This window comes from Propionispora vibrioides, assembly GCF_900110485.1.
Classification (GTDB): domain Bacteria; phylum Bacillota; class Negativicutes; order Propionisporales; family Propionisporaceae; genus Propionispora; species Propionispora vibrioides.
This window is the reverse complement of sequence record NZ_FODY01000001.1, coordinates 57672-173014: the sequence shown is the minus strand read 5'-3', so window position 1 is coordinate 173014 and position 115343 is coordinate 57672. Positions and strand designations below refer to the sequence as shown.

The 115343-nt window shown below is 45.4% G+C and carries 119 protein-coding genes, 1 other RNA gene and 3 riboswitches (2 of these 123 cut by a window edge); of the genes, 72 read left to right on the top strand and 48 right to left on the bottom strand.

The window, feature by feature from the left end; all coding sequences use genetic code 11:
- An RNA gene (gene rnpB, locus BMW43_RS00935) (RNase P RNA component class A) lies at nt 1–79 on the top strand (it extends 284 nt beyond the left edge of the window).
- A gap of 59 nt (nt 80–138) precedes the next feature.
- On the opposite strand, the gene BMW43_RS00930 is transcribed toward rnpB, so the two are convergent.
- Nucleotides 139–699 (bottom strand): nitroreductase family protein, encoded by a 561-nt coding sequence (locus BMW43_RS00930; protein WP_091743514.1) that lies wholly within the window; start codon nt 697–699, stop codon nt 139–141.
- 209 nt (nt 700–908) lie between these two features.
- Here BMW43_RS00930 and trxA point away from each other — a divergent pair, with 209 nt between their 5' ends.
- The 14 genes from trxA (at nt 909) to pyrR (ending at nt 14216) form a co-directional block, all read left to right on the top strand.
- The gene (gene trxA / locus BMW43_RS00925; RefSeq protein WP_091743513.1) at nt 909–1229 is read left to right on the top strand and encodes a thioredoxin; all 321 of its coding nucleotides are present in this window, start codon (nt 909–911) and stop codon (nt 1227–1229) included.
- Nucleotides 1230–1729: 500 nt separating this feature from the next.
- Nucleotides 1730–3067, top strand: a complete 1338-nt coding sequence (gene miaB / locus BMW43_RS00920; RefSeq protein WP_177173420.1) for a tRNA (N6-isopentenyl adenosine(37)-C2)-methylthiotransferase MiaB — start codon at nt 1730–1732, stop codon at nt 3065–3067.
- 27 nt (nt 3068–3094) lie between these two features.
- Entirely contained in the window at nt 3095–5689 is a 2595-nt protein-coding gene (gene mutS, locus BMW43_RS00915; RefSeq protein WP_091743511.1) for a DNA mismatch repair protein MutS, read from the top strand.
- A complete protein-coding gene (mutL, locus tag BMW43_RS00910; RefSeq protein ID WP_091743510.1) occupies nt 5686–7521 on the top strand; it encodes a DNA mismatch repair endonuclease MutL in 1836 nt (611 codons plus the stop codon). The genes mutS and mutL overlap by 4 nt, the downstream gene beginning before the upstream one ends.
- 175 nt (nt 7522–7696) lie before the next feature.
- On the top strand, nt 7697–8482 hold the full coding sequence (locus BMW43_RS00905; RefSeq protein WP_091743509.1) for a class I SAM-dependent methyltransferase: 786 nt from the start codon (nt 7697–7699) through the stop codon (nt 8480–8482).
- A gap of 18 nt (nt 8483–8500) precedes the next feature.
- Complete coding sequence (gene miaA / locus BMW43_RS00900) at nt 8501–9433, top strand: tRNA (adenosine(37)-N6)-dimethylallyltransferase MiaA (RefSeq protein ID WP_091743508.1); 933 nt, start codon at nt 8501–8503, stop codon at nt 9431–9433.
- Between the two features lie 65 nt (nt 9434–9498).
- Entirely contained in the window at nt 9499–9750 is a 252-nt protein-coding gene (gene hfq, locus BMW43_RS00895; RefSeq protein WP_091743507.1) for an RNA chaperone Hfq, read from the top strand.
- A 92-nt stretch (nt 9751–9842) separates the two neighbouring features.
- Nucleotides 9843–10811 carry an AAA family ATPase gene (locus BMW43_RS00890; RefSeq protein ID WP_091743506.1) on the top strand — a complete coding sequence of 323 codons (969 nt, stop codon included), beginning with the start codon at nt 9843–9845 and terminating at the stop codon, nt 10809–10811.
- Between the two features lie 3 nt (nt 10812–10814).
- Nucleotides 10815–11414 (top strand): GTPase, encoded by a 600-nt coding sequence (locus BMW43_RS00885; RefSeq protein WP_091743505.1) that lies wholly within the window; start codon nt 10815–10817, stop codon nt 11412–11414.
- A complete protein-coding gene (locus tag BMW43_RS00880; RefSeq protein ID WP_091743504.1) occupies nt 11395–11982 on the top strand; it encodes a UbiA prenyltransferase family protein in 588 nt (195 codons plus the stop codon). Before BMW43_RS00885 ends, BMW43_RS00880 begins: the two co-directional genes overlap by 20 nt.
- Entirely contained in the window at nt 11982–12176 is a 195-nt protein-coding gene (locus BMW43_RS00875; RefSeq protein WP_091743503.1) for a hypothetical protein, read from the top strand. Before BMW43_RS00880 ends, BMW43_RS00875 begins: the two co-directional genes overlap by 1 nt.
- A gap of 111 nt (nt 12177–12287) precedes the next feature.
- Entirely contained in the window at nt 12288–12740 is a 453-nt protein-coding gene (gene lspA / locus BMW43_RS00870; protein ID WP_091743502.1) for a signal peptidase II, read from the top strand.
- 7 nt (nt 12741–12747) lie between these two features.
- A complete protein-coding gene (locus tag BMW43_RS00865) occupies nt 12748–13659 on the top strand; it encodes an RluA family pseudouridine synthase (RefSeq protein ID WP_091743718.1) in 912 nt (303 codons plus the stop codon).
- A gap of 5 nt (nt 13660–13664) precedes the next feature.
- Nucleotides 13665–14216: a bifunctional pyr operon transcriptional regulator/uracil phosphoribosyltransferase PyrR gene (gene pyrR, locus BMW43_RS00860; protein WP_091743501.1), complete on the top strand. Its 552-nt coding sequence runs from the start codon at nt 13665–13667 to the stop codon at nt 14214–14216.
- 42 nt (nt 14217–14258) lie between these two features.
- Here pyrR and BMW43_RS00855 read toward each other — a convergent pair whose 3' ends face one another.
- Nucleotides 14259–16022 (bottom strand): Rqc2 family fibronectin-binding protein, encoded by a 1764-nt coding sequence (locus BMW43_RS00855; RefSeq protein ID WP_091743500.1) that lies wholly within the window; start codon nt 16020–16022, stop codon nt 14259–14261.
- A 182-nt stretch (nt 16023–16204) separates the two neighbouring features.
- On the opposite strand from BMW43_RS00855, the gene BMW43_RS00850 reads away from it, so the two are divergent.
- The 28 genes from BMW43_RS00850 to hslO all read left to right on the top strand — a co-directional run bounded on the left by BMW43_RS00850 (nt 16205) and on the right by hslO (nt 45710).
- Nucleotides 16205–18955, top strand: a complete 2751-nt coding sequence (locus tag BMW43_RS00850) for a calcium-transporting P-type ATPase, PMR1-type (protein WP_091743499.1) — start codon at nt 16205–16207, stop codon at nt 18953–18955.
- A 56-nt stretch (nt 18956–19011) separates the two neighbouring features.
- Complete coding sequence (gene dapF / locus BMW43_RS00845) at nt 19012–19851, top strand: diaminopimelate epimerase (protein ID WP_091743498.1); 840 nt, start codon at nt 19012–19014, stop codon at nt 19849–19851.
- A 285-nt stretch (nt 19852–20136) separates the two neighbouring features.
- A complete protein-coding gene (locus BMW43_RS00840) occupies nt 20137–20730 on the top strand; it encodes a hypothetical protein (protein ID WP_091743497.1) in 594 nt (197 codons plus the stop codon).
- A gap of 128 nt (nt 20731–20858) precedes the next feature.
- Nucleotides 20859–21752: a YicC/YloC family endoribonuclease gene (locus BMW43_RS00835; RefSeq protein ID WP_091743496.1), complete on the top strand. Its 894-nt coding sequence runs from the start codon at nt 20859–20861 to the stop codon at nt 21750–21752.
- Nucleotides 21753–21789: 37 nt separating this feature from the next.
- Nucleotides 21790–22056, top strand: a complete 267-nt coding sequence (remA, locus tag BMW43_RS00830; protein ID WP_091743495.1) for an extracellular matrix/biofilm regulator RemA — start codon at nt 21790–21792, stop codon at nt 22054–22056.
- Between the two features lie 24 nt (nt 22057–22080).
- The gene (gene gmk, locus BMW43_RS00825) at nt 22081–22704 is read left to right on the top strand and encodes a guanylate kinase (RefSeq protein ID WP_091743494.1); all 624 of its coding nucleotides are present in this window, start codon (nt 22081–22083) and stop codon (nt 22702–22704) included.
- A gap of 24 nt (nt 22705–22728) precedes the next feature.
- Nucleotides 22729–22935: a DNA-directed RNA polymerase subunit omega gene (gene rpoZ, locus BMW43_RS00820; protein ID WP_091743493.1), complete on the top strand. Its 207-nt coding sequence runs from the start codon at nt 22729–22731 to the stop codon at nt 22933–22935.
- Between the two features lie 10 nt (nt 22936–22945).
- Complete coding sequence (gene coaBC / locus BMW43_RS00815) at nt 22946–24172, top strand: bifunctional phosphopantothenoylcysteine decarboxylase/phosphopantothenate--cysteine ligase CoaBC (protein ID WP_091743492.1); 1227 nt, start codon at nt 22946–22948, stop codon at nt 24170–24172.
- A gap of 54 nt (nt 24173–24226) precedes the next feature.
- Nucleotides 24227–24327, top strand: a riboswitch (SAM riboswitch).
- Nucleotides 24328–24390: 63 nt separating this feature from the next.
- Nucleotides 24391–25584: a methionine adenosyltransferase gene (metK, locus tag BMW43_RS00810; protein ID WP_091743491.1), complete on the top strand. Its 1194-nt coding sequence runs from the start codon at nt 24391–24393 to the stop codon at nt 25582–25584.
- Nucleotides 25585–25694: 110 nt separating this feature from the next.
- On the top strand, nt 25695–28124 hold the full coding sequence (priA, locus tag BMW43_RS00805) for a primosomal protein N' (protein WP_091743717.1): 2430 nt from the start codon (nt 25695–25697) through the stop codon (nt 28122–28124).
- A 111-nt stretch (nt 28125–28235) separates the two neighbouring features.
- On the top strand, nt 28236–28694 hold the full coding sequence (gene def / locus BMW43_RS00800) for a peptide deformylase (RefSeq protein WP_091743490.1): 459 nt from the start codon (nt 28236–28238) through the stop codon (nt 28692–28694).
- Entirely contained in the window at nt 28694–29632 is a 939-nt protein-coding gene (gene fmt, locus BMW43_RS00795) for a methionyl-tRNA formyltransferase (protein ID WP_091743489.1), read from the top strand. Before def ends, fmt begins: the two co-directional genes overlap by 1 nt.
- Before the next feature lie 12 nt (nt 29633–29644).
- Entirely contained in the window at nt 29645–30406 is a 762-nt protein-coding gene (locus BMW43_RS00790) for a DUF116 domain-containing protein (protein WP_091743488.1), read from the top strand.
- Between the two features lie 39 nt (nt 30407–30445).
- Complete coding sequence (rsmB, locus tag BMW43_RS00785; protein ID WP_091743487.1) at nt 30446–31777, top strand: 16S rRNA (cytosine(967)-C(5))-methyltransferase RsmB; 1332 nt, start codon at nt 30446–30448, stop codon at nt 31775–31777.
- A gap of 9 nt (nt 31778–31786) precedes the next feature.
- Nucleotides 31787–32830, top strand: coding sequence for a dual-specificity RNA methyltransferase RlmN (gene rlmN, locus BMW43_RS00780; protein ID WP_091743716.1), 1044 nt, complete (start codon nt 31787–31789; stop codon nt 32828–32830).
- A 262-nt stretch (nt 32831–33092) separates the two neighbouring features.
- Nucleotides 33093–33854 (top strand): FHA domain-containing protein, encoded by a 762-nt coding sequence (locus tag BMW43_RS00775; RefSeq protein WP_245732168.1) that lies wholly within the window; start codon nt 33093–33095, stop codon nt 33852–33854.
- 205 nt (nt 33855–34059) lie between these two features.
- A complete protein-coding gene (locus BMW43_RS00770) occupies nt 34060–34293 on the top strand; it encodes an FHA domain-containing protein (protein WP_177173419.1) in 234 nt (77 codons plus the stop codon).
- Nucleotides 34294–34298: 5 nt separating this feature from the next.
- On the top strand, nt 34299–35024 hold the full coding sequence (locus BMW43_RS00765) for a Stp1/IreP family PP2C-type Ser/Thr phosphatase (protein ID WP_091743485.1): 726 nt from the start codon (nt 34299–34301) through the stop codon (nt 35022–35024).
- Nucleotides 35024–36286 (top strand): FtsW/RodA/SpoVE family cell cycle protein, encoded by a 1263-nt coding sequence (locus tag BMW43_RS00760; RefSeq protein ID WP_091743484.1) that lies wholly within the window; start codon nt 35024–35026, stop codon nt 36284–36286. Before BMW43_RS00765 ends, BMW43_RS00760 begins: the two co-directional genes overlap by 1 nt.
- Complete coding sequence (locus BMW43_RS00755) at nt 36283–37710, top strand: peptidoglycan D,D-transpeptidase FtsI family protein (RefSeq protein ID WP_091743483.1); 1428 nt, start codon at nt 36283–36285, stop codon at nt 37708–37710. The genes BMW43_RS00760 and BMW43_RS00755 overlap by 4 nt, the downstream gene beginning before the upstream one ends.
- A 13-nt stretch (nt 37711–37723) precedes the next feature.
- Complete coding sequence (gene pknB / locus BMW43_RS00750; protein WP_091743482.1) at nt 37724–39598, top strand: Stk1 family PASTA domain-containing Ser/Thr kinase; 1875 nt, start codon at nt 37724–37726, stop codon at nt 39596–39598.
- Nucleotides 39598–40491 carry a ribosome small subunit-dependent GTPase A gene (gene rsgA / locus BMW43_RS00745; protein ID WP_091743481.1) on the top strand — a complete coding sequence of 298 codons (894 nt, stop codon included), beginning with the start codon at nt 39598–39600 and terminating at the stop codon, nt 40489–40491. The genes pknB and rsgA overlap by 1 nt, the downstream gene beginning before the upstream one ends.
- 81 nt (nt 40492–40572) lie before the next feature.
- A riboswitch (FMN riboswitch) is annotated at nt 40573–40704 on the top strand.
- 89 nt (nt 40705–40793) lie between these two features.
- Nucleotides 40794–41945 carry a bifunctional diaminohydroxyphosphoribosylaminopyrimidine deaminase/5-amino-6-(5-phosphoribosylamino)uracil reductase RibD gene (gene ribD / locus BMW43_RS00740; protein WP_091743480.1) on the top strand — a complete coding sequence of 384 codons (1152 nt, stop codon included), beginning with the start codon at nt 40794–40796 and terminating at the stop codon, nt 41943–41945.
- Complete coding sequence (locus BMW43_RS00735) at nt 41896–42552, top strand: riboflavin synthase (RefSeq protein ID WP_091743479.1); 657 nt, start codon at nt 41896–41898, stop codon at nt 42550–42552. The genes ribD and BMW43_RS00735 overlap by 50 nt, the downstream gene beginning before the upstream one ends.
- A 21-nt stretch (nt 42553–42573) precedes the next feature.
- On the top strand, nt 42574–43782 hold the full coding sequence (locus BMW43_RS00730; RefSeq protein WP_091743478.1) for a bifunctional 3,4-dihydroxy-2-butanone-4-phosphate synthase/GTP cyclohydrolase II: 1209 nt from the start codon (nt 42574–42576) through the stop codon (nt 43780–43782).
- Between the two features lie 3 nt (nt 43783–43785).
- Nucleotides 43786–44247, top strand: a complete 462-nt coding sequence (gene ribH, locus BMW43_RS00725) for a 6,7-dimethyl-8-ribityllumazine synthase (protein WP_091743477.1) — start codon at nt 43786–43788, stop codon at nt 44245–44247.
- A 33-nt stretch (nt 44248–44280) separates the two neighbouring features.
- Complete coding sequence (gene yfcE / locus BMW43_RS00720; RefSeq protein WP_091743476.1) at nt 44281–44856, top strand: phosphodiesterase; 576 nt, start codon at nt 44281–44283, stop codon at nt 44854–44856.
- Nucleotides 44856–45710 carry an Hsp33 family molecular chaperone HslO gene (hslO, locus tag BMW43_RS00715; RefSeq protein WP_091743475.1) on the top strand — a complete coding sequence of 285 codons (855 nt, stop codon included), beginning with the start codon at nt 44856–44858 and terminating at the stop codon, nt 45708–45710. Before yfcE ends, hslO begins: the two co-directional genes overlap by 1 nt.
- A gap of 96 nt (nt 45711–45806) precedes the next feature.
- On the opposite strand, the gene rpmB is transcribed toward hslO, so the two are convergent.
- Nucleotides 45807–45998: a 50S ribosomal protein L28 gene (gene rpmB / locus BMW43_RS00710; RefSeq protein WP_091743474.1), complete on the bottom strand. Its 192-nt coding sequence runs from the start codon at nt 45996–45998 to the stop codon at nt 45807–45809.
- Nucleotides 45999–46186: 188 nt separating this feature from the next.
- Here rpmB and BMW43_RS00705 point away from each other — a divergent pair, with 188 nt between their 5' ends.
- Together BMW43_RS00705 and recG are read left to right on the top strand one after the other, a co-directional pair.
- On the top strand, nt 46187–46384 hold the full coding sequence (locus BMW43_RS00705; protein WP_091743473.1) for a DUF1858 domain-containing protein: 198 nt from the start codon (nt 46187–46189) through the stop codon (nt 46382–46384).
- 44 nt (nt 46385–46428) lie between these two features.
- The gene (gene recG / locus BMW43_RS00700; RefSeq protein WP_091743472.1) at nt 46429–48480 is read left to right on the top strand and encodes an ATP-dependent DNA helicase RecG; all 2052 of its coding nucleotides are present in this window, start codon (nt 46429–46431) and stop codon (nt 48478–48480) included.
- Between the two features lie 166 nt (nt 48481–48646).
- Here recG and BMW43_RS00695 read toward each other — a convergent pair whose 3' ends face one another.
- Complete coding sequence (locus tag BMW43_RS00695) at nt 48647–49432, bottom strand: HipA family kinase (RefSeq protein WP_091743471.1); 786 nt, start codon at nt 49430–49432, stop codon at nt 48647–48649.
- Nucleotides 49433–49519: 87 nt separating this feature from the next.
- On the bottom strand, nt 49520–50122 hold the full coding sequence (locus BMW43_RS00690; RefSeq protein ID WP_091743470.1) for a hypothetical protein: 603 nt from the start codon (nt 50120–50122) through the stop codon (nt 49520–49522).
- Between the two features lie 133 nt (nt 50123–50255).
- On the opposite strand from BMW43_RS00690, the gene thmT reads away from it, so the two are divergent.
- The 24 genes from thmT (at nt 50256) to BMW43_RS00570 (ending at nt 75016) form a co-directional block, all read left to right on the top strand.
- Nucleotides 50256–50642 carry a 2-hydroxymuconate tautomerase gene (gene thmT, locus BMW43_RS21650; protein WP_091743469.1) on the top strand — a complete coding sequence of 129 codons (387 nt, stop codon included), beginning with the start codon at nt 50256–50258 and terminating at the stop codon, nt 50640–50642.
- A 65-nt stretch (nt 50643–50707) separates the two neighbouring features.
- Nucleotides 50708–51175 carry a hypothetical protein gene (locus BMW43_RS00680; protein WP_091743468.1) on the top strand — a complete coding sequence of 156 codons (468 nt, stop codon included), beginning with the start codon at nt 50708–50710 and terminating at the stop codon, nt 51173–51175.
- A 138-nt stretch (nt 51176–51313) separates the two neighbouring features.
- Nucleotides 51314–51443: riboswitch (cyclic di-AMP (ydaO/yuaA leader) on the top strand.
- A 7-nt stretch (nt 51444–51450) separates the two neighbouring features.
- Nucleotides 51451–51864 carry a 3D domain-containing protein gene (locus BMW43_RS21645; protein WP_091743467.1) on the top strand — a complete coding sequence of 138 codons (414 nt, stop codon included), beginning with the start codon at nt 51451–51453 and terminating at the stop codon, nt 51862–51864.
- Between the two features lie 168 nt (nt 51865–52032).
- Nucleotides 52033–53487 carry an IMP dehydrogenase gene (gene guaB, locus BMW43_RS00670; RefSeq protein ID WP_091743466.1) on the top strand — a complete coding sequence of 485 codons (1455 nt, stop codon included), beginning with the start codon at nt 52033–52035 and terminating at the stop codon, nt 53485–53487.
- Nucleotides 53488–53790: 303 nt separating this feature from the next.
- A complete protein-coding gene (locus tag BMW43_RS00665; protein ID WP_245732166.1) occupies nt 53791–55794 on the top strand; it encodes a transglycosylase domain-containing protein in 2004 nt (667 codons plus the stop codon).
- A gap of 154 nt (nt 55795–55948) precedes the next feature.
- Entirely contained in the window at nt 55949–56677 is a 729-nt protein-coding gene (locus BMW43_RS00660) for a WecB/TagA/CpsF family glycosyltransferase (RefSeq protein ID WP_245732165.1), read from the top strand.
- Nucleotides 56678–56781: 104 nt separating this feature from the next.
- Complete coding sequence (locus tag BMW43_RS00655; RefSeq protein ID WP_091743464.1) at nt 56782–57420, top strand: phosphatidylserine decarboxylase family protein; 639 nt, start codon at nt 56782–56784, stop codon at nt 57418–57420.
- Complete coding sequence (pssA, locus tag BMW43_RS00650) at nt 57417–58097, top strand: CDP-diacylglycerol--serine O-phosphatidyltransferase (protein ID WP_091743463.1); 681 nt, start codon at nt 57417–57419, stop codon at nt 58095–58097. Before BMW43_RS00655 ends, pssA begins: the two co-directional genes overlap by 4 nt.
- Nucleotides 58098–58288: 191 nt before the next feature.
- Nucleotides 58289–59575: a glycosyltransferase family 2 protein gene (locus BMW43_RS00645; RefSeq protein WP_091743462.1), complete on the top strand. Its 1287-nt coding sequence runs from the start codon at nt 58289–58291 to the stop codon at nt 59573–59575.
- Nucleotides 59576–59688: 113 nt separating this feature from the next.
- Nucleotides 59689–60072, top strand: a complete 384-nt coding sequence (gene queD / locus BMW43_RS00640) for a 6-carboxytetrahydropterin synthase QueD (protein WP_091743461.1) — start codon at nt 59689–59691, stop codon at nt 60070–60072.
- Complete coding sequence (locus tag BMW43_RS00635) at nt 60069–60794, top strand: 7-carboxy-7-deazaguanine synthase QueE (RefSeq protein ID WP_091743460.1); 726 nt, start codon at nt 60069–60071, stop codon at nt 60792–60794. Before queD ends, BMW43_RS00635 begins: the two co-directional genes overlap by 4 nt.
- A gap of 39 nt (nt 60795–60833) precedes the next feature.
- A complete protein-coding gene (surE, locus tag BMW43_RS00630) occupies nt 60834–61583 on the top strand; it encodes a 5'/3'-nucleotidase SurE (RefSeq protein WP_245732181.1) in 750 nt (249 codons plus the stop codon).
- Between the two features lie 121 nt (nt 61584–61704).
- On the top strand, nt 61705–62121 hold the full coding sequence (locus BMW43_RS00625; RefSeq protein ID WP_177173418.1) for a TIGR04086 family membrane protein: 417 nt from the start codon (nt 61705–61707) through the stop codon (nt 62119–62121).
- A gap of 71 nt (nt 62122–62192) precedes the next feature.
- Entirely contained in the window at nt 62193–63926 is a 1734-nt protein-coding gene (iorA, locus tag BMW43_RS00620) for an indolepyruvate ferredoxin oxidoreductase subunit alpha (RefSeq protein WP_091743457.1), read from the top strand.
- The gene (locus tag BMW43_RS00615) at nt 63919–64494 is read left to right on the top strand and encodes an indolepyruvate oxidoreductase subunit beta (RefSeq protein WP_091743456.1); all 576 of its coding nucleotides are present in this window, start codon (nt 63919–63921) and stop codon (nt 64492–64494) included. The genes iorA and BMW43_RS00615 overlap by 8 nt, the downstream gene beginning before the upstream one ends.
- Before the next feature lie 169 nt (nt 64495–64663).
- Nucleotides 64664–65458 carry an S-methyl-5'-thioadenosine phosphorylase gene (gene mtnP / locus BMW43_RS00610; RefSeq protein ID WP_091743455.1) on the top strand — a complete coding sequence of 265 codons (795 nt, stop codon included), beginning with the start codon at nt 64664–64666 and terminating at the stop codon, nt 65456–65458.
- Nucleotides 65459–65467: 9 nt separating this feature from the next.
- Complete coding sequence (gene mtnA / locus BMW43_RS00605) at nt 65468–66508, top strand: S-methyl-5-thioribose-1-phosphate isomerase (protein ID WP_091743454.1); 1041 nt, start codon at nt 65468–65470, stop codon at nt 66506–66508.
- Complete coding sequence (locus BMW43_RS00600; protein ID WP_091743453.1) at nt 66509–67750, top strand: adenosylhomocysteinase; 1242 nt, start codon at nt 66509–66511, stop codon at nt 67748–67750.
- A gap of 216 nt (nt 67751–67966) precedes the next feature.
- Nucleotides 67967–69253 (top strand): amidohydrolase, encoded by a 1287-nt coding sequence (locus BMW43_RS00595; RefSeq protein ID WP_091743452.1) that lies wholly within the window; start codon nt 67967–67969, stop codon nt 69251–69253.
- 57 nt (nt 69254–69310) lie between these two features.
- Complete coding sequence (locus BMW43_RS00590) at nt 69311–70486, top strand: aminotransferase class I/II-fold pyridoxal phosphate-dependent enzyme (RefSeq protein ID WP_245732164.1); 1176 nt, start codon at nt 69311–69313, stop codon at nt 70484–70486.
- A 193-nt stretch (nt 70487–70679) separates the two neighbouring features.
- The gene (locus tag BMW43_RS00585; protein WP_091743451.1) at nt 70680–72161 is read left to right on the top strand and encodes a sensor domain-containing diguanylate cyclase; all 1482 of its coding nucleotides are present in this window, start codon (nt 70680–70682) and stop codon (nt 72159–72161) included.
- 12 nt (nt 72162–72173) lie between these two features.
- Nucleotides 72174–72914, top strand: coding sequence for a class I SAM-dependent methyltransferase (locus tag BMW43_RS00580; RefSeq protein ID WP_245732163.1), 741 nt, complete (start codon nt 72174–72176; stop codon nt 72912–72914).
- 94 nt (nt 72915–73008) lie between these two features.
- Nucleotides 73009–73929, top strand: a complete 921-nt coding sequence (locus BMW43_RS00575) for a patatin-like phospholipase family protein (RefSeq protein WP_091743450.1) — start codon at nt 73009–73011, stop codon at nt 73927–73929.
- Nucleotides 73930–74002: 73 nt separating this feature from the next.
- Nucleotides 74003–75016, top strand: a complete 1014-nt coding sequence (locus BMW43_RS00570; protein ID WP_091743449.1) for a chymotrypsin family serine protease — start codon at nt 74003–74005, stop codon at nt 75014–75016.
- Nucleotides 75017–75048: 32 nt separating this feature from the next.
- On the opposite strand, the gene BMW43_RS00565 is transcribed toward BMW43_RS00570, so the two are convergent.
- Both BMW43_RS00565 and BMW43_RS00560 read right to left on the bottom strand, forming a co-directional pair.
- Nucleotides 75049–75999 (bottom strand): tyrosine-type recombinase/integrase, encoded by a 951-nt coding sequence (locus BMW43_RS00565; RefSeq protein WP_245732179.1) that lies wholly within the window; start codon nt 75997–75999, stop codon nt 75049–75051.
- Nucleotides 76000–76629: 630 nt separating this feature from the next.
- Complete coding sequence (locus BMW43_RS00560) at nt 76630–76923, bottom strand: LysM peptidoglycan-binding domain-containing protein (RefSeq protein WP_091743447.1); 294 nt, start codon at nt 76921–76923, stop codon at nt 76630–76632.
- 136 nt (nt 76924–77059) lie between these two features.
- Here BMW43_RS00560 and lexA point away from each other — a divergent pair, with 136 nt between their 5' ends.
- Nucleotides 77060–77677 (top strand): transcriptional repressor LexA, encoded by a 618-nt coding sequence (gene lexA, locus BMW43_RS00555; protein ID WP_091743446.1) that lies wholly within the window; start codon nt 77060–77062, stop codon nt 77675–77677.
- Between the two features lie 60 nt (nt 77678–77737).
- Here lexA and BMW43_RS00550 read toward each other — a convergent pair whose 3' ends face one another.
- From BMW43_RS00550 to BMW43_RS00355, 40 genes are all read right to left on the bottom strand, one after another.
- Entirely contained in the window at nt 77738–79108 is a 1371-nt protein-coding gene (locus tag BMW43_RS00550; RefSeq protein ID WP_091743445.1) for a VanW family protein, read from the bottom strand.
- An 85-nt stretch (nt 79109–79193) separates the two neighbouring features.
- The gene (locus tag BMW43_RS00545) at nt 79194–79967 is read right to left on the bottom strand and encodes a PRC-barrel domain-containing protein (protein WP_091743444.1); all 774 of its coding nucleotides are present in this window, start codon (nt 79965–79967) and stop codon (nt 79194–79196) included.
- 29 nt (nt 79968–79996) lie between these two features.
- Nucleotides 79997–80959, bottom strand: coding sequence for a tetratricopeptide repeat protein (locus tag BMW43_RS00540; protein ID WP_218140577.1), 963 nt, complete (start codon nt 80957–80959; stop codon nt 79997–79999).
- Between the two features lie 289 nt (nt 80960–81248).
- Complete coding sequence (locus BMW43_RS00535) at nt 81249–82493, bottom strand: methionine gamma-lyase family protein (protein ID WP_091743442.1); 1245 nt, start codon at nt 82491–82493, stop codon at nt 81249–81251.
- A gap of 3 nt (nt 82494–82496) precedes the next feature.
- Complete coding sequence (hflX, locus tag BMW43_RS00530) at nt 82497–84299, bottom strand: GTPase HflX (RefSeq protein ID WP_091743441.1); 1803 nt, start codon at nt 84297–84299, stop codon at nt 82497–82499.
- A gap of 530 nt (nt 84300–84829) precedes the next feature.
- Nucleotides 84830–85456 carry a TraR/DksA C4-type zinc finger protein gene (locus BMW43_RS00520; protein ID WP_091743439.1) on the bottom strand — a complete coding sequence of 209 codons (627 nt, stop codon included), beginning with the start codon at nt 85454–85456 and terminating at the stop codon, nt 84830–84832.
- A 19-nt stretch (nt 85457–85475) separates the two neighbouring features.
- Entirely contained in the window at nt 85476–86003 is a 528-nt protein-coding gene (locus tag BMW43_RS00515; protein WP_091743438.1) for a nitroreductase family protein, read from the bottom strand.
- Nucleotides 86004–86031: 28 nt separating this feature from the next.
- The gene (locus BMW43_RS00510) at nt 86032–86331 is read right to left on the bottom strand and encodes a DUF5665 domain-containing protein (protein WP_091743437.1); all 300 of its coding nucleotides are present in this window, start codon (nt 86329–86331) and stop codon (nt 86032–86034) included.
- Nucleotides 86332–86419: 88 nt separating this feature from the next.
- Nucleotides 86420–86872 (bottom strand): DivIVA domain-containing protein, encoded by a 453-nt coding sequence (locus tag BMW43_RS00505; protein ID WP_091743436.1) that lies wholly within the window; start codon nt 86870–86872, stop codon nt 86420–86422.
- A gap of 13 nt (nt 86873–86885) precedes the next feature.
- Nucleotides 86886–87674 carry a YlmH family RNA-binding protein gene (locus BMW43_RS00500; RefSeq protein ID WP_091743435.1) on the bottom strand — a complete coding sequence of 263 codons (789 nt, stop codon included), beginning with the start codon at nt 87672–87674 and terminating at the stop codon, nt 86886–86888.
- Entirely contained in the window at nt 87674–88486 is an 813-nt protein-coding gene (gene proC / locus BMW43_RS00495) for a pyrroline-5-carboxylate reductase (RefSeq protein WP_091743711.1), read from the bottom strand. The genes BMW43_RS00500 and proC overlap by 1 nt, the downstream gene beginning before the upstream one ends.
- Before the next feature lie 23 nt (nt 88487–88509).
- Nucleotides 88510–88944, bottom strand: a complete 435-nt coding sequence (locus BMW43_RS00490) for a cell division protein SepF (protein WP_091743434.1) — start codon at nt 88942–88944, stop codon at nt 88510–88512.
- A gap of 26 nt (nt 88945–88970) precedes the next feature.
- Complete coding sequence (locus tag BMW43_RS00485; RefSeq protein WP_091743433.1) at nt 88971–89669, bottom strand: YggS family pyridoxal phosphate-dependent enzyme; 699 nt, start codon at nt 89667–89669, stop codon at nt 88971–88973.
- 180 nt (nt 89670–89849) lie between these two features.
- Nucleotides 89850–90659, bottom strand: a complete 810-nt coding sequence (gene pgeF / locus BMW43_RS00480; protein ID WP_091743432.1) for a peptidoglycan editing factor PgeF — start codon at nt 90657–90659, stop codon at nt 89850–89852.
- A 14-nt stretch (nt 90660–90673) separates the two neighbouring features.
- Nucleotides 90674–92398: a TIGR03960 family B12-binding radical SAM protein gene (locus BMW43_RS00475; RefSeq protein ID WP_091743431.1), complete on the bottom strand. Its 1725-nt coding sequence runs from the start codon at nt 92396–92398 to the stop codon at nt 90674–90676.
- A 168-nt stretch (nt 92399–92566) separates the two neighbouring features.
- Nucleotides 92567–93064 carry an anaerobic ribonucleoside-triphosphate reductase activating protein gene (gene nrdG, locus BMW43_RS00470; protein ID WP_218140576.1) on the bottom strand — a complete coding sequence of 166 codons (498 nt, stop codon included), beginning with the start codon at nt 93062–93064 and terminating at the stop codon, nt 92567–92569.
- A gap of 24 nt (nt 93065–93088) precedes the next feature.
- Nucleotides 93089–95101 carry an anaerobic ribonucleoside-triphosphate reductase gene (gene nrdD / locus BMW43_RS00465; protein ID WP_091743429.1) on the bottom strand — a complete coding sequence of 671 codons (2013 nt, stop codon included), beginning with the start codon at nt 95099–95101 and terminating at the stop codon, nt 93089–93091.
- Nucleotides 95102–95116: 15 nt separating this feature from the next.
- Nucleotides 95117–95587, bottom strand: coding sequence for a transcriptional regulator NrdR (gene nrdR / locus BMW43_RS00460; protein ID WP_091743428.1), 471 nt, complete (start codon nt 95585–95587; stop codon nt 95117–95119).
- Between the two features lie 233 nt (nt 95588–95820).
- The gene (locus BMW43_RS00455) at nt 95821–96081 is read right to left on the bottom strand and encodes a YlmC/YmxH family sporulation protein (RefSeq protein ID WP_091743427.1); all 261 of its coding nucleotides are present in this window, start codon (nt 96079–96081) and stop codon (nt 95821–95823) included.
- A 100-nt stretch (nt 96082–96181) separates the two neighbouring features.
- The gene (spoIIR, locus tag BMW43_RS00450) at nt 96182–96775 is read right to left on the bottom strand and encodes a stage II sporulation protein R (RefSeq protein ID WP_091743426.1); all 594 of its coding nucleotides are present in this window, start codon (nt 96773–96775) and stop codon (nt 96182–96184) included.
- Between the two features lie 13 nt (nt 96776–96788).
- Nucleotides 96789–97562, bottom strand: a complete 774-nt coding sequence (gene sigG, locus BMW43_RS00445) for an RNA polymerase sporulation sigma factor SigG (protein ID WP_091743425.1) — start codon at nt 97560–97562, stop codon at nt 96789–96791.
- A 156-nt stretch (nt 97563–97718) separates the two neighbouring features.
- Complete coding sequence (gene spo0A, locus BMW43_RS00440) at nt 97719–98492, bottom strand: sporulation transcription factor Spo0A (RefSeq protein ID WP_091743424.1); 774 nt, start codon at nt 98490–98492, stop codon at nt 97719–97721.
- A 95-nt stretch (nt 98493–98587) separates the two neighbouring features.
- Nucleotides 98588–99925: a SpoIVB peptidase gene (gene spoIVB, locus BMW43_RS00435; protein WP_091743423.1), complete on the bottom strand. Its 1338-nt coding sequence runs from the start codon at nt 99923–99925 to the stop codon at nt 98588–98590.
- A 134-nt stretch (nt 99926–100059) separates the two neighbouring features.
- Nucleotides 100060–101772 carry a DNA repair protein RecN gene (gene recN, locus BMW43_RS00430; protein WP_091743422.1) on the bottom strand — a complete coding sequence of 571 codons (1713 nt, stop codon included), beginning with the start codon at nt 101770–101772 and terminating at the stop codon, nt 100060–100062.
- Between the two features lie 49 nt (nt 101773–101821).
- The gene (gene argR / locus BMW43_RS00425) at nt 101822–102277 is read right to left on the bottom strand and encodes an arginine repressor (protein WP_091743421.1); all 456 of its coding nucleotides are present in this window, start codon (nt 102275–102277) and stop codon (nt 101822–101824) included.
- The gene (gene mnmM / locus BMW43_RS00420) at nt 102249–102851 is read right to left on the bottom strand and encodes a tRNA 5-(aminomethyl)-2-thiouridylate-methyltransferase MnmM (RefSeq protein ID WP_091743420.1); all 603 of its coding nucleotides are present in this window, start codon (nt 102849–102851) and stop codon (nt 102249–102251) included. Before mnmM ends, argR begins: the two co-directional genes overlap by 29 nt.
- A gap of 2 nt (nt 102852–102853) precedes the next feature.
- A complete protein-coding gene (locus BMW43_RS00415; RefSeq protein WP_091743419.1) occupies nt 102854–103711 on the bottom strand; it encodes an NAD(+)/NADH kinase in 858 nt (285 codons plus the stop codon).
- 122 nt (nt 103712–103833) lie between these two features.
- The gene (locus tag BMW43_RS00410) at nt 103834–104637 is read right to left on the bottom strand and encodes a TlyA family RNA methyltransferase (RefSeq protein WP_091743418.1); all 804 of its coding nucleotides are present in this window, start codon (nt 104635–104637) and stop codon (nt 103834–103836) included.
- A 196-nt stretch (nt 104638–104833) separates the two neighbouring features.
- A complete protein-coding gene (locus BMW43_RS00405) occupies nt 104834–105289 on the bottom strand; it encodes a divergent PAP2 family protein (protein ID WP_091743417.1) in 456 nt (151 codons plus the stop codon).
- 10 nt (nt 105290–105299) lie between these two features.
- Nucleotides 105300–106178: a polyprenyl synthetase family protein gene (locus BMW43_RS00400; RefSeq protein ID WP_091743416.1), complete on the bottom strand. Its 879-nt coding sequence runs from the start codon at nt 106176–106178 to the stop codon at nt 105300–105302.
- The gene (xseB, locus tag BMW43_RS00395) at nt 106178–106453 is read right to left on the bottom strand and encodes an exodeoxyribonuclease VII small subunit (protein WP_091743415.1); all 276 of its coding nucleotides are present in this window, start codon (nt 106451–106453) and stop codon (nt 106178–106180) included. Before xseB ends, BMW43_RS00400 begins: the two co-directional genes overlap by 1 nt.
- Nucleotides 106434–107657 carry an exodeoxyribonuclease VII large subunit gene (gene xseA, locus BMW43_RS00390; protein ID WP_091743414.1) on the bottom strand — a complete coding sequence of 408 codons (1224 nt, stop codon included), beginning with the start codon at nt 107655–107657 and terminating at the stop codon, nt 106434–106436. Before xseA ends, xseB begins: the two co-directional genes overlap by 20 nt.
- Nucleotides 107658–107735: 78 nt before the next feature.
- Entirely contained in the window at nt 107736–107876 is a 141-nt protein-coding gene (locus BMW43_RS20995) for a hypothetical protein (protein WP_177173417.1), read from the bottom strand.
- Nucleotides 107877–107940: 64 nt separating this feature from the next.
- Nucleotides 107941–108882, bottom strand: coding sequence for a Kae1-like domain-containing protein (locus BMW43_RS00385; RefSeq protein WP_091743413.1), 942 nt, complete (start codon nt 108880–108882; stop codon nt 107941–107943).
- Nucleotides 108883–108892: 10 nt separating this feature from the next.
- Nucleotides 108893–109300: a transcription antitermination factor NusB gene (gene nusB / locus BMW43_RS00380; protein ID WP_091743412.1), complete on the bottom strand. Its 408-nt coding sequence runs from the start codon at nt 109298–109300 to the stop codon at nt 108893–108895.
- A gap of 127 nt (nt 109301–109427) precedes the next feature.
- On the bottom strand, nt 109428–109655 hold the full coding sequence (locus BMW43_RS00375; protein WP_091743411.1) for a DUF2273 domain-containing protein: 228 nt from the start codon (nt 109653–109655) through the stop codon (nt 109428–109430).
- 14 nt (nt 109656–109669) lie between these two features.
- Nucleotides 109670–110215: an alkaline shock response membrane anchor protein AmaP gene (gene amaP, locus BMW43_RS00370; RefSeq protein WP_091743410.1), complete on the bottom strand. Its 546-nt coding sequence runs from the start codon at nt 110213–110215 to the stop codon at nt 109670–109672.
- Between the two features lie 52 nt (nt 110216–110267).
- Nucleotides 110268–110669 (bottom strand): Asp23/Gls24 family envelope stress response protein, encoded by a 402-nt coding sequence (locus BMW43_RS00365; protein WP_091743409.1) that lies wholly within the window; start codon nt 110667–110669, stop codon nt 110268–110270.
- A 317-nt stretch (nt 110670–110986) separates the two neighbouring features.
- Entirely contained in the window at nt 110987–111364 is a 378-nt protein-coding gene (locus tag BMW43_RS00360; protein ID WP_091743408.1) for a RidA family protein, read from the bottom strand.
- Between the two features lie 86 nt (nt 111365–111450).
- Nucleotides 111451–113193, bottom strand: a complete 1743-nt coding sequence (locus BMW43_RS00355) for a SulP family inorganic anion transporter (protein ID WP_091743407.1) — start codon at nt 113191–113193, stop codon at nt 111451–111453.
- A gap of 423 nt (nt 113194–113616) precedes the next feature.
- On the opposite strand from BMW43_RS00355, the gene BMW43_RS00350 reads away from it, so the two are divergent.
- Both BMW43_RS00350 and BMW43_RS21640 read left to right on the top strand, forming a co-directional pair.
- Complete coding sequence (locus BMW43_RS00350) at nt 113617–114552, top strand: metal-dependent hydrolase (RefSeq protein ID WP_091743406.1); 936 nt, start codon at nt 113617–113619, stop codon at nt 114550–114552.
- A gap of 299 nt (nt 114553–114851) precedes the next feature.
- A complete protein-coding gene (locus BMW43_RS21640; protein WP_281246111.1) occupies nt 114852–114983 on the top strand; it encodes a hypothetical protein in 132 nt (43 codons plus the stop codon).
- Between the two features lie 49 nt (nt 114984–115032).
- Here the strand turns inward: BMW43_RS21640 and BMW43_RS00345 are convergent, their stop codons facing one another.
- A protein-coding gene (locus BMW43_RS00345; protein WP_091743405.1) for an NAD(P)/FAD-dependent oxidoreductase crosses the window boundary here: on the bottom strand, nt 115033–115343 show its 3' portion. It continues 1135 nt past the right edge of the window; only the last 311 of its 1446 coding nucleotides appear in the window; its start codon lies off the right edge, out of view; its stop codon occupies nt 115033–115035.

Sequence of the window (115343 nt, the reverse complement as noted above, 5' to 3'; positions counted from 1 at the left end):
TGTCAGGCAACTGGCAGCCTAGATAAATAATCGTCACCGCGCTAGCGGAACAGAACTCGGCTTATTGATGACTCATAATGCTCATGGCCGTTGTACGATAAGCTGCATGCAGCTTATCGTACAACGGCCATGTTATTGTTATTTCCAAAAAAGAATTTCCGGTGCCCGTTTCGCCACCGGTTCCTGTTCGCTGGCCGGATAGCCTACAATCAGCGGTGCAACCATAACATGAGTTTCAGGGATGCCAAGTTCTTGCTTAATATAAGGCTGCTGTAAGAATTCCTGGGCAAAACCAATCCAACAGGTTCCCAGCCCCAGGCTGTGGGCCGCCAGCATGACATTTTGCGCCGCCAGACAGCAATCTGTGACAGCAAACGGACCGGCTGGTTTGGCATAAACAAGCAGAAGTGTGCCGGCACCATAAAATATATCATAATCATCGCGTGCCAACAGGGCGTGATATTTCTGCAGTGAAGGAAGTTCTTCCATCTTACCGATAAGAAGGGCCTTGACTTGCTGGGAATAGGCGGACAGCAGGTTTTGGTTCTGAATTACGCCAAAGCACCAAGGCTGGGAGTTGGTGGCACTGGGAGCCTGAGCCGCAGCAGTGCATAGTTCCTCGATTATTTTTTTATCCACCAACTGACCGGTATACTTACGAACAGAACGTCGGCTATACAGCGTTTCTTTGAAATCCATGGGTCTACCTCCCGAAAATATTTACCTTTATCATAGTAAATTATCCTGGAAAAGTAAAGCACGGCAGGTCCTCACAGAGGGAACTCAATTGACTTTTGGAAGAATATTCTATATAATTCTAATTATAATTGTTTTTGTTTTACCGTGTTAATGAAAGCTTTTTTTAGATAATAAATATGATGGGATTATATATTAGGGAGGTATGGCAGGTGAGTGTGATAACCATTTCAAGTCCGGCAGAATTTACGCAGACAATTGCTGCCGACAAACCGGTATTAGTTGATTTTTGGGCTTCCTGGTGTGGTCCGTGCAAGATGGTTGCGCCTGAAATAGAAGCGGTAGCTGAGGAATATGAGGGGAAAGCCGTCATTGCGAAAGTCAATATTGACGAGCAGGCGGAACTGGCCAGCCAGTACAATGTAATGAGTATTCCGACCATATTGATTTTTAAAGCAGGCCAGGAAGTAAACCGCCTGGTGGGATACCGGCCCCGTAAAGATTTTAGTGTTGCGTTGGAGAAGAACCTATAATTTTTTCGGGAGAATTCTGCTTTTACGAAATTTAGGACAGTGGCCTTTTTGAGGGCAGTGTTTATTTTTCTATGTTTCGTAATGTTTCACGTGGAATATTTTACCAAATCACTTATTTAGTTTTGCAAGCTTATTTGGAGGATTGGAAGATCGTATAATACAGCAGGGCAATAACGAAAACGGCTCTTATTGGTATGTGCCAACTAAGAGCCATTTTGCTGCTTTAGGGCGTGTCATCATCTTTCAGTTTCAAAGTTGGCAGAGCCCTAGTGTAGTGGCCCATTCACATTTCGCTAAATTACTTGTCTACATTTCCAGCTGCTTCGTTGTCGTCAATCGGCGTAGGAACCACTACGCCTCACTCCTTCGCCTTGCAGATGGAAATTTATCCGGCGTCCTTTAGCTGAATGTCAACGTGTCACTACACTAGGGGTTGTTGTTTGCTGCTTTAATATAGGGTATAATAACCATCAAGATATTTTATGGAGATGATTCTTTTTATGCAGGATACTATACAGTCAAAACGCATGTCCGTGCTGACATACGGATGCCAAATGAATGAAAATGACTCTGAACGGTTTGTCGGACAACTGAAGTCTGTCGGTTATGAATTAACCGATAAGCTGGATCAGGCTGATTTAATTATGATAAATACCTGCTGTGTCAGAGAAAGCGCTGAGCAGAAAATCTATGGAAAAATCGGTGAACTGAAACGGCTGAAAGCGGTAAATCCTAATTTGATTATTGGGATTGCCGGCTGTATGGCTCAAAAGGACCGGGATGAAATTTTTAAGAAAGCGGCCCATGTCGATTTTGTCATAGGCACACATAATGTTCACAAATTAACCGAATTAATTGCCGAGGTGGAAAATAAAAAAGACAAGGTGCTGGCTGTCTGGGATCAGGCTGAACGGTTGGCTGAAGATGTGCCTGCCGTACATAAAGGAAAGGTTTCTGCTTATGTCCCCATTATGTATGGTTGCAATAATTTCTGCACTTACTGCATTGTGCCTTATGTGCGGGGACGAGAACGCAGCCGGCCAATGGAGGATATTATTAAAGAAATAGAACAGTTAGGGCAGGAAGGCTTTAAAGAAATCACTTTGTTGGGGCAGAATGTGAATTCCTATGGCAAGGATGATAAACAGGAAGACGGTTTTGCCCAATTGCTGGCCCGGGTTGATCAGGTGGAGTCCATTGAACGTATTCGTTACATGACTTCCCATCCCCGTGATATGAATCAGGCTGTCATTGATGTAATTTGCCAAAGCAAAAAAATATGCGAGCAGTTTCATCTGCCGATCCAGTCAGGCAGCAATAGGGTTTTAGCCAAAATGAACCGTGGTTATACCACTGAGTACTATACTAAACTGATTGAGCAAATAAGGAAAAAAGTTCCCCAGGCCAGTATCACGACCGATATCATTGTAGGATTTCCCGGCGAAACTGAAGAATTATTCTTAGAAACGCTGGAATTTCTAAAAACAATCCGTTTTGATGCTGCTTATACCTTTATTTATTCCAAGCGGTCAGGTACTCCTGCAGCTACCATGCCTGATCAGATTCCGCTTGCCGAAAAGAAAGCCAGATTGCAGGCGTTAATGGATGTACAGAATACGATCAGCCTGGAAATCAATAAGCAATTGGAAGGCAGTGTGGTGGAGGTTCTGGTGGAAGGGCCGAGTAAAAATGATGACACCAAACTGATGGGGCGTACCCGTACCAATAAAATCATACTATGGGACAAGCAGGGGCCGGAACAGGTCGGACAATTGTTGTCTGTTAAAATAGATCATGCCCAGACCTGGGTATTAAAGGGCAAACTGTATAATTATTAACTTGTTTTCCCGGAAAAGGAGGAGACGATGAGTGTAAGTTATACTCCTATGCTGGAGCAATACCGCGAGATTAAAGCTAAGCATCCGGAAGAAATTTTGTTTTTCCGGCTTGGTGATTTTTATGAGATGTTTTTTTCTGATGCCGAGTTAGCTTCGCGGGAATTGGAAATCACCCTGACTTCCCGCGAGGGCGGTCAGAATACGAGAGTTCCCATGTGCGGTATTCCTTATCATGCGGCAGATACTTATATTGCCAAGCTGATTGGCAAAGGTTATAAAATTGCCATTTGTGAACAAATGGAGGATCCCAAGCAGGTAAAAGGATTAGTTCGGCGGGAAGTGATCAAGATTATTACGCCGGGGACCGTATTATCGGAAAGCCTTTTGCCTGACCAGAATAATAATTTTTTGGTGGTTGTTTGGGAAGAAAACGAAGAAATCAGTCTGGCCGCGGCTGATATTTCCACCGGCGAGTGTTTGTGGACGGTTTTTAGCGGACTGTATCGTTTAAATGGTCTGTGCGATCAATTGTTTAGGCTGATGCCTGCCGAACTGGTGTTGGCCTCCAAGCTGGAAAATATAACGGAACTGGAAGCTTTTATCGAAAACCGGATTTCCCGCTGCACAGTCACTACGCTGAATGTGCCAGAAGTTGATTCCATTAAAGCTTTGCCGCAGCAATTCTTTTCACCGGCGGAACTTCCCCAGACCGATGGAGCTTGCATGGTTGTGGGTTGTTTGTTGCACTATTTGCAGCAGACAGTGAAGAACGATTTGTCGCATATCAACTGCCTGGTTAAATACAATGCCGCCGAGCATCTTGTTCTGGACGCGGCTACGCTAAGAAATTTAGAGATAACACGCAATATGCGTGACGGCAGTAAAAAAGATACATTATTCTCCGTATTGGACTTTACCCAAACCGCCATGGGCGGGCGGCTCTTAAAAAAGTGGCTGGAATATCCGTTATTGAAGACTGATGAAATTACAGCCCGGCAGAATGCGGTGGGAATCTTCTTGGAATTACCTGTCGTACGCCAAAACATACATAGGCTGCTAACCGGAATTTATGATTTTGAGCGTATATTAACCAGGATCGAGGTCGGAACAGCCAATGCCCGGGATTTAGTCGCTTTAAAGACTTCTTTAGACATTGTGCCTGAGATCAAAGGTTGCTTACAGGACATCCGCGATCCGTTGTTAGCCCATCTGCGTGGACAGATACAAAGCCATACAGATGCGGCCGAGCTTATTGCTTCGGCTATTGTGGATACGCCGCCTTTTTCGGTTCGCGAAGGGGGCATGATCAGGGAGGGCTATCATGCCGAACTGGACGAACTGCGGTTTATCTCGCGGGACAGTAAAAAATGGATCCAGGAGTTGGAGACGCAGGAGCGGGAAAAGACGGGAATTAAATCGCTCAAGGTAGGATACAACAAAGTATTCGGTTATTATCTGGAGGTAACCCATACCCATGCGGCGTCAGTTCCGGCACAGTATATACGCAAACAAACGCTGGCTAATGCCGAACGATACATTACACCGGAACTCAAGGAATTTGAAACCAAAATTCTTGGAGCTCAGGAGAAAATTGTATCCATCGAATACCATCTGTTTAGTGAAGTTCGCGATTATATTAAAGAAAAGATTAAGGAAATTCAACAGACGGCCCGGCAAATCGCCCAGGTGGATGTACTGACTGCTTTAGGAGAAGCGGCGGCTCGCTACAACTATATAAGGCCGGCTATTAACACCAGAAATGAAATCATCCTTAAAGACGGTCGGCATCCGGTGGTGGAACGCTTGCTGGTACGCGAGATGTTCGTACCTAATGACACAGTGCTGAATCATACCGACAGTGAAGTGATGGTCATTACCGGCCCGAATATGGCCGGTAAATCAACCTATATGCGTCAGGTTGCCGTACTTGTCCTGCTGGCGCAGATCGGTAGTTTTATTCCGGCGCGGGAAGCCAGCATTTGTCCGGTAGACCGTATCTTTACCCGGGTAGGGGCCAGTGACGATTTGGCCACCGGTCAAAGCACCTTTATGGTGGAAATGAATGAAGTGGCGCAAATTCTTAAGCATGCCACACAAAAAAGTCTGATTATCCTGGATGAAATCGGCCGGGGAACTAGCACCTTTGACGGTATGAGCATCGCCAAGGCGGTCATTGAGCATATCAAAAAGAAGATTAAGGCAAAAACCTTGTTTGCGACCCATTATCATGAGCTCACTGATTTGGCGGAGTGGAATGACAGCATAAAAAACTACTCCGTAGCCGTAAAAGAACGGGGTAAGGAAGTTGTTTTTCTGCGGCGGATTGTGCCGGGTGGTGCCGATAAAAGCTATGGTATCCATGTGGCTCAGTTGGCCGGGCTACCGAAAGCCACGATTGAGCGGGCACAGGAGATATTAATCGAATTGGAGCAGCAGCATGTTTGTGTGCAGGAAAGAGTCGCCCAGGAGCAGACGGCTGCGGCAAATCAACCGACCTTGTTTGGCAGTGCGCTGGCGGATGACATCCTGTCGCTGGACATTATGACCATGACCCCGCTGGAAGCGCTGAATGTGTTATACAAGCTTCAAAATCAGGCCAGGCAGGAGACTGGAAAGCTATGAGCCATTCCATTATTCATGTGCTTGATGAAAATACCGCCAATAAGATTGCCGCCGGTGAGGTGGTGGAGCGTCCCGCTTCCATTGTCAAGGAGTTGGCGGAGAATTCGCTGGATGCCGGCAGCCGGAATATAGAAATCGAAATTGCCGAAGGGGGTATTCCCTTTATCCGGGTGACTGATGACGGCAGCGGGATGAGCCGTGAAGACGCGAAGTTGTCGGTGTTGCGGCATGCGACCAGCAAGATCTATGAAGTTGACGATCTGGAATGCATAAGTTCTTTGGGGTTTCGCGGTGAAGCCCTGCCCAGCATCGCTGCGGTATCCAAATTTTCGCTTACCACCAGACTGCATGGGGAAGAACTGGGAACTTATCTGGAAATCCAGGGTGGAACGATGAGCGACCTTAGGGAAGGTGCCGGTCAGGTTGGCACAACAATTACCATTCAGGATTTGTTCTTTAATACGCCGGCCAGACGGAAATTTTTAAAAACACCGGCAACAGAGGCGTCACAAATTCATCAGGTTGTCACCAGGCTGGCTTTATCACACCCGGATGTATCGTTTAAATTGATTAATAATCAGAAACTGGTGCTGCACACGCCGGGAACCAATAAGCTCAGAGATACACTGACAAGTCTTTATGGTACTCAGATTGCACCCGACCTTATTGAGATTGATTATGCCGATACGAATATCAGCATTTCCGGCATGATCGGTAAGCCGACCCTGCTTAAAGGCAGCCGGCAGTGGCAAACCTATATTGTTAATTTACGGGTTATTAACAGCCGGTTTATTGCCAAAGCCATTGATAATGCCTATCATTCTTTGTTGCCGAAAACAGGGTTTCCGTTAGCTGTACTGCAAATAACGGTGCCGTTGGATAGCGTGGATGTAAATGTTCATCCACAAAAAAGCGATGTGAAATTCCGCGATGAGCAGCAGGTTTTTCGCGCCGTGTATAAGGCGGTTACGACAACACTGATCAATCCCCAACAGCCTACGCAGTTGGCTTCTCCTATACAGCCGAAATTCATTGAACGCCATCCTGCGCAGCCGGTAGAAAGCTTATTTGCCAAGCACCCAGAATATAAAGAACCCGTACCATATCAGCCCTATCAGAGATCGAATGTGATATATGAAAAGCCGAGTGTGAGCTTTTCAGCTGTCCGGGAGGCTGTCAGGAAGCAGGACGAAGAGCAAAAGGCCTCCTGGCAGGCTGAAGCCATGCCGGTGTTGCCTGCCTCGACGGAAGAACCGGCAGAGTCCTTTGAGTTAAGAGTTATGGGCCAGATTGCCGAGTGCTATCTGATCGCGCAAGGTAAAGACGGTCTTTATATCATCGATCAACATGCTGCTCATGAACGCATTCTTTATGATAAGTTTGGCCAGGCCACCGAGCGCATTCCTTTTCAGCAATTGCTGGTGCCGCTTTTTTTTGAGTTCAGCCAGGTGGAAATTGATGTAATCAGCGAGCAGGCTGAGGTATTCCAACAGTTGGGCTTTTCCCTGGATGTGGTTGGACCTAACACCGTCAGATTGACGGAAGCTCCGTCAGACATTCCTCCTGCCGCCAGTGAAGCATTATTAAGGCAAATTCTGACTGAAATACAGGGCTTACACAATCCCACGGCACAGGATTTACGCCATGCCTGCCTGCAAATCGCCTCGTGCAAAGCGGCGATCAAGGCCGGCGATACGCTGTCACTGGAGCAGATGCAGGCGCTGGTTAACGAGCTTTGTGCCACTACCCTGCCGTATACCTGTCCACACGGCAGGCCTGTGATTGTCCGGTTCTCACCGCAGGACATGGCAAAAATGTTTAAAAGAACTTAAAGAACCACTGCTTAATTACACTGCGCGTCCTGGCGAATCTTTTTCCACCTAATAGCTGTGTCAGCAAAACCTTGAAATAGAGCAACTATTCCTGCCGTTTTTCTTTCTTGCTAGGCGAAAATCTCTCGTTAGGCCGACAGCCTCATTCAATCAGCGGTTCTCTGAAGAGGAAGGTATGCAGTTGATTGTTACAACAGGAATTCACCCCACCGAGGCTACCGCTCAACTGGCCGAGTCTATGGCAAAAACTTTACAGGTCCCCTATGTCCGGCGGGGAAAACAATCACTGGACTTTTTAAAAGCCAGCCATAGAGCTGAGCTTCTCGTAGTGGTAAAAAAGCAGGGCCCTGTGGTAATCACACCGGGGGGAGAGTACTTTTTTCATTTGAGTATGGCCGAATTACGTATAAATAATTTAAAAAATGGAAAACCTGACCATATGGTGGAGGCCATGGGGCTCTCTGCCGGGATGTCCGTATTGGATTGCACAATGGGCTTGGCTACCGACGCCATTGTTGCCAGTTTTGTTGCCGGCGCGGCAGGGCAGGTCACTGGAATAGAGCATGCCCTGTTGATCGCGCAAATTACCGAATACGGTCTGCGTCATTTCTCTGCCGGGGATGAGGCGGTTACCATGGCATTACGGCGCATACAGGTTGTTTGGGCAGATTATTATGAGTATCTTTGCCATGTGCCGGATAAAAGCTTTGATATTGTGTATTTCGATCCGATGTTCCGTCATCCTATCCATAGCAGCTCTAACCTTAAACCGCTTCGTTATCTGGCTGATGACCGCCCCTTGCTGCCGGACGCAGTCCAGGAGGCTTGTCGTATTGCCAGACAGCGTGTTGTCATCAAGGAAACCCGCAACAGTGCCGAATTTGATAAGTTTGCCTTATCAGGCCTGTATGGCGGAAAATACAGCAGCGTACATTATGGCGTTATTCAGGTTAACGGATAAAGTGGATGGGAGAAGGATATGGAGCGTGTAATTGCAGTTATTGGTCCGACAGCCGTCGGTAAAACAAGAGTCAGCATTGATCTGGCTAAATTGCTGGAGACAGAAGTGATTTCCGGCGATTCCATGCTTGTGTATAAAAGGATGAACATAGGTACGGCTAAACCGACGCTACAAGAGCGGGCAGGAATTGTGCATCACCTGATCGACTATATTGAGCCGGTCGAACCTTTTAGTGTAACCGATTTTCAACAAATAGCGGCACAATATATTACCGGGGTTAACCGACGGGGGAAGATTCCCATTTTGGCCGGTGGCACCGGACTCTACGTCAAAGCTCTGTTGGAAAATTATCAATTTAATGAAACTCCCGGCGATTCGGAATTTCGTCAGCACTTAGAAAAGCTGGCAGAGCAGTACGGTAACGACTATCTGCATGCTATGCTGGCCAGGAGCGATTCGCAAGCGGCTTTGCGGCTTCACCCCAACGATCGCCGGCGCATTATACGGGCTTTGGAGGTACAAGAGCTGGGCGGCGAAAGCATATCTCAAACAAAGGAAAGGCCTGAGCTGGTTTATGAGTCGGTCGTAATTGGCTTGACCTTGGAGCGGGCTAAACTGTATCAGAATATAAATTTCCGGGTTGACCAAATGATGGCCGCCGGCTTGGAAGAAGAAGTGGCAGAGCTGCTTCGCTCGGGTGTGTCGCCTGACTGCCAGTCCATGAAGGGAATCGGTTATAAAGAGATGGTTGCCTATCTGCAAGGCAGGATGGATTTATCCTCTGCGGTAAATCAAATTAAACAGGCTACCAGAAATTTTGCCAAGCGTCAACTTACCTGGTATCGCAGAATGCCGTATATTCAATGGTTTTCAGTTGATGAGTACGACAGTTATGAGAAAATGATGGAAACAATTTACAAATGCATTGCAGGAAAGTTTTGTCTCAAGTAGAATAAAAATTAGAATATGGCGATGAATGTGTTTTTGGCAAATCATAAATACGGAGGGGTTAATTCATGACAACAAAAGTAATCAATTTGCAGGATAGTTTTTTAAATCAAGTGCGTAAAGAAAATGTTCCGGTTGTAATTTACCTGGTTAACGGATTTCAACTGAGGGGATCAGTTAGAGGCTTTGATAATTTTACGGTCATTATTGAAAATGATGGAAAACAGCAATTAGTGTATAAGCATGCAATATCAACTATTACCCCTTTTCGTCCGCTATCCGCCAGTTATCACGATAAAAAAGAAGAAAGTAAAATATAAACAGATGCTCCGGTTTTACCGGAGCATCTGTTACATTTTAGGGAGTAGCTGCGTATACTGTATATCACCGATAGACGGCGAGGTGAACAGTAATGAAATACATATGTCCCCAGGAGGTCATTACAGCAATCGCCGCAGGCGATATATCGGCACTGGACGGTTTCCGGCAAATGCGGGATATGGATCAGCGGATGGATGCAGCTATGCGAAAACCTGCAAGCAGTAAACAAAAAGCTGAAGACAGCAGCAAAAAGATGGAAGAGATTTTGCGGGAATTGGATGCTCTCATTGGTCTGAACGAAGTGAAAAAACTGGTTAGAGAAATATACGCTTTTCTGGAAATTCAAAAACGCCGGGAAAAGGAGCATTTAATTACCGAACCTTTGGTTTTGCACATGATTTTTAAAGGTAATCCCGGAACCGGCAAGACTACGGTGGCCCGTATTCTGGGAAAAATTTTCTGTGAAATGGGTGTTTTAAGCCGTGGCCATTTGCTGGAAGTCGAGCGGGCTGATTTGGTCGGCGAATATATTGGACATACGGCGCAAAAAACCCGGGAGCAATTGAAAAAGGCCTATGGAGGAATTTTATTCATTGACGAGGCTTATTCGCTGGCCCGGGGCGGGGAAAAGGATTTTGGCAAAGAATCAATTGACGTGCTGGTAAAAGCCATGGAGGATCACAAAAATGAACTGATTCTGATATTAGCCGGTTATAGAGACGAAATGGATGGCTTTCTCCAAGCCAACCCGGGGCTACATTCCCGTTTTCCCATTCATATTAATTTCCTTGATTATACACAGGAAGAATTACTGGCTATTTCGGAACAGATGTGCAACAAACGTCAGTACCGGTTTACGAAGGAAGCAAAGCTGGCTTTATTAAAACTGCTGATCCGTCCTTCCGGTGAGAAAGAAGAGCATTTTGGCAATGCCAGGACGATTCGTAATATTATAGAAAGAGCAATCCGCCGACAGGCGGTCAGGTTGATGGCCAAACAAGTCACAACCAGAGAGGATTTAGTTACACTGGAAGCGGAAGACCTTCTGGAGGTGAAATAGAGAGTGCGGGAACTGGTGATTGTCGGCAGGCCTAACTCCGGTAAAACCATGTTTGCCTTAAATTTTGCCGATTATTTGGGAAGCCGGACAGTGGATATAACGGCAAAGAGCTTTGACGGACTTATGACCTGCCGGCATTTTTCCATCGAAGAGGCAAAACGGGAACTCTGCGCGATGACCTTGCATAAAACCCGTCTCGTGCAGTCTTTTGTCCTTAAAATCCCGGTTGGCAAGACAACGGCCAATTTCATGCTGACCGACACTTGCGGCATTAGTGAAAGTATTCATCCTGATGAAACTATCCGGAGGGGAATGGCCCAAACCCTTAAAATATTGCGATCAGCGGAAGGTATTTTACATATCGTTGATTTAACGGCTATCAGAGAGCACAATGTCGGGACGGAGATTGACCGGGAGATATATAGCTATGGCATGACGCGACGCAATTATGTTCTGTTGGCGAATAAGATTGATTTGCCTGTGGCAAGAGACTCTGTCAAAAGACTGCCAATGCTGTTTCCCGATACGCCGATATTAACTATATCGGCACTTTATCTGCATGGTTTTAGAGAGGTGAAAAACTATGTTAGACATACTATCTGACTGGGTTAAAATGTTTCTGGCCGTTTTATTTTGTGCCGGCGCCATAAAGCTTGCCGATGACTATCTGGATTGCGAGGTGGATGAAAAAAGGCGGTATAAAAACTGGGCTGTCAGGCTGGGGCGGGGGACAATGTTTTATGCCCTGATCAGCATGTTAATTGCCTCGGCGCTGCATAACGCCGTGAGTATCGGCTTATTCATGGGAAGCTATATGGTCGGTATGTTCCAGGACTTACACAATTTATTTCCCAGTCGACTGACAGGCGCTCAGGAGTCAGTTGTAGCCTTTATACTTGGCGGTGTACTGGCCGGATGGACGATGATGGTTTTTTCACTTGTTTTTGTCTTCGCCGTGCAATTAATCGATGACTGTATTGATCTGAGGGCAGATGAACTGACGGGATATCGTAATCTGGCCTACCGGTTTGGTGTATTGGAAAGCATCTTAGCTGCTGCTTGTTGTCTGACCCTTGCCTGGATATTGGATCAAGCTGTATTCGAGCCTGTATTTTGTGGTGTAGCCTTATTTTATATAATAAATTATTATTACCAGGAGGTATGCGCTTAGTGATAGTATTGCTGGTACTTCTGTCGTTTTTGGCAGGATATTTGCTTGGCAAGCACCGGGGTGAACAAACTGGCCAGGCCCGGGGTATGGCTGAGACTCGTTTGTTGTTGCGACAGCAAACGTTGGAAACCGGCATCTGCAGCTTGTGCCGGCAGGATCGTATTGCAAAAGAATCTGATAGTGCGAAAGGATAAAAGTCAATAAATAGCTCCATAATTCTTTACGTTTTAGAAAAAGTTAGGTATGATGTAACTATCTCTAAATAAACAGGCGCCATTGCTGAATAAGAATAGGAGCGAACCCTTGTGCCAATATTACTGTTATCAATACTTGTAATTATTGTGGATCAATTGACTAAGTACTATATTCAAACCCATTTAGAGCCAGGCATGTCCATACCGGTTATTCCAAAGATTTTTCATATTACTTATGTTTTAAATCCGGGAGCGGCTTTTGGCATATTGGAGCACAAAACAGCTTTTTTTGTTTTGATAGCTACTCTCATGGTTGGGGCAGTCCTATATTTTTATCCTCGCATTCCCCGGGAGGATATTTTATTGCGGGCAGGAATTTGTCTCATGACCGGCGGTGCGGTGGGTAATGTGATTGACCGGCTTAAGACTAGTTATGTGGTTGATTTTTTTGATTTTAGAATCTGGCCGGTTTTTAATGTGGCGGATATCGCGATTGTGACCGGTGTGATTGTAATTATTATTGATATCATCTTTTTTAAAAAAGGACTGAACGAGAGTGAATGAAGAAGTAATGGCCGTAGTGGATGAAACTGTGATACCTAATGAACGGCTGGATGTGTTTTTGACCAACCGGTTGCCGGATACGACCCGGAGCTTTGTCCAGAAGCTGATCCGTGACAAGCAGGTTACGGTAAATGCGAAAGAGGCAAAAGCAAATTACCGGGTACAACCGGGTGATATTGTCAAAGTAATATGGCCAGAGCCCAAAACAGTCGATGTGCTGGCCGAGGACATTCCGCTTGACATACTCTATGAAGATGAAGATATTATTGTTATAAATAAAGCGCGGGGTATGGTGGTACATCCGGCTACCGGCAATTATCAGGGAACGCTGGTCAATGCTTTATTGGAGCATTGTACTAATTTATCCGGTATAAATGGAGAAATCCGGCCGGGGATTGTACACCGTTTGGATAAGGATACTTCCGGTGTGATGGTAGCGGCCAAGAATGACCGGGCTCATGTCAGCCTGGCTCAGCAAATAAAAAACCGGACGGCCGGCCGGATCTACTGGGCGATTGTACAAGGCAATATTAAGGAGGACACCGGAACCATTCATGCGCCGATTGGCCGTCATCCCACTGACCGGAAAAAAATGGCCGTTACGTTTAGTAATAGTAAGGAGGCCATTACCAACTTTACAGTGATTACACGTTTTGGCGAATATACCTTGGTAGAATGCAAGCTTTTAACCGGGCGAACCCATCAAATCAGGGTACACATGGCCTATATCGGTCATCCGGTGGTCGGTGATCCAAAATACGGATCGCCTAAATCACGATTTTCGATTGACGGACAGGCTTTACACGGTAAAAAATTAAGATTGGAACATCCGGTTACCGGACAGGAAATGGTCTTTGAAGCACCGTTGCCTGATGACATGCAAAGCATATTAAACAGCTTACAAAACAGAAAAGGGTGAGAGGCATGGCTAATAGAGTTGAAAAAACCGTATTGATGGATGCGCAGGCTTTACAACGGGCCATTACACGAGTTGCCCATGAGGTTATTGAAAAGAATAAAGGGGTACAGGATATTATCCTGGTGGGGATACGGACGCGCGGCGTGCCGTTGGCAGAGCGCCTGGCGGCGACTATTGAAAAGATAGAGGGTGTAAAGGTTCCGGTCGGTATTTTGGATATTACTTTATACCGGGATGATTTATCCACGCTCAGTTATCAGCCGATTGTGCATCAGACACAAATCCCCGGCGATATTAACGGCAAGAAAATCATCTTGGTTGACGATGTATTATACACCGGCAGAACGGCCCGGGCAGCGCTGGACGCGGTAATGGATATTGGCCGGGCCAAGGTTATCCAGCTTGCCGTTTTGGTTGACCGTGGCCATCGTGAGCTGCCGATCAGAGCGGATTATGTCGGTAAAAATGTTCCCACCGCCAGCCGGGAGATTGTTAGTGTGAAATTATCACAGGTTGACGGAAACGATCAGGTTGTTATCGAAGAAATAACGGAATAAAAATAAGTCGCCTTGCTAGTAGGGCGACTTATTTTTATTCCGTTATTTCCCGGTTTCCTTGAGCTTTTGCTGAACGGTTTGTTCGTCCGGTGGTGTCACATACAAAGTTTTTTGATGATCATAAATGACAAATCCCGGTTTGGCACCGGCCGGTTTTTTTACATGACGCCGCTTGGTAAAGTCAACCGGAACATTGGCGGATTGCCGGGCTTTACTAAAATAGGCTGCTAATTGTGCCGCTTCCCGAATGATTTGTTCCGGCGGCGGCACTGTCTCGGTACGGAGAATGACGTGAGACCCCGGAATATCTTTGGCATGGAACCACAGATCATCCGGACGTGCCTGTTTACAGGTAAGAGCATCGTTTTGACGGTTGTTCTTGCCGATCAATATGATTGCTCCATTGCTTGACGCTACCTGTAAGGGAGCGGTTGGAGCGGTAGGAGAACGGCGCTTCGCCGTAGGCTTAACATAGCCTGCCTGGGTAAGTTCCTGTTTGATTTCGGCTAGCTCTGCCTGTAAGGAAGTGTCGGCCAATGCCACCTGGATGCTTTCCAGATAGGCTATTTCCTGACGGCAATGAGAAAGTTGTTCGGCAAGCAAGTCCTGAGCCCGCTTAAGTTTGTTATATTTTCCGTAATATGCCTGGGCGTTTTCCAAAACCGACAGGGATGGGTCAAGCGGAATTATCGCGGTGTCCCCTTCGGTGGTGCTGTATATATTGGGCAGAATAATCTGTTCGCAGCGGGTAGGCAAGGACTGGTACAGATGAGCCATCAAAATGTCGGCGTACAGGCGAAGCTGGTCACAGGCATTGGCATCGGCCAGTTCCGCGGTTAGCGCAGCAAGTTTGCGTTTTTGCTTACTGATTTCACCGGTCAGCAGTTTTTCTACCATGATTTTTTCCGGCGGCTTTTGGATTCCCTTTTGATCACTGGTAAATTCGAGTAGTTGGCTCATGGTAGGAAAGGTTTGCCGCTGACCTGCCGTGAGGTGCTCCAGTTTAAAAGCAGCCATAGCGACGATGCGGTTAGTCGCATCCATAACCAGCGATGGCTGCAAAGGGTCTTTCTGGAGTAAGTTTCTAATGCTGTAAATTGCTTCGGATACGGCGGCAAGATCGGATTTATCCAAAGCATTCACCATAATATCCGCCGGGAGTCCGCTGCGCCAGACGATTTCACGGGCTGTTACCGGACCTATGCCGCTGGTGATTTTTACAATGGCCTTAGCCAGGGAAAGATCGTTTTCCAGGGAAAGCTGTGCTATGAAATCGGGGATACTGCCGCGTAATAGATCATGTCCTAAAGGACCCGGGGGATATTCATACTGCCTGCCGGGAAGTACCTGCCGGTAGGAGCTTACATTGGTCCCGATGCGGCGAATGGCATCAACAATCAGGTTGTTTTGCGTGAAAATAATATTGCTGTGTTTACCCATCAGTTCGACCACCAGACGCTTGGTTACCAGCTCGCCCCGTTCATTTCTGACGTCGATGTCAATAAACACTGTACGGTCCAGGCCGTGTTGGGAGAGGGATGCAATGCGTCCGTCTTCCAGGTGTTTGCGGAGTAGCATGCAAAACGCGGGCGGAGCTGCAGGATTTTCCGGCAAGGCGGCACTTATGTACATGCAGGGATTTTCCGGTTTAATACTAATCAATAAACGTATTGTTTCGTTTAGCTGCCGCACAAGCAAGGTCAGGGTATGTTTATCCGGTTGATAAATCCGATCAATCCGGCCGCCTGTTAAGGTTTGGTTAAGTTCTGTAATCAATAAGGATAAGGAAAAACCGTCAAGACTCATAAAAAATGCCTCCGAATGATTTGTCCCTAGTATATCATGCAGGCTTTATACGGTCAAACAAGTGTTCAGCCTTGTTGACAGCCCGGTTGTTGCCGGAGGGATAGGCGGTATTTGGTCTAATTACCTGTTTTTTCGAATAACATGGGTATATGACCAATACTTAGCGAGGTGAACGGGCTGATATGGAACAGTGGCATAGGCGTACTGTAGACGAGATCATCGGATTTTGGCAAACTGAAGTTAACGAAGGTTTATCCTCTAAAGAAGTTAAAGAAAAATTGCAACGGTTTGGTTTTAATGAAATGGCAGCCCAGGAGAAAATAGCATGGTGGAAAAAACTTGTAGCCCAGTTTCAGGATTTTATGGTGCTGGTATTGCTGGCAGCTACATTAATTTCAGCCTTTTTAGGGGAATTTGCCGATGCGGCCACGATCTTAATTATTGTAATCATTAATGCCATTTTAGGTTTTGTACAGGAATATAGGGCCGAAAAATCCTTGCAAGCCTTACAGAAACTATCCGCACCAACTGCCAGAGTCCTGCGTAACGGAAATTTGCAGCAAATCCCGGCCAGAGAGCTTGTGCCCGGTGATATTCTGATTATAGAGACAGGCGACAAACTGGCTGCCGATTGCCGTTTGATAGAAACGAAAGGTTTGGAGATAGAAGAGGCCGCCTTAACCGGGGAATCGCTGCCGGTAAGTAAGGCGGCAAGCTTGCTCTGCAACGAAGCCAGCGCTTTGGGTGACCGGAAAAACATGGTGTACGCCGGTACAAGCGTCACCAGGGGGCGGGGGACCGCCATTGTTTGTGATACCGGCATGCGGACAGAAGTCGGGCGCATTGCCGATATGCTACAGACGGCAGAACAGGAACCTACACCGCTGGAAATCAGGCTGGCTAAACTGGGGCACTTACTGGTTTGGGGTTGCCTGGCTGTTTGCCTGGTTGTAGTGCTTACCGGCATCTGGAAAGGGGAACCGCTTTTTTTAATGTGCATGGCGGGAATTAGTTTAGCAGTTGCTGCTATTCCGGAAGGCCTGCCGGCAATTGTGACAGTTTCGCTTGCTTTGGGTGTTCAGCGCATGATTCGCCGCAATGCAATTATCCGTAAGTTGCCGGCCGTGGAGACGCTGGGCTGCACGACGGTAATCTGCTCGGATAAAACAGGCACGTTGACGCAAAATACCATGACGGTACGGCAGGTTTTTGCCGGGAGTCATGCGTTTGAAGTGACCGGAAACGGGTATGATATTAAAGGGGAGTTTCTTCTTAATCAAGCCAAAGTAAATCTCCAGCGGGAAAAAGCGCTGCAGGTATGCTTAACGGTTGGCGCTTTGTGCAATAACAGTGTTCTTAAACGCAATAATGTGGGCATCAGCGGCTTATGGCGCAGGGCTCAGGCTGATAGCTGGTCGATCGAAGGTGATCCCACCGAAGGGGCGTTAGTAGTGGCGGCGGGAAAAGCCGGTATATGGCGGGAAACGGTGGAAAAAACGCAACCCCGTTTGGGTGAAGTACCGTTTACATCGGAGCGTAGATGCATGTCGGTAGTGTATGGTCAGAAGGGCTTATATACTTTATATACCAAAGGCGCTGCCGATACTGTTATGGAGGTGTGTAAATATTATAATAAGGGCAATGTGGAAGTTATACTTACGCCTGAAATGAAGGAACAAATCATGACTGCCCATGACGGTATGGCCTCACAGGCCTTGCGTGTTTTGGCCCTGGCTTACCGTAAGCTGGGACCACAGCAGGTCAATAAGGATGCTCTGGATGAAAGCGTGGAACGGGATATGGTCTTTGCCGGATTAATCGGCATGATCGATCCGCCGCGCAGTGAAGTGAAGCAGGCTATTCTATCTTGCCGGCAGGCGGGGATCAAGACGGTTATGATCACCGGTGACCATCGGGATACGGCCATCGCCATTGCGAGCGAATTGCAGATCTACCAGGAAAATAGCAGTTATGCTCTTGCCGGGCACGAGCTGGAAAAGCTGGATGACAAAGAACTTGATAAAATTGTCGATCAAGTTGCTGTGTATGCCCGGGTATCTCCCGCCCATAAGCTGAGAATTGTAAAAGCGTTGAAACGCCGCGGCCATGTTGTGGCTATGACCGGTGACGGAATTAATGATGCCCCGGCTATAAAAGAGGCTAATATCGGGGTAGCCATGGGGAAAGCCGGGACGGATGTAACTAAAGAGGCTTCTGCCATGGTACTGGCTGATGACAATTTTACGACTATCGTTGCCGCCATAGAGGAAGGCCGGGGCATTTATGAAAATATCCGCAAGTTTATCCGTTATCTGTTGTCCTGTAATCTGGGAGAGGTCTTGACTATGTTTATTGCCTCGCTGCTTGGTTTCCCATTGCCACTGCTGCCGGTACAAATTCTTTGGGTGAATTTAGTGACTGACGGTTTTCCGGCCATGGCGCTGGGGATTGATCCGAACCAACGCGATATTATGCAGCGACCGCCGCGAAATCCGGAAGAAAGCGTGTTTTCTCGGGGGCTCAGCCGGAAAATTATTATGCGTGGTATCCAGATTTCCTGCAGTACCGTAGGAATTTTCGCTCTTGTCTATCTTTTGCAGGATAATTTGCAGTTGGCAAGAACGATGGCATTTGTTACACTGGTATTATCACAGATGTTTCATGTTTTCGATTGCCGTTCGGAGATATTCACAGCATTTGAGGTCGGTTTAACTAAAAATAAGTATCTGGTGCTGGCGGTGACCGGTTCTGTTTTAATGCAGATCGGAGTAGTATATCATCCCTTTTTTCAAGGTATATTCCAGACCGTTCCCATGTCACTCTTTGACTGGCTGCTGGTGGTAGCCATTTCTGGCTGGACGTTCATCACAAGCGGTGTGCGATATGCTTTTCGAAAGAAAAGGTATATGTTTTCACAGCCCAAACGTGCTTAGGCAACCACTGAAGCATATCAAAACAGTTGCATAGATGCGCAAGGAGGCGTTGTAATATGAGATTTCAATTTACCAAATGGCAAGGTCTGGGAAATGATTTTGTCCTTGTCGACTGCTTTAAGGAGACTATAACTGATTGCAATCAACTGGCGGTTGCCGTTTGTGACCGGCATTTTGGCATAGGTGCCGATGGGTTGGTTACAATTTCTTCTTCAGCGGTTGCTGATTTTCATATGCGAATTTTTAATTCCGATGGCAGTGAAGCGGAAATGTGCGGCAACGTAACTCGCTGCGTGGCCCGCTATGTATATGAGAACGGTCTGACCGATAAAACAAAGATCAGTTTGGAAACCGGTGCTGGTATTATCCGCTCGGAATTGATTTTTGAAAGCGGCAAGGTTGCCAACGCCCGGGTTGATATGGGAGAGCCGAAACTGACCCGTGGCGTTATTCCGGTAGCAGGACAGGCGGATGACACTGCTATACATATTCCGGTGGAAGCAGCTGGGGTTCTTTATTACGGTACTTGCGTTTCCATGGGAAATCCGCACTGCGTTATTTTCACGGATGATGCGGCTGGCATTGATTTGCCGTTGGTTGGTCCGGGACTTGAAAAACATGAACTGTTTCCCAAAAAGATTAATGTGGAATTTGTGCAGGTACTTGATGCGGAAAATATCCGGATGAGGGTTTGGGAGCGCGGTGCAGGAGTAACCTTAGCTTGCGGTACCGGCGCCTGCGCGGCTGTGGCGGCAAGCGTGTTAAACCAAAAGACCAAGCGGCAGGTTACCGTTCATTTGGACGGCGGCAAACTGTTTGTTGAATGGGGCGACAACAATCATATATTTATGACGGGACCGGCTATCGAAGTGTTTCGTGGAGAATATCGTCTTTAAGTGTGTGTCTTCCAACTAACGGAATGATCCAAGGTGAGTGATTTTCGGGGCCAGACGCATTATACCCTAAGGGACACGCGAAATTTTGCAGGAATAGCAGCCCCTATTTCAAAAAAATTTAATGAAGTATGGCCCCAAAAGCACCGTCAGGGAGCGTTTCGGATAGTTGGAAGACACGCACTAATGCATTGTCGTCTGCAAACAGGCGACTTTTTTCATACGCTTACAGGAATTTTTTAGTGTAAAGTATAATAATATACGCCATAAGACTAAGGGAGGTGCTTCATGAGGATTGTTAGTTTGGCGCTGATATTTTGTCTGCTCATCGGTAGTCAAGCCCTGGCAATATCCCCAATCAATCTTGAAGTAATAAAAGAAGCCCAGCTTTACGGAACCGCTAATGTAAAAAAAGAGTATACCTCTTTTTTGGCTCCCTGGATGGCCTTTGAAGAACGTGCTCCCAAGTTGGATGAGTTTGCCGAGCGAGCGTATCTTTACACCCCCTTTCTATTGATTGCCATTGATGCCCGCGGCAAAGCACAGCAAGGCAAACAGGTGGAGACGGCGGACAGCAGTAAAACCTTGGAGAACTATTCGGGCTATGTCATTTTTAGTGCAACCTTGTACGGTGGTAATGACGCATTGATGCAAAACGCTGCTGTTACGGTAAAACAGGATAAGCGTACAGTCAAAGCGGCCCAATCGACGGTAGAGGTATCCAAAACTAATTGGCCTGACAATAAGCCGCAGTATATGGCCCAATGTTATTTTTATTTTCAGGAAAAGGATATTCAAACCGATAAACCGGCGTTGCTGCATATACTCACTGCCGACAAACAGGAGCATACCTTTTATTTTAATATGGATCGTATAAAATGAAGTATGGATATGAAAACCTGTATAAAAAGGAATTTTTCAATGTAAGAAGAAGTAATTTAAAATAAAATGAGATTATTTCTGAATTGTAACGTCAATAATAACATACGCAAAGGACGGTGCAACATACTGTGCTAAAAAGCATGACCGGTTTTGGCCGAGGCGAATATGTGGACAATGCTCATCGGCTGACGGTAGAAATTAAGGCCGTAAATCATCGCTATAACGAGATTGTCATTCGTATGCCCAGAAATCTTAACGTATTTGAGGATAAGATACGCCGGCATCTTTCCCATGTATTACTTCGCGGCCGGATTGATGTTTTTATCAATATAGATGAATATGGGCAAAAGAATCGTGAGGTAAGGGTTGACAAAGACCTGGCAATCGCTTACCATAATGCCTTGAAAGAATTGACAGAGCTTTTTGCCATTCCTGGCAGCGGTAAAGCAGAAAACGTGTATCACATAGCGAAGTACCCCGATGTGATTCGCGTGGAGGACATTGAAGAAGATGCTCTCTTATTGTGGGAGAAATTATCCCAGGCTTTGGATATAGCCAGCCGGAATTTGCTGACGATGCGTATGGCGGAAGGCTCCAATATAGCTCAGGATTTGACTGCCAGAATAGAAAAACTGTCGGGATTTATTGCGGCGATTGAAGAGCGGGCGCCGCAAATCATGGTGGAATACCGTGAAAAATTGCTGAACCGGATGAGGGATACCCTGGCAACGCTGAATGTGGGGTTGGACGAGGCCCGTATTTTGCAAGAGGTAGCTCTGGTTGCGGAACGGATTAATTTTACTGAGGAACTGGTTCGGTTAAAAAGCCATTTGTCCCAGTTTCAACAGACCTTGCTCGTTGAGGAGCCCGTGGGCAGAAAACTTGATTTTATTGTGCAGGAGATCAACCGGGAAACCAACACCATTGCTTCTAAAGCGAATGATTACTGTGTTGCCAATATCGTGGTGGATGTAAAGAGCGAAATCGAGAAGATTCGGGAACAAATACAAAATATAGAGTAAAACTTTATTACAAATAATTTTAGGAGGATTTAAACTTATGGAAATTAAACTTATTAATATTGGCTTCGGTAATATCGTGTCTGCTAACCGGATTGTGTCCATTGTAAGCCCCGAGTCGGCTCCTATCAAACGTATCATCCAGGAAGCACGTGACAGGGGTATGCTGATTGACGCTACTTACGGACGCCGTACCCGGGCGGTTATCATTGCGGACAGCGACCATGTTATTTTGTCGGCGGTTCAGCCGGAAACGGTAGCCCACCGTCTGGCCAGCAAAGATACCAGCGACGAAAGTGCAGAATAGATATACGTTGAAAGGAGCTTTTTTATGACGCAGCAAGGAATCTTAATTGTTTTATCCGGTCCGTCCGGAGCGGGTAAAGGGACAATTTGCAAAGAGTTGTTGCGTAGCTATCCCAATTTGCATTATTCCGTATCGGCGACGACGAGAGCGGCACGCGCAGGAGAAGTCCACGGTACAAACTACTGGTTTGTTTCACAGGAAGAGTTTCAGGAAATGATAGCGAAGGATGATTTGCTGGAATGGGCCAACGTATATGGCAATTGTTACGGAACGCCCCGCCAATATGTTATGGAACTTTTAAACGACGGTAAGGATGTTATTTTGGAGATTGATACGCAGGGCGCTATGCAGATAAAAAATAAATTTCCGGAAGGAGTTTTTATTTACATCATACCTCCTTCCCTGAATGAATTGGCCAACCGTATTTATAAACGGGGGACCGATAGCCTGGAGTCGATAAAAACCAGGCTCAGTTGCGCCACATTTGAGATTGACTGTGCGCAGCACTATAACTATGTGGTAGTAAATGATTTGGTAGAAGAAGCTGTTCGCAAGATTTCCGCCATTATCACGGCGGAAAAGTGCAATGCAAAGCGCAATACACTGTTGGTTAACGACGTGTGTTGCTGTAAAACAGCTGAATCGTAAATATACTAACGGAGGGAAAACCTGATGATTCATCCTTCACTTGATGTTTTGGTAGGTAAAGTGGATAGTAAATACACTCTGGTGGTGCTGGCGGCTAAACGGGCCCGTGAAATTATGGACGGCGAAGACGCTTTAGTTGACAGCAAATCCAACAAACAAGTGACCATTGCTCTGGAAGAAGTCGCAAGTGACAAGATTTCCTATGAGAGAACAAAAACAGGCATAAAATAGGAGGCACTCCATGATTGACGGGAAAAACATAGTAGTGGGAGTGAGCGGAGGTATAGCCGCCTATAAAGCCGTTGAATTGGTAAGCCGTTTGAAAAAGGCCGGTGCCACCGTCTATGTGATCATGACAAAAGCGGCCACTGAGTTTGTGACTCCCTTAACCTTCCGGGAATTGAGCGGCAACCCTGTGGCTGTTGATCTATGGAGTGAAGTCAAGCACTGGAATGTAGAACACATTGCGTTAGCCAGCACGGCTGATTTATTTGTAGTGGCGCCCGCCACGGCGAACATCATCGGCAAGGTAGCCAATGGGATTGCGGATGATATGCTTTCTACCACCATTATGGCTACGCAAGCGCCGGTGATCATGGCACCTGCTATGAACACCAATATGTACAACAATCCTTTGGTTCAGCAAAATATAGCCAAGCTTACGGCTTTGGGCTATTCCTTTATCGAACCGGCCAGCGGCATGCTGGCCTGCGGCGTAGAAGGCCAGGGCAGGCTGCCTGAGCCGGCCTGTATTGTCGATTATATTGTTGATTTTATGAAAAAGCAGCTTGCCAACCCGGCAAATCCGGTTGAAAAAAATGATTTGGTCGGGAGAAAGGTCATCGTTACGGCAGGAGGAACCAGAGAACCCTTAGATCCTGTACGCTATATCGGTAATCGCTCCAGCGGTAAAATGGGATATGCTCTGGCCGAAGCGGCAAAAGCACGGGGCGCGCAAGTGACATTGATATCCGGTCCCACTAAATTGAAGCCGCCTGAGGGTGTAGCCTATGTGCCTGTGGAGACGGCGGCAGAAATGCGTCAGGCTGTTTTGGCTGAGTACCAGGTGGCGGATATTGTTATTAAAGCGGCGGCTGTAGCTGATTATAAACCTCAGCAGGTGGCGCTGCAAAAGATAAAAAAAGCCGGCGATACGCTTACTTTAGTCCTGGAAAAAAATCCTGATATTTTATTGGAACTGGGACAACGTAAAAACCAGCAGATTCTGATCGGTTTTGCTGCTGAGACGGAGTCGCTGCTAGAGCATGCCGGCGACAAACTTATGAGAAAGAATCTGGATATGATTGTTGCCAACGATGTTACCCAGGCCGGCGCAGGCTTTAATGCAGACACGAATATCGTGAAGCTTTTGTACCGGGACGGACGGATTGAGGAAATCGCTCAAATGACGAAACGGGAGTTGGCCGATGTCATTTTCGATAAAATTCAGCAAATAGTAAAAAAATAGTTGCTTTTTCTATTTTTCTATTTTAAAATTATTTTGTTGAAAATACATATGATTTACTCATCAAGAGCAGGTTGAGGGACTGGCCCGATGAAACTGCGGCAACCGTTAGCTAGACTAAAAAGGTGCCAAATCCTGTGTTTTACACAAGATGGGAGTGACGTAGCTACTCTCCCGTTTTGGAGAGTTTTTTTATTGGTTTGTTATAAGGAGGTATTAGCATGGGAAAGCGTGTATTGTTTACGTCAGAGTCGGTAACGGAAGGACATCCGGATAAGATTGCCGATCAGATTTCCGACAGTATTCTGGATGCGATTATTGCCCAGGACCCGACGGCGAGAGTTGCCTGTGAAACGCTGGTTACTACCGGGCAGGTCCATGTGGCCGGTGAAATTACAACCAAATGTTATGTGGAGATTCCTAAGATTGTCCGCGAAGCAATTAAAGATATTGGTTATACCCGTGCCAAATTTGGGTTTGACGGAGATACCTGCGGTGTATCCATATCCATCGACGAACAGTCGCCGGACATAGCTTTAGGTGTAGATAAGGCGCTGGAGGCAAAGAAAGGTGAAATGGACAATATTGATGCCATTGGTGCCGGCGATCAGGGCATGATGTTTGGTTATGCAACCAACGAAACGGAAGAATATATGCCTCTTCCGATTTCCTTAGCTCATAAACTGGCCAAAAGGTTAACCGACATCCGTAAGAGCGGGGAAGTCGATTATCTGCGTCCTGATGGGAAAACCCAGGTTACTGTGGAATATGAAGATGGTAAGCCGGTGCGGGTGGACACTATCGTTATTTCTACACAACATGGCCCGGAAGTGGATGGCGCCACGATTGAACGGGATGTTTTGGAAAAGGTTATTAGACCAATCGTTCCCGATCATCTGCTGGATGGGGAAACAAAATATTATATCAATCCGACAGGCCGTTTCGTGGTAGGCGGACCCCAGGGTGACGCCGGTTTAACCGGACGGAAGATCATCGTTGATACTTACGGCGGGATGGCCCGTCATGGCGGCGGCGCTTTTTCCGGTAAGGACCCCACGAAGGTAGACCGTTCCGCGGCGTATGCAGCCCGCTATGTAGCCAAAAATGTGGTGGCAGCCGGTTTGGCCGATAAGTGCGAAATTCAATTGGCTTATGCTATTGGTATTGCCCATCCGGTCTCTATTATGGTGGAAACCTTCGGCACGGCTAAGATCGATGAGACTGTTATTGTCAAATTGATTGAAAAACACTTTGACCTTCGTCCGGCAGGAATTATTAATACCCTGGATTTACGCCGGCCAATTTATCGCCAAACGGCGGCTTACGGTCATTTTGGCCGTACCGATGTTGACTTACCCTGGGAACGGACGGATAAGGCAGCAGTTTTACGCCAGGCTGCTCAGATAACTCAGTAGGTCGGCAACTGTCTGTAAGAATCAGAGTATCACCACGATAGAAAATATGCCTGCTTTAAAATCTCGGAGAGGACTTGGTAAAGTCCTCTCTTTGTATGAAAGGGATACTGATGAATCGCATAGCTCAAGTGTGTGTTAATTTACCTGCCCGCAATATAGATAAAGTTTTTTCCTATGCGATTCCGGAAACGTTGCATTTTCTTGATATCGGCTGGCGGGTGGTAGTGCCTTTCGGGAGCAGAACCTATGAAGGCTTTATTGTCGCTCTGTCAGAGGAAACCTCGTCTGAATATGAAGTAAAACCGATTATTGATGTATTGGACAGCCAAGCTTGGTTTAGTGACAGCATGCTGCAAACAGCCAAGTGGATCAGCGAGCATTATCTTTGTACCTTAGCCGAGGCTATGCGTCTTTTCATTCCGGGAAAAACCGGCATAAAAAGTGAAAAGCAGTTCGGCATAACTCCCGACCTGGAGCAAGCGGTCGTGGAACAAATACTGTCCCGCTTGCCGCTTCAGCCGCAAGCGGTCTATGACTATCTGAAAACACATGAACAGGTGGTCCTGTCAAAGTTGAAAAAAATCTTCGGTGATTATACGGAGGCCGCACTGAACGATTTATTAGCTAATAAATTAATTGTCCGCACTACGACGGCGAAAAAGAGGGCGGTGCCCCAGTTTACAACCAGTGTACGGTTAGCAATTCCCCCGGAAGAGGCCGAGACTTATCTGGAAACGCTAGCCGGTAAGCCGGCGCAAAAACGCTTATTGGCTCTATTGCTGCAAAAAGAAGAAGTAAAATATAGTGACCTAAGTACATGGCAGATTACCCGTGATACGGTTAACCGTCTGGTAAAAGCCGGACTGGTGAAAAATGTGAAGCACCAGGTGCTGCGCAACAGCTATGCCGGCATGGGACGCCGGCAGCAGACTGTCCGTTTGACACCGGAGCAACAGCAAACCATTGACCATATCATACCTGCTATTGATGAGCAGCAATATCGTTCTTTTTTGCTGCATGGAATCACCGGAAGCGGTAAAACCCAAGTATATATTGAAGCTGTTGCCGCGGTGCGGCAACAAGATCGCCAGGCGATTGTCCTGGTGCCGGAGATTGCTTTGACCAGCCAAATCGTGTCTCGGTTTAAGGAGCGGTTTGGTGAAGATGTGGTGGTAATGCACAGTAAGCTGTCAATCGGGGAACGGCATGACGCCTGGCAGCGTCTGCAAGAGGAAAGCGCCGGTATTGTGATTGGCGCCCGGTCGGCAGTCTTCTCCCCGGTAACCCGTTTAGGTATTATCGTCATTGATGAAGAACACGAATTTACTTACAAGCAGGAAGAGCAGCCCCATTATCATACCCGGCAAGTGGCCGCTAAACGGACTGAATTGGAAGGAGCTGTGCTGCTGTTAGGCAGCGCGACACCTTCGTTGGAAACCTATTACGCAGCTCAGCAGGGCAGGCACGTATTGCTTACCCTGGATAAGAGAATCGATCATTCTCTCTTACCGGATGTACGGATTGTCGACATGCGGGAGGAATTAGCCCAGGGACGACGCAGTGTCATTTCAGCACCGTTGCAGCAATTGTTGGCCGATACGCTGCGCCGGCAGGAACAGGCTATTATTTTGCTCAACCGCCGGGGTTATGCGACCTTTGTCTTATGCCGTGAATGCGGCCATATCATAAAATGCAAGCACTGCAGCGTTTCCATGGTATATCATAATTCCAGCAATATGCTGCGCTGCCATTACTGCCAGGCTAGCTGTCCGGCACCGGATATTTGTCCTGTCTGTGCAAGCCGGTATATCCGCTATTTTGGCACAGGCACCCAAAAACTGGAGGAAGAACTGGGGAAAATCTTTCCTCAGGCCCGGGTCATCCGTATGGATCAGGATTCTACCAGCAGAAAAATGGCTCATGACCGGATTATAGCGTCATTCTCACGGGGAGAATATGATATCTTATTAGGAACACAAATGGTTGCCAAAGGTCACGACATAAAAAACGTGACTGCCGTGGGCATTATATCAGCCGATTCAGCTTTGAATTTGCCTGACTTTCGCTCCGCCGAACGAACCTTTTCCCTGCTGACCCAAGCCGCAGGACGCGCCGGCCGGGGCGATAAAGCCGGGCAGGTGGTTATTCAAACGTATAATCCGGAGCATTATGCCATTATGGCCAGTTCGTCCCATAATTACGAAGTTTTTTACAGGCAGGAGATTGAGGCCAGAAAAAGCCTGCAGTATCCACCTTTTAGCGAGTTGCTCAAACTTACCGTCTACTCTTCTGATGAAAACCAGGCCCGCAGTCAGGCTGAGCAGATTGTCCGGCAATTGGGAAAAGAACTGCAGCATGACCGCCAAACAGAAATTATAGGACCTTTTGCTGCGCCTATTGCGAAAATTAACAATTCCTACCGCGTTAATATTTTAATAAAATCGAAGGAACTGACTAATATAAAGTCTCAGATAGTGGCACTAAAGCTGAATAGCCGCAGTGATGTCCTGCTGGATATTGAACCCTTGAATATACTGTAAGAGGCGAAACCTGGAAAGTCATTAGGTAACTCATAGATTTTCGTAAACTTTTGTGTTAGAATTTGGACATAATATGGACAGTTAAAGTCAATAAAATGGGGAGGATGCATCATGGCAATATTGGATATAAAAAAAGCCGGCGACGAAGTGTTGAAACAACATGCGGAACCGGTTGTTAAAATAGATCGTAAGATTAAACAATTGCTGGATAATATGGCGGATACCATGTATTCGGCCGATGGGGTTGGCCTGGCAGCGCCGCAGGTGGGCATATCACTCAGAGTTATTATTGTCGACATTGGCGAAGGTTTGGTCGAACTGATCAATCCGGTTATTATCAGTCACGAGGATCTGGAGGTTGGCACTGAAGGCTGTTTAAGTATTCCCGGGGTATTTGGCGAAGTGGAACGTTATGCCAAGGTTACTGTGGAGGGACTCAACCGTCATGGCAAGACTGTTACCATTACAGGGAACGGTTTTTTTGCCAGAGCATTGCAGCATGAAATTGATCATCTGGAAGGCGTGCTGTTTATTGAACGGGCAAAGACCATTTATAAGGGGCAAAAGTGATGACCAAGCTGCGTATTGTTTTTATGGGAACGCCTGATTTTGCTGTGCCCTGTTTGGAAACATTACTGAGCGGGCCTCATGAAGTGGTCGGGGTGGTTACCCAGCCGGACAGACCGAAGGGCCGGGGGCAGAAATTTACGGCTTCACCGGTAAAAGAAATAGCTCTGGCTCACAGCATACCGGTATTTCAGCCGGAAAAAATCAAGACGGAAGCAGCAGTAGCGGCTTTAAGAGCCTGGAACCCGGACCTGATTGTTGTAGTTGCTTTTGGCCAGCTTTTGTCACCGGCTATTTTAAAGTTGCCCCCGCTGGGCTGCATCAATGTGCATGCTTCTTTATTGCCCTATTACCGGGGAGCGGCGCCCATTCACTGGGTGGTCATCAACGGGGAAAATAAGTCGGGTGTTACCACCATGTATATGGATGAGGGAATGGACACCGGGGATATGTTACTTAAAGAAGAAGTAGTGATTGGAACAGAAGAGACAACCGGACAGTTATACGAGAAACTTAAACATGTCGGGGCCGCTTTGTTAGCCAAGTCTGTTCAGTTGCTGACGGAAAATAAAGCTCCCCGTATCTCGCAGGACCATGCGAAAGCGACCTATGCGCCGATGCTTTCGCGGCAAACCGAAAGGATTGACTGGACCTGTCCGGCAGAGGATATTCACAACTTGGTCAGAGGGTTAAATCCCTGGCCGGGATCCTTTGCTTTCCATCGGGGAAAGCTAGTGAAAATTTGGCGGACTCAAGTTGTGGACGGTAATTTTAGCGGACAACCGGGGCGGATCAGTAAGATTAACGAAGATTCTTTTGTTGTTGAAACCGGAAAAGGTACGCTGGAAATTTATGAATTACAGCCTGAAAGTAAGCGACGCATGAACAGTCGTGAATATATTACCGGATACTCTCCCGTCGTAGGGGAAAAAATGGAGTAGGGGGTGAAGGTTATGATCGGGGTCATTCCTCGTCCTAAAAAACGTCTTTTTCTGGCGCTTATTCTTGCCAGCTTGCTAGTTGCCGCTTTATCTATTTATGGGTTATGGATGGTTAGTTTTCCGGGACTGGCTCTCATCAGTGAACATTTGCCCGTTATTCTCGGTGGCTTGCTGGCTCTTGCCATCTTCCTGGTTGCCTGTGGAGTAGGCGGCATTATTTTGGCTATTCTGGGCCTGCCGACGTTGTCCATTTTTCAGGGATACGCCTGGTCGGCGATCAATCTGTTGTTTCCTGTTGCCATTCGCATCGGGAAATTGCTGGATTTTGAAAAAGAGCGGGTGGAACGTTCCTTCATTGAAGTCAGCAATTATTTAATCAAGAAAAAACATATACGGGTCAAGCCGGAACGGCTGCTCATCCTTACGCCGCATTGTATTCAACAAGAGTCTTGCCCGCATAAGATAACCCGTGATGTAGCCAATTGCCGTTCCTGTGGTATGTGCCAGGTCGGTGATTTGCTCAGGCTGCAAGAAAAATATGGGGTTCATGTGGCTGTTGTTACCGGCGGGACGCTGGCGAGAAAAGTTATAAAAACTTTGCGTCCCCAGGCCGTGCTGGCAATCGCCTGTGAACGGGATCTGACAAGCGGAATTCAGGATGTGTTTCCGCTGCCGGTTATCGGGATTTTGAATCAGCGTCCCTGCGGACCCTGCTGCAATACGCGAATTAATGTGGCGGAAGTGGAAGAAGCGCTCCTCAGCTTTATCGCGTAAGAATAAATAATAGTTAATTCGTTAAAAGTGGTGATACAATTGAATGCAAGAGAAGTCGCACTAAAAATTATCAATACGATTGATACCAATGCTGCGTATGCTAATATTGCTCTGGCAAAAGAACTGGGTGCGCAGCAACTTTCCGACCAGGACCGCCGCTTTGTGACCGAACTGGTTTACGGAACTGTGAAAGCGGGAGCCACACTGGACTGGATTCTTGAACATTATCTCAGCCGTTCCCTGAAGAAGGTAGCTCCTGTTATCCGTAATATTCTGCGTCTGGGCGTGTACCAGTTATTTTTCCTTTCCAAGGTTCCTGACTCGGCAGCCTGTAACCAGGCGGTGGAGTTAACTAAAAAATATGGTCATGCAGGCACTGTCAAGTTTGTTAATGCAGTCCTAAGAAATGCCGCGAGGAATCCTGAGAAAGTGGTGTATCCGGCTATGCAGGACGATCCGGTGCGCTCTCTGGCGTTGCGGTATTTTCATCCCGATTGGATTGTAAAACGTTGGATTGAACGTCTTGGCCCGGAGGAGGCTGAGGCGCTATGTCGAATTAACAATGCTACCCCGCCTTTGTCACTGCGGACAAATACATTGAAAATAAGCCGCGATAAACTGCTGGCTGTTCTGGCGGAAGAAGGGGTGGAATGTGAAGCTTCTCAGTGGACGCCGGAAGGGATTCTTTGCTATGGATTTCCTGCGCTCGGTTCACTGCAGTCCCTGCAACAGGGCTTGTTTCAGATCCAGGATGAAAGCTCCATGCTGGTAGCCCATGTAGTGGCACCGCAGGCCGGTGAGTTTATTTTGGATGTTTGCAGTGCACCGGGGGGGAAAAGTACCCATATGGCAGCACTGATGAGTAATCAGGGACGTATTGTAGCGGCGGATGTGCATGAGCACAAGCTGGCCCTGGTAGAGGAAAATGCAGCGCGGCTGGGTATTGGCATGATAGAAACCAAGGTGTTGGATGCCACAAAGATTGGAGACTTGTATGCCGGACAGGCCGACCGTGTATTGGTGGATGCTCCCTGTTCCGGACTGGGGGTTTTGCGCCGCAAACCTGATGCCAGATGGCGAAAAAGCCCGGTCATGTTCAGGAAATTGCCTGAACTGCAATTGCAGATATTGCATAGCGCCGCTTGTTGTGTGAAGGCGGCTGGGATATTGGTTTACAGTACCTGTACTACCGAACCGGAAGAAAATACGCAAGTCGTCGACGCCTTTTTGCGGAGCCATCCGGAATTTGTACTTGAAAAAACAGGAAAATATTTACCGCAGCCCCACGGCGATCAGGAAACCGTTCAGTTGTGGCCGCAGCGGGATCAGGTGGATGGATTTTTTATTGCACGAATGAAGAGAGTAAGGTAGGTGGTAGCAGTGAAAGTGGCCTTACTGGGGCTGTTTGTTCAGGAAATTGCTGCTGTCATTAAGCCTTTTGGTTTGCCGGCCTATCGTGCCTCGCAGCTTGTCAACTGGATATATAAGCAGCATGTAACCGATTTTTCTGCCATGATCAATCTGCCTAAGTCCATGCGAACCTTACTGGCGGAGCACTTTACCGTAAGGGAATATGAATTGCAGACGGTCTGGCAGTCGGGTGATGGGAAGACAAGTAAGTATTTGCTCCGTTTTCCCGATCAGTCTGCTGTGGAAACAGTACTTATGCGTCAGTCCTATGGCAATAGTGTGTGTGTGTCTACCCAGGTTGGCTGCGCCATGGGCTGTATTTTTTGTGCTTCTACCTTGCAGGGAATGACCAGAAACTTAACTTGCGGTGAAATCATGGCGCAGGTTTTGCATATCGAGTCTCTTCTTGCGCAGGAGGGACAGAAAGTAGACAGCATTGTTATTATGGGAATGGGCGAGCCGTTGGCTAATTACGAAAATGTGGTCAAGTTTATTCGCCTATGTCATGAGGAGTATGGGCTACATTTGAGTTATCGCAGCATTACGCTTTCCACCTCGGGCCTGGTGCCGGAAATAGAGCGGTTGGCGCAAGAAGGGTTGCCAATTACTCTGTCGATTTCGTTACATGCTGCGAATGATACGAGCCGTTCGACACTTATGCCTGTGAATAAACGATATCCTATCGCTGGTCTGCTGGCTGCGGGAGATCGTTATGCTGCGCAGACAGGAAGACGGGTCACCTATGAGTACACTTTGATTGCAGAGCGTAACGACCGCGTTAGTGATGCTAAGGAGCTGGCGAAGCTGCTCCGGGGACGGTTGGCCAATGTTAATTTGATTCCGGTCAACCCGGTACCGGAAAGAGGGCTCTTGCGGCCAGGGGCGGAGGCAATCAAAAGGTTTGAACAAACGCTGCTTGCCCATAACATCAATGTTACTGTTCGCCGGGAAATGGGGGCGGATATTCAGGCGGCTTGCGGACAGCTTAGAAAAAAGCATTTAGAGAACCACTGATTTATTCACTTTGCCTGTCCCGACAGATATTTTCCCGCCTGATTATGTCGGTAAACTTTGAAATAGCCCAGCGATCCTCTGGGTTTTGCTTTCTTGCCTGGCGAGAAACTCTCTCTCCAGGCCGACAGCTCATTAAATTAGTGCTTCCCTGGAAAAACAGAGTAAAAGGCGGTTAACGCCTTTTTTTGCGTGATAATGCTTATTTTTGACTATACTGGAAATATAGCGTATAATACAGCTATAAGAATTTGGAGTGTATAATATGGGAATAAAATTTGTCCGCAGTCTGGAAGATTTATTTGAAAAATGTATAGAAGGCTTTTTGAATAAGAAAATCGCAGGGGAACTGCAGCCTGTAGAAATTGCCAAACAACTGTTTAGAGCCATGGAAGATGCTCGCTCTATTAGCGTAGACCATATTTATGTTCCTAATGGCTATGTAGTTTATGTAAGTAAACAAGATTATGACCGAATGTTGCCATATCAGGAGACCATTTGCACTGAACTGGCAAACTATCTGAATGAACAGGCGTCGCGAAGAGGATTTACGCTGGTGGGAAATCCTCTTATTAGTCTGGAACCGGATGAGTCCTTGCTGCAGGGGAATGTTCGGATTAATGCCGAATACACCGAACCGTCGATGGAAATGCCGTCGGGTGGCAGTGTGGAAAGCGAGCTTTCTGATACGCGTGTATTTACCAAGTTGAGTCCTGCTGCCGGTCAGCAGGATGGCAGGATGGCCGTATTACAGGTGGTAGAAGGCGTTGATGAAGGCAAGAGCCTTGAAATCGGCAAGCGGCGAATCAATCTTGGCCGCCGTGAGGGTAATGAGTTGACTTTAACGGATATGAATACGTCACGGTTGCATTCTTATATCATCTATGAAGATAACAGCCATATCCTGCATGATGCGAATAGCTTGAATGGATTATATGTGAATGGTCAGCGGGTCAGCCGCAAAGTTTTGCGCTCCGGAGACGAAATAAAACTGGGCAATACGGTCATTGTATATGAGGTGAAGTAGCTTGCCGGAAAAACTTGTTTTAGTGAATGCGGTTAGTATAGTTCTGCAATACAGTCTCCTGGTACTTATATACCTTTTTTTATATTTTGCAATAAAATATATGTATACCGACCTGACGGGAAAAGCTTTTTTTACAAATGACAGAAAAGCCCGGCTTATCCTTCTTGACAGCGGTGGATTGCAGTTTCCACGGTCGGAGTTTTACTTGAAGGAAACCTTTACGATCGGCCGGAATGAGCATAGCAATATTGTTATCAAAGATACGGTTGTGTCCCATGACCATGCGTGTATTGCCGGACAGAAGGACGATTATTGGCTAGCTGATTTGAACAGTACCAATGGCACATTTTTAAATGACCGTCCTGTCAAGGGAGAAATCTTGCTAAAAGACGGCGACATAGTAAAGATTGGGACAGTGAGTTTTAAGTTTGAGAGGTGATCGGTTTGTTAGCCAGTGTGAAGTCAGATATCGGCCGGATGAGAGAAATCAATGAAGACAGCTATGCCTTTCACCCTCCCTATTTATTTGCTGTGGCAGACGGTATGGGTGGACATGCGGCAGGTGAAGTTGCCAGCGGGCTGGCTATTAGAGCTTTGCTGGAACAAGTGGAGGCAGGTTATGGGAAAATTCCTTTGCAGAATTTGATGGAAGACGCCATTTCCCATGCCAACGAACTGATTTACCAGGCTTCTTTAAGTAAACCGGAATATTTGGGAATGGGAACTACGCTGACGGCAGTCTATGTGGAAACAGATACCGTTTACTGGAGTCATGTCGGCGATAGCCGGTTATACCTGTTTCAAAAAGAGAATATGCTGCAAATTACCAGTGACCACTCGCTGGTTTGGGAGTTGTTTCTCAATGGCAATATAACCAGAGATGAAATGCAGACCCATCCCCAGCGTAATATGCTTACCAGGGCGGTCGGCACTAGTCCTGACATTAAAATTGACAGCGGTGTGTTTCAATGGAAACCGGGAGATCACATATTGCTCTGCACTGATGGCTTGACCAATATGCTTAGTGAGCAGGACATTCTTCAAATTTTATCTGTAAATGGTGCTGCTGTTGAAAGCCAAAAGGTTGTAGATAACCTGATTGATAAGGCCAATGCGGCAGGCGGTATGGATAATATAACGGCCATTTGGCTGCAATATGGTGATGTATAATGACAAGAACTGGGAAAGCGGATTATCTCTTGCTACTGTTGGCCAGTGCCGTGTTGATTAACGGCGTCGTCGTTGTCGGCCTGGTTCAAAAGCATATGGATTATCCGGTGCTGGGCGCGATAGCCGCTGTAGTCATGGCTTGGTTCGGGGTAAGCATTTATCTGTCCAAAACCGGTTATCACGGAGACCCGCTGTTTTTTCCGTTGACTGCCGTCTTATCGGCGATTGGCTTAATTATGGTTTTTCGTTTAACGCCGGATTTGTTTTTTTCACAAGTGCTTTGGATGCTGCTTGGTATAGCGGCTTTTGGTCTGACCGTTCATTTTTCGAAAAACCTCGAAGCCTTAACAAAATATAAATATATCTGCGGCTTTATCGGTATTAGTTTGTTACTGGCGGCTATTGTATTAGGTGTGGATATTGGCGGACACCGCAGTTGGGTTATTTTAGGACCCATCCGTTTTCAGCCCTCGGAATTTGCCAAACTGTTTATTGTCATATTCCTGGCGGCCTATTTGAATGAACGGCGTGAGGTACTGGCTTATGCCAGTAAACGGGTGGGGCCCTTTATGCTGCCCCATCCCCGGTTTGTTGCTCCTTTGCTGGTCGTCTGGGGAATAACCATGCTGGTGCTTGTTTTACAGCGGGATATGGGATCGGCACTTTTATATTTCAGCATAACCATTTTGATGAGTTATATGGCTAGTGGACGGTTGAGTTATATTCTGATTGGGGCCGTTTTGTTTTTAGGCGGATCGGTTTTGTGTTATATGCTCTATCCTCATATTCAAACCAGAGTGGATATTTGGCTCAATCCCTGGGCCGATCCGAATGGCAGAGCCTATCAAATTGTGCAGTCCTTATTCGCCTTTGGTTCAGGCGGCATGCTAGGCAGTGGTTTGGGCTACGGATTTCCCAATATGATTCCGGAAGTTCATACTGATTTTATCTTTGCGGCCATAGGTGAGGAGCTTGGTTTTTTAGGAGCGGGAGCAGTGATGCTAATCTACATTCTTTTAGTTTACCGCGCCTTTCGGACTGCTTGGCTGCAGGAAGATCCCTTTTATGCGTTGCTCGGCGGCGGTCTGTCCGCTAGTATGGGTTTGCAGATATTCCTGATTATTGCCGGGGTTACCAAGTTTTTTCCACTTACAGGAATTACTTTGCCGATGATCAGCTATGGTGGAAGTTCTGTGCTGTCCGGCTTCATCCTATTAGGGATTTTATTTGGTATATCCGAAATGAGGCCTAAGAACATATGAATTCTAACCGCTTTAATGGATTTGAAAATTCGCTGCGCAGCCATATTCGCAAGGTTGCCATTTGTATTCTGGCTCTTTTATGCATCCTGTTCATTTATGTTTCCTATCTGCAGACCTACGAGAGCCGTTCGCTTGCGGAACATCCTCTGAATAAACGACTCACGGAAGCCAGCAAGCGGGTATTAACCGGTCAAATCCTGGATAGAAATAACAATAAACTTGCCTATAGTGAAAGGTCAGAGAACGGTCAGCAGCGCAACTATCCCTTTGGGCCGGTAACGGCGCATATTGTCGGGTATAATAGTGATAAATATGGAAAATCAGGGATGGAAGCTTCCTATGCCGCTTACTTGACAGGCCTCAATACACCATTGGCTCAGTGGGGCGCTATTGCCCAGCTGTTTATGCCGGAGCAGGGTGATAATGTAAAGTTAACGCTGGATGTAAATCTGCAAAAGACAGCTTATTCAGCGCTAGGTAATCACCGGGGAGCCGTTGTTGTTTTAAATCCCCGTACCGGAGAAATTCTGGCGATGGTAAGTAAGCCGGCCTTCGATCCTAATTCGGTAGAGGCTGACTGGGACAATATATCACACTCCAAGGATAGCTTGCTTTTGAATCGGGCTACCCAGGGATTGTATCCGCCGGGTTCAACTATAAAAGTTATGATCGCGGAATCGGTTTTGCGGGAGAAAATAGTTGATTTGGCTTGGACTTTTAATTGTGACGGGGCCTTGAAAATCGGGCCTGATTATGTGCTTAATGAGCATGATTCGCAAAAGCATGGAAAAATTAACTTGCAGCAAGGCCTGGCTGTTTCCTGCAATACTATGTTTGGCAGTCTTACCTTGAAACTGGGAAGTAAAAGATTGGAAGAAACGTTTGACCGGTATGGCTTCCTAAAACCTCTTGGGCAAGACTTGCAGGAAACGCCCAGTCATTTGCCGGAGTTTTCAAAACTGAGTGATGGTGATCTGGCCCAAACCGGGATCGGTCAGGGCAGCTTATTGGTTACGCCGTTGCGCATGGCGTTGTTAGCTAGTAGTTTTGCGAATCAGGGAAAGTTGATGAAACCATTTCTTGTCAGCCAAATACAGGCTGCCGATGGCAGTGTGAGAAAGACGTACTCGCCGGAGACTTGGTTGACACCGGCTGCTCCTGAAGTGGCTGATGAAATAAAAAATATGATGGTAACTGTAGTAAATGAAGGTACTGGCGGTGCTGCCGGTTTAGGCGGTATCCAAGTGGCAGGAAAAACCGGAACGGCAGAGAATCCTCATGGAGAATCGCATGCCTGGTTTATCGGGTTCGCACCTGCCGATAATCCGGAAGTTGCTATTGCTGTTATTGTGGAAAACGCGGGGGCCGGTGGTCAGATAGCCGCTCCCATCGCCCGGAAAATATTAGCACAGGCATTACGATAAGGGGGTGAAGTTCATGCTCAATAAAACATTAGACAACAGATATACTATATTGGAACATATCGGCGGCGGTGGAATGGCGGATGTCTATCGGGCCCATGACCAACTGTTGGATCGGTCGGTTGCCGTCAAGGTACTGCGTTCCCAATTCACCCATGACGATGAATTTGTAACCAGATTCCGCCGCGAGGCCCAGGCAGCCGCCAGGCTATCACATCCTAATATCGTAAATATTTATGATGTTGGACAGGATGAGGGTATTTATTACATAATCATGGAGTACATATCGGGAGAGACACTTAAGGATCGTATTGTCCGCAGCAATGCTTTACCGGTGGAAAATGCAATCCGCATTGCCATAGAAATTGCCGAAGCTCTGGAGCATGCACATCAGAATAATTTGGTCCATTGCGATATTAAACCTCATAATATATTAATTACCCGTACAGGACGGGTGAAGGTTACGGACTTTGGGATTGCCCGGGCGGTTACTTCAGCCACGATGAATCATACCGGAACCATTTTGGGATCGGTTCATTATTTTTCACCGGAACAGGCTAAGGGCGAAATGGTAAGTAATAAGTCGGATATTTATTCCTTAGGTGTTGTTTTATATGAAATGTTGACTGGTGTTGTGCCGTTTAATGGTGAGACACCCATTAGCATTGCCTTGCAGCACCTGCAGCAAGAGCCCCGGCCGCCGCGGGAAATTAATCCTCAAATCCCGCCTTTGGTTGAGGCTACCGTCCTAAAGGCTATGGCCAAGGAGGTAACGGCCAGGTTTGATGATATCGGGCAAATGATTGCTGATCTTAAACTTTCTCAGAATTATTTGCATGATGATCATACCCGCCGGCTATCGCACAGCGATTTTCCCACTCAGGTATTGCCTAAAATCACGGAGACCAATGCGGCTTCGACCCGTGTGGTAAAGAATGAAAATAAACGGGCTAATAACCAGAAAAAATCCAAGCTCTGGTGGATTTTGTTGTTAGTATTGCTGTTCTTCGGTGTGGCTCTGGGTTCTTTTCTGATCTTCGGTAAGTTCTGGAGCAACAATGATGTGGTAGTCAACGATGTGGTAGGGAAGCAGGTCGAAATTGCCAAAACAGTATTAACTAACCAAAACTTACGGGTCTCTATTTCCGAGGCCTATAACGATACTGTTCCCGCCGGCTATGTTGTATCCCAGTATCCGGAAGCGGGAGCGACCGTCAAGGAACAGCGTACGATCACACTGGTGGTTAGCAAAGGCGGTGAAATCACCGTAGTGCCCGATTTGCGAGGTTTAACGCGCAGAGATGCGGAGCTGCAACTGAAGAATGCAGGGCTTACCTTGGGCCGGGTTGACGAACAGTTCTCCACGGATGTGGCGGCCGATACGGTTATTAGCCAAAATCCCCGTCCGCCGGCTCATGTAAATAAGAGTACGCCTATTGATCTGGTGGTTAGCAAAGGCCCGACTCCCCGCAAAATTGTACTGCCTGATTTTCAGGGAACGCCTTTAACTACCGTGAGTACACAGCTGGAAAGCCTGAAGCTGAAGCAGGGCAAGGTAACGGAAGAGGCCAGCGACAAGTATCCTCCCGGTACGATCATCGGTCAGAATCCGCCTGCCGCAGCCGAGGTGACGGAGGGCACTTCTATTGATTTTACTGTGGCAAGAAGTGCGCCTAGTGCCATTAAACGGGCTATAGTACAGATTACTGTGCCTGACGGGGCGTCGCGCCAGGTTGTCCAAATCGTAGTTACAGACACCAATGGCCGGCGAGTGGTTTACGAAAGCGCTCACAAGCCTGGCGATAAGATTGAAAAGCAAATTGAAGGCGTAGGGCAAGTGCGCATGCAGGTGTATCTGAATGGAACACTGACCCAGGAGCAGACATTGTGATGCAGGGGAATGAGTTAATACAGGGCATTGTAGTAAAGACCTATAATAGCTTTTACTATGTGCAAACCAATTCGAGCCAAATTACTTGCACCCTGCGAGGCAGAATGAAGCAGGAACGTTTTTCCCTGTTAGTTGGGGATATCGTGCAGTACACGCTCAACGGACCGGATAAGGGAGTTATTGAGCAGATTTTACCTAGGCGTACCAAATTGGAGCGACCGATGGTCGCCAATGTTGATCAAGTAATCGTCACATTTGCCGCTGCCACACCCGACCTTCATGTGGGACTTGTCGATCGTTTTCTGGTGCTTGCCGCTTTGTCCGGTTTAAAAGCATACCTGTGCATAAATAAGATTGAGCTATTGCCGGCGGACCGTTTGCAGGATATTATTAACCTGTACCGAGCGATCGGCTATCCGGTGCTTGCTCTCTCCGCCAAAGAGGGCACCGGTGTAGCGGAATTAAAACAGATTCTGTACGGAAAAATTTCCGCTTTCGCCGGTCCGTCGGGTGTGGGAAAATCAACTCTTTTAAACGCAATAGAACCGGGGTTTCAATTGACTACCGGTGAATTAAGTGAGAAGATTGGACGTGGCAAACATACGACACGGTTTGCCCAGTTATTGCCGTTAGCGGGAGGGGAAGGGTTTGTCGTCGACACCCCTGGTTTTAGCTTTACGGAGTTTTCCGGCATTAAAGAGGCACAGCTGGCAGATTGCTTTCCGGAAATGGAACCATACTCGGCCCATTGCCGGTTTTCTTCCTGCCTTCACGTCAAGGAGCCGCAGTGCGCGGTAAAGGAAGCCGTCACTGACGGCCACATAGCTCAGAGCCGCTATGCCTCTTATTTGGAGATTATCGGTGAGCTTCGGGAACAACGGAATAAGTTTTAGAGCGTGTCCTGTAAATTTTTAAAAATTCCGTTTGACTAATCGTCAATATTTTATTATCATATACCTATACATAAGAATAGATTTAGCCTTTGGGGCAAGGTGAAAAAGAGTGCATCTTTTAATTCCTTACCGGCGGTAAAGCCCGCGAACCTTTGTGGTTGATCTGGTGAAATTCCAGGGCCGACAGTATAGTCTGGATGGGAAAAGGCTACAAACGGGCCATCAGTTTAATAGGCTTGGTATGTTATTTCCCTAAAACCCCCTGCGGTTTTTAGGGGATTTTTATTTTATAGGAGGCTGGCATGGATGAATTATATATGAAACAGGCACTGATGCTGGCGGCGCAAGGGCTGGGACGTACATCACCCAATCCTGTTGTTGGGGCGGTCATTGTTGCTGATGGCAGCATCGTCGGCCAAGGCTGGCATCAGGCTGCAGGAACACCCCATGCTGAAGTACATGCGCTCGCCCAGGCTGGGAGACTGGCACGAAATGCAACGCTATATGTCACATTAGAACCTTGCTGCCATCATGGGCGCACAGGCCCCTGCACAGATGCCATAATTGCAGCCGGTGTGAAAAGGGTCGTTGTGGCAATGACTGATCCTAATCCGCTTGTCAGAGGAAAAGGCATTCAGAAACTCAGACAGCATGGTCTTGAGGTGCTGGAGGGAGTTTGTGCCGCTGAAGCGGCACAGCTGAACGAAGTATTTATCAAATGGATTGCCACAGGACTGCCCTTTGGTGTATTAAAGACGGCAATAACACTGGACGGTAAAATTGCGACCTATACAGGCCATTCCAAATGGATTACCAGTGAGCGTTCAAGAGAGTATGTCCATGGCTTGCGTAATATGTACGATGCTATCTTAGTGGGAATTGGAACCGTTCTTGCCGATGATCCGTCGCTAACGACGCGCTTGCCGGGCGGCGGCAAAAATCCCATCCGCGTGATTGTGGACAGTAAGGGACGGATTCCGTTAGAGGCAAAGCTGCTTTGTGACTGTGAGGCGCCTGTCATCATAGCTGTCGGGCCGGAGGCTTCGGCGGAAAAACTGGCAGCTTTGCAAGCGAAGGGGGCAGAGGTCCTTACACTGCCGTTGGTTGCCGGGAGAGGTGTTTCGTTACGACATTTATTTGTTGAGCTTGGTCAACGAAATATAACAAGTATTCTTGTGGAAGGCGGGGCCGAGGTGAATGCTTCGGTACTAGCGGAGAATGTGGTAGATAAAGTGCACTGGTTTATCGCACCTAAAATAATTGGCGGCAAAACGGCGCCGGGACCTGTTGGTGGATTGGGACTGAGCGATATGGCGCAGGCTACCGTACTTGAAGACATGCAGGTGAAAAATATTGGAAAAGATATATTGCTGACTGCTTACATGCAGCGAAGGGAGGGCCGTGATGTTTACAGGACTTGTGGAAGAATTGGGAACAGTGAGGGCCATAGCTAGAGGCCAGAAGTCGGTTCGTTTGACGATTAATGCCAATACTGTGCTGGATCAGACAAAATTGGGTGACAGCATTGCCGTTAATGGCACTTGCCTTACCGTAGTAGAACTGGCGAACGGTTGGTTTGCCGCTGATGTAATGCCGGAAACTGTTGATAGAACTGCATTGGCAAATTTAAGACCCGGTGACTATGTTAATTTGGAAAGAACACTCCGGGTTGGCGACCGCTTGGGAGGGCATATTGTAGCAGGTCATATTGACGAAGTAGGACGCATTGCCGTCAAGGAGAAAAATGATATTGCCATTCTAATCAAGATTACGGCAGATGCCGAAATTATGCGGTATATTATAAAAAAAGGTTCTATTGCCATTGATGGCATTAGTCTTACCGTAGTCGACTGCGGCGATCAGTGGTTTACCGTATCATTAATTCCGCATACAGCTTCTCTGACCACTTTGGGACATAAACAGAAGGGAGATCCGGTTAACTTGGAAGTCGATATGATCGGAAAGTATGTGGAAAAGCTCTTGGGGTTGCCGCAAAATCAGAGCGAAACTGGTAAGCCTGTCGGTATTACCATGGAATATCTAAAGGATCATGGATTCTAGAAAACGAAGGAGAGGTTTGCGATGAAATTTAATACGATTGAAGAAGCTATTGAGGATATAAGAAATGGCAAGATCATCGTCGTGGTTGATGATGAAGACCGGGAAAATGAAGGGGACCTATTAATGGCTGCGGAAAAAGCCACCCCGGAAGCAATCAATTTTATGGCTACCTATGGTCGTGGCTTAATATGCATGCCGGTGGTGGGCGAACGATTGGATGAACTGGGAATTGGAGCCATGGTGCAGGTGAACACGGATACGATGAGCACGGCATTTACCGTGTCTATTGACGCTGCCAGTGTAACGACAGGAATCTCGGCCTACGAACGGTCAGAAACCATTCAAAAGGTACTGGACCCTAAGGCCAAGGCAGAAGACTTCCGGCGTCCAGGGCACATCTTCCCGCTGCGTTATCGGGAAGGCGGCGTACTGCGGCGGGCCGGGCATACCGAGGCCACGGTGGATATGGCCAAATTGGCCGGATTATATCCGGCGGGAGTTATCTGCGAAATTATGAATGATAATGGGAAAATGGCCCGGGTGCCGGAACTGATGGAATTTGTGAAAAAACATCAACTGAAAATCATTACGATCGCCGATTTGATAAAGTATAGAAAAAAGCATGAGAAATTTGTGGAACGAATTTCTGAGACCAAATTGCCTACTAAATATGGCGAGTTTCATTTAATCGCTTACGAAAGTTCTCTGGATAGACAATGCCATCTTGCCCTTGTCAAAGGAGACATTACCAATAAGGAGAATGTTATGGTGCGGGTTCACTCCGAATGCCTTACCGGCGATGTACTGGGCTCTCTGCGCTGCGATTGCGGGGACCAGTTGGCGACAGCCTTAAAGCGTATCGAAGCAGAAGGTGAGGGAGTTTTGCTGTACATGCGGCAAGAGGGCCGGGGCATTGGATTGGCGAATAAAATCAAAGCCTATGCTTTGCAGGATCAGGGGAAGGATACGGTGGAGGCCAATGAGATTTTAGGATTCCCGGCTGATTTGCGCGATTATGGTATTGGTGCGCAAATCCTGGCAGATCTTAACCTGACCAGTATTCGACTGCTGACCAATAATCCCCGCAAACGAGTCGGGCTGGAAGGTTATGGACTAACCATTACCGAACGCATCCCGCTGGAAATAAAACCAAACCGTTTTAATCAACGGTATTTGTCGGTCAAGAAAGCAAAATTGGGTCACATGCTTAAACAAAATATGGAGGGATAATCAATGAAAACATATGAAGGACAGTTAGTTGCGACAGGGTTGCGTTTCGGCATTATTGTAGGAAGATTTAACGAGTTTATTACCAATAAGTTGTTGGGCGGTGCGCTGGACGGGCTGAAACGCCATGGTGCCAGTGAAGAGGATATCACGGTTGTTTGGGTTCCTGGCGCCTTTGAGATTCCTTTGACAGCCCAGAAGATGGCCGGCAGCGGTAAATATGATGCGGTGATTTGTTTGGGAACTGTCATTCGTGGTGGTACAACACACTATGATTATGTATGTGCTGAGGTATCCAAAGGTGTGGCTCATGTAGGTATGGCTACCGGTGTTCCCACTATTTTCGGTGTCCTGACTACGGAAAATATCGAACAAGCGATTGAACGGGCCGGAACAAAGGCTGGAAACAAAGGTTTTGATGCAGCACTTTCGGCGATTGAAATGGCTAATCTGCTAAAAAGTATGTAAAATATTTCCAGGGAAATAATGGAGGCAATTAAAATGAGGATCAGTATAGTAAGTGACACGCACGGCTATTTTGGTGCTTGGGATAAACTATACCGCGAATATTTACAGGCTTCCGATTTAATTCTTCACGCCGGTGATGTATTGTATCATGGGCCGCGCAATCCAATTGTTGCCGGCTATAATCCACAAAAATTGGCTGAAGCCCTGAATCAGTGCTCCGTTCCGGTTATTATAGCGCAGGGTAATTGTGATTCCGAAGTAGACAGTATGGTCCTTACCATGCCTATACAATCACCCTATAGCTATGTGGTCATAAATGGTATGCGTATAGTAGTGAATCACGGACATACTTTTAAAGATGAAGAAGCTCTATTTGAAGCTGCTAAACATTTTAAAGCTCATGTGATCATTACCGGCCATACCCATGTTGCCCGGCTGAATAAAAGGGATGGTATCATTCATCTAAATCCGGGATCACCGGTCAGGGAGTTATCCAAGCGTGAAGACGGGCGTGCTACCCTGGCTACCCTGTATAACGGGAAACTAACCATAACAGATGTAGATTCGGGGTCAGTAATACAGGAGGAGCTTATTACAGGAGGAATGTAATGCGAGATCATATCATGAAAGCTACGGCGCCAGGAGTGCGTATTGTTGCGGCAGTGACTACGCAGTTAGTCGAAGAAGCCCGCCGCCGGCATGATTGCTTTCCCGTCGTAGCAGCAGCCTTGGGCAGGACGATGACGGTGGCCTTGCTTTTGGCTGCAAATTTGAAAACAGAAGAAAGTCTCACTGTACGCATTGCCGGAGATGGACCTATTGGTGATATCGTTGCCGATGCTACGGCCCATGGAACCGTGAGGGGCTATGCGAAAAATCCCCATGTCGATATACCTTTACGGGGAAAAAAATTGGATGTCGGTGCGGCTGTAGGTCAAGGGAATGTTTATGTAACACGTTTTACCGGATTAAAACAACCCTTTACCGGGAATGTCCCTTTGGTAAGTGGTGAAATCGCGGAGGATATCACCAGTTATTTAGCTGTCTCGGAGCAGACGCCTTCCAGTGTAGCGCTTGGTGTGCTAGTGTGCCCCGACATGACTGTTGCGGCAGCCGGTGGATTTATCGTGCAGGCTTTGCCGGGGCATGAGGAGAAAAGTTTGCAAGTAATTGAAGCCAATTTAGCTAACCTTGCTCCCGTCTCGCAAATGGTTGATGAGGGAAAAGACGCGGCTGGTATCATCCAGGCGGTACTGCAGGGACTCCCCATTACCTGGTATGACCGGGCAGGGATAGCGTTTCAATGCCTTTGTTCGCGGGAGAAGGTACATAATGTTTTGATAAGTTTGGGAAAAGCGGAACTGGGAGACATGATCGCTGAAGGAAAGGCTGAGGTTTGCTGCCATTTTTGTGCGGAAAAATACCAATTTAACCGTCAGGAACTGGAAGCATTATTAAAATAAGCAGATATAAAATAAGGCTATAGCCAATACTGGCTATAGCCTTTATTTTTGAGAAAAAAATAAAGAGCTAACAGATGTTAACCCTTTATGCACTACTTATATAGCACGTTGGATTTTGCCGGAACGCAGGCAGCGAGTGCAAGTATTGACTCGTTTTACTTGGCCGCTAACAACAGCTTTGACACGTTGAATATTGGGCTTCCAGCTACGCTTTGTTTTTAAATGGGAGTGGCTGACATTGAATCCGCTTTGCTCACCCTTACCACAGACTTCACAAACATTTGCCATCTATATACACCTCCTCTAATGAAGACACGCTTATAAACCAAACATAGATATTTTAACATAAGAGAGTAACTTTGCGCAAGGGATTGTTCCTAAAATTATGGAATAACTTTGAAACTTTATGTGGACAGCAGGATTTTAACTAAGCTTTAGGGAAAATCTATGTAAATAGGTGTTGGGAGGCGTGGCACATGATTACCAAGGATACTCCTATACTGGAAGCGCTTCAGTCGCACCCGCAGGCTCGAAAAATTTTTGCTTTATACGGAATGAGTTGCATTGGCTGCATGGGTTCCGCCAGGGAAACTATTGCCAGTGGAGCCAAAATGCATAATATTGATGTAAATGCACTGTTAAGAGAACTAAATCAACCAAAAGAAAAAGAATAGCAAAGTGTCTTACGAGCTTTGCCTAGTCTTTCCGGGGTGATACTTTGATCAAGACGTTGTCAACTGACATCAGATATATGAAAGGAGTGGGAAACGCCAAGGCCGCATTGTTGGCTTCTTTAGGTATCTATACCGTGCGGGATTTAGTGGAGCATTTCCCGCGCCGCTATGAAGATCGCAGCCAAATAAAAAAGATCAGTCAACTGACTGATGGCAATGTGGAAAGCTGCCGGGGAACGGTACTTAAGGTTACGGCTAACAAGACCCGTCGCCTTACTCTGACGAAAATAATTATACAGGATGACAGCGGCAGGGCCGAACTGGTTTTTTTTAATCAGCCCTATTTAAAGACAAAGTATAAAGTCAATATGGAAGTCATGGTCTATGGTAAGGTTCAAACGAAATTTTTTCCGGTGCAAATTATGAATCCGGAAATAGAAATTCTGGATGAGGCAGGGATGCCCTGTGCCGGGACTATATTGCCGGTCTATCCGGCCAATGAGGCTGTCAGCCAACGGTGGCTAAGAAATTTAATTAGACAATCCCTTGATTTTGCTCTGCAACAGCCGTTGGAATCTCTGCCCGCGTCACTTCTACTACAGTATGAGTTACTGGAACGCAAAGAAGCGCTGTTGCAGGTTCATTTTCCCGACAATTGGGAGGTATTGAAAAAGGCGAGGGAAAGACTGGCTTTTGAAGAACTGTATCTATTGCAGTGCGGTTTGTTGTATGCTAAGAATGCCGTGAAAAAAGACGTGCTGGGAATCAAGCATGCTTCTGACGGCAGCTTGGTGGCTCAATTTGAACAACGGCTTCCTTTCCAGCTTACACAGGGACAGCGACAGGCCTTGCTGGAAATCAAAGCGGATATGGAGGAGCCGTTGCCTATGCAGCGGATGGTGCAAGGGGATGTCGGTTCCGGTAAAACGGTTGTGGCCGCTATCGCGTTAGTCAAGACAGTAGAAAATGGCTATCAGGGAGCTATGATGGTGCCCACCGAGATATTGGCGGAACAGCATTATCAGACTCTGGCTGCCCAGCTTGAAGATCTGGGAATTAAAGTGGCGCTTTTAACGGGAAGTCTTGCGAAAGGGAAGCGAAAAGAATTGCTCCAAGCGCTTCAGACCGGCTGCGTTGATATCGTCCTTGGCACTCATGCATTGATTCAAGAAGATGTTTGTTTTCATAAGCTGGGGTTGGTAATCACTGATGAACAGCATCGTTTCGGAGTCCGTCAGCGAGCCAAACTGCAGGCTAAAGGCATGATGCCTGATGTGCTGGTTATGACGGCAACACCGATTCCGCGTACCATGGCTTTAACGGTGTACGGTGATTTGGATGTTTCCTCCATACGGCAGCTGCCGCCCGGGCGAAAACCAATAAAAACCTTTGTCCGCGGTTCGGACCGCAGGCAGCTAGTTTATAAATTTATAGCGGATGAAATAGCTAAAGGGCGTCAAGCCTATATTGTGTGCCCCTTAGTAGATGAATCGGAAAAAATCCAGGCTCAATCGGCGACACAGCTTTATGCAGAACTGCAAGAAACCTATTTTCGGCATATAACCTGCGGCTTAGTTCATGGCAAAATGAAGAACCTGGAAAAGGATGAGATGATGCGCCGGTTTTATGAGGGTAGCATCAAGGTGCTTATTGCCACAACGGTCATTGAAGTCGGTGTCAATGTTCCTAATGCTACTATTATGGTCATTGAAGGGGCGGAGCGGTTCGGTCTGGCGCAACTGCACCAACTGCGGGGGCGGATTGGCCGGGGCGAACATCAGTCCTATTGCATTTTATTGTCAGATAACCCCAATCCAGAATCACAGGAGCGGCTGCAGGTTATGACAAATACCAGTGATGGATTTGCTTTGGCGGAGCAGGATCTTCTGCTGCGCGGTCCCGGTCACTTTTTTGGCGAGCAGCAGCATGGATTGCCGGATCTAAAAATAGCAGATATCGTCAATGATCTTGACTTGTTGCTGAAGGCCAGGAGGGCCGCCTATGAAACGGTTATGCAAACCGACGAATTTGAAAAGGTGCGTCCTTATATAGCAGAACGTTTTTACCATCACTTTGATCAGATTTTTCAATGTTAAGAATTTATGACCGGCTACCGGTCTGTAATCAGGGCAAAAAAAGGGCGGCTTGCGCCGCCGATTATGGGAGAGGAGAAAATTTACATTACTATTATTGCCGGCCATAGAAAATATATGCAGTCCCTTAGCATAAATAATATGTCTGCTGCCTTTTAGCAGCGGTTATTTAGGTGATTCTATGTGGCGCCGCTGCAGTGTACCTGCTAAGAGCATAATATAATCTATCGGCTATTTTTTGGCGCTCTTCGATGAAGGTTTCCAGTGTCTGCGCTTCTTCTGGATTAGTCCACCATTCAGCGGGGATTTTTTGGATAACCTTTCTGATCTGGGGCTTGCTGATTTTTTTAAAGGCCTCCACATAAGGTTTAAAATCCTGCGGCATAAGATAGTTTTTCAATAATACCCGGAAAGCGCGACGGTAATAAATATAAATTTTATTTGCTAAAAAGGTTACCGATTCATTCGTCCATTTTCCTGAGCGGAATAAATGGGAATTATCGATAGCATAGGCTTTACAGTTAGCAGCTTGTGAAACAACCAGTAAATTTTTTCTGTTATTAGTACGGTCAGCGTTGTGAAAGAGATGATCAAAAAATATCACTCCTGCCAATTCATGAAGATTGGTAATCTGTGAAAAGGTATATTTATCAATATAGGTCGCATGGGATATATATTGTGAGGCAAAATGGATGCCTGCAGTAACACCTTCAGCTCGGAGCTGCGGATAGGATTCCAGGAAAGACTCATCAATGGTAAAACACTGGCTGGCGGGAAAACAGAGATTGAGTAAATTACCTAACTGACTTGCCAGTAGTTCACTGATTAATACTTTTGTTCCATAACGGTTGTTTTGGAGCTTGACAATATATATATTGCGGTCGTTGGCACAAAAAAAATGGGGGGATGTCGCTCCGACACCAACGCGTCCCAGATATTCCTTGGCAAACAACATACGTTAACCTCCTGGGAAGAATAGGGAAATAAAAACGACCCGGCTATATGATTAACCGAGTCGCTGGAGTACGGACTTTTAACTTTGTTAGCAACAGCAAACGGTTGATATAGATGTCAGCGATTCAAGATTTACTAGGACAGATCTTACGTCCCTGTTGCTGATGCATTGATCAGTACCAGGAACAAAAATACTGTTGACTGTTAAGAGTGCCAGACAATTGTCTACCGCGCCGAGCGTTCCTTCAAATAAGAAACCGCCCAAAGTTGTAAGCACTACTGTATCGCCGACCATGCGCCTTAACTGACATACCAGATCATGTCCGTCCTGGCGTTGCTCTTCTCCATCACGCTGCCCTAAGCCGATTACGCCGTTAACGTTCAAGGCATTTCCGGAACCGGTGTTATTAAAGGGATCGTTTACAATGCCGGAGCCTTTGGCGATAATTGACCACAGGTCAACTCGCAAGAAGGTCACTTCTCTGATTTCGCCCCCCGGCGTAAGAATTTCAACTTCATTGGATTCTGCCGTTATTGCAGGGGTTAGAAAAGCTATCCGGCAATCCTCAATTGCCTGCAAATTTCCATAATAGGTAAACCCATCAATTCCAAATAGCAATACATCTGTATTGATTTCACGCTCCAGATCTTTAATGAACTCTAGATTACGGATTTCATGTAAAAATCCCATAAACGTTTTCCTCCCTGTGTTAAAAATTATAAACTGACTTACTATACTTTATGAAAAATGGAAGGATAGTGTTCCTTTTTTGGCATATTTCCCTGGTTAAAGCATAACCTAACCGGCAGGGTTGTTAGGGTGAATGACGAATATATTTAGGGAGTCACTGATTTATTCGTACTGTTCGTTCTATCAGGTCTTTTTCCGCCTGGCGTCGTCAGCAAAGCCTCGCGAGAGCACTGCTATTCATAAGGATTTGCTTCCTTGCCAGACGGAAAAATCTTTAGCCAGCCCGACAGGATTATTGAATCAGCGACTCCCAAAGATAAGGAGGAGAGCTATTATGCCGATTGTTCAAATTGATATGTTGGAAGGCCGTTCTACCGAACAGAAAAGAGAACTTGCTAAAAAAATTACGGAGGTAATTGTTGAAACTGCCAAATGCCAGCCCGACGCAGTGACCATCGTAATCCGGGAGGCTGCTAAGCAACATATCAGCAAAGCCGGCGTACTCATGCTGGATAAGTAGTAATAAGTAAAAAAACAGCCCATCGCTTAGCGCGAATGGGCTGTTTTAGCAAGGAGGCACACCCTATGAAAAAGACCTTTGCCAAGGATTTAGAGCGAGCGATAATCGAAGAATTGGAACAACTGAAAAAGCGCACACCGGAATTAACCTGTCTGTGGGACCTGCTGCTTGTATTGCAGGAAGAGTTTATACAAGTGCTGCAAAGTGATGAGCCAGCCAGCCTGGAAATAGGGCGGCTGACTGGTTCAGATGAGGATTGGAAACAAGTCCATGCCTATATTGCAGGAATGGAAGGGGCCGTTTTGCAGCGAGCCATTCCTTTATGGACAATCTATTCCTTATTGGAGCGGGCGGCTCAATATTATCACCAGGCAGGTGTCAATAGCGCCTATCCGAAAGAAAAAGCGTGGTATCTTTCCTTGGAGCAAATAAAACTAATGGAAAAGCGAAAAGTGGGGGGCGCTGTACGGACCGTACATAATCATCTTTGGGGCCAGCTTGGTTTTGCCCCATTCATGATTGGCAAGGAGTAGTGTTTGAAGACACGTCCTAGCAACTTTGTGAGCAAATAGGAGTATATGATGTTATAACGGAGTATACTAATAGTAATTTTGCGTAAATATAGTATACCATATTGAAAGCAGGTTGCCTTTGTTAAGCAGTTACGGTATTATATGTGCATGCCGAATTTCTCTTAAAGAAAACGGGGGAACCATTTTTGGGGTGAATCCGCCAAAGGCGGTAGGGATTATCCTTTGTCCGAACCCGACAGCTAACCTCGCAGGCATATAGAAAGGAGTGTACCGCCATGTTGAATTTTAAAAAAATACTTTTATGGGGTACCATACTAACTGTTTTGCAGATGACTTTTGTTGCACCTGTTACTTTTGCCAAGGCGGCAGCCAAGCCGGATTCTTATACTAAGAAACTGGATATTAAGGCAACCGCGTATGCACCAGGACCACATGATAATGGCAAATGGGGTAATTTGACTCATTTAGGCACTCAGATTCGTCCGGGTGTTATTGCTGTAGACCCTTCGGTTATTCCGCTTGGTTCTAAAGTGTATATTGAGTTCCCTGACGGACAGGGAAAGTATGCGGTGGCGGAAGACACCGGCGGCGCTATTAAGGGAAACCGGGTGGATATTGCTGTTGAGTCGGTGGCAAAGGCCTATGATTTCGGTATCCAACACGTTAAAGTATATGTATTAGAAAAATAATGACTAGATATCATGGATTGGAGGGTTTGTCTTTCAATCCATGATTTTTTTGTCGAAAATAGGTAAAAATTTTTAACTCCTACATAAAAAATGGTAGATTCGGTAAGTTTAAATGTGGTATTATATTATGAAATACACCTGTATTGTTTTCGGGAAGGAGATAATTTAATGTTTGAGGACAAATTTGCCACAAAAGGGTTAACCTTTGATGATGTGTTGTTAATCCCGGGAAGATCCGATATTTTACCGCGGGATGTAGAAGTGAATACCTATCTGACCAGGAATATCAAACTCAACATTCCTATTGTAAGTGCCGGAATGGATACGGTAACAGAAGCACCAATGGCTATCGCCATGGCCAGAGAGGGCGGCTTGGGCGTAATTCATAAGAATATGTCCATTGAAAGGCAAGCCAACGAGATTGATAAAGTAAAACGCTCCGAGCACGGAATTATCGTTGATCCCATCTTTTTATCGCCGGATAACATACTGCAAGACGCGCATGATCTAATGGAAAAATACCATATTTCCGGTGTGCCTGTTACGGTAAATAACAAATTAGTAGGCATTATAACCAATCGTGATTTACGGTTTGAAACTAATTTGACCGCTAAAATCCGTGACTGCATGACACGGGAACATTTAATTACGGCACCTGTTGGCACTTCCCTGGAAGATGCCAAGGAGTTATTGCGTCAGCACCGGATTGAGAAATTACCATTGCTTGATGAAGCAGGCAATTTAAAAGGGCTTATTACCATTAAGGATATTGAGAAGGCTCAAAAATATCCTAACTCGGCGAAGGATGCCAAAGGCCGGTTGCTGGTTGCTGCAGCCGTAGGTGTTGGTGCCGATATGATGGATCGTATTGATGCCATTGTCGCGGCTAAGGTTGATGTCCTGGTAGTGGATACCGCCCATGGCCATTCTAAGGGTGTTTTGGATGCGGTGCGGACCATCAAAGCTGCCTATCCGCAAGTCGATCTTATTGCCGGCAATGTGGCTACGGCAGAAGCCACCCGCGATTTAATAGAAGCCGGTGTGGATGCTGTGAAAGTGGGGATTGGTCCTGGCTCCATTTGTACAACCCGTATTATTGCCGGTATCGGTGTTCCGCAAATCACGGCTGTATATTCCTGTGCGCAGGCGGCCCGTGAATATAATATCCCGGTTATTGCCGATGGCGGTATTAAATATTCCGGTGACATCACTAAAGCGATTGCGGCGGGAGCCAGCGTTGTTATGGTAGGAAATCTACTGGCTGGGACAGAGGAAAGTCCGGGCGAAACGATTATTTATCAAGGGCGCAGCTACAAGGTATATCGTGGAATGGGATCACTGGGAGCCATGGCTGAGGGCAGCAAAGACCGTTATTTCCAAGAGAATATGGACAAGCTGGTACCGGAAGGTATTGAAGGCCGTGTGCCGTATAAAGGTTCTCTGGCGGATACTGTCTTCCAACTGGTTGGCGGCCTGCGTTCCGGCATGGGTTACTGTGGCGTATGCAACATCCAGGAATTGATTGTTAAATCGAAGTTCATTCGTATTACCGGTGCCGGGCTAAAAGAAAGCCATCCTCATGATGTGAACATTACCAAGGAATCTCCTAACTATAGTTTGTAAAACTGCAATTGATCTATCAGTACGATAAAACAAAAACACCGTCCACAATTCTTGTTGGCGGTGTTTGTCTTATATAACTGAACATCACGTTAGGGTGTGTTCTCAAACTATCCAAGACATTCTCTGACGGTGTTTTTTGTGCCATGCTCCGGTAGAATTGAAGTAACGTCTATTGTTCCTGCAGAAATTTGCCTTGTCTAGCGCAAAAATCACTGGCCATAGATTATTCCGTTAGTCTGAAAACACACCTAAGTGCGTAAAGCCTATATTTTTTGAAATACTAGTAGAAAGGGAGGTGCACCGGTGTATAGATTTCGCTTTTTTTCATGCACAGCTTTTTTACTGGTTTTATTTTTGACAAGCAGTTTACTTGGCGGTTGCGCCGGCATTAATCTGCCGCGTACCGACAATCTGGAGAATCTGCAGCTTATCGAAGCTACGCAGGTTTATGACAGTCAGGGGCAGCTTATTTCTAAGTTATTTGAGGAAAATCGGGTGGTGGTTACTCTTAGTAATATTTCTCCCTATATTCAGCAGGCGGTCATTGCCAATGAAGATGTACGATTTTATAGTCATATAGGTGTTGATCCGATTGGGATTTTGCGTGCTCTCTGGGTAAATATTCGAACCGGTGGACTTGTGGAAGGCGGCAGCACGATTACTCAACAGTTAGCCAAGAATATGTTTCTTACCCAGGAAAGAACCTTTTCCCGAAAAGTCAATGAATTGCTGTTGGCGGTAATTATTGAAAGGAAATTTACCAAACAGGAAATCCTGCAGGCCTACTTAAATCAGGTGTATTTTGGCGAGGGAGCCTATGGTGTGGAAGCTGCAGCGCAGGTCTATTTTGGTAAATCAGCCAAAGACTTGACATTGGCCGAGAGCGCTTTGCTGGCCGGTCTGCCCCGGGGGCCCAATATTTATTCTCCCTATATCGACAGCGGGGCGGCACTGGAACGGCGTAATACGGTTATTTCCGGCATGGCCAAAGCGGGGTATATTACAGAGGCAGAGGCGGAGAAAGCCAAAAAAGAACAACTGGTTGTTTCGGGCAAGAAGAAACGTTCGGTGCAAGCCTCCTATTTTCTTGATTATATCGCTAATCAATTAGTGGAAAAGTATGGAGCCAACCGGGTTTATAAAGGCGGACTCAAGGTTTATACCACCCTTGATATTAGAACGCAGCAGGCTGCAGAAACCATTTTGGGAAATCAACAGGGCGGCATTTTAGCGCTAGATCCCCGGAATGGATATATCCGCGCCATGGTTGGTGGCAGAAATTATGAGGAAAGTCAGATAAACCGGGTTGTTACAGAGGTACGTCAACCAGGTTCAGCGTTTAAACCATTTGTATATGCTACGGCCCTTGATCAGGGAATGCCGATGAATTCCATTATTCTGGATGAGGCTATCAATATTAATGGTTACAGTCCACAGAATTATGATAAGAAATATCTTGGTCCCATTACATTTAAAAAAGCTTTGCGATTATCTGTCAATGTAGCTGCGGTAAAATTAGGGCGGCAGGTTGGGATCGAACAAGTGTTAAATTTGGCTAAAAGCCTGGGTATCACGACGCTGGTACCGGAAGATAACAATTTGGCGGCAGCGCTTGGTGGATTGACCCGCGGGGTGAATCTGCTGGAATTAAGTACGGCGTATACGGCTTTTGCGAATAACGGAATAGTTTCCCGACCTGTCAGTATCATAAAAGTTTTGGATGAAAATAATCAGGTATTGGAAGAAAATCATTCGCTTCAACAGGCGGTTTTGCGTCCGGAAATTGCTTACCTAACAACCAATATGATGAAAGCGGTCATCGACAGTGGGACTGGTACGCCGGCCCAGCTTGGCAGGGATGCAGCCGGTAAGACGGGAACGACCGATAATTATGAAACGGCCTGGTTTGTTGGTTTCACGCCGGAACTTCTGGTGGGAATTTTTGTAGGGAATGATGATCGTACACCTGTGGGGATTTCGGGAACGCAGGTGGCGCAATTATGGGGTAATATGGTATCACAACTGCCGTTTAGCAAGGGAGCTTCCTTTGCCGTTCCGGCTAACGTGGTGACAGGCATTCCTATTTGTACCGATTCGGGAAAATTGGCGACGCCGGCCTGTCCGGAAGTAGAGTATGATGCCTTTATTAAAGGAAGTGAACCTAGTGAAGTCGATTCCCGGGCGAAACTGGAAAATTCCAGACAAAAGCAAGCCGATGTACCGGGAAGCGATCAACAGGAAGGAAACAGAAAAAAGCGTAATGATAAATTGAAGTGGAACTTCCCGTTTCAATTGCCCAAGTTTTAATAATATGGTAAAATATTCTTTGGCCTAGGTAGGTTATTTATACTAGGGCGTGTTTTCAAACTATCTGAAATGTTCCCTGACGGCGCTTTTGTTCTATGGACCATTCCGTTAGTTTGAAAACACGCCCTAAGGGAAAAGGAGATTGTAGTCTGCAGTGCATATGAAGATATCGGTATTGGATATAATGATTGATTGTGTTACCATGCAGGAAGCTGTCGATACGATACAGAGATTTATTGATTCGGGTAAACCTCATTTGATTGCCACCGCAAATGCCGAAATGGTTATGTTTTCCCAACAGGATAGGGAGTTAGCCGATATTTTGAACCATGCTGATCTGGTGGTTCCTGACGGAGCCGGTGTTGTGTGGGCGGCACGGTATCAGGGAGCCCCTATGCCGGAACGGGTTGCCGGCTATGATTTGGCTCAACGGTTATTGGCACTTTCCGCCCAAAGGGGTTACCGGGTTTTTATGTTTGGCGGTGCTCCAGGTGTGGCGGAAGAGGCAAAATCGGCAGCAGAAAGAAATTATCCCGGCTTACAAATCGCAGGTACGCGAAGCGGTTTTTTCTCATCAGAAGATGAGGCAGCTATTATTAATGAAATTAGGGGGGCCGAACCTGCCATATTATTGGCTGCTTTGGGTGTGCCCAAGCAGGAAAAGTGGCTGCAGGCCAATTTGACTGCCCTTAACGTTCCCATATGTATGGGGGTGGGAGGAACTTTTGATGTTATGGCCGGGAATGTCCGCCGTGCTCCTGTTTGGATGCAGCGTGCCAATCTGGAATGGCTGTTCCGTTTGCTTAATCAGCCGTCCCGGGCTATTCGCATGCTGGCATTGCCACGCTTTGTTCTCAAGGTTATGGGCCATAAAAAACATTAGACAAAGTACTTCTATTATATTATAATAATTTGAGAATGCAGGAAGATAAGAGTTCCTTGCTTTTTATTTTTATAATGCTATAGAGGGACGAAGGGGGTGTATAGATGGTTAAAACGCCTATAGTCAAAGAAGGTTACATATACATCGCTTTTCTTGCACTGCTCACCGCCATAGTCGCTTTGGCCGCTGGCCCTTATTGGAGTGTTGTCCCTGGGACATTATTGGTTTTTGTTACATTTTTCTTTAGGAATCCTAATCGCTCCGTTCCCGAAGATAGCGTGCTCGTTTTGTCACCTGCCGACGGTAAGGTGATGAGTGTTTGCGAAGTATATGATGATCAGTTTTTAAATGAAGTAGGCAATAAGGTAACTATTTTCCTGTCTGTCTTTGATGTGCATGTGAACCGCAGTCCTATTGCTGGCGAGATTACTTTCCAGCAATATACTTGCGGACGTTTCCGTCCTGCCTATAAAGAGTCGGCCGGCTGTGAAAATGAACGGCATGCCATCGGTCTGGAGAGTGAAAATATGCGCGTTCTGGTTACTCAGATTGCCGGACTTTTAGCACGCCGGATCGTATCCTGGGTCACCTTGGGAAGCATGCTTGAAAAGGGAGAACGCTATGGGATGATCAAGTTCGGGTCCTGTACAGAAGTTATTATGCCTAAAACCGTAGAGGTTCTTGTGAAAAAAGGGGACCGGGTAAAAGGCGGGGAAACCATTATCGGGAGGTTAATGCAATGAAAAGCATAATCCCCAATGCGTTAACAGCGCTTAATTTGGTATTGGGTGTTTTTGCAATTATATCCACTTTACAACAACAATTTGTGTATGCCGCTTTCTTCATTGTTTTCGCCATGATTGCTGACGGTTTCGACGGCCGGGCGGCTCGGTTTTTTAAAGTCAGCAGTGAGTTTGGCAAAGAACTGGACTCGTTGTGTGATCTTGTGTCCTTTGGGGTGGCACCGGCAATTTTGGCCTATGTTTTTTTGCTGCATGAGCTGGGCTATGCCGGCTATGGTGTTGCTGCTCTTTTTGCGACCTGTGGCGCGCTTCGTTTGGCACGGTTTAATGTAAATACGGGTATTGTAAAAGGCTATTTTATGGGACTTCCCATACCGGCTGGCGGTTGTGTCGTAGCAACCTTTATACTGGTAGGGTATAAACCGGAAGCCTGGCTGTTTGCCGCTTTGGTTGCCATTGTCGGCTATCTTATGGTCAGTACGATTCGTTATCCTGATTTCAAGGGAAAGGGAGAAAAAATACGTGCCATTCCGGCTATCTGTACGGCAGTTTTTGCCGCCTTCCTGTTGTTTATAATTAAAGACGCAACGGCATGGATTTTCATTCCTTTTATTGCTTATGTTTTACTGGGTATACTCAATACTCTTTTTAGTTTGTTTGATACTTGTACGGCATAATATACCTCGTGCACAGTATAATCGGATACTTGTTTTTGGATTGGGGTATATTATTTGTAAATAAAGTGTCTAACAATAGGGGACTGGGGAAGCTATTGTGCCACTAATTATCGGTCATCTGATAATTAGCATTTTGTATGTTTTCCTGGAATCCTTTTAAAAACAGGTTTTTTAGAAGGAGTAACGTTAGAATGAACTATATTTTGGATTACATAATGGTTCCCATACAACTTATTATCGTCTTTTTCACGGTATACTATTTTGTGATTGCGTTTTTTGGTATGTGGAAAAGGAAGGAAGAAAAGATTCTTATTCCCCAAAAAACATTTGCTGTCGTAGTTGCTGCACATAATGAGGAGCAGGTTATTGGACAACTGGTTGAGAATTTGCATGTGCTTAACTATCCTAACGAACTATATGATATCTTCGTAGTTGCCGATAACTGTAATGATAAAACAGCTCAAATTGCCCGTAATGCAGGTGCCAATGTTCATGAACGGTTTAATTTGGAGGAGCGTGGCAAGGGTTTTGCCATGGAATGGATGTTTGCCAAGCTGTTCCGACTTGAGCGAAAATATGATGGTGTTGTCATCTTCGATGCCGATAATCTGGTTCATCCCGAGTTTTTATTGGAAATGAATAATCGCTTGTGTAAAGGCGAGCGGGTCATTCAGGGTTATTTGGATGCGAAGAATCCTAATGATACCTGGATTGCCGGGACTTTTGCCATTTCATTCTGGGTGGTCAACCATATCTGGCATCTAGCTAAGTATAATATCGGCTTGTCCAGTGTTTTAGGCGGGACCGGAATGTGTATTGCGTCAGAAGTGCTGGAAGAGCACGGCTGGGGAGCTACTTGTCTGACGGAGGACATGGAGTTTACCATGAAAGCGTTGCTGAAGGGAATTCCTACCACGTGGGCTCATGACGCCATTGTCTATGACGAAAAACCACTGACCTTTAAACAAGCATGGAATCAACGTAAGCGGTGGGCACAGGGGCATTTTGACGTAGCCGGCCGTTATATTCCCCAATTATTGGTTGAGGGGATAAAACAGCAAAATGTCCGGTTACTGGACGGAATTATTCATTTGATACAACCGTATTTTTTGATACTCTCCACTTTGTTTATTTTATCGAACTATGTTTATCATTATGTTCCTTTTTATACGAACATTTTGTATATGATATTACCAATCGAGGTTTGGACGGCAATTGCTATCGGACAATATATCTTCCCGGTTATTGTCTTGGCTAAAATACGGGCCAGTTGGAAGTGCTGGCTTTATCTGATTATGTATCCTATATTTATTTACAGTTGGATTCCGATTACATTTCTTGGTTTTATTCATCGCAATGAGCGTGTCTGGAGTCATACTCAGCATACACGGAGCATGAGTTACAAGGACATGCTGCTGCCGGACACGCGGGAAGAGTTTGCCAAGGAAGAACTGCTGGGAAAACAGGCGGTTAAATAAAGCGAATAGGAAGTATGGCAAAAGGTGAGTTTTCTAACTCATCTTTTTTCAATCGTTTTCGGTATAGTTTGATTCTGTAAATAATATTTTTGTTTAAAGAAAGGAAGTCGCCCATGTTTGAACTGACGATCATTGTTGATTTTGAGGCTGCTCATCACATTCCGGATTATCCCGGAAAATGCTGCCGGCTACACGGTCATAACTGGAAGGTGGAAGTGTCTGTCAAAGGAAATCAATTAAATACCTTAGGGATGCTTATTGATTTTAAAGAATTAAAAGCCGAGGTTCAGGCCATTATTGGCAAATTGGACCATTTTTATTTGAACGAAATTGAACCCTTTTGCCGGATTAGCCCTACGGCGGAGAATATAGCCAAATACATTTATGACGAGCTTGCCAATCACGCCGGGCTTGCCGAAACAGTAACGGTTGCTTCGGTTAAAGTATGGGAGTCGGCACACTCGGCTGTGAGTTATTCCGGTGAGGAACAACAATGAATACCCTGCAGTTGATCGAATCATTTTCTTCTATCCAAGGAGAAGGACCGTATATTGGTTATCGACAATTGTTCTTGCGCTTAGCCGGTTGCAACGCGGCCTGTATTTTTTGCGATACTTCAGAATCCCGCGGTATTCCGGCAACCTGCATGTTGGAACAAACGCCGGGACAGCGGGATTTTACCGTTCTGCCCAATCCTGTACCGGTTGATGCACTGGCGCATCGGGTGAACCATCTGTCCAAGGCAGGGCATCATTCGGTGAGTATAACCGGTGGCGAGCCGCTCTGCCAAAGTGAGGCGCTATTGCAACTGCTACCCTTGCTGCAAGGTCGCATTTATCTGGAGACGAACGGCACTCTGCCGGAAGAATTGGCCAAAGTACTGCCTTATATTGACATTGTCAGCATGGATATTAAACTACCCAGTACCTCCGGTCGGGAGTATTGGCAGGAGCACCACCGTTTCTTGACCTTAGCCAGTCAAAAGGAAGTATTCGTAAAAATTGTGGTAAGTTCGTTGACCGGAGAAGGGGAATTTCTTGAGGCGATTCACCTGATCAGCTCAGTAGATGTAATGCTTCCGTTGATTTTGCAACCCGTTACTCATGCCGCACTGGCTATTGAAACAGAGCGAATTGTAAAATGGCAGGAGCGGGCGCTTGACTATTTACCCAATGTGCGGGTCATACCGCAGACTCATAAATATCTGGGAGTCTTGTAAAAATAAAAAGACGATGAATGGAGGGATTACATTTTGCGCGTGTTATTAACGAATGACGATGGCATTCATTCGGCAGGAATACAGGCTTTATGGCAACAGTTTTCTTCTGTTGCCGAAGTTACCGTTGTCGCCCCCGACAGCGAAAAAAGTGCAACCAGCCAGGCGATTACCGTTCATCAGCCAATTTATGTTGACGAACAAGTAATCGAACAGGCTGGTGTCCGCGGCTGGCGGGTTGTGGGGACTCCTACCGATTGTGTTAAAATTGCTTTGGAAACCAATATCATGGAACCGCCGGATTTGATCGTTTCCGGCATTAATCATGGACCGAATATTGGTACGGATGTACTTTATTCCGGTACGGTCAGTGCCGCTATAGAGGGAGCGTTGCATGGAATCCCGGCCATAGCCGTTTCGCTTGATGCCAGGGAAAACTTCGATTTTACTGCCGCCGCTCAATTTGCCGTAACGTTAGCTAGACAATTTATTCAAAACCCATTACCGCCGCGAACCTTGCTGAATGTAAATGTCCCGGCGCTGCCGCCCGATCAGATCGCCGGTGTTTCGATCACCAAGCTGGGTCGCCGGGAATACCGTAATGCCTTTCATCCCCACCAAGATCCCAGAGGGAGAATATATTATTGGATGAGCGGCGAAATTGTCGACTGCGACAATGAGCCGGATACTGATGTAGCGGCTGTCAAAGCCGGGCGAATCTCAGTTACTCCCATTCATTTTGATTTGACCAAGTATAACCTGATGGATGCATTGACTTCCTGGAAGTTATAAAAAAACTAATCGACAACTTGCTTGCCAGGTTGTCGATATTTTTTGTCCCGCATCAGTCATATTTTGCCAAAGCCTGAATAAAGTAACTATGAAAATAGTGCTTTATAAAGGGGGGAATGCTGTGGCGGTACATAACCGTTCCCGTTGGAACACTGCGGATAATAAAAAAATGACAAATCCGCTTTCGCTGATTATTCGAGGAACTTGCATTAGTTTTATTTTTTCGTTGCTTTCCGTGCTCTTGTTAGCAATTTTTACGCTTGTTTCTGATTCTGAATATCTTGAGGCTTATTTAGAGTACATTATGGTAGCAATCAGTATAGGCAGTATCTTTTTGGGAAGTGTCCTGGCCACACAGAAAGCAGAGGCCAAGGGCTTGCTCATTGGTATGTCTGTCGGAATTTTATATGTAGGTATCTCTGTCCTGATTGGTATGGAACTGAATAATGATGCAGCCACGACTTTGGTTCTGCTCAATAAATTATTGGCAGGTGTTGCCGCAGGAGCACTTGGTGGTTTAGTCGGGGTAAATTTATAAAATCGCAAGGATTTTACTATATTTTGGCGAAGGTAATAGCATGTGATGAAACAAGGAAAGGATGAGCCCCCATCAGCATATTATTATCAGGCAACGAAGCAGTTGCGCGTGGCGCTTATGAAGCCGGGGTAAAGGTCGCCTCCGCTTATCCGGGAACACCGAGTACTGAAATCCTTGAGAATATTGCCAAGTATGACACTATATATAGTGAATGGTCGCCCAATGAAAAAGTGGCTGTTGAAGTGGCGCAGGGTGCTTGTTTGGCCGGCGGCCGTGCTTTGGTCGCGATGAAGCATGTAGGCGTAAATGTGGCGGCAGACCCGCTATTTTCGCTTGCCTATACAGGTATTAATGCCGGCTTTTTATTAATTTCGGCCGACGATCCAGGCATGCATAGTTCGCAGAATGAGCAAGATAACAGATACTATGCCAAGTTTATGAAAATACCTTTATTGGAACCGTCGGACAGTCAAGAGGCCAAGGATTTTGTGCATGCCGGTCTGGAAATTAGTGAAACTTTTGATATACCGGTCTTATTACGGTTAACTACCAGGATTTCTCATTCCAAAAGCTTAGTTTCTTTAATGGAACCGCAGGAACATACTTTGCGGGGCTATCAAAAAAATCCTGAAAAATATGTTTTAATGCCGGCGCACGCCAGGAAACTGCGTGTTCGTCTGGAAGAACGGTTAGCAAGGCTCCGGGTGTTTGCGGAAACCTTTTCCGGAAACTATATAGAAGGAGACGGCAAAGACTTTGCCGTCATTACCAGCGGCATCACTTACCAATATGCCCGTGAGGCCTTAGGGGACCGGGCTACCTATTTAAAGCTTGGTTTTACTTATCCCTTACCGGAACAATTAGTCCGCCAGTTTGTCCGGGACCATCAAACGGTATATGTTATCGAGGAAGGTGAACCTTTTCTTGAAGAGCAAATCAAGGCGTTGGGCCTTTCCGTAGTAGGTAAAGAGATTTTTCCGGCCATTGGGGAAATGAGCCCTTCCCTTATACGGGAAAGGCTTCTTTTGGAAACACACCGTCCGGAAACTGCCAGTCAGGAACTGCCTTTGCGGCCGCCGGTTCTTTGCCCTGGCTGTCCGCATCGTGGCGTATACCATGCAATAAAGAAATTTGCCGATATTATCACTACCGACATAGGCTGTTATACCTTGGGGGTACTGCCGCCATTGCAGGCCGGTGAAGTGGGGCTTTGCATGGGAGCCAGTATCGGTAATGCGCTGGGAATGTCTAAGGTATTACCGGCGAAAAAGATTGTCGCTACGATTGGTGACTCCACCTTTCTTCATTCCGGGGTTACCGGTCTGATGGATGTCGTGTACAATAAAGGCAATATAACACTGGTTATCTTGGATAACTCCATTACTGGTATGACCGGCCATCAGCACAACCCTTCCACCGGCTTTACGATAAAAAACGAGCCGACGCAGAAGATTGATTTGGAAACTATGGTCCGTGCCTGCGGGGTAGAGCAGGTTTTTGTGGTGAACGCCTACAATCTGGCAGCGGTGGAAACAGCACTGCGCGCGGCAGTGGATCACAATGGGCCTGCTGTGGTTATTGTTCGCCAACCTTGTCTGCTTATTGAGAAAAAAATCAGGCGCCGCCCGTTGCAGATTGATAAAAAATCCTGTAAATACTGTAAAATGTGTCTTAAAATCGGCTGTCCGGCGATTTCTGACCGGGCAGGTGAAATAACTATTGATCAGGCGTTATGTAATGGCTGTACCGTTTGCAGTCAAATTTGCCGCTTTACAGCTATAAAGGCAGGTGCCAACCATGGGTAATATCCTTATTGTCGGTGTAGGTGGGCAGGGTACTTTACTGGCCAGTAAAATAATCAGCGGCGTGGCCAGGCTAAGCGGCTATGATGTAAAACAATCAGAGGTTCATGGTATGGCACAACGCGGCGGCAGCGTGGTTACATATGTCCGTTTTGCCGACAAAGTATTCTCTCCTTTAATCGAGAGGGGACAAGCTGATATGATATTGGCTTTTGAGAAGCTGGAGGCATTACGCTGGTCGGTCTATCTGAAGCCCGAAGGGACCATGATCGTTAATACCCAGGAAATAGCACCGATGCCTGTTATATTAGGCGCAGCTACCTATCCTGAGAATATTGTTGAGACGCTCTCCCGGCGTTATAAAACGATACCTGTACAGGCCCGAGAAATAGCCGGAGAGTTGGGCGAGCCACGGACAGTGAATACCATATTGCTAGGTGTAGCAGCCCGTATTCTGGAGTTTGAGCAAAACCTCTGCTTACAGGCCGTTGAACAAGCTGTGCCTGAAAAAGCACTTACCATCAATCGACAAGCTTTCCTGGCCGGCTGGGATACGCATTTGTCTGTTTGATGTATGCCGGATAAATGATGTGAGAGTAACAAGGGCATTCTATGATTAGTTGCCCTGGTAATTTTGCTTTGCCCTGCAGCAAAGCTTATGTGATAAGCTTTGCTGTTTTTCTTTACAGAATATAGTACAATATAAGATAATGCAGCAATCTAATAAAGGAGTGAGAAATATGGTGAAAATCGCAATTATCGGAGGAACCGGCGTTTACGATCCTTCCATATTACATAATGTACATACAGTGGATATCACTACTCCCTACGGTGAGGTAAGCTGCCAGGTCGGCGAATTTGAAAATAAAAAGATTGCTTTTATCCCTAGGCATGGCAGTCAGCATTCCATTGCCCCGCATTTAATTAATTACCGGGCCAACATTTGGGCTTTAAAAAAAATCGGTGTAGAGAGTATCCTGGCTACAACTGCCGTAGGTTCGTTAAATGTGGCGATGAAACCAGGTGATTTTGTATTAGTCGATCAATTTCTGGACTTTACCAAAAGCCGGATCAATACTTTTTATGAAGGCGGCGAAAGAGGCGTTGTCCATGTTGACGTTACCGAGCCCTATTGCCCGTCACTCAGAAAAAAACTGGTCGAGGCAGGCAAGTCACTGGGCTTTGCAGTACATAATAAGGGAGTTTACGTGTGCGCGGAAGGTCCAAGATTTGAAACACCGGCGGAAATTTCCATGTTTAAACAAATGGGTGGTGATCTTGTCGGTATGACCAATGTTCCGGAGGTGGTGCTGGCGCGGGAGGCTGAGATTTGCTATTCGACCATTTCGATGGTAACGAACTTTGCTGCGGGAATTTCTCAAACACCTTTGACGCATGCGGAAGTCGTTGAGGCTATGCGGAAGAATACGCAGCATATCAAACAATTGGTTATGACGGCCATTCAACTGCTTGATACGGAAAAGGATTGTGGTTGCCGGCATGCGTTAGCCGAGTATGGCGGATTTAAATTATAGGAGGTTCATATGCAAGCAATTTCTTGGAAAGGTAGCTATTTATCCTTATTAAACCAAACCTTACTACCCAACAAGGTAGAATATATACAGTGCCAGGATTATCGTACTGTAGCCAGGGCAATTAAAAATCTTGAGGTACGCGGTGCTCCTGCGATAGGGGCTGCTGCCGCCTTTGCAATGGTGTTAGGCATCCGGGAATTAGTTGTACGGCTAGAGACTACTGATGAGAAAATTACCGCACTGGCGGAAGAATTAAAGGAGACAAGACCGACCGCGATCAATCTGGCCTGGGCTGTCGACCGCATGCTGGGGGTAGTGCAGCGCTATAAGCAGGACAGTGACCTGCTTGATAAGCTGGAGCAGGAAGCCCTGCTCATTGCCGAAGAAGATAAACAAGTTAATTACCGTCTTGCCCAGTATGGCGCACAATTGTTTACCCAACCGACTGCCATATTAACTCACTGCAACTCGGGTACCTTGGCGACTGTTGACTATGGCACGGCTTTAGGCGTCATTCGCAAGACTTGGTCCGAAGGAAATGTATCCCGTGTTTTTGCCGATGAAACCAGACCCTTGCTGCAAGGTTCACGGTTAACCGCCTGGGAACTGATGCAAGACCATATTCCGGTTACGCTGATTACCGACAGCATGGCCGGCTGGGTTATGAGACAAGGGATGGTTCAGGCTGTGATAGTGGGGGCAGACAGGATAACCTGCAACGGTGATGTGGCGAATAAAATCGGAACGTATAGTGTGGCCGTTCTGGCGAAAGAACATAACATTCCGTTTTATGTGGCTGCACCGCTTTCGACGTTTGACTTTTCCATGCAGTCCGGCGATGAAATTCCTATTGAGGAACGCAAGCCTGAGGAAGTTACCTGTCTGAACGGTGTATGCGTGGCTCCTGACGGAGTTCCGGTATTCAATCCGGCCTTTGATGTCACACCTAATTCGTTGATAACGGGTATTATCACAGAATACGGCGTATTACGGGCGCCGTATGAAGGATCAATTGAAAAACTAAAAGCTAAGAAAGGTGATGTTGTGTAAATGGAATCGATCATTAGAGATAAGAGCCTTGCCGCGCAGGGTGCCGATAAAATAAATTGGGTCAAGGGCTTTATGCCTGTGCTTAACGTGTTAAATGAAGAACTTTCGGCTACAAAACCTTTGGCTGGAAAGAATATAGTTATTACCATGCATTTGGAGGCCAAAACCGCCTATTTGGCGCTGGTTTTGAAAAATGCCGGGGCGAATGTCGCGATTACCGGCAGCAATCCGTTATCCACACAGGATGATGTAGCGGCAGCTCTCGCAGAACAAGGCGTGACCGTATATGCCTGGTATAATTGTACGGCTGAAGAATATGAGCAATTCTTACATAAGGCACTGGATACCAAGCCGCAAATTATTGTGGATGACGGCGGTGATCTGGTATCCTTGCTTCATTCGACGCGCAGCGAATTGGCGCCTCATATTCTTGGCGGTTCCGAGGAAACCACTACAGGTGTTATCCGCCTGCGGGCACTGGAAGCGGAAAAACGCCTGAAATTTCCAATGATGGCAGTAAACGATGCCTATTGTAAATATCTGTTTGATAATCGTTATGGAACCGGACAGTCTACCTGGGATGGAATTATGCGGACAACCAATCTTACTGTTGCCGGGAAAACTGTTGTAGTGGCCGGTTACGGCTGGTGCGGCAAGGGGGTTGCCATGCGGGCCAAGGGGCTTGGCGCCAATGTCATTGTTACCGAAGTGAATCCTATCAAAGCTATTGAAGCCGTATTTGACGGTTTTAGAGTTATGCCTATGCAAGAAGCCGCAAAACAGGGAGATTTCTTTGTGACACTGACTGGCTGCAAGCATGTCATTCAGCGTGAGCATTTTGCTGTAATGAAAAATGGCGCTATTTTGGCCAATGCAGGTCACTTCGATGTGGAGATAAATCGTGAGCATTTGGCGGCTGATTCGGTCTCGCAGCGGGTGGTACGCAAAAATATAGAAGAATTTACTTTTCCCGATGGCAAAAAAGTCTACTTGCTGGCCGAGGGAAGATTGGTCAATTTGGCTGCCGGTGACGGTCATCCGACGGAAATCATGGATTTATCGTTTGCTATGCAGGCTCTGGCCGTTATGCATATTGCGGAGCATCACAGTGAAATGAGCAATAAAGTATATATAGCCTCCGATCAACTGAATTCACGGGTAGCGCTTTTAAAATTACAGGCAATGAACATAACGATTGATCATTTGACTAAAGAACAGGAACAATATCTGAAGCAGGCTTAAGAACAAAACCATACTGACGATTTAGACAATCTAAGGAACCACTGATTCATTTGCATTGCGCGTCCTGGCCGATACTTTTCCGTGCTGGCTGTGTCAACAAAACCTTGAAATAGCTGATCCTTCCTAGGGTGTACTTCCTTGCCAGGTCGACAGGCTCATTAAATCAGTGGTTTTCCTAACTCCTGCCGGAATGTAGGAGAGAAAGGACGGTGTAAAATGCCTCAGACAATTATTTTAAAAAATGTTGAACTTTTATCTGACTGTGATGAACTAATTCAAACAGATATTACGATCAGTGACGACTGCATAACAAGTATCGGCACCGCTATGGAAACAGGCGATAAGGCAAGAGTTATTGACTGCATAGACAAACTGGCTATACCGGGACTGATTAATACACACACCCATGCTGCCATGTCGCTGTTCAGAAGCTATGCTGATGATATGCTGCTGATGGATTGGCTGGAGAATAAAATCTGGCCGGCAGAGGCTAATTTAACGGCAGAGGATGTATATTACGGAACATTATTAGCAATTGCCGAAATGCTGAAAACAGGTACGACCACCTTTGCCGATATGTATTTTTATATGCCTCAGGTTGCCGAGGCGGTTGCCGAGAGTGGAATACGGGCAGTGCTGGCCAGAGGCATGACCGGCTTGGGTGCCAATGCACTGCAGTCACTGGCGGAAAGTGAGGCCTTTTACCGCGACTATCATCATACGGCAGATGAACGCATTACGGTTATGTTAGGACCCCATGCGCCTTATACCTGCCCACCGGATTATTTAAAAAAAGTCGTGGCTTTGGCCCAGAAGCTGGGTGCTGAGATTCATATCCATTTATCGGAAACAGCCGGTGAAGTGGAAAATTGTTTTAAGCAATATGGAAAGTCGCCGATTGAATTGATGTCCGAATTAGGCGTGCTGGACTGCGGTGTATTGGCAGCTCACTGTGTACATGTTTCGACTGAGGATATCCAGATCATGCGGCAAAAGCAGGTTCGCGTGGCGCATAATCCGGGAAGCAATATGAAATTAGCCAGTGGTATTGCACCTGTACCGCAGATGTTAGCTGCCGGCCTTTGTGTTGGCCTGGGAACCGATGGGGCTGCCAGCAATAACAATTTGGACATGCTGGAGGAAATCCGGTTAACAGCGTTGCTGCATAAAGTTAGCACTCGCGATCCTTTGGTTATACCAGCTCAAACTGCTGTTAAAATGGCAACTGCTTTTGGGGCGCAAGCTTTGGGCTTGTCTGATAAGGTTGGACGCTTAGCTCCGGGGCTTAAGGCAGATATTGTGCTTCTCGATATGAATTCTCCTCACTGGTGCCCCAGACACAATCGTTTATCATTGCTGGCTTACTCAGCCTCAGCCGGCGATGTTCATACCGTTATTGCCAATGGCAAAATTGTGGTTGAAAATCGCCGATTAATAACAATAGATGAAGAAAAGCTGCTTTATGAGGCGCATAAACGCAGCATGAGATTGACAGGAAAATAAGCTTGCGCTGTTTGTCATGGCCATGCTTATACGTACCTGCAAAGGAAGTGATCTGGTTTGGAAATAGTTGGACAAGCTGCACGAATGAACGGTTTGATGTCGGCCATCTTTACCCAAATGGATGACCTGCGGCAAGCGAGAGTCAGTGAAGGCAAAGATGTGATTACTCTAAGTATTGGCAGTCCCGATATGCCGCCGGCCAAGCACATTATGCGTGCCTTAACCGAGGCGGTAAATGACGCGGAGCGCTACGGTTATACCCTGTCGAAAGGCAATGCTGACCTGTTGGATGTGATTGCCTCCTGGTACCGGCACAAGTTTAATGTTTGTTTAGATGCCCGGAACGAAATCCATTCCCTGATGGGATCGCAGGATGGTTTAGCTCATCTGTCGTTATGCCTGGTTAACCCTGGCGATGTGGTGTTAGTTCCTGATCCGGGTTATCCGATCTATACGGCGGGACCTCTCATCGCGGGAGCTGAAATTCATTATATGCCGCTTAGACCCGGGAACCATTATCTTCCCGATTTAGGCGCTATTAGCGAGGATGTATTGCGGCGAACCAAGCTCATGATTCTCAACTATCCGAATAACCCGCTGGCTGCTATAGCACCCAAAGAGTTTTTTACCCAAGTAGTTGATCTGGCGCAGCGATATTCCTTTGTTGTTTGTCACGATTTTGCCTATAGTGAACTGGTCTTTGACGGATATCGCCCGGATAGTTTTTTATCTGTCCCTGGCGCTAAAGAGATCGGTATAGAGCTCCACTCACTGTCCAAAACATACAATATGGCAGGCTGCCGCATTGGATTTGCTGTGGGAAATGCCAGAGTAATTGAATTGCTGGGCCGTTTAAAATCCAATATAGATTATGGTGTGTTCTATCCGGTGCAGCAGGCTGCCATAGCAGCTCTTAGCGGCTCACAACAATGTGTGAAAGATTTGGCGGCGATGTATCAGCGCCGGCGTGATGTTCTTGTTGACGGTCTAGAGCGGACCGGTTGGAATATACCGAAGCCTAAGGCTTCGATGTTCCTTTGGGCGCCGGTGCCCACCAGGCAGACTTCTTTAGCTTTTACAGTGGATCTTTTACAAAATACAGGGATTGCTGTGATTCCCGGTATTGCTTTTGGGGCTTGTGGCGAGGGGTTTGTCCGCATCGCGCTGGTGCAGCCGGAAGACAGGCTGGCCGAAGGTGTAAACAGGGTGGCAAACTGGCTGGAAAAATTATAAAAATGTCATAAAATCATTTCAATACAATATATACACTACATATAGACTGTATTTAAATGATTAGTTGATGTGTAGAACAAATTGTATGGATATTTTCGGATTATTTCACATATTTTACTTGATAGCAGGAGTTATGGCTATTTTAGCGAATAGTATAAGGTACTGTATTTTTGAGGTGGATTGATTAAACGTGATGGATCAAATCAATATTGCAATGCTTGAGACAGTAGTCAATCACATTTCTTCTTCTTTGATCGCGGTGAATTCATCGGAAAGAATAACCCATTTATATGTTCATAAACATAATGCCCGCAATCTCCAGTATCTGGTCGGAAGAAATTGGTTTGATTTATTGAAAAGAGTTATCACTCCGGAGAATTATACGGCTCTGTATGATGCGTATTATGAGTGTGTTACTTCACAGCAGCCGGTATATATTTCTAAGTTATGCCATATTGATATTCGTGGCCTAACGGAATATTACTCCTGTTCTTTTTCTTTCTTGCCTCAATATAGCACAGTCATTGTTTTTATGAAAAATATTACTGAATCATTGCTGATCGAAGAAGAGTTTACCTGTATGTCTGAACAGTATGAATCACTCAATCGTGAATTGTGTATTGCCATGTCCAACTTGGAATTTCATATGATGGACATCGAGCAGGCTCATAAGAAAATTGCCGCCTTGTATCGAATTACTTCCATTGTGCAAAAAACAGTCAACGAACAGGAAGTATTAAATGAAATTTTAGACGGCATTACCCGTGAATTGGGTTTTACCCATGTGTCAATTATGTTATTTGATGAAAAGCGCAAGGAGCTTAAAGTGACGGCGCAGCGGGGTCTTGCTGATGCTTCGCGGCGTATTCCTTTGGGGAGAGGCATAACCGGCTATGCTGCATTGCACCGGGAATTAGTCTATGTGGAAGACGTATCCAAGGATTCACGTTATATTACCGGAAGCAGTGATTGTATCAGTGAAGTGGCGATTCCTTTAGTCGTTGATGACCGGCTGTTCGGGGTGTTAAATGTGGAAACAACCGACGGACGGATTCTTCAGTCCTACGATTTGGATTTGCTGCGCTCACTGGCAAGTCAAATTGCCATGACAATAGCTCATGCCAGTCATGTCTCAAAAGTGGAAATTCAGGCGATTACCGATGGGTTAACCGGGCTGTATAATTACCGCTATTTCAGGACCATTTTGACGCAAGAACTGAAGCGGGCGATGCGCTATAGACGTTCATTATCCTTGATTATGATTGATATTGATTATTTTAAACACTATAATGATACAAACGGTCATTTGGCCGGTGATGCTGTGTTAAGCACGGTAGCAGGCTTGATCAAACAGTCCTGCCGGGATGTGGACATTGTTGTAAGATATGGCGGTGAGGAGTTTGCCATACTACTGCCGGAAACCAGCGAGGCGGAAGCCTATTTGCTGGCGGAGAGAATCCGCAGGGAGATTGCCGAATATTCATTCCCTAACGGGATGGCTCAACCAAACGGGCAGGTGTCGGTAAGCGTAGGAATCGCCAGCTATCCGGAGGATGCCTATTTTGATATTGAATTGATCGAATGTGCGGATATTGCTTTATATACAGCAAAGCATGCCGGTAGAAACTGTGTTAAATTATTTGGAGAAAAATCTGACAAAACTGATTCGACATAATCAGGCTTATGTATGAATCGGGTAATGGTAGGTGTCATGATGACGCAAAATATACTGGGTGACTTTAAAGAATATTCCTTAGCGGGAACTGCCCAAGAAGTAAACTTTATAACAAATGTACTACATTTACCTATGCATTCCTGTATTTTAGATTTATATTGCGGATATGGCCGGCATACGATTGAACTTGCCAAAATGGGCTTTAATATGACAGGCGTGGATGCCACGGCTGAGTTTTTAGAAATAGCCACACAAAAGGCACAGGAGGAAAACGTATCAATAACTTTTTCCCAATGCGATATGCGTAAGCTTTCTTACAATCAAAGCTTCCATGCCGTAATTAACATGTTTGCTGCTTTTGGTTATTTTTCGGACAGCGAAAATGCGCATGTCTTGCATTTGATCAATCATTCCCTTTATTCAGGTGGTTTGTTTTTAATTGATTTACTGAATAAGGAATGGATGATTCGTAATAGTTTAAATCGCTATTGGCGTCATCCTAGTGGAGAGTATGTGTTATCTTACAAGGTGGAATTGCAAAACGGTATTGCAACGATGAAACGGCAGCTGATTAACCAGGTAACGGGAGTTAAGACGCAGTATGAATTTGCCTTGCGTTCTTATTCGCTCTCGGAGATGATTACCATCTTGGAACAAAGTGGTTTCGTCATCAAATCCACCTATGGAGATTTTGATGGCCGGCCATATGGGCCGGAAACACCACGGATGATTATTTTAGCGCAGAAAATGTAACACCTGTTGAAAACATATTTCAACAGGTGTTTTTTTATACACCATCTCCCGTAATGAACTCATAGTATGTTACAGAAGAGTGTGGGGGGATGTTATGCTTATTCGTATTGGCCGCCCAAAAACAAAAACTAAAGTTGTCGGTGTCGCGCTCAGTGGCGGTGGAGTACGGGGGCTGGCACATATTGGCGTACTAAAGGCCTTGCTTGATCATAACATTCCCATTGATATGATCGCAGGTACTAGCGCCGGCTCGATTGTTGCCTCTCTCTATGCCTGTGGTTATACTCCCAGACAAATGGTAAATCTTGCTGAAAAGCTTGATCTATCCAATTTGATTGATTTAAATGTTACGGTCACAGATCTTATCAAGCATAGTATGAAGTGGTTTTTTAGCGGTAAATTCCGGTTTTGGTCGGTACTGCCTACAGGCTTGATTCAGGGAGATAAGTTAGAACGTTTTTTTTCCGGACTCTGGCAGGATCGTACCGTACATGATACCAAAATTCCCCTGGCGGTGACGGCTGTAGATATTAATTCAGCAAGTACCGTTTTTTTTACGACACCGATTCCGGGACATCGCACCATCTTAAACGCCAGATATTATCATAATGTGTTACTTACCGATGCGGTGCGCAGCAGTATATCCATACCGGGTATTTTCCTGCCGAAGAAATTCCGTGGCATGACACTGGTAGATGGTGCCGTGAAGAATAATCTACCCACCGACATATTACACCATATGGGGGCTGATTTCATTATAGCCGTAGATTTAGGCTATGCCGGTCAGGCCAATTATGATCTTAAATCGGTTGGCGAAATCTTGCTGCAATGTATTGATATTATGGGACGGGAAGTTACTTTATTAAAAGGAGAGCAATATGCCGATGTAATTATCCGGCCGGATATGCAGGGTATAAGCTTTAAAAGCACTAAACAGGCCTTGCTTGGCATCAAGCGTGGAGAAGAGGCTGCCCAAACCCAGATTGCTGAAATAAAAAAATTGCTTAGCGATTAATTGCGTTGCAAGTTGAGGATGCATATCATACATTAATGACCAAGAAAACTGGTCAAGTTGAGGAGGAATTTGTATGAGTGCAAAATTCTCGGAACTATTTCGCCAAATGGCAACTCTGGATCAAGTGGTTGGTATAGGACATGGCCATAAATTAATCCGTGGGCAGAATACGGGACGTGAAGCTGTTGTTGTACTGGTACAAAAAAAACTTAAAAAAAACGATCTCCTGCGCAATGAGCGAATCCCCTCCGCGTTAGCCGGGCTACCTACCGATGTTATTGAAGTCGGCAATATCCGTTTATTGCAAGCCAGCCGTACGGATATGATAAGACCGGCGCAGCCGGGTATTAGTCTAGGACATTATCAGGTTTCGGCCGGAACCTTTGGTGCTGTTGTATATGATAGAAAGACTCAGGAACCATTTATTTTATCCAATAATCATGTCCTGGCAAATTTGACAAACGGATCGGATGGCCGCTCGAAAAAGGGGGATCTAATTACTCAACCGGGAATATATGATGGCGCCAGTTTGAGTTTGGACAAGATCGCCATAGGACATTTAGAAAGGTTCATTCCCTTGTCCATGGAATTAATTACCCCGCAATGTCCTATTGCACAGTTTTTTGAAACAGCGATTAATAAAATTATTAAAGCCTTTCGTCCCCAATATAAAGTTCAGGTATGGCGGCAAAGCGGCAAAGAAAACCTTGCAGATTGTGCGGTGGCCAAGCCCATTGATAAAAGCAGCATAAATCCTGACATTATGGAAATCGGCCCGGTTCAGGGAATAAAGGAAGCTATGGCAGGGCTGGAGATAAAAAAAAGCGGGCGAACTACCGGCGTGACCCAAAGTACTGTATTAGCCACTGATGTGACGCTTAAAATAAGCATTAATTCCAATGAATATGCCGTATTCAGTGAACAGATTCTGGCCGGGCCGATGAGTAAGCCTGGTGATAGCGGGTCCTTAATTTTAACGCTGGACAATTATGCGATAGGACTTTTATTTGCCGGCTCTGATCAAGCCACTTTATTCAATAAAATAGAACATGTTCTGCAACTGCTGGATGTTACTTTACTTTTATAATTTTATAAGTATGTAGAGCATATATATCGGAACTACAGTATCTCCAGCGGGATTAATTCTGTGTAGCGTTTATTCAATTGATCCTCAATGTGCGAATATTTGGTGGTAGTATCAATTTTTTTGTGCCGCAGCACTTCTTGCACAATTCTTAAATCTTTGGTACGCAAATATAAGTTGGTCCCGCAAGAGTGCCGAAGTAAATGACAACTGAGCATTTTGCTATTTTCCTGCTTAATACCGGCTTGTTTAAACCAAAAATCCACGATATCCCGTATGCCGCAGCGGGATAACCTGCCAAACTTATTATGATAAGCGGTGGAGAGGAAGAGAGGAGTCCCCCGTTCATCCTTCTCGGCAAAGCCACGGATCTTCAGATATTTCAACAACAAAGCCAGTGTGTCTGCCCGCAGATAAATCCGTCCGTCGCGCTTTTTGCCGCGGACAATCATAATACCGTGGTCTAAATCAATATCTTCCACACTGGCGCGATGGATTTCTACCGTACGTAATCCCTGTAAAGCCATAAAGGCAATGATTAAACGGGCCCGTAGGTTATTCACCCCGGTAGCGGGTATTAGACTGATCAGGTTCTGCAATTGAGTTTCATTAAGGTATTTGATGCCTGTAGCCCGCAACAAGGGATCTTCGCCGGCAAAAATACCGTCACAAGGGTTTAGTTCCACCAACTGTCTAAGTCGTGCTGAATCGTAGAAACGCCGGATAGCCGTTAATTTGAGTGACACCGTGGATACTCGTAATTGTCTATTTTCCCACAGATAGTTTCTGTATTCTTTAATATCATCCTGGACAGCCGCTAAAGGATGGATACGGGCTTCCAGGTTGCACCACTGAAGAAATTGATTGATATTTGACATATAGGTATTTAGCGTGTCTTGCGAAGGGCGGCCATGAGCCGAATCTCTTTTAATATACTCTTTTATATTTTCTATAAAATTAGTTGCGTCAATTGCTGCGCCGGACATTTTCAAAATTATCCCTGCCTTATCCCATTGGTTTATCTTAGATATCCTTATAATTATACTTATAAGGATATCTTTTGGCAAGAAAATAGGATGAAACTGGGATTTTGTAAAGGGCGATTACAAACAGGAACCGATGAGCATCGTTAATTCAGATTATAGCTGTTTATAAGGCCATACAAAGCGGCTAATGAGCTTTTATGTGCCGCTAAGGCTTACTATCGGACAAACTGAAATACAGGGCGTATTTTCAATTTGTGACGATGATTTCCGGTAGTGATAATTAGATTTTTTATATATTTATATAATTAATAGAAAATATAGTTATAGAAAATAATTGACGGTATTAGACTGTAAAAAGTAGCTCATTTAAATATAAATAAAACTAAAACTTTAAAAGCGCCGGACGAACATTAATAGAACACAACAAATATATTGATAAAGCATATTCGGAAAAACGGTTACCATGATACCTTGAGTCAAGTTTGACCCCTTTCAATCGTTTACTTAACATAATAGATATTATCGGACGTAAAATACTTAAGAAAAAGAGGCTATGGCAGCCCCGAATTCAGATATCAGATAATAGAAAATTCCTCATGAATTTTAAATAAATGAAATATATTATAACCTTTAAGTCGATGTTATGAGTGGAACTTTTAACTCTTGCCCCGGATAGATGCTAACGCTTTCGTCAATATGATTTATATATTTGATAGCACGGATCAAATCACGAATATCATTCTGGTTGGTAATGTGTTTTTCAGCGATGCTCCATAAGGTGTCATTTTTCTCTACCTGGACAACGACATAGGTTTTAGAGTCTAAAAACATATTGGACTGGGCATAGACATTTTGATAAGTAACAAAAAATAAAAATCCTAAGATGATTCCCAAAATGAAAAATAGATTCGGCTTATTAAACATATCATCACCTCGAACATCTGTTTGGTATTATTTTAACACGTACGTATGTTCTGGTCAATATGCTTTCGAACGAATGTTTGCATTTTTTGTTAACTATTGCTATAATTAGGTTGAGTATTAGGAAATGAGGATGAACATGAACAATGACGCTTATCTAAATTCGCGACAGCAGCAAATATTGGACTATATAAAGAGTACATTGCGGGCTAAAGGCTATCCGCCATCAGTGCGTGAAATCGGTGAAGCCGTGGGATTGAGTTCCAGTTCTACCGTCCATAGTCATCTTTCCAAATTAGAACAGTTAGGACTGATCAAACGCGACCCAACCAAACCCCGTGCCATTGATGTGCTGGATGAAGCTCCCTGGCGCCAAAAACATTTGACTCCTGTCCCTTTGGTTGGTTGTGTCACAGCGGGACAGCCTATCTTAGCTATAGAAAATATTGAAGAGACCTACCCCCTGCCGACAGAACTGGTCCGGGACGACAATGTTTTTATGCTGACTGTAAAAGGAACCAGTATGATCAATGCCGGGATTCTTGACGGTGACTATATTTTGGTTAGGGAACAAAAAGATGCAAATAACGGCGATATTGTTGTAGTACTTATTGATAATGAAGAAACTACGGTGAAGCGATTCTACAAAGAGAAGAATGTCGTCCGCTTACAGCCGGAAAATGATGAAATGGCTCCTATTTATGTAAAGGATGTAGCCATTGTTGGTAAGGTTATTGGCGTATTGCGATTATTGTAAATAAAACAAAAAAGACAAAGGGTAACCTTACCCCTTGTCTTTTTTGTTTTATTTATTATATTATTTTTGATCATGCAAATTTTTGGTGCCTACCCGCACAATCCGGTCATCCGGAGGAAATTCATCTTTAGCCAGCAGTTCCCGACTGATTTCCTTTCCATTCAATTGCTTAATCCGGTAGGTTGTCACCTGGAAGCCTTTTTCCCCTTCCGATTCTACCACTTCTTTCCCCAATTCCAGATCCGGGTCCTGTTTTACAATCGTGTTCGGCTCTATCACCTTTTTGTCTGTAGCAGCCACTGTAATTTCCGGACGCTTTTCGCTCTTGCCGAATACGTAAATAGTCAGATGGGTATCGGTCAATTCACTGCCAATGAAAATATTATGTTCCGATGAATTACTAAATTTAAAATCAAGCAAATTATCGGCGACCGTTGCGTCCTGTCCCAGTGGTACATATCCAGGTGGACGATAATGAGAAGTTCTTTCCAAAATATTCATATCGGCCAGCAAGACTGCGTTATACAGAGTGCTGCTAACCTGACAGACGCCGCCGCCCCAGTCGGGAACCAACTTGCCGTTAATAAAAACAGGCGCTTCTTTATAACCGTATTCCGCCAGACGTAAGCCAACAGTTTGATTGAAGGAAAATGTTTCGCCTGGACGCAATAGGATATTATTTACGCTTGTAGCAGCCAAACGGATATTTTGTACACGATTTTCATTTTGCGAATTGAATTGTGTAGTGTAGCTTGCAATGAGATCATCAATACTCTTCAAATCTTCCAAGACAATGTTAGGCTTGGTAACATTCACAACCAGAGAAACTTTATAAGGCAAACTATCGGTATTGATCTTGTCATTAATTGCCTTGGTAGTAGCTTCCACATCTACCTTTAGTCCCTCAGTATCAGGGATAGACACAATTTTTACCCCATTTAACACTACTTTGGCGCTTTGCGGTTCTTGATTTAGAGTAGTCGCAATAGAGGTTAGTATTTCACTGAGTTTTTCCTTGTCATAAGCAAAGTTAATAGGCAACTGATAGCCTTTATTAATAGTGATATACCGTTCTTGCAGACGCTGAATAATATTGCCGCTTCGGCCGACTTGGTAAGCCTGTTTAATTAGTGAATCAATATCTACTGACAATTTAATTTCTGTAGGCTGGATTGTCCACTCACGGTCTTTATAGATCAGTATTAGAGGATTCTTGGCGAGACGGTCGTTCATCAGTGTAGTCACCTTGGTCCTGGCCTCTGCTTCGGAGAGGCCACCGACAGGAATATTACCAATTTTGACGCCGGTATAAATTTCATCTCTAACGGCAAACGCGGCATTAGCAGCAAATAAACTAACCGAACTAAATAAAACAATGATAGCTAAAAAAAGAATAATATTGGTGGTACGTTTTCCTGATGCAATTTGCACAGTCTAGCACCCTTTCATGTTTAGCTTGAATGAGCGAAAACTGGGAAGTGAGAAAATCCCCGCAATAGCGGGGATTTTACTCGGTTTATTGAATATTCATTGAGAGTTCAACAAATTTCCCAGCAAGTTTTGCTTTTTGCAGTACTTCTTCTGTAATTTCTCCACCCTGATCCACAATAATTACGCCATTATCCGTTTCAATACGACGGCTGGCTTTTTTCCCTAGCAAGAATTTACGGTGTTTGTCGTCCACCTTTTTTTCCGGTTCTTCTTGTTGCTGCTTTTCCGGCGTTTCGACCGGAGGTGCAGTTTTTATCACCGGTGCCGGCGCGACTTCTTCTTTAGGCTGGACAGGGATTTCCTTGGTTACCGGAGCAGCTGTTTCAGTAATAAAAGCATCCTCTTCGGCGATAACGGTAACTTGCTTACCAAATGTAATAACTCGTTGCGCTGCTAAGGTCAGTGCTTCACCTTTTACATCCTCAATATCACAAGCAACAATTTTTCCGTTTTCGTCAATATTAAACTCGACTACCTTACCCAATATCCGGCCTGTTTTGGTCACGATTTTGGTGTCTATAATTCTAATGTCGGCAGCTAACAACTTTTCATAATCAGGTGCCGTGGAAACCGATAATACTTCATCGCTGCCTTCCACCGTGACAGCATATTCACCAATGCCGGCAATAGCGGAAAAAGGCAATAGTTTTGCACCTAAATACCATTTACCATCGTCAATAATTAGTGCGGCTACGCTTCCCTCACTGGAATTAATCACTAATCCCTTAACGCTGCCCAACTCTTTACCTTCGCTAATACTAATCACTTGTAACCCTAAAATGTCTACACTCTTTTTCATTTACAGTACTCCTCCTAGAATTTAAAATATTAACTTAGGTTGCGCCATTCGCGAAACTCAGTATTAATTTCTTCCACAATCGCTTCCGGGATGCTGTTAAAAGGGACAAATCCCAAACGGTGCTGAAGCAGGGTGTTTTTGATAATTCGTAAATAAGCCACTGTCGAGATAAATTCTTGCTCTAACAATGGGTCGTTGTGCAGACCTGATAAATTGCGTCCATCGGAAAACACTTGTATTGCCTCGTCGTAGAGTCCTTTGTTTTTTAGGATATTGCCTATTTCGACAGTTAAAAATGGAGCAGTATCATCTTCCGGATATTGCGACAATGCCTGCCGGAAAATAATGAGCGCTTGATTAAAGTTTTTTTGCTCTTTTTCCAGATAAGCTTTTTCCATTAATTCTTCCAGCGAAACAGCCGGTGCAGCTAAAATGGTGGAAGAATCAGCTTGAGGCAGTTCCTCTGCAAATGTTGAGGAAACAATATCCTGGTCGGCAGCTATCGAAACGGTAGCTGCCGTTTCGAATTCAACTGGTTCGGCGGTTATCGCCGGATCGATAATACAATCAATCAGATTAGGGTTATCTATTTTTTTCACTTCTTCAGCCACTTCCTCTATATGACGTTCCTCGTCATCATTTACCTGTTGAAGTATAATAGGCGCCACCGGCTCCGGTTTTTCCTGAAGATTGTTATTAGATGTACACTCTGTTTCCGGTACTGCAACAGAAGCTGCAGCCACAGCAAATTCCGGCTGAGTTTTTGCGATTACTTCTTCTTCTGTTACTACTTTTACCCTTTCCGGAGTCAGTGTATGGTCGGCAATACTGTCGTCGAAAGGAATTTTTACCGCTATATAGACTTCGGAAAAAGCCTCGGAGTCTATTACCTGATCAGTTGACTGGGTAGGTTTACAAGAAGCATCATATTGAGCAACAAAGTAGGCAAAAATGATAGCAAAAAATAACAAAAAAATAACACTGCCGGACAAACCGGCAAAATCTACTACAATTCGCGGCAAAATCAGACTAATGAATAAAGCGCATATGGCACATAAAATCAAGGACTTTATATGCAAAGTCACGCCGGTTAATCTGTTTCCCAGCTTATAAACGATCAGTGTAGTTGCTGTCACTGCCGTTAAGGTAACAATAATATACTCCAAAACTACCACCATAAAATGTTTATTTTCTAAAATTATCTATATTTACTTTCGACATGTTATAGAATATTCCTGTCTGTTTTTATATAAGATGATAGAAATATGTTAATTATTCGAATTATACGAGACTCGCCATTTCTGTTGCCGCTCCCATTACACCTAATATGACATGCTCCAAGGTTAAGCCGCCTTGCAAATAGACGGCATAAGGCGGACGGAGCGGGCCATCCGCACTAAGTTCAATGGAAGAACCTTGGACAAAAGTACCGCCGGCCATAATAACGGCGTCGCTATAGCCAGGCATACCGCTCGGCTCCGGTTTCACATGGGAATCGACCGGGGAGTACTTTTGCAGTCCCCGGCAAAAGGCAACCATTTTTTCCGGCGAATCTAGCTGGATAGCCTGGATAATATCACTGCGCCGTTCATTTAGTCCGGGAAAGGTGGTATAACCCAACAGAGAGAAAAAGGCAGCAGCAAACATGGCGCCTTTCACGGCTTGCGCCGTGGTGTGGGGAGCCATAAACAAGCCCTGATAGAGCAAGCGGTTGCCACCAATAGAAGATCCCACCTCACTGCCTATGCCGGGGGCGGTAAGACGGTAAGCGGCCATTTCAACCAAATCCGAACGGCCAGCAATGTAACCGCCGGTAGCTGCCAAACCACCACCGGGATTCTTGATTAACGAACCGGCCATGATATCCGCTCCGGCTGCTGTCGGTTCAAGGCTGTCCACAAATTCGCCATAGCAGTTGTCGACAAAACAGATACAATCCGGTTTGATCATCTTTATATATTCAGAGATAGCGGCAATTTGGCTGATCTGTAAGGGATTTCTAAGACTGTAGCCACGGGACCGCTGGATGAGAGCTACTTTAGTTTTGGCGTGAATAGCGTTCTTTAGGGCGGCAAAGTCCACCTCCCCATTAGCGGTCATGGCGATTTCCCGATAGGCAACTCCGAAATCCTTTAGAGAGCCGGGACTATCTTGGGCATAGCCAATGACCGATTGCATGGTATCATAAGGTGCACCGGTAACGGCAAGCAGTTCATCGCCGGGGCGCAATATACCGAATAATACGGTAGCCAGTGCGTGCGTGCCCGATACAAACTGAGTTCTAACCAAGGCTTTTTCCGTACCGCAGACATCAGCCCACACCTCTTCCAGTTTATCGCGGCCGGCGTCATTGTAACCGTAGCCAGTGGTGGCGCTGAAATGGTAGCTTGCAATCTGGTGCTTGCGAAAGATTTCTAATATACGGGCCGTATTTTTTTCGGCAATATCATCGATGGCTGAATAATAGGGTATCACTTCTTCTAATGCTTTGCGGCGTAAAGCCAATAAAGATTCGGAAAAACACATTGTCTACTTCTCTCCTGTTATGTATATACTATAACGTTTGACTAATTCAGGTGTTAGGGAAACTTTTACGTGAATCGCCTCTGCTTGATAATCAACGTTATGAACAACGGCGCAGTCATATAATTGTGAAATAATGCCGGTGTCATTATATGGTATAAGTAATTCAGTGTCAACTGTTTGACTGTCCAAAAGTTTCTCTATTTCCTGTAACAGCTGGTCAAGACCGGTATTTTCTTTCGCTGAAATGGCGACACTGTCTTTTTGAAGCAGCAAATCGTTTATCTGCTCTGGATCGTCAATTTGATCAATTTTATTAAATACTGTAATCAAAGGTTTATTGCTTAGCTCCAATTCCGCAATAACCTGCAGCACAGCATCACTTTGTTCTTGTAGAAGCGGACTGCTGGCATCCACTACATGCAGCAGAATATCCGCATAGGAAATCTCCTCTAAAGTAGCCCGGAAAGCAGCTACCAGTTGGTGTGGCAGCTTTTGAATAAAACCAACGGTGTCCGTTAACAGGGCTTCCTTTCCATTGTTTAGTGTAAATTTTCTGGTGGTGGGATCTAAGGTAGCAAAAAGCTTATCTTCCGCCAATACCTCTGATTGAGTCAGTTTGTTGAGCAAAGTGGATTTACCTGCATTGGTATAACCAACTAAGGCCATGGTCGGTACGCGGGCTTCCTGCCTTTTGGCGCGATGTAAATTGCGTTTGGCACGAATGCTATTAATCTCTCCTTCAAGAAAGCTGATTCTGGAACGAATCCGGCGGCGGTCTACCTCTAGCTTGGTTTCACCGGGGCCGCGTGTCCCAATCCCGCCTCCTAATCTGGAAAGAACCAGGCCCTGTCCGCTTAAGCGGGGGAGGCTGTATTTTAATTGTGCTAATTCCACTTGTAACTTACCTTCATGCGAACGGGCCCGCTGCGCAAAGATATCTAAAATAAGCGCTGTACGATCGATAATTTTGACGCCCAGAGCCTGCTCGATGTTTCGTTGCTGAGAAGGAATGAGTTCATCGTCAAAAATAATCATGTTGGCATTTTGTTGTTGACGCAAAAGACTAAGCTCTTGTATTTTCCCACGGCCAACAAAAAAAGTGGTGTCCGGTCGCTCACGCTTCTGCCAGGTTTTCCCTACAACACTGGCACCTGCCGTTTCGGCAAGTTGTTCCAATTCCTGTAGAGAATCCCGTATATTCCAGGCCTGAGACCTTTCCAAACCAACAAGCAGGGCCCGTTCCGGTTTTTCCAGATTGCTGAATGTCGTTTGGCGCAGTAACGTCTCTTCTATTTGTCTGATTAAAGCCGGAAAATTCAGTTGTACGAAATTTTCCACCTGAAATGGTCCGGCCATTTCAAAACGATAAGTATCTTCATCGGAAATGCCGGCAATCACGCCTAAGGTAATCTTGGTATCATCAGGTGTTTCCCCCGCGCCGATGGCAGCCATAAGATCAAAACGCATTTCTTGTAATGCGCTAATATCAACGGCACTTAATTCGCTATTGCCATCGGGATGAGTATGCAGGCAGCGAATGCCGCTTAATCTGTTTAATGAGCGTTTTCCCGGTAGTACAGGCAACGAGACAGTGACAGCATCACCAACGGCAATTTGAATAATCTGTCCTTTTCTATTTATGTAAACCATAACTTCCCGGTTTATTTCCGAAGTAAATGCCGCCAACAAATTGATTAATTCTATCGTGGCCGGCTGATCAGGCGGAATTGTATATTCATAAAGCGCGTCCAGACGGGATAGAATACTTTTGCGAATTCCATTAATGTTTCCCTGGATTTTATTCAATCCAATCTCTCCTCTATAACAATAAATAAATTAGCAGTATTTATTCTAGGGAAGAATCTTCCGCCATGCCAACAGGCTTAAATCAGCGGTTGCCTAAAAATTCACTGAGTGAAACCATCGAGAGTAATATATAGATTACTATTACTATACAACGGGTACTGCGGTGCGAGCAATTTAATCCGGGAATAAAATTTCTGATGTGATAAGGATTTATAATAAATAGCCCGTATAATATAATAACTGTTTCTATGGCAAAGATAAATAGCTGATTGAAATATAATGGGATGGCCAGCAAAAAACAGGTGATAAATAAACCAAATCCGGCAGTTATCCGTTTACGGATAAGGGCTTGCAGCTGTTTTTTACGTTCTCGTCGCGAAATTTGCATATAAAGATTTCCTCCTCGCTTTTAATTCATTTATTTGTTTATCTATAGAAAGAAGCTGTCTTGGTTATTAAGTAATCTGTGAGTACCAGCCATATCTCATGAGATCTTAATGCAAGACAGCTCCTGCTATATAATTTTTATATTATTTTCTTTTTCCGGTCGTTTGGTTGGGAATGGCATCGGTTTTTTCCACAAGTCCCTGATGTTCGTTGCTATTGGGAAACAAAGCCTGGTAATCATCTGTGCCGGGAATATCCTGGGGAGTGTCGGAACTGCCAAATTTCATAACCGCCTGTAATGCGTCTTCGCCGTCAAAGCCGTTAAATTCTGTCTGGTCTAAAAAAGTACGCTGAAAAGGAGGTTCCAAAACTTCTTCTTCGAGCGGCCTGGGGGTAGAATCGGGATGATCGGCCTCTTGCTGACACAGGAGACATTTTGAAGCCCAAGGAATGGCATTCAGGCGTTCCCTGGTGATTTCTTGGCCACAAGCGTCGCAAATACCATAGTTGCCGACAGCCAGTTTTTTCAGGGCAGTTTCCACCTCTGCCAATAGCAGCTCTTCATTTTCACGCAGAGCCATATCCTTACTACGTTCAAATAATTCATCGCCAATATCGGCAGGATGATTGTCATACATGGATAATTCTCCGATAGAATCAGACATAGCTTTTGAGGTTTCCGCCTCAGCTAAGCGGGAAATCTGGGAACCAAGCCGTTCTTTTTCTTGCAATAAACGAGTCTTATATTTTTGGCGCTCACTTTCATTCATTTCATACACTCCGTAACTGTTAATGAATTATTTTGGTTACCTCGGCCACCCGCAATCGCTCTTTAGGTGAGCTTATCTGTTGATCACTGTAGCCTACACAGATAATGGCGACAGCCCGCAACCGCGGCGGTGCTTCCACCAATTTTTGTACCTGCGGCTCATCGAAGCTACCGACCCAGCAAGTTGCCAGGCCCATGCTTTCGGCGGCCAATAACAGATTTTCTGCAGCGGCAGCCGTATCCTGAAGGCAATAGAGCTGGGCGCCTCTTTCTCCGTATTTTTCATTTGATTTTGCCGGGTCAGCCATAACGACGATGGCCACAGGAGCTTCGGCAACTTGTGGCTGATCCGTACAGACTGCGGCCAGCCTTTGCTTTACCTTTTCGTTTTTTACTACATAGAAAAACCATGGCTGTAGGTTACCGGCACTGGGGGCCCAGCAGGCGGCTTCGATAAGCTTGGCAAGACTTTCATCTGTAATGGGGTCCTGCCTAAAATTTCGTACTGTTTTTGATTCCCTCATGCATTCGAAAATTTCTTCCGTCATTTCTATTCCCCCCGGACATTTTACCAGTTTAGATTTGACCGTTTTTCATTTCCACAATACGAATCAGTTCGGCAATAAAGCCGCCAATTCCAGGAATATTCAACATAATCAGGCGCCGCAAGAATTCCAGCATTAAAGCAAAAATCAAGGTTGCTCCTATGGCTATGCCAAACCCCCTGGACAAGCCGGCCACAAAATTTATGGCTATTAATCGAAACGGTCTTTCCAGCAATTCCATATAGTCGGCGATACGCAGGGCCTCAAAATGCCGTACTAATTTTTCCATTTGGAGAGCAAGCAATTCCGATTCATTCTTTTCCTTAGCCATACTGAATCCTCCCCGCTTATAGTTCCCATATCAATAAAAAAAAAACCGGTAATTTCCGGTTTTAAAATCACTTTACTATGTCAATTTATCAGACATCGTCTTCTTCTGCATTTTTTACCATTTCCAGTTGAGCTTGCAGCAGTGTTCTGATACGGGTGCGAAAAATCTGTGCCTGTTTTTGAAGTTCTTCATACTCACCATTCATTTTCCGTACCTTACCCATGGCTTCTTCAATCATTTTTTGCGCTTTGATTTCCGTTTCCTTAATTAATAGTTCTGTTTCTTTTTTAGCATTTAACTTTACTTCTTCTGCAGTTTCTTGAGCAATCACCAGTGTATTATGCAAAGTGTTTTCCATATTTTGAAAATGTTCCAGCTTACTATTTAGACGATCTAAAGATTCCTTAATTTCGATATTTTCCCGGTATAGCTGTTCATAATCTTTAATGACCCGGTCCAAAAACTCATCCACTTCTTCTTCGTTATAGCCACGGAAGCTGCGTTTGAATTCCTGATTATGAATATCTAATGGTGTTAGCATTCTTCCACCTCCACTATATAAACCGTTTTAAAAATATACTGGTCCGTCCTTTTTTCGTTTGTCCGATGATTTCACATACCTCTACCCGTCCACGACCACGCATAGAAAGGACATCACCCTGTTTCACGGTCTGAGCACTGTTTTTGGCACTCTGCCAATTAACCTTCACTTTATCTGCCGCAATTTCATCGGCCATCCGGCTGCGGGAGACACCAAAGCCGGCGGCGGCAATCACATCCAATCGCAGGGACGCAACAGTCGTCTTGATTTCCTTGACCTTTTTTTCCGGTGCCACAATGTCGGTAAGCGCAATTTCAGCCACACTTACTCTGGCTGAACCGACATCAGTAAGGTTTTCCAAGATAAATGCGGCCAATGTCCGGTCAACAATAATTTGACATTGTTCGCCCTGCATTAGGATATCACCGAAAACTTCTCGCTTAATACCCAAGCCGATCAAGGCGCCGAGAACATCCCGGTGGGATAAATGATCATAGCGGCCATCCCAGCTTATTTGCAGGGCCGCTAGCGGCGAATCCACTTTCCCTAAATAATCGTTACTTATAAAAACAGCTTTATTGCGTTCGGCATCTTCATAACCGCCCAGCGCTTGCAGCACTAGACGGCCATCATAATGAGCAATGATTGTCTCGGCAATGGTAAACCCATAGGGATCAAGAAAATCGCTGATTTTATATTTGCGGCTCCGGAGAGTAGTTTCAGCTAAATCCAACAACTGGGCAGCTACAGCTTCGTCACCGCTGGCACGATAATATCGTAAGATTTTTTCCCTCTCAGCCATTACTTTTTCCCCAATTCGCGTGAGCGATTAGCAGCAGCTATAACGGCATCACTTAAAGCAGCCCGCACGCCCTGTTGTTCCAGTACATGAATTCCGGCAATGGTTGTTCCTCCCGGCGATGTGACCATATCCCGGAGCTTGGCAGGATGCTCGCCGGTTTCAATAACCATCTTGGCGGCACCTAACAAGGTTTGCGCCGATAAAAGCAGTGCCTGGGCACGGGGCAAACCAGCCCGTACGCCGGCATCGGCTAGCGCATCAATAATAACGAAAGCATAACCCGGTCCACTGCCGGATAATCCGGTCACAGCATCCAGCAAGCTTTCCGGTAAATTCACAACTTGTCCAACGGAAGAGAAAATAGCAGAAGCTATTTCACCAATACCCGCATCGGCAAAGGTTCCCAGCGCAATGGCCGACATTCCCTCCCCTACAGCTACCGGAGTATTGGGCATTACTCTCACTACCGGAACCTGGGGCAATGCCTGTTCCAGTGCAGCAATCGTAAAGCCGGCAACAATAGAAATAACGGTGGTTTCTTTTCTGACCGTGGAAGCGACATGCTCTAAAACCTGGTTAATAACTTGCGGTTTGACGGTCAAAAATAATATATCGGCTTCAGCCGCCACCGCTGTCCCCTCCAGGGAAATCTGGATTTGATACCGGTCTGCCAGGTAATGCAACCGTTCTTGCGAGATATCATTGGCAGTGATCTGCTCCGGTTTGACCAAGCCCGCTTTTAAGATTCCCCGGATCAGGGCTTCCGCCATGGCCCCCCCGCCCAGAAAGCTAATCTTCTTATTTTGTAGCAACATAGTATCCCCCTAGAGAAAATTCACTTATTGGCCCAAGGCAGGATAACTTTGTCACCGCTATCCTCATGCGAGCTATATGAGACATCAACATTGGTCGGGGCACATAGGAAAATGTCGTTGCCGATTTTCTGTATTGTTCCCCCCAAGGCATACGTAGTCCCGCTGATGAAATCAATCATGCGTTTAGCTACTTCTTTTTCACTGCTTTCAAAATTTACAACCACCGGTTTTCTGTTTTTTAGATAATCAGCTACCGTTTGCGCGTCATCAAAAGAAAATGGCTCGACAACCATTACTTTCATTTGTTTCTGCGCAGTAGGTAAGTTTACTATATTATTACTGCCGAGTTTTTTCTGTTTGTATTCAGGTTCTTCCACCTTTGTTGCACGTTCTTCTTCGGGCTCCAGTGGCTCAAATAAACCTAAGCTGCCCCATACCTTTTCCATAAACTTCATATACGTATGCCTCCTCTTTCTGACCTTTAATATTGTCTTTGCCCGAAAATACCGGTACCAATACGCACGATATTGGCGCCTTCTTCCACTGCAACTATGTAGTCGTTCGTCATCCCCATCGACAGCCATTTCAGATGATGGCCGGGAAACTGACAGGATTCCAGTTCTTTGAACAATTGATACATTTCACTAAAAATAGGACGCGCTTCTTCCGGAGTTTCATAGTAGGGAGCAATCGTCATCAGTCCGCAGAGGCGCACATGTTCCAAATCACTGATGCGGCGTCCTAGCGAAATAACCTCCTGCGGCGTTACACCATACTTGGTTTCCTCTCCGGCGACATTAACCTGCAGCAGTATATCCTGACACGTATTAAAACTGCCGGCAGCTTTGTCAACTTCAATGACTAATTTTTCACTGTCAATGGAGTGAATCAGGTGGAACAGGCGCACAGCCTGCTTTACTTTATTTGTTTGCAGATGACCTACGAGATGAAGCTCCACTTCAGGTAACGCCGCGTGCTTTTGCAGCGCTTCCTGCACCCGATTTTCACCAATGGCTGTAATTCCGTTACGAATGGCTTCTTCGATAACTGGCACGCCCTGATTCTTGGTAATGGCCAGTAACTTTACACCACTATCCGGACATAACGGCGGGACCGTTCTTGTCTGTAAGGTCTTTTCAATATTTTCCTGTATTTGATTTAGACAATTCCGTATAGACATAATAATCCTCCTGCCGGATATATATATTATTCTCGAATAAACATAATTTTCCTCTAGTTACCTCTTATATTCCATAAATTATTTTATAAATTGAAAAAATAAATCCGGTTATGGTAAATAGAATAAACCTTACCTTCAACAATAACTAATCATTGCAGGCAAGGTCTAATTATTAATCGGTTACAACATGATAAATGCTGCTAAACGTCCTGTTTTTCCCTGCTCTTTACGATAAGAAAAGAACAGACTGGAATTGCAGGCAGTGCAGACCTGACTATTGATAATATTTTCGTCCTTTACACCTATTTCCCGTAATTGCTGGCGGTTGGCTTCCCATAAATTCAGTTTCCAATGAGTTTCTTCCTTTTTTAGCAGCGACTCCCAATGAACGAAGCTTGCTTTTAACCGTTCGATGACCGGCGTATCTACCTTGTAACAACAAGGACCAATCGAAGGAGCTATGCCCACTAGACAGTCTTCGGGCTGTGTTTGGCAATAGCTCTGCATCGCTAGAACTGTTTTACGGGCCAATAGGGCCACCGTGCCTTTCCAGCCGGCGTGTACTACGGCAATAACCCGCTGTACCGGATCAAAAATAAGCACCGGTACGCAATCAGCAAAAAACAACATCAAGGGAATCCCCGGAACCTGAGTAATCAATGCGTCGGTTTCCGGGAAGGCTTCCTGGTAATTGATGGCTCCCCGGCCATAATCCTGTGCGGTAACCAGATGAATCGAGTCACTGTGTATTTGCTCGGCTGTCACCAGGGCTGCAGCAGGAATATCCAGCGTCCGGCAGTATAACTGCCTGTTTATCCGGACGGTATCCGGGTCATCCCCTACGTGAAGAGCCAAATTTAAAGAAGTAAACGGCTCGTTGCTGGCTCCTCCCAGCCTGGCAGAAACGCCATGTTTCAGACCAAAAGCGCTAAAGTGACTAAAGGTACCATTCCAGATACCCTCCCTATGCTGGATTGAGAACGTTCCCAAAGTAGCTCCTCCCTTCAATTACAAACTCCACAACGTGTACAATGGTTGGTGCAGGGCGGAGTCGTTTGCCCGCTATCGGCCCGCTGCAGTTCCTGCCAGAGATATTCGGCATGAAAGCCCATATTCAGGTGACTCCAGGGAAATATTTCCGCCTCATCCCTGGTGCGATAGAGATAGAACTCTTCCTGCAGGTTATATTCCCGCATTGCCCGCTTAAAGTGCTTATAACCGCCTAACCGGTATGCGGTTAGTAAAGCTGAACCCAGACGGCGGTCGCCCCGCGCCAGGATGCCTTGAATGTTGGATTCCTTGGGGGTTTCCGCCAATACTTCGATATTTTTATCTTTTTTTAGTGAGGTCTGAATGTGTTTTAATTTAGCTTCAATTGTGGCAACGGGAGAAACCGCAAGCCATTGAAACGGAGTGAACGGTTTAGGAATAAAGGGATTGATGCTTAGTGTCAATTTACCGGCGCTGCCTAATTTTTTCATATACTCCTTAAACTTTCGGGCCATCAGGATAATTTCCTCAATATCCTCATCCCGCTCAAAAGGCAGGTCGATCATAATATAGAGCCGTATATTATGGATTCCGGCAGCGATGGCCAGGTGGATTGCCTGGTACATGTGCTCATCAGTGATGCCCTTGTTAATTACATCCCTCATTCTGATGCTGGCCGCTTCGGGGGCTAAGGTTACCGTTTTGTGATTGCTGACCGCCAGGGCTTTGACCAAGCGTGGGGTCAGTGAATCAGCCCGCAGGGAGGCTACCGACATATTCAAGTCTTGCTGCACGATTTCTTCGCAAATATCATCGATATTCGGATGATCCGATATGGCGGCCCCCATCAGGCCGACTTTCAGATTTAACTGTTTAGCCTGCCCAATAGCTTGTTTTATTCTTGCCAGTGAACGAATCCGTGGATTGCGGAAACAATACCCAGCCATGCAAAACCGGCAATGACGTCCACAGCCTCTGGCAACCTCAATCAGAAACATAGAGCCAAATTCAGTGTCTGCTGTGACAATAACCGTTTGTGCTTCAAACTGCTCTAAATTCTTAATCCAGCGCCGTCTGGTAATAGGCGGAATTCCTGGTGTCGTTTCCCGGGCAGTGATTTTGCCGTTTGAGTCATAGTGAAAAGTCGAAAATCCGGGAACGTAGATACCTTCAATTTGCGCTAATGCTGCTAAAAGCTCCTTACGCGGTTTATGACGCTCGGCATAATAGGTATCCAGCAGATCCTGGATGACTTCCTCACCTTCACCGATAATACATATATCCACAAAATCGGCTAACGGTTCCGGATTGAAGGTAGCACAAGGGCCGCCAATGATAACCAATGGATCGGTCTCCGTCCTTTCGGCGGCCAAAACAGGAACTTTGCCCATGTCCAGTACCTTGATAAGGTTGAAGTAATCCATTTCAAAGGTAACTGAAAAACCAATCAAAGGGAACTCATACAACGGACGCTGCGTTTCTAATGTCATCAACGGCGTGTTGGTGCGCAGATACTCCTGTTCGGTTTTTTTATCAGGCAGAAAAACACGCTCACAGGCAGTATCCTTCCTGTCATTAATGCATTTATAAATAATATGCATGCCTAGGTTAGACATTCCCACGTAATAGGTGTTGGGATACACCAAAGCAAAGCCGTTCCGGGAACCTGGAGCGAATATTTTTGCTCCCTTTTCCGTGGTTAATTGATTTTTTAATTTTTCTTTTAGAAGCCAGGACAACCGATCAACCCCAATACATATATCTTCTAACCGGACCGATAAAAGCGGAATAGACCTACAACCCATAAAAGAACAAGCCTTATATGATCTGTTGTAAGCCTATTCTTTTAGCCGGTAGCTGTCAAGTTAGAGAACCACTGTTTTGTTGAAACTATGGATTAAAATCAATCAATGACTTTCAAACAGCATTTCCACGACTTTGCCGCTCCGCAGTGAGTCCGGCACGTTAATAACTCGTTGATTGCTGGATCCACGCCAGGGAAGACTAATATCCCGCTTTTCCAGGATAAACGGTCCGTCAACTAAAACATCAATATACTGCATAATCTCCCAGTGACATACCTCATCAAAAGTATACCCCGTATACAGCCAAATATTTAACCGGGGAGCGCTTTTTCGCAATAACAGGATGACTTTCAGGACAGCCTCGGGCTGCAGTAGCGGGTCACCACCAGTAAAGGTGATACCCTGATGCAACGGCGTTATCTTCTTTAGCAATAAGCCGGCAAAAGCCTCCTCTGTCACTAAAGTTCCTCCCTCGGCAGCCAGCAGCTTCGGATTATGACAGCCTGGGCAATAACGGGGACAGCCTTGTAAAAAAGCAGACACCCGAATGCCGACACCATCTACGATGGATTCACCAACTATATCTGCGTAACGAATCAATGTATCCATCTCCCTGTTTGTAGCTTACACATGAGCAATCCGGTCATTCAACTCACGGGATTTAGCGTCATTAAATCTTTCGACTGTACTTAAATATCCGGTGATCCGGCGTACACGCCGCACTTTGACGGAACCGCAGGCAGGGCAGCATTCGTCATCAATGACGCCAAGCTGCCCGCAGCTTTCACAAAAATCTATGGGGAAATTAATTCCTGCATATCCGATATCGCACTCTTTCATATAGCGGATAATGTCTTCTACTGCATTAAGATTATTGACGGGAGGCGAAGTAAATTCCACATAGCTGATATGGCCGGCATTCGTATATTTATGGTAAGTGCCTTCAATTTTCATTTTCTCAAATACGCTAATAGAGTATGAGACGGGAACATGAAAAGAATTAGTGTAGTATTCTTTATCAGTAACACCGGGGATGAGTCCGTATTCCCGGCGATCCATTTTGATAAATCTTCCCGACAGGCCTTCAGCCGGCGTCGCCAGGAGCGAGTAATTCAAATTGTACTTTTCGGCCGCTTTATCTACTTTGTTGCGCATAAAGGCAACAATTTCCTCACCTAGAACCTGGGAATCCGTACTTTCGCCATGATGACTACCGGTTAAGGCGATCAGCGTTTCCGCCAGACCAATAAAGCCGACCGACAGGGAGCCGTGTTTGATCACATCTTCGATGGTATCATTGGGCAATAGCTTGTCGGAATCCAAATAGAGCCCCTGTCCCATCAAAAAGGGCATATCCTTTACTTTTAAGGCCGCCTGCACCTGGTAACGATGGAAGAGCTGCTCACAGGTTAGATTAATCAGATCGGACAGGCTTTGATAAAATTTAACCAAATCCCGTTCCGCTTTGATTGCCAATCGCGGCAAATTGATGGTAGTAAAGCTTAAATTACCCCGCCCATCAGTCACTTCCGGCCCGCAGATGTTGGACATGACCCGGGTGCGGCATCCCATATAACCTACTTGATCATTATACTCTTTGTTAAAGGATGAGTCCATAAAACTGAAAGTCGGGTTTAACCGTTGGGCGGCTACCCGGATTGCCAGTTTGAACAGATCATAGTTGGGATCACCGGGATTAAGACTAATCCCTTCTTTTACCCGGAAGATGATGTTAGGGAATATCGGGTTTTCGCCATGGCCAAGTCCTTTCTCGTAGGCCAGCAGAAGGTTTTTGGTTACTCTGCGTCCGGCCGGTGAAGTATCGGTGCCTACATTTAAACTGGAAAACGGCACCTGAGCACCGGCCCGGCTGTGCATGGAATTGAGGTTATAGATTAATGCCTCCATTGCCTGGTATACTTCCTCTTCCGTCGCGTTTTCCATAAAGGGAGCCATATCGCGGTCAAAAAACGCAAAAGATTGTCCGCCGTGCATGTCATTTTGCGAGCTTTGCAAAACAATGGCTGCCAAAGCGGTTGCAGAAGAAGGACGTTTAGGCGGACGTATATAGCCGTGACCATTATTAAAGCCATTGGTTAATAATCTGCCTAGTGGAATTTGTACGCAAGTCAGCGTTTTGCCGTAAAAATCAAGATCGTGGATATGGATGTCTCCCCGTGTGTGGGCCTGCGCTATATTTTCCGGAATCAATCGATTAAGATAATAGGCTTTGCTGGCAGCGCTGGCAATTTGCAGCATCTTAGCCGAAGGAGAATTGGATACATTGGCATTTTCCCGGCTGGTTTCCACTAGTATTTCCGCCACGGCATCCATCAGATAAGACTGCGCTTCCCGTATGCTTGTCCGTTTATTTCTATATATGATATAAGCCTTTGCTGTCTTGGCATGACCCTTCTCAATCAGAATTTTTTCAACCGCATCCTGCACATCTTCAACCGTAAAAGTGCGCCCAGTGTATTCCCGCTTAAGATACTTTAAGACATCCAAGGTTAATTCAATCGCCAGCTGCTTGTCCGCTCCGCCAACCGCCTTGGCAGCCTTGAAAATTGCCTCTGTTATTTTTGCTTCATCAAAATTAACTTCGCGGCCATCCCGTTTTTTTATCTTTGTAAACACGTTCGATTCCTCACTTTATAGCTTTTCTTTAGATCCTTGTTTCATTAGCAATTCCAGTTCGGACATAAAATTGTTAATATCCGCAAATTGCCGGTACACCGATGCAAAACGTACATAGGCTACCTGATCAATCTCTTTTAGCTGCTCCATAACCATTTCGCCAATTTGCCTGGTCGTTATTTCCCGCTCCATATTGTTTCTGCTTTCTTTTTCAACCTGTTCCGCAATTTTCTCAATAACAGCCAAAGGAATCGGGCGTTTTTCACAAGCCCGCAATAGCCCATTCAATAATTTCCCACGGTCAAAAATAGCGCGACGTCCGTCTTTTTTTATCACCATCAAAGGCAATTCCTCCACTACTTCATAAGTAGTGAATCGTTTTACACATGACAAACATTCACGACGACGGCGTATGGAATTTCCTTCTTCCGCTGCGCGTGAATCAATTACTTTGCTTTCGGCAAAGCCACAAAATGGACAACGCATAACAAAGTTCTCCCCCCTTGTTATTTTATTTGCATAAGAAACAAAATATTGGTATAATATAAAAGGTTTACCTATGGCACACTACATGTTGTGTTCTTATATATTAAATTACTCCATATATTGTATTATTCCTGCTTTAAATTGAACTTTTTTATTGCTTAGGCAAAAAATAAACCTCCTGCGCTTTTTTCTGCAGGAGGTTTATTTTTGTCGGTATACTGGCTGCTACAGGTTTATTCAATCTGCTTAGTTCCATTAAAATGGGGTGCTTCTACTAAAATCACATCAAAGCCGATTTTGGTTATTTTATCCCAGGTAATGACTACATCGTCGTTGCGGCCAAAGAAGCCTAAAAACCTACCATGTCCGGGTACAATAATTGCTGTAAGCTTACCGGTTTCTATATCAATCTCAATATCAGTTATCGTCCCTAATCTTTTTCCGTCGATTACATTTACGACTTCTTTTAATTTCAAGTCCGATGTCTTTACCATAATCCCGCTCACTCCTCCATTGCCTAGCTCTATACACTATATGTTTACCTGATTGTAAATGTGCCTAATAATGGAAGAGTTTTCATATATTTTTTCTGATTTATGATTTTTGCTGGAGGGCTTCCCACAACTTCCAATGGATCTCAATACGATCTTTGCCCGGTTGCTCCTGAGTGTCAGTTCCTGCTTGGGGAGTTGCCGCTGCCGCATTGGTGATATCAATAAAACATAACGGAGGAAATAAGACGCACCACCAGTTCTTTCCTTGGGCAGCCCCAATTAAGATCCGTACTGCTTCGTATTTTCCGGCCGGCAATATCAAGTCTCCGTATGATTTTATGGGAAAATCAAACATCCCCATTTCCAACTGGGCCGAATAGTCAGCGCCGTTTTCCTTAATGACCTGTTGGGCAATCTCAACCAGTTTGTCTTTATTATTTAAAATAATACTTCTGGCCGAATCACTAGAGCCTGCCTGTTCCAGTTGCGGTGACAAATAAGCAAGTATGGCATCGCGAACTTTCAGTTTCAGTTGTTGGTCTTCCGGACTATCACTGTTAGCCAGTACATGCAGACGAATAAGTCCCTGACTGGTTTCCAGCAAAGTAGAACGACTGTTATTTTCTTTTAGAAAGAAGCTCCAGCCCAAAATTATAAACAGCACGATGGCAGCTGCCAACACTTTTTTCTTCATAGTTACTCCCCAATTAAATGTATTTACGCATATGACCTAATGCGGCCTTTTCCAAACGTGAAACTTGAGCTTGCGATATACCGATTTCATCGGCGACTTCCATTTGTGTTTTTCCTTCAAAAAAGCGTAATGTAAGAATATGCTTTTCCCGTTCGCTCAATTTACGCAGTGCTTCCTTAATGGCCACTCCCTCTAGCCAGTTAAAATCCTGGTGTTTGTCATCGCTGATTTGATCCATAACAAAGATCGGATCACCACCATCATGATAAATGGGCTCAAATAGGGAGATTGGCTCCTGAATGGCGTCAAGGGCAAAAATGATTTCTTCCCGTTGTATCTTTAATTCATCGGCAATTTCATTGATGGAAGGCTCCCGGGAATATTTGCTTACCAGGGAATCACGTACTTGCAATGCTTTATACGCGATGTCCCGCATCGAACGGCTTACCCGTATCGGATTGTTGTCGCGTAAATATCTTCTTATTTCACCGATAATCATGGGTACTGCATAAGTGGAAAACTTGACATTCTGTGATAAATCAAAGTTATCAATGGCCTTGATCAGACCGATACAGCCAACCTGGAATAAATCATCAACATATTCGCCGCGGTTGTTAAACCGTTGTATGACACTCAGAACCAAACGCAGATTGCCGTAAATAAGCTGTTCTCGTGCAGACTTTTCTCCCTGCTGCATGACTTCAAACAATTCACGCATTTTGCCGGCGGAAATAACCGGGAGTTTGGCTGTATTAACACCACATATCTCAACCTTATTAATTATCACTGTGAATCCTCCCTATCTCCCTGCACCGTATTTGTTCGTTCCTATAGGAGGATTATTGCCAATCAAATTGCCTTTTATTCATCGGGGAAAATAGCAAAAAGGATATCCGGGCATGAGAAATGCCTCGAATATCCTTTAACTTTTGTCTGACTGCTATTAAGCGCCGCGCATCTCCATTCTGAGCTTGTCGGCAATCATCGCCATAAATTCAGAATTGGTAGGTTTACCTTTTTCCAGTTTAATGGTATAACCAAAAATCCGGTTGATCATTTCCATATTGCCACGGCTCCAGGCGACTTCAATCGCATGACGGATAGCCCGCTCAACCCGGCTGGGAGTCGTTGAGTATTTTTGGGCAATCATGGGATACAGGACTTTGGTGACCGCCCCAAGCAATTCAATTTCACCGATAATCATCATGATTGCATCACGTAAATATTGATAACCCTTAATATGAGCCGGAATGCCAATCTCGCGGATAATATTAGTAACCTCTACATCGACGGGACGAGCTTTTATTGCCTGAGCAACTACAGGTCGCTGCAAAGTAATCGTGCTGGCTAACTGTCTGATTCGGCTAGCTAAGACTTCCATATTAAATGGCTTTAACACGTAATAATCCGCACCCAGTTCCACAACCCGCTGAGTAATGCTTTCTTGTCCAAAAGCAGTCAACATGATGATTTTAGGACGTTTTCCAGTGAAAGTATTAACCCGTTCTAATACACCAATGCCATCCAAATGCGGCATAATAATGTCCAGGATAACTACATCAGGCTTAGCTTCCTGAATGATTGTCAGAATCTGCTCTCCATTATACGCTATCCCTACCAATTCGATGTCTTCCTGCTGAGTAAGAAATTCCTGCATAATTGCAGCAAATTCACGGTTATCATCAGCAATTGCCACTTTAATTACTTCTTTTGTCATTACTTTTCCTCCCTGTAGTTTTATGAAAATACAATTCGACAAAGCTACGTGATTTCCTTCCTCTTTTGGAAAATAAATACAATATGTAAGAGTTATTACATAAAAACAAACGGTAAGGAAAAAGTGAATAATTTCCCTACCGTTTGTTTCTCTGTTTTTGGAATTAATCCGCTTTCCATCAGCATCCAGTCGATAAAGCAGCCATAGCCTTTGGTGGGATCATGTACAAAGACATGAGTTACTGCGCCAATTAGTTTTCCATTTTGAATGATAGGGCTACCACTCATTCCTTGAATAATTCCGCCGGTTTTTTCTAGTAAACGGGGGTCGGTAACCTTAATAACCAGTCCTTTACTGCTAGGAGCCTCTTGCAGATTGATTTTTTGAATATCTACACTGAATTTTTCTATTTTTTGGTTATCAATAACGGTCAAAATTTCGGCAGGCCCTGTTTGTACCTGATTCATGGAGGCGACAGGCAAAGCTTCCGGATACAGCTCATTGGTCAAATTGGTTTTCATCTGGCCATATATGCCGAAGGTGGTATTTTTCTTAATATCTCCTACTATTTCATTGTCCTCAACAAAGGCACCGATTTTTTCTCCCGGTTGGCCTCGCTTTCCCTGCTGTATACCCGAAATGGTAGCCAATACAATTTTACCTTGATCACAATCAATAGGCTGGTTGGTATCACTGTCGGCAATCACATGTCCTAAAGCAGCATAGGCCCGCGATTTGGGTTCGTAAAAAGTAAGTGTACCAACTCCGGCCGCACTATCTCTAACAAAAAGTCCAATCCGGTAACGCCTAGTTTCGTTACATAATACCGGTGAAACAGTTACATTCATTTCCTCCGTGTTTCGTTTAATAATCATTTGTAAAGGTCGTCCGTTTTTTCCGCTATTGTCAATTATATCAGCTACCTGAGCGTCACTGTTAACGGTCACTCCGTTAATACTTATAATTGTATCACCGAGCTCAATTCCCGCATCCCTTGCCGGTGTTACAAGCTGACCTTCCTGATTTTGCACTGGCGAATTGCCGACGACAAGTACGCCGTGCGAGTGCAAAATCACACCAATCGAATGCCCGCCAGGAATTAATTTAATAGCTGGAATCACATCCACTTGAATACTGCGCAAAGGAAAAATTCCCAACAATTTAAACTCAACAACGGTTTTACCGATAGTCTGTGATGATAGAGCCACTTCTTTTGAAAATGCATAAACAGGGGAGCTCATTTCATAACTGGTATTTTTATATATTTTAATCGTCAAAGGAAAGTTAATAGGAAAAAAAGTTGTTTCCCCTTCAATCATATTGATGTGCGGCGGAAGATTATAGATGTTGCGAAATTGTGGTGAAAAGCAAAAGCTGAGAATGAGTAATACAATCATTATCCCCGTAACAGACCGCCGACGGCTTTTATGCATTTTTTTACATCACATCCCTTCGCAATTTTCGTTTATAGATTACCTGTTTTTTTAGGGGATTATTCCGGAATTAATAGCATTATTTATCATTTATCTTTATTTAAGGCGATTATATTAAAAAAAACAGAGAAACCTCAAAGTTTCTCTGTTTTTTTCCATTTTTCTTTTTTATTTTTAGCAGTTTCCAGTATTTGTTGCGCATTTTCCAAGGCAATCGGAGTAATCTCTGTACCGGAAACCATCCGGGCCAATTCGGTTAGCCGTTGTTCTTCCGTTAACAGGCGAAGCGAAGTAGTCGTCCGTTCCTCTTCCACAACCTTCTCTATATAAATATGTGTATCCGCCATACAGGCAATTTGCGGCAAATGGGTGATACATAGCACCTGTTTGCTGGCACTGATCAGACTAATTCGTTCCGCAATGCGAAAGGCCATTTCTCCGCCAACACCGGCATCCACTTCGTCGAAGACCAGGGTCGGGATCTCGTCCTTTTGCGAAAAAACAGCTTTAATAGCTAGTGCGATACGGGATAGTTCACCACCGGAGACTATTTTATGCAAGGGTTTTAGTTCTTCCCCAGGATTGGCCGAGAATAAAAACACCACGTCATTGGCGCCATCCGTTCCTAATCGGTCACTAGACGTGATATGAACAGTAAAGTTAGCCTTGGGCATCCCCAAATGAGCAAGGTGTTCGGTTATTTCCTTACCCAGCTCTCGCCCCGACTGCTTTCGCAATGTACCCAGCTTGGCTGCAGCAGCCTGGAGCTCAGCAAATAAACTGTCCCGCTGGCGAACCAATTTTTCGATTTGTTCGTCATAATGATTAATGGTATACAGTTCTTTTTCGGCTTGCTCATAATAGCTCAGAACGTCTTCGATCGTTGCTCCGTATTTCTTTTTTAGCTTGTGAATCAGGTCGGCCCGCAGCTGCAACATTTCCAAACGTTCGGGATTAAACTCAATGGTATCCTGGTAGCTGCCTATATCGCTGGTGCTTTCTTCTAATTGATATAAGGCTTCCGTAATCGCTGCAATGATCGGGTGCAGGTCATCATCAAAGCGTTCAATGGACTCCAGTTCCTTTTTTACTTCCGTCAATTGAGCAATGATACCGCCCTGGTCGCCAAGGCCTTCTCCCAGCAAGAGATGGGCGTGATTGATAGCCCTGGCAATTCGTTCGGCGTTGGCTAATATACGTATTTCATTATCCAGGTCACGGTCTTCATTTACCTGAAGCGCTGCGGCGGAGATTTCCTTTGTTTGCCAGGAAAGCATATCCAGTCGTTGTTCACGTTCGCGGGAATGGGCTTCAAGCCTGGCCAGCTCTTCCTTCGCCTTTAGCCAGTTTCGGTATATCTCTTGGTAGCTCTGCAAAACCGGCAGAATGTCATGCTGAAACAAGTCGAGCAGGTGAATATGGATTTCCGGTTTCAGCAAAGATTGGTTTTCATGCTGGCCGTGCATATCCACCAGTTTTTCGCCAATTTGCCGCAAAACAGCCAGGGTAATGTGGCAGCCATTAAGTATAATGGTATTTTTGCCATTACGAGTCACTTTGCGGCTTATAATGATGTTGCCTTCTTCCGGGACGATTCCCTGCTCATCCAACAATTCCATAACAGAAGCCATTTGCTCAATGGTAAATACAGCCTCTACCCGGAGAAACTCGGTTCCGGTACGTATAAAGTCGGCAGAGGCCCGCTCCCCCAGGATAATGCCCAAAGCATCAATAAGGATTGATTTGCCGGCGCCTGTTTCGCCGCTTAAAATATTCAGTCCCTCTGAAAATTCTACAGATACTTGCTGAATCAAGGCAAAATTAGTAATGGTTAGCGATTTTAGCATCCACATCCATCTCCTCTAAACTAAAGCGTCTAACCGTATCATGAGCAAACTATTGTTGTAACAAATTCTGAAATTTGCTTAACACCATGGGAACTGCGTCCGGCGGTTTTACTACAACAAAAATGGTATCATCACCGGCAACGGTTCCTAACACTTCCGACCATTTGGCGCAATCAATAGTGGAGGCAACCGCCTGTGCCGTCCCTGGAAGAGTCTTCAAGACAATCATATTCTGGCTATGGTCCAGGAGCAGAACAGAATCTTGGAACATACGCGCCATTCTCGCCTGAGAAAAAATCACGTTTTGTTCTAAGGGAAACGCATACCGGTATCGTCCGTCCCCAACAGGAACCTTAATTAGCATTAATTCTTTAATGTCTCTGGAAACAGTGGCCTGGGTGATCTCAATACCTTCTTTGCGTAAGGATTCCGCCAATTCTTCCTGTGTCTCAATTACTTTATGTTCAATGATTTCCTTAATCTTTGCGTGCCGTATCCCCTTCAAAAAATTCACCTCTCGTCTTTTCAATTATATATAACCGGGGTGGATACTTGGTATGATTGATCACATTCCAGCAGCAGGCGGTAAATATGCTTTGCGGTAATTTTTCCAGGAAAGCCTCTACTGCCTGTGTCTCTTCATTTCCCCCCGTATGCCCCGGATAAGCGACAACAGAAACCAAACCACCTACCTGCAACCGCTGCAGACAGATGTGTAGTGCCGCAAGAGTTGTCTGTGGCCTGGTAATCAGCAGATGATCCCCTCCCGGGAGATACCCCAGATTAAACATAGCAACCTCAAGCGTTCCTAAGCCGACATGTTCACCAACCGTTGCATGGCTGGCTGAAATCAGTTTGACTTTTTGTTCAAGACCGTGCCTAATCAGTAGTTCCTGTGTTTGCTTTATCGCTGCAGCTTGAATATCGAAGGAATATATCGTGGCAGCGGGAGAAGAGTTACGGGCTAAAAACAGTGTATCGCCACCTTTTCCCATGGTAGCATCGACTAGGCAGGTCGCTTGTTGAACCTTAGACAACAATAGTCGCTGCGCCATTTGAACGGCGTTTAAGGTTTGCATTTTCATTTGCCCCTTCGCAGCTTACTATGTAATTTCCCATAGTAATTTTGATCATTAAATTTGACAAATTGAGCCGAAAATCCGGAACGTCTAACGGTTATCTGGTCGCCGGTCAATAGCTTGTAAATCGTTTGACCGTCTAAGGTTAACACGATATCATCCGATACCGATTGCAGTTTGATCAGCATTTCTTCAGTGTCGGCAACTACCAGTGAACGTGAATTTAATGTATGAGGGCATATGGGAGTTATCAATAATACATTCAGGCTGGGTTTTATGATCGGACCGCCGGCTGACAGAGAATAGCCTGTGGAACCGGTAGGTGTGGAAATAATCAAGCCATCAGCCGAGTAGTTTGCCGTTAAAGCATGGTTTATATACAAATTTAACCGGATCATACGGGAACAACCGCCGCGGGTCACAACAACATCGTTTAAGGCGGAGGAAACATAGATGGTCTTCTTGCCACGGCAAACTATTGCCTCCAGCATGACATGGTTTTCCGTAGTATACGCTCCGGCAATCAATTTGTCTAAAGCTACACTTAGCTCCGGCAGTTCCACTTCCGTTAGGAAACCCAGTTGCCCCATATTAATACCGCAAAGCGGAATTCCGTATGGTGCAATCTTTCTGGCGGTGCTAAGCAAAGTGCCGTCGCCTCCCAGGGTAAGGGCCAGTGTAATATCCTGGCTCGGCTCCTGTTCAAAAGGATGGGTCAGGCTTTGATATGTATCTGTTTTTGCCATTTCTTCCGGCAACAGGACCCGTACCTGGTTTTTACGCAGATACTCGATAACCCAGGATAGTACATTACCAATATTTTTTTTTTTGAAGTTAGGAAATAAAGCAAAAGTCAGCAAGGTCCATCCCCCATCATATCCAACTAGTACCGTGCGTCACGTAAAAGCTGAATGAAAAATCAGCTATGTTTCCTAGATGACGGACTATTACTATTTATCTAAAACCTGTATAATCTGCCTGATTAAGATAAAGTCCCATGGGCATTGGCAACCACTTCGGCGATTACCTGACTGGTAAGTACATCTTCCGTAGGAAAATTAGCCAAGTGAATTAAATACTCAATATTACCTTCCGGTCCTTTTACCGGGGAAAAAGTCAGGCTCATTGGTACTAACCCCGTCTCCCTGGCAAACTCTATAATATGTGTAATAACCTCTATATGAACACTGGCATCCCTTACGACACCTTTTTTCCCTACTTTTTCCCGGCCTGCTTCAAATTGAGGTTTGATTAATGCGATAACAGTAGCGTGTTCTGCCAGTAGCGATTTTACTACGGGCAGAACTTTGGTTAAAGATATAAATGCCACGTCAATGGTAGCAAAGTCCAAGTAAACACCCAGCATATCAACCGTCACATTGCGGATATTCGTTCTTTCCATGTTAACGACACGCTCATCGGTTCGCAAAGACCAGGCTAGTTGTCCATAACCAACATCAATAGCAAAAACCTTAGCGGCGCCATGTTGCAAAGCACAATCAGTAAAGCCACCGGTTGATGCACCAATATCAGCCATGACTTTTCCGGTCATATCAATCTGAAAATACGCCAGGGCCTTAGCTAATTTCAAGCCGCCACGACTGACATAGCCAATGCTGTCGCCTTGGACGATGAGGTTAGCCGTGGTGGACACCAAAGTGCCGGCCTTGTCCACTTTTTGACCGTTGACAAAGACCAGTCCGGCCATGATACAGGCCTTGGCCCGTTCGCGGCTGGGAGCCAAGCCCTGGGTGGTCAATAAAATATCCAAACGCTCTTTACTCATATGTATCCTTTCGTCTCTAGGGAACCGCTGATTAAATGAGCCTGCCGGCCTGACGAGAGATTTTTTCGGCTGGCAAGGAAGTAAAACCGCAGGAATAGCGGTCCCTATTTCAAGGTTTTGCTGACGCAGCCAGACGGAAAAAGATCCGCCAGGATGTGCAGTGTGAATTAATCAGTGGTTCCCTAGATAAACTTATTCAGCGAAAAATATCAAACGCATAGGCAACTAAAATACCTAGAGCGGCACCGGCTAAAACCTCTAACGGCGTATGTCCCAGTAATTCCTTCAGTTTTATGTCAGGCAGGGTATGTTCGACCCGCATCTGATGAACCAAACGATTGATGACTTTAGCCTGTTTACCGGCTGCATTTCTCACACCGGCCGCATCGTACATCACAATGGACGCTAAGATGACAGCAATGGCAAAGGTGGAGGAAGCAAAGCCATCCTGTAAGCCTGTAGCAAAAGCCAAACTGACTACCAGAGCCGTATGAGAACTTGGCATACCGCCCGAGCCGACCAACCGTTCAGCATTAAACTCGCGGTGCTCTAAAAAAGAAGTAAGTACTTTTAGTAATTGGGCGCTTAGCCAGGCTGTAAAAGCACTTAGGAGAATAATGTTATGTCCCAGGGAAGTCAGAAACTCAGACACTGTAAGCACCTCAATTCTCGCGGGTTAGAACATAGCGAACCATCAAGCGCAATATGTCGGCTTCAGGACCAAACTTGTCCAAAGCAGAAAGTGCCCGCTGTCCGGCAGCTTCCGCCATACTCTGGGCCTCTGCCAGTGAATAGAGCGAGACATAGGTAGCCTTTTGATTTTTTTCATCACTGCCGATCGGCTTGCCGATTTTCGCTTGATCACCTGTTACATCAAGAATGTCATCAGTGATTTGGAAAGTCAGGCCAAATTCTTCCGCATAGGTAGTCAATGCGTCTACCTGCCATGTTTGTGCATTTGCCAGCATGGCGCCGGCACGCAGCGCAGCCTTGAATAAGGCACCGGTTTTGGCCTGATGCATGTACGTCAAGGTAGCAATATCAATCATTTTTCCTTCCGACAATAAATCAACTGTCTGCCCGCCAATCATGCCTGTTGCGCCGGCAGACGAGGCTATTTCCCTCACAACCTGGAGCAATACCGCCGGTGCAACCTCCGGCTGGGCCAGCATGATTTCAAATGCAGCCGTGAGCAGACCATCTCCTGCCAGCAAGGCAATTGCCTCACCAAACACCTTGTGATTGGTGAGTTTGCCGCGCCGGTAGTCATCATTGTCCATGCTGGGCAGGTCATCATGTATTAAGGAATAGGTATGAATCATTTCTAAACCACAGGCAACATGCCGGTAACGGGCTCCCTGACCGCCAACGGCATCGGCGGCAGCCATCAATAAGACGGGACGCAGGCGTTTACCACCTGCTAACAGACTATAGCGCATGGCTTCAAAGACTTTTGCCGGATATCCGTTATATTCCGGAATAAATTCTTCTAAAGCCAGGTCGATGAGTGCGCTTTTTTCCTGAATGTACTTGCGTAACATTACATATCCTCCTGCAAAGGCAATGGTTTTTCTACCATTATGCCCTCTTCCTCATGCAATATTGTATCTATTTGTTGTTCGGCATTATTTAGCTTGGTAAGGCAGGCTTTGGATAAAAGAACTCCCTCCGAAAAACGGGCAAGCGACTCGTCAAGCGACAGTTCGCCTTTTTCCAGTTGTTTCACGATATCTTCCAATTTCTGCAATGCCTCTTCAAACAATAGCTCATTTCCGGTTGTTTGGTTTTCAGCTAACTCAGTGGTTTTCTTTTTCACGGGGTTCTCCTTCTCTCACGGTAATCACTTTAGCAGTAAGACTGCCTTGTGCCAGAACAATCTCCAGTTCTTGACCGGGAACGACATCTCGGACGGAGCGGACAACTTCCTTCTCGGCCGTACGGGTAATACTATAACCGCGTGCCAATACGGATAAAGGATTCAATACCAACAATTTTTCCGTCAGCAGTTTAAATGCATGCTGTTTGGTAACGACGGTTTTACCAGTTGCCTGCACCAGCCGTTGCACAAGTTCGTCAACCAGCTGGTGCTTATCTTTAATCAGTTCATAAGGCTGTGTAAAGGAACGGCTGCCAATATATTTCAGAACACAAGTCCGGTTGCTATCAATTATATGATACATATCTTTTATCAGCATGTCACGCAATGCTTGTACATAGCGGCGCAATTCTGCCGCATCGGGGACAATCAGCTCGGCAGCCTGCGAGGGAGTGGCAGCCCGTCTGTCTGCCGCAAAATCGGAAAGAGTATAATCTGTCTCATGACCTACTGCCGATACTATCGGTATTTCAGAAGCCGCAATGCTGCGGACGACTTCCTCTTCATTAAATGCCCATAACTCCTCGATCGAACCACCGCCCCTACCGACAATGATTACATCGACTTGCTTTAGCCGGTTTAACACGGCAAGGGCGCGGGCAATTTCTTTTGGCGCCTCCGGTCCTTGTACCTTGACTGGAAACAAAGTTAAAGAAATGCCGGGATGTCTTCGTTTGGAAACCGTAACGATATCCCGCAGTACAGCCCCCGTCGGCGAGGTAACAATGCCGATTCTTTGCGGCAACATAGGCAAAGGCCGTTTCCGGCTTTCATCAAACAATCCTTCTACTGAAAGTCTTTCCTTCAATTGTTGAAAAGCAAGGCTTAAATCACCGACACCATCGGGTAATAATTGTTCAACATACAATTGGTACTGCCCGTCCCGTTCAAAAACGGAAATCTGACCTCCGGCAATAATCTGCAACCCGTCATGCGGTCTAAAGCGGAGAAACTGTGCCCGGCTTTTGAACATAACGGCCCGTATTGTCGCATTGCTGTCTTTTAAAGTAAAATAGCAATGTCCGGAATAATGCTGCTTATAATTTGAAATTTCACCTTTAATATAGACGGATGAAAGTATGGCGTCCCTAACAAAGGCTTGTTTAATATATTTTGTAATATCACTGACCGTATATACTTTCAAAGCCATCATCCTAACATTTGGTATAATGCACAAAAAAAAACAGACAGAAGCCTGAAATGCAGATGAGACAACGTCATATCAAAAACTTCTGTGAGAAATATATTTTTGTACGCAAAAGCCGGTAACCGTACCGACAACAAACCCAATAAAACCTCCCGGCGGCAGCAATTGTCCGATAAAAGTACCTATGGCTGCGCCTACGACAATATATGCCAACATATACCCGTGCACCTCCGCATAGCTCTTCTTATTAGTAGCATATGCGAAGAATCCGGTAAGCGTGCTATTGTATAGAAGCGAAGTATGCCGCACCAACGGCATTATCACTGCTGAATTCTCTTTGTGGAAAATACAGTTTCGCCCGTTCGGCGGTTAATTTTTTAGAAACATATTGCCGAATGAAGGAATTGGACATAACACCGCCCACCATTAGAACTTCCTCAAGACCAGTCTGTCCTATTGCCTCGCGAATCATTTTATACAAAGCCTCTGCGACACAAATCTCCACGCCGGCAGCTAGCGCCGCAAAATCAGGATTTTTAGGTAAAAGACGCATTACGTGAGACTCAGGTCCGGAAAAACTAATCTGCAATCCCCGGGCTGCAACAGGCAACAAAAGAGGATTATCATGACCTTGAGCTGCTAGTTTTTCTAAATGAGGTCCCGCAGGAAAAGGAAGTCTCATCGCGACACCTACACGATCAATAAATTGACCGGCATGCAAATCAGAGCTGCCGCCGAGCCTTTCCAAGCTCATCGGACTGGTTTTGCTAACTCGGACAATTTCTGTCGTCCCGCCGGAGACGTGGACAGCTAAAAAATTGTTACCAGCCGGTCCGCCTGCTGACCAAATGCCGGCTAAGATATGGTTTTCCTGATGGCTGATCCGGTATAACCTGCTGTTTTGCATACAGGCCAGCGCCTTGGCATAGCCTTCCCCCACCAGAAAAGCCGGCATATAAGAATCCGGCAAAGGACGGGGATAGGCAGATACCCCAATGGCAGCGAGAACCCGTTCATCCTGAATGGAAGTCAGCGCCTGTTCTAACAGCGGCGGCAAATTGCGCGAGTGTTGAAATACCATTTCAGATTGCGCCAGGCCACGGCCACCAGCTTTAACGGTTAGTAATTTTCGGGCTTCAGCGACTAAATGACCGGCCTCGCTGAAAATGGCCACTGATGTTGTATAACAACTGGTATCAATTCCTAGATAGCAGCGAGTCATAGTAATGTCCTCACTGCCGGCTTTTTACCAGAGAACCTAAAATACCATTCACAAAACGACTGGAGTCCTCCGTACCAAATGCTTTGGCCAGTTCGACCGCTTCATTGATTACCACATTGGGAGGCAGCTTTTCCTCGCTATAGGTCATTTCATAAACGGCGATGCGAGCGATATTACGGTCGACACCTGTCATACGTTCCAGCTTCCATTCGTTGGAGACCTTTGAAATGATATTGTCTATTTCCTCCAGATGAGCTTGCGTTCCCTGGACAAGCTGCTCGGTATATTCTTTTGCTTTGGCACTTACCTGCAGATTTTCGTCAAATACCAATCCAAGCGCATCGTTATAATCGGCAGAATTAAAATCAAGTTGAAATAAAGTCTGTAATGCCATTTCCCTGGCTTTCCGGCGACTCATATAATACCTCTTTTCTAAAAGTTAAATACAACTAAGTGACTAGCCTTCTTTGTCACCTAAACACATGGATCCTCTTGCAGTCTTTTTCGCCCAGCTTCCCTATCTACTGGTTTAAGTGACGCAGAGTCTAGCGATGATATCCGGGCGGCAGCAATTTTTCCAATATATCCATAATATCTTCTTTTTCATCAATACGTTTTCCTATAACATAACCGGCTATCATACATAATAATACGAAAATTGTGCGGAAAAAGCCGAAGGTAATAATAAAAATTCCGATTAGCAAGCCAATCGCAGCTCCCGAAATTTTCCCACTATGATTTTGCCATATTTCTGCCAATAGCTTGGAGTTCATCGTATCACCTCATCTTATTCCACACGATGTTTGGTCTTAAATTCATTAGAAATATTTTCAACCAGGATATGTATATGGGATAATTCAACACCGACTGTATTTTTGATGTATTCATGAACCCGTCTTTGCACTTCGGCAGATACACTGGGAACATTGCTTTCCGGACTAATAACGGCGCGCAGCATTACTTTAAGGCCTTGTTCGTCATGCGTAACAAATACTTTGACACCACGAACACCGCGTGTGTTTCTCGATATCTTTTCCACCAGATTCCTAACGGCATCCAAAGATATGTTAACATCCCCCATGTCGGTATGGTGAACTATGGTGTTTTTTGACCGTTCGGCCCGTGAACGCACCCCTGCTAATAAAAGCCGGACACTTACAAGAAAAAAGACAGCAGCAACCAGACCGGCTTCCCAATGACCATACAGATAGGCAATGCTTGTCTGCACCCATTCTAAAGAAATTAGGCGTAAAGAAATTAAGATTACGCCTAAAGATAAGAACGCTAATAGTAGTGTATAAATTGAAAGAATGACACGATCAATGATTCCCATAACGGCTCCTTTCCCAGCCAGCTAAGCTCCATGTTCTGTTTTAGGTAGTGTATTACCGTACACGAATGTCCTCATCTTTATTATCTTGCCCAAATCCAACCCCTTGAATGTGAATATTAATTTCCACAACATCCAGTCCTGTCATCGTTTCAATAGCCCGTTTCACATTCTCCTGAACCTGCAGAGCGACATCGGGAATACGTACCCCATACTCTACAATAATATATAAATCTACGGCCGCTTCTTTTTCTCCGACTTCCACTTTGACCCCTTTAGCCAGGTTTTTTTTCCCTAGCATTTCGGCAATGCCGCCTACGAGGCCTCCGCTCATTCCTGCTACGCCCGAAATTTCCGTTGCGGCCATACCTGCAATAATTCCTACCACTTCATCGGCTATCCGGATAGCCCCCACATCACTCGATTCATTTCTTACGACATGGTTCTGGTTACTCAATCACAACCCCCCTATCTTACGATTATTGGAAAATGCTGTATATTATCTGCAATTTAAGGTGGATATCAGTATATAATACTTATAATTATACCAAATATTCCTCATCTTTACAAATTACATACGAGTGCCCCACCAATTGTGAAACTACAGGTTCTTTACAGGTCTTTTCCGTAAGGCTTTGTTGTCAGCGGCTTACCTATGCTCAAATAAGCGCGTCTCTTCCGCCTTGTTTTGTGAAAAATCCCCGCAAATGTAATTGCACTTTCAAATTTGGCGGAGCACTAGAAAAGCCGAGCTATACGCTTCCGTTTTGCCGATTAGTAGGCAGCAATCACTTCTATTTCGATCTGCACATCCCGCGGCAATCTGGCCACTTCAACACAGCTTCTGGCCGGCGGTTCTTCCGTAAAATATTCCGCATACACTTTATTTACATCCGCAAAATCACTTATATCTTTCAAAAATACGGTTGTTTTGACTGCATTGGCAAACGTCAAGCCCTCTTTTTCCAGTATGACCTTTATATTATTTAAAACCTGGTAGGTCTGCATCACTGTACCACCGTATACAATTTGCCCGCTAATAGGATCTAAGGGGATTTGTCCGGACAGGAACAAAAAACCATTTGCTTTAATCGCCTGTGAATAGGGTCCGATGGCCTGTGGCGCACGGTCGGTATTTATAACGGTTTTCATACTCAATCCCTCGCTTATGATCTTTAATTTACAATTAATCATATATTAATTTCCATAACTTGAAAAGTCTTTTTGTTAAAATATTATCATTTGCTGCTTCTATCGGCATTGTGCTGTATTTTTCCCGCTAACACGCATTGTTGAAAGACGTCTTTTTGACACCGGGAACAATGACGGGTGTCAATTTGCTTCATGGCATAATCGATGGCATTGACCGTATGAGGAAAAAAATGATCCTCTCCAATATCGTCGTACAAGCCTGTGGTCTCCAGCTTCTTCTTAGGTTGTCCCTGCAGGCCGGCAATCAGTACAGTGATCTTTCTCATTCTCAAACGTTCGATTATTTTTCTTAAATGATTTTCCCCCGTAATATCAATAATGGATACTTTACTCATGCGTAAGATAATAATGCTGGGTTCGTAGTTGATCATTTTCATAACACTTTGGGAAAACATCTGGGCTGCGCCGAAAAATAAAGGTCCGTCAATGCTATAAATACTGATTTGCGGACAGGAGTATTCTTCCGGCACTTCATCGTCGACGACTTCGATCAGGTTGCTGCTACGGTCAAAAACCACCGGCTTGACCGCCGTGATTTCACTCATGCGTTTTACAAACAGCATCATAGCCAACAGCAAACCTACTTCAACGGCTATTGTTAAATTGACAAATACGGTGAGAACGAAAGAAATAAGTAAAACAACACTACTGAATGTACGCACTTTTACAATATCGGCGAAGGCCTGATGTTCGCTCATATTGTAAGAAACGAGCATCAGGACAGGAGCCATGCTGGATAGCGGGATCAATCCGGCATACGGTGCCAGCAATAATAAAGTAAAGAATACGAAAATGCCGGAAATAACAACAGAATAGCGGGTAGCCGCTCCTGTTTTAATGTTAGTGGCAGTCCGGGCGATGGCTCCTGTGGCGGGAATGCCGCCAAAAAGAGGACTTACCAAATTGGCGATGCCCTGTCCAATCAATTCCTTATTGCTATTGTGTTGAGTTCCGGCCATACCGTCGGCAACAACCGCCGATAAGAGTGATTCAATAGCGCCTAAAATGGCAATGGTAAGGGCAGGTTGAAAAAGCTGTTCTATTTTATCGATAGAAACTTCCGGAATAACCAATTGCGGCAAGCCGCTGGGAATACCGCCAAAGGCCGAAGCGATCGTCGTCACTTCCTGGGGATAAAAGATCGTGGTCACAGTGGTAGAAACCAATATGCCAATAAGTGCACCGGGCAGTCTGGGGAAAAAACGCGGTGTAATGAGTATAACAGCCAGACAGATAGACGCTGTTATTACGCTGTAGATATTCGTGGTATAAAGATGAGCACCGATATCCCGCATGATAGCAATGAAGCTTTCATGACGCTCAACGCCGCTAAGACCAAGAAAATTAACGATTTGTCCGGTAAAAATGGTGACGGCAATACCGGCTGTAAAGCCGATGGTTACTGAACGGGGAATAAACTTTATTAAAGACCCCATGCCCAAAAGCCCCATGGCAATTAACAGCAAACCGGACAGAAATCCTGCGACAAGCAAGTTCTCATAACCGTAAGTTAAAACAATGGAAAGTAGAATCGGGATAAAGGCTCCGGTCGGACCGGAAACCTGAAATTTGGTTCCGCCAAGCAGCGCAACCAGGCAGGCGGCAATAATTGTTGTGTAGATCCCATATTCCGGTTTTACACCGGAAGCAATGGCAAAAGCCATGGCCAATGGTAATGAAACGACTCCCACTGTGAGCCCCGAAACTAAATCTTTCTTGAAACAGCGGGTAAGGTAACGTTTAATCGGTATGCGGATAGCGCGGTTCATAATAGATTAACTTCCTCTCAGATAAGATAATATCTAAAAATGTACAAAAAAGTGCACATAGTTGTCGGCTTAATTTTTCTAGAATAGACACTATGTGCATAATTATGTATATTTTAATTTTCAGTCGCTAAAAAACAAATTTCTTATAAATTCATCATATTGTACAGCCATTACACTCACACCCATATTTGAAAATGAAAAGAATAATCATATCATATCATAGATTAGCACTATATGTTAATCCTTGTTTTTAATGTATTTGAACAAATAAGAAGCTAATCCGGTCCTTAGCTGCAGATAAGAACAGTTTCGGGCAGAATTAGCTATTTTTCTTGCAATTTTGTGGCCACTACTTACCATAGACAAGATAATCAACTTTACATTATAATTTTATGTAAAGTTGATTAGTTAGAGGTGACAAATGTGGATACAGCTTTTCACGCGCTCATCGGTTTTGCTCTGGCCGGCATGTCCGGACATACGCCAGCAATCACCGATCCTGTTTTTATCGCAACGATTTTAGGGGCTCAGGCGCCTGACCTGGATATTATCGCTCAATTGAAAGGAAGTATGACTTATCTAAAGCAACATAGAGCATTTTCGCACTCGTTTCCCGGAATCGCAGCCTTTTCGGCACTTATTGCCACAGGCATGCATTTTTTTTGTAATCAATGGAGCTGGTATTTTCTCTTTGGCTGGTCTTTTATCGGAGGATTATCTCATATACTTTGCGATTATTTGAATACTCATGGTGCAGCTTTATTGTGGCCATTCAGAAAAGAACGTTTGAGCTGTCACTTATTGAATGTTTTTGATCCAGTTTTATTGCTGATGTTTTTATTGCTGGATAGCGATCTTATGGCTACAAACCCGACGGTATGGGGTATTGTTGTACTAAGCTCCCTCTATCTTATGCTTCGCCTTTTCTTGAAACAAAAAGCCTTCCTCCAGCTTAAAACGTTTTTTACGGCCCATAAAATTGAACGAATATTGATTATGCCTTCCTTACGTAAAGTCCATCAATGGGACTTTGTCGTACAAACTCCGGAATACTATATAATTGGACAAGTCAAATTATTTTTCCGCTCCGTTCAGATCATAACCATGCTGCCCAACTTTCATATGAGTTCCCGTATGGCGCAAGCCGAAAAAACATTTTTAGGTCAATTTTTTAAAACATTCTCCCCTTTTGTTTACTTTGAAGAACAAGCGGAAGAGAATGCGATAAAAATATATGATCTTCGTTATAGTTCCAATCAGCAGTTTCTGCATTCCGCCACTATTTTGTTTAATCAAGCCAATCTTCCGGCTACTTCCTATATGCATTCTTATGGCCGCACTATTAAAGTGCCTTGTTAATATCAGAACTAAAGAGAATTGTTCTTTGCCGCGCCACTTACCGCAGCATTAGCTAATGATTCATTACTTTGAAAGTGCAAATTAAATTTGTGCTTTCTTTTTTTGATAAGGTAAGCATAAACCATAGGTAAGTTGCCGACAACAACGTAAAATAAGGAAAGAACCGTGAGGGTAACCAAAGTTTAATCCGGACAGGGTATTAGCTCCCTGTCTGCTATTTTTGGTATTTTGTTTAATTAATTTTAACAGCTATTTTATATAAAATGAGGGGAACAATATACATGACGGGAGGTGATAAAATGAGCAAATGCAAAACCAATAAATCTGCAGAATTTGCCAAGGAAGTATCCCCCAGCGTAAAAGAATCGCAAAATACCAATAATACTAATAAAAACAATCGTCCGAAAACTAAATCTTGTGGTTGTAGTTAATTTATTAAAAATAACTCAAAAGCATGAGATATGCTTTTGAGTTATTTTTTCACAATTTTTTAAGATTCATCCGCTTCACACGCTGTGCTAATAAAGAAGATGCGCTACTTTTTTCCTTGATCTCTTCTGGACTGATTCCCAGTGTTTCCGCTATTAATTTTTTCACGCGAGGACCGCAGAATGCGCCCTGGCAGGTTCCAAAGCCAGCCCTTGTTCGACGGCTTATAGCATCCAGGGAACGAATCGGAATACCGCGCTGCAGACAATCCACAATTTCTGCTTCCGTTACCCGTTCGCAGCGACAAATAAGATGTTCCTGAGGATCTGAGGCATTTATATCTCCTTTAAAATCCTGCTCTT

Excerpts from the sequence above, each read along its gene's own strand:
- rpmB (WP_091743474.1), bottom strand. The coding sequence starts at position 45,998 with ATGGCAAATGTTTGTGAAGTCTGTGGTAAGGGTGAGCAAAGCGGATTC.
- pssA (WP_091743463.1), top strand. The coding sequence starts at position 57,417 with ATGAAAAGCATAATCCCCAATGCGTTAACAGCGCTTAATTTGGTATTG.
- metK (WP_091743491.1), top strand. The coding sequence starts at position 24,391 with ATGGGAAAGCGTGTATTGTTTACGTCAGAGTCGGTAACGGAAGGACAT.
- recN (WP_091743422.1), bottom strand. The coding sequence starts at position 101,772 with ATGCTAAAATCGCTAACCATTACTAATTTTGCCTTGATTCAGCAAGTA.
- nusB (WP_091743412.1), bottom strand. The coding sequence starts at position 109,300 with ATGAGTCGCCGGAAAGCCAGGGAAATGGCATTACAGACTTTATTTCAA.
- BMW43_RS00580 (WP_245732163.1), top strand. The coding sequence starts at position 72,174 with ATGAATCGGGTAATGGTAGGTGTCATGATGACGCAAAATATACTGGGT.
- hslO (WP_091743475.1), top strand. The coding sequence starts at position 44,856 with ATGCGAGATCATATCATGAAAGCTACGGCGCCAGGAGTGCGTATTGTT.
- def (WP_091743490.1), top strand. The coding sequence starts at position 28,236 with ATGGCAATATTGGATATAAAAAAAGCCGGCGACGAAGTGTTGAAACAA.
- yfcE (WP_091743476.1), top strand. The coding sequence starts at position 44,281 with ATGAGGATCAGTATAGTAAGTGACACGCACGGCTATTTTGGTGCTTGG.
- BMW43_RS00690 (WP_091743470.1), bottom strand. The coding sequence starts at position 50,122 with ATGGGATTTTTACATGAAATCCGTAATCTAGAGTTCATTAAAGATCTG.
- BMW43_RS00755 (WP_091743483.1), top strand. The coding sequence starts at position 36,283 with ATGAATTCTAACCGCTTTAATGGATTTGAAAATTCGCTGCGCAGCCAT.
- gmk (WP_091743494.1), top strand. The coding sequence starts at position 22,081 with ATGACGCAGCAAGGAATCTTAATTGTTTTATCCGGTCCGTCCGGAGCG.
- BMW43_RS00855 (WP_091743500.1), bottom strand. The coding sequence starts at position 16,022 with ATGAGTCTTGACGGTTTTTCCTTATCCTTATTGATTACAGAACTTAAC.
- BMW43_RS00485 (WP_091743433.1), bottom strand. The coding sequence starts at position 89,669 with ATGTCTATACGGAATTGTCTAAATCAAATACAGGAAAATATTGAAAAG.
- hfq (WP_091743507.1), top strand. The coding sequence starts at position 9,499 with ATGACAACAAAAGTAATCAATTTGCAGGATAGTTTTTTAAATCAAGTG.
- BMW43_RS00510 (WP_091743437.1), bottom strand. The coding sequence starts at position 86,331 with ATGGCTAAGGAAAAGAATGAATCGGAATTGCTTGCTCTCCAAATGGAA.
- ribH (WP_091743477.1), top strand. The coding sequence starts at position 43,786 with ATGAAAACATATGAAGGACAGTTAGTTGCGACAGGGTTGCGTTTCGGC.
- BMW43_RS00680 (WP_091743468.1), top strand. The coding sequence starts at position 50,708 with ATGAAAAAGACCTTTGCCAAGGATTTAGAGCGAGCGATAATCGAAGAA.
- BMW43_RS00930 (WP_091743514.1), bottom strand. The coding sequence starts at position 699 with ATGGATTTCAAAGAAACGCTGTATAGCCGACGTTCTGTTCGTAAGTAT.
- mtnA (WP_091743454.1), top strand. The coding sequence starts at position 65,468 with ATGCAAGCAATTTCTTGGAAAGGTAGCTATTTATCCTTATTAAACCAA.
- BMW43_RS00535 (WP_091743442.1), bottom strand. The coding sequence starts at position 82,493 with ATGTGTTTTTCCGAATCTTTATTGGCTTTACGCCGCAAAGCATTAGAA.
- coaBC (WP_091743492.1), top strand. The coding sequence starts at position 22,946 with ATGATTGACGGGAAAAACATAGTAGTGGGAGTGAGCGGAGGTATAGCC.
- BMW43_RS00635 (WP_091743460.1), top strand. The coding sequence starts at position 60,069 with ATGAATACCCTGCAGTTGATCGAATCATTTTCTTCTATCCAAGGAGAA.
- spo0A (WP_091743424.1), bottom strand. The coding sequence starts at position 98,492 with ATGACAAAAGAAGTAATTAAAGTGGCAATTGCTGATGATAACCGTGAA.
- BMW43_RS00490 (WP_091743434.1), bottom strand. The coding sequence starts at position 88,944 with ATGAAGTTTATGGAAAAGGTATGGGGCAGCTTAGGTTTATTTGAGCCA.
- BMW43_RS00760 (WP_091743484.1), top strand. The coding sequence starts at position 35,024 with ATGACAAGAACTGGGAAAGCGGATTATCTCTTGCTACTGTTGGCCAGT.
- BMW43_RS00655 (WP_091743464.1), top strand. The coding sequence starts at position 56,782 with ATGGTTAAAACGCCTATAGTCAAAGAAGGTTACATATACATCGCTTTT.
- BMW43_RS00865 (WP_091743718.1), top strand. The coding sequence starts at position 12,748 with ATGGCCGTAGTGGATGAAACTGTGATACCTAATGAACGGCTGGATGTG.
- amaP (WP_091743410.1), bottom strand. The coding sequence starts at position 110,215 with ATGGGAATCATTGATCGTGTCATTCTTTCAATTTATACACTACTATTA.
- miaA (WP_091743508.1), top strand. The coding sequence starts at position 8,501 with ATGGAGCGTGTAATTGCAGTTATTGGTCCGACAGCCGTCGGTAAAACA.
- BMW43_RS00735 (WP_091743479.1), top strand. The coding sequence starts at position 41,896 with ATGTTTACAGGACTTGTGGAAGAATTGGGAACAGTGAGGGCCATAGCT.
- BMW43_RS00705 (WP_091743473.1), top strand. The coding sequence starts at position 46,187 with ATGATTACCAAGGATACTCCTATACTGGAAGCGCTTCAGTCGCACCCG.
- BMW43_RS00880 (WP_091743504.1), top strand. The coding sequence starts at position 11,395 with ATGTTAGACATACTATCTGACTGGGTTAAAATGTTTCTGGCCGTTTTA.
- queD (WP_091743461.1), top strand. The coding sequence starts at position 59,689 with ATGTTTGAACTGACGATCATTGTTGATTTTGAGGCTGCTCATCACATT.
- mtnP (WP_091743455.1), top strand. The coding sequence starts at position 64,664 with ATGGTGAAAATCGCAATTATCGGAGGAACCGGCGTTTACGATCCTTCC.
- mutS (WP_091743511.1), top strand. The coding sequence starts at position 3,095 with ATGAGTGTAAGTTATACTCCTATGCTGGAGCAATACCGCGAGATTAAA.
- ribD (WP_091743480.1), top strand. The coding sequence starts at position 40,794 with ATGGATGAATTATATATGAAACAGGCACTGATGCTGGCGGCGCAAGGG.
- BMW43_RS00410 (WP_091743418.1), bottom strand. The coding sequence starts at position 104,637 with ATGAGTAAAGAGCGTTTGGATATTTTATTGACCACCCAGGGCTTGGCT.
- BMW43_RS00560 (WP_091743447.1), bottom strand. The coding sequence starts at position 76,923 with ATGTTTAATAAGCCGAATCTATTTTTCATTTTGGGAATCATCTTAGGA.
- rpoZ (WP_091743493.1), top strand. The coding sequence starts at position 22,729 with ATGATTCATCCTTCACTTGATGTTTTGGTAGGTAAAGTGGATAGTAAA.
- BMW43_RS00565 (WP_245732179.1), bottom strand. The coding sequence starts at position 75,999 with ATGTCCGGCGCAGCAATTGACGCAACTAATTTTATAGAAAATATAAAA.
- BMW43_RS00455 (WP_091743427.1), bottom strand. The coding sequence starts at position 96,081 with ATGGTAAAGACATCGGACTTGAAATTAAAAGAAGTCGTAAATGTAATC.
- spoIIR (WP_091743426.1), bottom strand. The coding sequence starts at position 96,775 with ATGAAGAAAAAAGTGTTGGCAGCTGCCATCGTGCTGTTTATAATTTTG.
- BMW43_RS00585 (WP_091743451.1), top strand. The coding sequence starts at position 70,680 with ATGGATCAAATCAATATTGCAATGCTTGAGACAGTAGTCAATCACATT.
- BMW43_RS00505 (WP_091743436.1), bottom strand. The coding sequence starts at position 86,872 with ATGCTAACACCATTAGATATTCATAATCAGGAATTCAAACGCAGCTTC.
- priA (WP_091743717.1), top strand. The coding sequence starts at position 25,695 with ATGAATCGCATAGCTCAAGTGTGTGTTAATTTACCTGCCCGCAATATA.
- BMW43_RS00545 (WP_091743444.1), bottom strand. The coding sequence starts at position 79,967 with ATGAAAAAGAGTGTAGACATTTTAGGGTTACAAGTGATTAGTATTAGC.
- BMW43_RS00570 (WP_091743449.1), top strand. The coding sequence starts at position 74,003 with ATGAGTGCAAAATTCTCGGAACTATTTCGCCAAATGGCAACTCTGGAT.
- BMW43_RS00500 (WP_091743435.1), bottom strand. The coding sequence starts at position 87,674 with ATGGCTGAGAGGGAAAAAATCTTACGATATTATCGTGCCAGCGGTGAC.
- miaB (WP_177173420.1), top strand. The coding sequence starts at position 1,730 with ATGCAGGATACTATACAGTCAAAACGCATGTCCGTGCTGACATACGGA.
- pknB (WP_091743482.1), top strand. The coding sequence starts at position 37,724 with ATGCTCAATAAAACATTAGACAACAGATATACTATATTGGAACATATC.
- BMW43_RS00385 (WP_091743413.1), bottom strand. The coding sequence starts at position 108,882 with ATGACTCGCTGCTATCTAGGAATTGATACCAGTTGTTATACAACATCA.
- BMW43_RS00595 (WP_091743452.1), top strand. The coding sequence starts at position 67,967 with ATGCCTCAGACAATTATTTTAAAAAATGTTGAACTTTTATCTGACTGT.
- pyrR (WP_091743501.1), top strand. The coding sequence starts at position 13,665 with ATGGCTAATAGAGTTGAAAAAACCGTATTGATGGATGCGCAGGCTTTA.
- BMW43_RS00575 (WP_091743450.1), top strand. The coding sequence starts at position 73,009 with ATGCTTATTCGTATTGGCCGCCCAAAAACAAAAACTAAAGTTGTCGGT.
- BMW43_RS00790 (WP_091743488.1), top strand. The coding sequence starts at position 29,645 with ATGATCGGGGTCATTCCTCGTCCTAAAAAACGTCTTTTTCTGGCGCTT.
- BMW43_RS00890 (WP_091743506.1), top strand. The coding sequence starts at position 9,843 with ATGAAATACATATGTCCCCAGGAGGTCATTACAGCAATCGCCGCAGGC.
- nrdR (WP_091743428.1), bottom strand. The coding sequence starts at position 95,587 with ATGCGTTGTCCATTTTGTGGCTTTGCCGAAAGCAAAGTAATTGATTCA.
- fmt (WP_091743489.1), top strand. The coding sequence starts at position 28,694 with ATGACCAAGCTGCGTATTGTTTTTATGGGAACGCCTGATTTTGCTGTG.
- BMW43_RS00775 (WP_245732168.1), top strand. The coding sequence starts at position 33,093 with ATGGGAATAAAATTTGTCCGCAGTCTGGAAGATTTATTTGAAAAATGT.
- dapF (WP_091743498.1), top strand. The coding sequence starts at position 19,012 with ATGAGATTTCAATTTACCAAATGGCAAGGTCTGGGAAATGATTTTGTC.
- BMW43_RS00695 (WP_091743471.1), bottom strand. The coding sequence starts at position 49,432 with ATGTTGTTTGCCAAGGAATATCTGGGACGCGTTGGTGTCGGAGCGACA.
- BMW43_RS00355 (WP_091743407.1), bottom strand. The coding sequence starts at position 113,193 with ATGAACCGCGCTATCCGCATACCGATTAAACGTTACCTTACCCGCTGT.
- lexA (WP_091743446.1), top strand. The coding sequence starts at position 77,060 with ATGAACAATGACGCTTATCTAAATTCGCGACAGCAGCAAATATTGGAC.
- BMW43_RS21645 (WP_091743467.1), top strand. The coding sequence starts at position 51,451 with ATGTTGAATTTTAAAAAAATACTTTTATGGGGTACCATACTAACTGTT.
- BMW43_RS00615 (WP_091743456.1), top strand. The coding sequence starts at position 63,919 with ATGGGTAATATCCTTATTGTCGGTGTAGGTGGGCAGGGTACTTTACTG.
- BMW43_RS20995 (WP_177173417.1), bottom strand. The coding sequence starts at position 107,876 with ATGTTGGCATATATTGTCGTAGGCGCAGCCATAGGTACTTTTATCGGA.
- BMW43_RS00850 (WP_091743499.1), top strand. The coding sequence starts at position 16,205 with ATGGAACAGTGGCATAGGCGTACTGTAGACGAGATCATCGGATTTTGG.
- BMW43_RS00520 (WP_091743439.1), bottom strand. The coding sequence starts at position 85,456 with ATGAATGAAAGTGAGCGCCAAAAATATAAGACTCGTTTATTGCAAGAA.
- BMW43_RS00905 (WP_091743509.1), top strand. The coding sequence starts at position 7,697 with ATGCAGTTGATTGTTACAACAGGAATTCACCCCACCGAGGCTACCGCT.
- spoIVB (WP_091743423.1), bottom strand. The coding sequence starts at position 99,925 with ATGCATAAAAGCCGTCGGCGGTCTGTTACGGGGATAATGATTGTATTA.
- BMW43_RS00840 (WP_091743497.1), top strand. The coding sequence starts at position 20,137 with ATGAGGATTGTTAGTTTGGCGCTGATATTTTGTCTGCTCATCGGTAGT.
- BMW43_RS00375 (WP_091743411.1), bottom strand. The coding sequence starts at position 109,655 with ATGAACTCCAAGCTATTGGCAGAAATATGGCAAAATCATAGTGGGAAA.
- BMW43_RS21640 (WP_281246111.1), top strand. The coding sequence starts at position 114,852 with ATGAGCAAATGCAAAACCAATAAATCTGCAGAATTTGCCAAGGAAGTA.
- BMW43_RS00645 (WP_091743462.1), top strand. The coding sequence starts at position 58,289 with ATGAACTATATTTTGGATTACATAATGGTTCCCATACAACTTATTATC.
- remA (WP_091743495.1), top strand. The coding sequence starts at position 21,790 with ATGGAAATTAAACTTATTAATATTGGCTTCGGTAATATCGTGTCTGCT.
- BMW43_RS00515 (WP_091743438.1), bottom strand. The coding sequence starts at position 86,003 with ATGACGGAAGAAATTTTCGAATGCATGAGGGAATCAAAAACAGTACGA.
- guaB (WP_091743466.1), top strand. The coding sequence starts at position 52,033 with ATGTTTGAGGACAAATTTGCCACAAAAGGGTTAACCTTTGATGATGTG.
- rsgA (WP_091743481.1), top strand. The coding sequence starts at position 39,598 with ATGCAGGGGAATGAGTTAATACAGGGCATTGTAGTAAAGACCTATAAT.
- BMW43_RS00400 (WP_091743416.1), bottom strand. The coding sequence starts at position 106,178 with ATGTTACGCAAGTACATTCAGGAAAAAAGCGCACTCATCGACCTGGCT.
- thmT (WP_091743469.1), top strand. The coding sequence starts at position 50,256 with ATGACGAATATATTTAGGGAGTCACTGATTTATTCGTACTGTTCGTTC.
- mutL (WP_091743510.1), top strand. The coding sequence starts at position 5,686 with ATGAGCCATTCCATTATTCATGTGCTTGATGAAAATACCGCCAATAAG.
- BMW43_RS00600 (WP_091743453.1), top strand. The coding sequence starts at position 66,509 with ATGGAATCGATCATTAGAGATAAGAGCCTTGCCGCGCAGGGTGCCGAT.
- BMW43_RS00360 (WP_091743408.1), bottom strand. The coding sequence starts at position 111,364 with ATGAAAACCGTTATAAATACCGACCGTGCGCCACAGGCCATCGGACCC.
- BMW43_RS00730 (WP_091743478.1), top strand. The coding sequence starts at position 42,574 with ATGAAATTTAATACGATTGAAGAAGCTATTGAGGATATAAGAAATGGC.
- mnmM (WP_091743420.1), bottom strand. The coding sequence starts at position 102,851 with ATGCAAACCTTAAACGCCGTTCAAATGGCGCAGCGACTATTGTTGTCT.